The sequence below is a fragment of the Streptomyces stelliscabiei genome, from assembly GCF_014873495.1.
Classification (GTDB): Bacteria; Actinomycetota; Actinomycetes; order Streptomycetales; family Streptomycetaceae; genus Streptomyces; species Streptomyces bottropensis.
On record NZ_JADBGF010000001.1, the window covers coordinates 1 to 115,343 of the forward strand.

94 protein-coding genes and 17 pseudogenes (1 of these 111 running past the window's edge) are annotated in these 115,343 nt (G+C 68.4%); 55 read left to right on the forward strand and 56 right to left on the reverse strand.

What is annotated here, in order from left to right:
- The 4 genes from H4687_RS00005 to H4687_RS00020 all read left to right on the forward strand — a co-directional run.
- A partial coding sequence (locus H4687_RS00005; RefSeq protein ID WP_225966535.1) for a class I SAM-dependent methyltransferase occupies window positions 1-850 on the forward strand: 850 nt, incomplete at its 5' end.
- The gene (locus tag H4687_RS00010) at window positions 847-1,860 is read left to right on the forward strand and encodes an NAD(P)H-dependent glycerol-3-phosphate dehydrogenase (RefSeq protein ID WP_046914560.1); all 1,014 of its coding nucleotides are present in this window, start codon (window positions 847-849) and stop codon (window positions 1,858-1,860) included. The genes H4687_RS00005 and H4687_RS00010, both read left to right, overlap by 4 nt.
- A 74-nt stretch (window positions 1,861-1,934) precedes the next feature.
- Window positions 1,935-2,285 carry a hypothetical protein gene (locus H4687_RS00015; protein WP_046914559.1) on the forward strand — a complete coding sequence of 117 codons (351 nt, stop codon included), beginning with the start codon at window positions 1,935-1,937 and terminating at the stop codon, window positions 2,283-2,285.
- Window positions 2,272-3,126, forward strand: coding sequence for a hypothetical protein (locus tag H4687_RS00020; protein WP_046914558.1), 855 nt, complete (start codon window positions 2,272-2,274; stop codon window positions 3,124-3,126). The genes H4687_RS00015 and H4687_RS00020 overlap by 14 nt, the downstream gene beginning before the upstream one ends.
- 112 nt (window positions 3,127-3,238) lie before the next feature.
- Here H4687_RS00020 and H4687_RS00025 read toward each other — a convergent pair whose 3' ends face one another.
- Together H4687_RS00025 and H4687_RS00030 are read right to left on the reverse strand one after the other, a co-directional pair.
- On the reverse strand, window positions 3,239-3,940 hold the full coding sequence (locus H4687_RS00025; protein ID WP_046914557.1) for a class I SAM-dependent methyltransferase: 702 nt from the start codon (window positions 3,938-3,940) through the stop codon (window positions 3,239-3,241).
- A gap of 110 nt (window positions 3,941-4,050) precedes the next feature.
- Window positions 4,051-4,521, reverse strand: a complete 471-nt coding sequence (locus H4687_RS00030; RefSeq protein WP_046914556.1) for a glycine-rich domain-containing protein — start codon at window positions 4,519-4,521, stop codon at window positions 4,051-4,053.
- A 187-nt stretch (window positions 4,522-4,708) separates the two neighbouring features.
- On the opposite strand from H4687_RS00030, the gene H4687_RS00035 reads away from it, so the two are divergent.
- Window positions 4,709-5,962 carry a helix-turn-helix domain-containing protein gene (locus tag H4687_RS00035; RefSeq protein ID WP_046914568.1) on the forward strand — a complete coding sequence of 418 codons (1,254 nt, stop codon included), beginning with the start codon at window positions 4,709-4,711 and terminating at the stop codon, window positions 5,960-5,962.
- A gap of 112 nt (window positions 5,963-6,074) precedes the next feature.
- On the forward strand, window positions 6,075-6,419 hold the full coding sequence (locus tag H4687_RS00040) for a hypothetical protein (RefSeq protein WP_046914555.1): 345 nt from the start codon (window positions 6,075-6,077) through the stop codon (window positions 6,417-6,419).
- 30 nt (window positions 6,420-6,449) lie between these two features.
- On the opposite strand, the gene H4687_RS00045 is transcribed toward H4687_RS00040, so the two are convergent.
- The 4 genes from H4687_RS00045 to H4687_RS00060 all read right to left on the reverse strand — a co-directional run bounded on the left by H4687_RS00045 (window position 6,450) and on the right by H4687_RS00060 (window position 8,783).
- The gene (locus H4687_RS00045; RefSeq protein ID WP_046914554.1) at window positions 6,450-7,358 is read right to left on the reverse strand and encodes an IS3 family transposase; all 909 of its coding nucleotides are present in this window, start codon (window positions 7,356-7,358) and stop codon (window positions 6,450-6,452) included.
- Between the two features lie 5 nt (window positions 7,359-7,363).
- Window positions 7,364-7,651: a transposase gene (locus tag H4687_RS00050; RefSeq protein ID WP_046914553.1), complete on the reverse strand. Its 288-nt coding sequence runs from the start codon at window positions 7,649-7,651 to the stop codon at window positions 7,364-7,366.
- 344 nt (window positions 7,652-7,995) lie between these two features.
- Window positions 7,996-8,184 (reverse strand): hypothetical protein, encoded by a 189-nt coding sequence (locus tag H4687_RS00055; RefSeq protein WP_046914552.1) that lies wholly within the window; start codon window positions 8,182-8,184, stop codon window positions 7,996-7,998.
- A gap of 14 nt (window positions 8,185-8,198) precedes the next feature.
- Window positions 8,199-8,783 carry an ArsR/SmtB family transcription factor gene (locus H4687_RS00060; RefSeq protein WP_046914567.1) on the reverse strand — a complete coding sequence of 195 codons (585 nt, stop codon included), beginning with the start codon at window positions 8,781-8,783 and terminating at the stop codon, window positions 8,199-8,201.
- 630 nt (window positions 8,784-9,413) lie between these two features.
- Here H4687_RS00060 and H4687_RS00065 point away from each other — a divergent pair.
- Window positions 9,414-10,514, forward strand: coding sequence for an amidohydrolase family protein (locus H4687_RS00065; protein ID WP_078907549.1), 1,101 nt, complete (start codon window positions 9,414-9,416; stop codon window positions 10,512-10,514).
- Window positions 10,515-10,879: 365 nt separating this feature from the next.
- Here the strand turns inward: H4687_RS00065 and H4687_RS00070 are convergent, their stop codons facing one another.
- The 5 genes from H4687_RS00070 to H4687_RS47270 form a co-directional block, all read right to left on the reverse strand.
- Complete coding sequence (locus tag H4687_RS00070) at window positions 10,880-11,959, reverse strand: response regulator (RefSeq protein WP_192781631.1); 1,080 nt, start codon at window positions 11,957-11,959, stop codon at window positions 10,880-10,882.
- A gap of 747 nt (window positions 11,960-12,706) precedes the next feature.
- Window positions 12,707-13,204 (reverse strand): lamin tail domain-containing protein, encoded by a 498-nt coding sequence (locus H4687_RS00075; protein ID WP_046914551.1) that lies wholly within the window; start codon window positions 13,202-13,204, stop codon window positions 12,707-12,709.
- Window positions 13,205-13,623: 419 nt separating this feature from the next.
- The gene (locus H4687_RS48355; protein WP_046914550.1) at window positions 13,624-13,818 is read right to left on the reverse strand and encodes a DUF6417 family protein; all 195 of its coding nucleotides are present in this window, start codon (window positions 13,816-13,818) and stop codon (window positions 13,624-13,626) included.
- 33 nt (window positions 13,819-13,851) lie between these two features.
- Window positions 13,852-14,217 (reverse strand): DUF2750 domain-containing protein, encoded by a 366-nt coding sequence (locus H4687_RS00080; RefSeq protein WP_078907551.1) that lies wholly within the window; start codon window positions 14,215-14,217, stop codon window positions 13,852-13,854.
- 82 nt (window positions 14,218-14,299) lie between these two features.
- On the reverse strand, window positions 14,300-21,394 hold the full coding sequence (locus H4687_RS47270) for a polymorphic toxin-type HINT domain-containing protein (RefSeq protein ID WP_264086493.1): 7,095 nt from the start codon (window positions 21,392-21,394) through the stop codon (window positions 14,300-14,302).
- A gap of 564 nt (window positions 21,395-21,958) precedes the next feature.
- Between H4687_RS47270 and H4687_RS45895 the strand changes: the two genes are divergently transcribed.
- Entirely contained in the window at window positions 21,959-22,921 is a 963-nt protein-coding gene (locus H4687_RS45895) for a hypothetical protein (protein ID WP_225966537.1), read from the forward strand.
- 135 nt (window positions 22,922-23,056) lie between these two features.
- On the opposite strand, the gene H4687_RS00095 is transcribed toward H4687_RS45895, so the two are convergent.
- The 4 genes and pseudogenes from H4687_RS00095 to H4687_RS00105 form a co-directional block, all read right to left on the reverse strand.
- Window positions 23,057-23,542, reverse strand: coding sequence for a hypothetical protein (locus tag H4687_RS00095; RefSeq protein ID WP_046914548.1), 486 nt, complete (start codon window positions 23,540-23,542; stop codon window positions 23,057-23,059).
- A gap of 155 nt (window positions 23,543-23,697) precedes the next feature.
- Window positions 23,698-23,969: pseudogene (locus H4687_RS45900) on the reverse strand (hypothetical protein); the annotation flags it as partial.
- A gap of 108 nt (window positions 23,970-24,077) precedes the next feature.
- Window positions 24,078-24,740, reverse strand: coding sequence for a Type 1 glutamine amidotransferase-like domain-containing protein (locus H4687_RS00100; RefSeq protein WP_046914562.1), 663 nt, complete (start codon window positions 24,738-24,740; stop codon window positions 24,078-24,080).
- Between the two features lie 99 nt (window positions 24,741-24,839).
- On the reverse strand, window positions 24,840-25,421 hold the full coding sequence (locus H4687_RS00105) for a DUF6417 family protein (protein ID WP_233443634.1): 582 nt from the start codon (window positions 25,419-25,421) through the stop codon (window positions 24,840-24,842).
- A 934-nt stretch (window positions 25,422-26,355) separates the two neighbouring features.
- Between H4687_RS00105 and H4687_RS00110 the strand changes: the two genes are divergently transcribed.
- From H4687_RS00110 to H4687_RS00150, 10 genes and pseudogenes are all read left to right on the forward strand, one after another.
- Window positions 26,356-26,862: a lamin tail domain-containing protein gene (locus H4687_RS00110; RefSeq protein ID WP_046917705.1), complete on the forward strand. Its 507-nt coding sequence runs from the start codon at window positions 26,356-26,358 to the stop codon at window positions 26,860-26,862.
- Window positions 26,863-27,263: 401 nt separating this feature from the next.
- Window positions 27,264-27,744: pseudogene (locus H4687_RS00115) on the forward strand (HNH endonuclease); the annotation flags it as partial.
- A 37-nt stretch (window positions 27,745-27,781) separates the two neighbouring features.
- The gene (locus H4687_RS00120) at window positions 27,782-28,750 is read left to right on the forward strand and encodes a tyrosine-type recombinase/integrase (RefSeq protein ID WP_233443643.1); all 969 of its coding nucleotides are present in this window, start codon (window positions 27,782-27,784) and stop codon (window positions 28,748-28,750) included.
- Window positions 28,747-29,085 (forward strand): helix-turn-helix domain-containing protein, encoded by a 339-nt coding sequence (locus tag H4687_RS00125; protein WP_192781632.1) that lies wholly within the window; start codon window positions 28,747-28,749, stop codon window positions 29,083-29,085. The genes H4687_RS00120 and H4687_RS00125 overlap by 4 nt, the downstream gene beginning before the upstream one ends.
- A 459-nt stretch (window positions 29,086-29,544) precedes the next feature.
- A complete protein-coding gene (locus H4687_RS00130; protein ID WP_192781633.1) occupies window positions 29,545-31,443 on the forward strand; it encodes a hypothetical protein in 1,899 nt (632 codons plus the stop codon).
- Between the two features lie 259 nt (window positions 31,444-31,702).
- Window positions 31,703-33,412: a caspase family protein gene (locus H4687_RS00135; protein ID WP_192781634.1), complete on the forward strand. Its 1,710-nt coding sequence runs from the start codon at window positions 31,703-31,705 to the stop codon at window positions 33,410-33,412.
- A gap of 49 nt (window positions 33,413-33,461) precedes the next feature.
- Window positions 33,462-33,593: a hypothetical protein gene (locus H4687_RS47275; RefSeq protein WP_264086494.1), complete on the forward strand. Its 132-nt coding sequence runs from the start codon at window positions 33,462-33,464 to the stop codon at window positions 33,591-33,593.
- Complete coding sequence (locus H4687_RS00140; RefSeq protein ID WP_046917707.1) at window positions 33,586-34,647, forward strand: hypothetical protein; 1,062 nt, start codon at window positions 33,586-33,588, stop codon at window positions 34,645-34,647. The genes H4687_RS47275 and H4687_RS00140 overlap by 8 nt, the downstream gene beginning before the upstream one ends.
- The gene (locus tag H4687_RS00145; RefSeq protein ID WP_046917708.1) at window positions 34,634-40,219 is read left to right on the forward strand and encodes a CHAT domain-containing protein; all 5,586 of its coding nucleotides are present in this window, start codon (window positions 34,634-34,636) and stop codon (window positions 40,217-40,219) included. The genes H4687_RS00140 and H4687_RS00145 overlap by 14 nt, the downstream gene beginning before the upstream one ends.
- 25 nt (window positions 40,220-40,244) lie before the next feature.
- Window positions 40,245-40,538, forward strand: coding sequence for a hypothetical protein (locus H4687_RS00150; protein WP_078907554.1), 294 nt, complete (start codon window positions 40,245-40,247; stop codon window positions 40,536-40,538).
- Window positions 40,539-40,608: 70 nt separating this feature from the next.
- Here the strand turns inward: H4687_RS00150 and H4687_RS00155 are convergent.
- Window positions 40,609-41,025, reverse strand: a pseudogene (locus H4687_RS00155) (hypothetical protein); the annotation flags it as partial.
- Between H4687_RS00155 and H4687_RS00160 the strand changes: the two are divergent.
- Complete coding sequence (locus H4687_RS00160; RefSeq protein ID WP_225968444.1) at window positions 41,025-41,609, forward strand: hypothetical protein; 585 nt, start codon at window positions 41,025-41,027, stop codon at window positions 41,607-41,609. The pseudogene H4687_RS00155 and the gene H4687_RS00160 sit on opposite strands and share 1 nt — an antisense overlap.
- 193 nt (window positions 41,610-41,802) lie before the next feature.
- Here the strand turns inward: H4687_RS00160 and H4687_RS00165 are convergent, their stop codons facing one another.
- From H4687_RS00165 to H4687_RS00185, 5 genes are all read right to left on the reverse strand, one after another.
- A complete protein-coding gene (locus H4687_RS00165; protein WP_050399418.1) occupies window positions 41,803-43,179 on the reverse strand; it encodes an MFS transporter in 1,377 nt (458 codons plus the stop codon).
- A complete protein-coding gene (locus tag H4687_RS00170) occupies window positions 43,176-44,321 on the reverse strand; it encodes a hypothetical protein (RefSeq protein ID WP_046916724.1) in 1,146 nt (381 codons plus the stop codon). Before H4687_RS00170 ends, H4687_RS00165 begins: the two co-directional genes overlap by 4 nt.
- Before the next feature lie 104 nt (window positions 44,322-44,425).
- The gene (locus H4687_RS00175; protein WP_046916725.1) at window positions 44,426-44,704 is read right to left on the reverse strand and encodes a hypothetical protein; all 279 of its coding nucleotides are present in this window, start codon (window positions 44,702-44,704) and stop codon (window positions 44,426-44,428) included.
- 35 nt (window positions 44,705-44,739) lie between these two features.
- Complete coding sequence (locus tag H4687_RS00180; protein WP_050399419.1) at window positions 44,740-46,029, reverse strand: hypothetical protein; 1,290 nt, start codon at window positions 46,027-46,029, stop codon at window positions 44,740-44,742.
- A gap of 96 nt (window positions 46,030-46,125) precedes the next feature.
- Window positions 46,126-46,404, reverse strand: coding sequence for a hypothetical protein (locus H4687_RS00185; RefSeq protein WP_159026198.1), 279 nt, complete (start codon window positions 46,402-46,404; stop codon window positions 46,126-46,128).
- A 553-nt stretch (window positions 46,405-46,957) separates the two neighbouring features.
- On the opposite strand from H4687_RS00185, the pseudogene H4687_RS48360 reads away from it, so the two are divergent.
- Together H4687_RS48360 and H4687_RS00195 are read left to right on the forward strand one after the other, a co-directional pair.
- Window positions 46,958-47,104, forward strand: a pseudogene (locus tag H4687_RS48360) (DUF4158 domain-containing protein); the annotation flags it as partial.
- A 429-nt stretch (window positions 47,105-47,533) separates the two neighbouring features.
- Entirely contained in the window at window positions 47,534-48,742 is a 1,209-nt protein-coding gene (locus H4687_RS00195; protein ID WP_233443635.1) for a cytochrome P450, read from the forward strand.
- Window positions 48,743-48,799: 57 nt separating this feature from the next.
- Here the strand turns inward: H4687_RS00195 and H4687_RS45905 are convergent, their stop codons facing one another.
- Entirely contained in the window at window positions 48,800-49,159 is a 360-nt protein-coding gene (locus tag H4687_RS45905) for a DUF6417 family protein (protein WP_233443636.1), read from the reverse strand.
- A gap of 148 nt (window positions 49,160-49,307) precedes the next feature.
- Here H4687_RS45905 and H4687_RS00205 point away from each other — a divergent pair, with 148 nt between their 5' ends.
- Both H4687_RS00205 and H4687_RS00210 read left to right on the forward strand, forming a co-directional pair.
- Window positions 49,308-49,676: a hypothetical protein gene (locus H4687_RS00205; protein ID WP_046916727.1), complete on the forward strand. Its 369-nt coding sequence runs from the start codon at window positions 49,308-49,310 to the stop codon at window positions 49,674-49,676.
- Between the two features lie 733 nt (window positions 49,677-50,409).
- On the forward strand, window positions 50,410-50,667 hold the full coding sequence (locus H4687_RS00210) for a hypothetical protein (protein ID WP_046916728.1): 258 nt from the start codon (window positions 50,410-50,412) through the stop codon (window positions 50,665-50,667).
- 243 nt (window positions 50,668-50,910) lie between these two features.
- Here the strand turns inward: H4687_RS00210 and H4687_RS00215 are convergent, their stop codons facing one another.
- Both H4687_RS00215 and H4687_RS00220 read right to left on the reverse strand, forming a co-directional pair.
- Window positions 50,911-51,609 (reverse strand): methyltransferase domain-containing protein, encoded by a 699-nt coding sequence (locus H4687_RS00215; protein WP_046916729.1) that lies wholly within the window; start codon window positions 51,607-51,609, stop codon window positions 50,911-50,913.
- A gap of 110 nt (window positions 51,610-51,719) precedes the next feature.
- Window positions 51,720-52,191 (reverse strand): annotated as a pseudogene (locus H4687_RS00220) (glycine-rich domain-containing protein).
- Window positions 52,192-52,379: 188 nt separating this feature from the next.
- On the opposite strand from H4687_RS00220, the gene H4687_RS00225 reads away from it, so the two are divergent.
- Window positions 52,380-52,691, forward strand: coding sequence for a helix-turn-helix domain-containing protein (locus H4687_RS00225; protein WP_046916730.1), 312 nt, complete (start codon window positions 52,380-52,382; stop codon window positions 52,689-52,691).
- Between the two features lie 70 nt (window positions 52,692-52,761).
- On the opposite strand, the gene H4687_RS00230 is transcribed toward H4687_RS00225, so the two are convergent.
- Complete coding sequence (locus tag H4687_RS00230; protein ID WP_167358667.1) at window positions 52,762-53,271, reverse strand: hypothetical protein; 510 nt, start codon at window positions 53,269-53,271, stop codon at window positions 52,762-52,764.
- 71 nt (window positions 53,272-53,342) lie between these two features.
- Window positions 53,343-54,818 (reverse strand): NF041680 family putative transposase, encoded by a 1,476-nt coding sequence (locus H4687_RS00235; protein ID WP_046916732.1) that lies wholly within the window; start codon window positions 54,816-54,818, stop codon window positions 53,343-53,345.
- Window positions 54,819-55,201: 383 nt separating this feature from the next.
- On the opposite strand from H4687_RS00235, the gene H4687_RS00240 reads away from it, so the two are divergent.
- Together H4687_RS00240 and H4687_RS00245 are read left to right on the forward strand one after the other, a co-directional pair.
- Complete coding sequence (locus tag H4687_RS00240) at window positions 55,202-55,882, forward strand: adenylate kinase (protein WP_046916733.1); 681 nt, start codon at window positions 55,202-55,204, stop codon at window positions 55,880-55,882.
- A gap of 31 nt (window positions 55,883-55,913) precedes the next feature.
- A pseudogene (locus H4687_RS00245) lies at window positions 55,914-56,210 on the forward strand (helicase associated domain-containing protein); the annotation flags it as partial.
- Between the two features lie 60 nt (window positions 56,211-56,270).
- Here the strand turns inward: H4687_RS00245 and H4687_RS00250 are convergent.
- A complete protein-coding gene (locus H4687_RS00250; RefSeq protein ID WP_078907558.1) occupies window positions 56,271-57,851 on the reverse strand; it encodes an IS1182 family transposase in 1,581 nt (526 codons plus the stop codon).
- A gap of 117 nt (window positions 57,852-57,968) precedes the next feature.
- On the opposite strand from H4687_RS00250, the pseudogene H4687_RS00255 reads away from it, so the two are divergent.
- Window positions 57,969-58,844 (forward strand): annotated as a pseudogene (locus H4687_RS00255) (IS5 family transposase).
- A 21-nt stretch (window positions 58,845-58,865) separates the two neighbouring features.
- Here the strand turns inward: H4687_RS00255 and H4687_RS00260 are convergent.
- Window positions 58,866-59,831 (reverse strand): NAD(P)-dependent alcohol dehydrogenase, encoded by a 966-nt coding sequence (locus H4687_RS00260; protein ID WP_046916900.1) that lies wholly within the window; start codon window positions 59,829-59,831, stop codon window positions 58,866-58,868.
- A 108-nt stretch (window positions 59,832-59,939) separates the two neighbouring features.
- Between H4687_RS00260 and H4687_RS00265 the strand changes: the two genes are divergently transcribed.
- Entirely contained in the window at window positions 59,940-60,620 is a 681-nt protein-coding gene (locus tag H4687_RS00265) for a TetR/AcrR family transcriptional regulator (RefSeq protein ID WP_046916906.1), read from the forward strand.
- A 227-nt stretch (window positions 60,621-60,847) separates the two neighbouring features.
- Here the strand turns inward: H4687_RS00265 and H4687_RS00270 are convergent, their stop codons facing one another.
- The 4 genes from H4687_RS00270 to H4687_RS00285 form a co-directional block, all read right to left on the reverse strand.
- On the reverse strand, window positions 60,848-61,600 hold the full coding sequence (locus H4687_RS00270) for a transposase (RefSeq protein ID WP_225967035.1): 753 nt from the start codon (window positions 61,598-61,600) through the stop codon (window positions 60,848-60,850).
- A gap of 220 nt (window positions 61,601-61,820) precedes the next feature.
- A complete protein-coding gene (locus tag H4687_RS00275) occupies window positions 61,821-62,960 on the reverse strand; it encodes a GDSL-type esterase/lipase family protein (RefSeq protein ID WP_050399431.1) in 1,140 nt (379 codons plus the stop codon).
- A gap of 73 nt (window positions 62,961-63,033) precedes the next feature.
- On the reverse strand, window positions 63,034-63,582 hold the full coding sequence (locus H4687_RS00280; RefSeq protein WP_046916898.1) for a YciI family protein: 549 nt from the start codon (window positions 63,580-63,582) through the stop codon (window positions 63,034-63,036).
- A 274-nt stretch (window positions 63,583-63,856) separates the two neighbouring features.
- Window positions 63,857-64,270: a GNAT family N-acetyltransferase gene (locus H4687_RS00285; RefSeq protein ID WP_046916897.1), complete on the reverse strand. Its 414-nt coding sequence runs from the start codon at window positions 64,268-64,270 to the stop codon at window positions 63,857-63,859.
- 202 nt (window positions 64,271-64,472) lie between these two features.
- On the opposite strand from H4687_RS00285, the gene H4687_RS00290 reads away from it, so the two are divergent.
- A complete protein-coding gene (locus H4687_RS00290) occupies window positions 64,473-65,765 on the forward strand; it encodes an IS256 family transposase (RefSeq protein ID WP_225966538.1) in 1,293 nt (430 codons plus the stop codon).
- Between the two features lie 13 nt (window positions 65,766-65,778).
- Here H4687_RS00290 and H4687_RS00295 read toward each other — a convergent pair.
- Window positions 65,779-65,949: pseudogene (locus H4687_RS00295) on the reverse strand (ATP-binding protein); the annotation flags it as partial.
- Window positions 65,950-66,094: 145 nt separating this feature from the next.
- On the opposite strand from H4687_RS00295, the gene H4687_RS47875 reads away from it, so the two are divergent.
- The 5 genes from H4687_RS47875 to H4687_RS00315 all read left to right on the forward strand — a co-directional run bounded on the left by H4687_RS47875 (window position 66,095) and on the right by H4687_RS00315 (window position 69,239).
- Window positions 66,095-66,913 (forward strand): tyrosine-type recombinase/integrase, encoded by an 819-nt coding sequence (locus tag H4687_RS47875; RefSeq protein ID WP_233443832.1) that lies wholly within the window; start codon window positions 66,095-66,097, stop codon window positions 66,911-66,913.
- Window positions 66,817-67,158 carry a tyrosine-type recombinase/integrase gene (locus H4687_RS45915; RefSeq protein WP_233443828.1) on the forward strand — a complete coding sequence of 114 codons (342 nt, stop codon included), beginning with the start codon at window positions 66,817-66,819 and terminating at the stop codon, window positions 67,156-67,158. Before H4687_RS47875 ends, H4687_RS45915 begins: the two co-directional genes overlap by 97 nt.
- A complete protein-coding gene (locus H4687_RS00305) occupies window positions 67,155-67,469 on the forward strand; it encodes a helix-turn-helix domain-containing protein (protein WP_046914738.1) in 315 nt (104 codons plus the stop codon). The genes H4687_RS45915 and H4687_RS00305 overlap by 4 nt, the downstream gene beginning before the upstream one ends.
- A gap of 193 nt (window positions 67,470-67,662) precedes the next feature.
- Window positions 67,663-68,664, forward strand: a complete 1,002-nt coding sequence (locus H4687_RS45920; protein ID WP_434977218.1) for a hypothetical protein — start codon at window positions 67,663-67,665, stop codon at window positions 68,662-68,664.
- Window positions 68,665-68,771: 107 nt separating this feature from the next.
- The gene (locus tag H4687_RS00315) at window positions 68,772-69,239 is read left to right on the forward strand and encodes a hypothetical protein (RefSeq protein ID WP_050399724.1); all 468 of its coding nucleotides are present in this window, start codon (window positions 68,772-68,774) and stop codon (window positions 69,237-69,239) included.
- A 311-nt stretch (window positions 69,240-69,550) separates the two neighbouring features.
- Here H4687_RS00315 and H4687_RS00320 read toward each other — a convergent pair whose 3' ends face one another.
- Both H4687_RS00320 and thpD read right to left on the reverse strand, forming a co-directional pair.
- Window positions 69,551-70,864 (reverse strand): MFS transporter, encoded by a 1,314-nt coding sequence (locus H4687_RS00320; RefSeq protein WP_107082327.1) that lies wholly within the window; start codon window positions 70,862-70,864, stop codon window positions 69,551-69,553.
- A gap of 426 nt (window positions 70,865-71,290) precedes the next feature.
- Window positions 71,291-72,193, reverse strand: a complete 903-nt coding sequence (thpD, locus tag H4687_RS00325; protein ID WP_046914740.1) for an ectoine hydroxylase — start codon at window positions 72,191-72,193, stop codon at window positions 71,291-71,293.
- Window positions 72,194-72,525: 332 nt separating this feature from the next.
- On the opposite strand from thpD, the gene H4687_RS00330 reads away from it, so the two are divergent.
- The 14 genes from H4687_RS00330 (at window position 72,526) to H4687_RS00395 (ending at window position 85,268) form a co-directional block, all read left to right on the forward strand.
- Complete coding sequence (locus tag H4687_RS00330; protein ID WP_046914741.1) at window positions 72,526-73,101, forward strand: CGNR zinc finger domain-containing protein; 576 nt, start codon at window positions 72,526-72,528, stop codon at window positions 73,099-73,101.
- Window positions 73,102-73,444: 343 nt separating this feature from the next.
- On the forward strand, window positions 73,445-74,428 hold the full coding sequence (locus H4687_RS00335) for a helix-turn-helix transcriptional regulator (protein WP_046914742.1): 984 nt from the start codon (window positions 73,445-73,447) through the stop codon (window positions 74,426-74,428).
- A 66-nt stretch (window positions 74,429-74,494) separates the two neighbouring features.
- The gene (locus H4687_RS00340) at window positions 74,495-74,782 is read left to right on the forward strand and encodes a hypothetical protein (protein ID WP_046914743.1); all 288 of its coding nucleotides are present in this window, start codon (window positions 74,495-74,497) and stop codon (window positions 74,780-74,782) included.
- 368 nt (window positions 74,783-75,150) lie between these two features.
- Window positions 75,151-76,401 (forward strand): type III PLP-dependent enzyme domain-containing protein, encoded by a 1,251-nt coding sequence (locus tag H4687_RS00345; protein WP_225966540.1) that lies wholly within the window; start codon window positions 75,151-75,153, stop codon window positions 76,399-76,401.
- A 47-nt stretch (window positions 76,402-76,448) separates the two neighbouring features.
- A complete protein-coding gene (locus H4687_RS00350; protein WP_050399725.1) occupies window positions 76,449-77,408 on the forward strand; it encodes a holo-ACP synthase in 960 nt (319 codons plus the stop codon).
- Window positions 77,408-78,958, forward strand: a complete 1,551-nt coding sequence (locus H4687_RS00355; protein WP_046914745.1) for a class I adenylate-forming enzyme family protein — start codon at window positions 77,408-77,410, stop codon at window positions 78,956-78,958. Before H4687_RS00350 ends, H4687_RS00355 begins: the two co-directional genes overlap by 1 nt.
- A 60-nt stretch (window positions 78,959-79,018) precedes the next feature.
- Entirely contained in the window at window positions 79,019-79,282 is a 264-nt protein-coding gene (locus H4687_RS00360) for a phosphopantetheine-binding protein (protein WP_046914746.1), read from the forward strand.
- Window positions 79,279-80,541, forward strand: a complete 1,263-nt coding sequence (ectB, locus tag H4687_RS00365; protein ID WP_050399726.1) for a diaminobutyrate--2-oxoglutarate transaminase — start codon at window positions 79,279-79,281, stop codon at window positions 80,539-80,541. Before H4687_RS00360 ends, ectB begins: the two co-directional genes overlap by 4 nt.
- 64 nt (window positions 80,542-80,605) lie before the next feature.
- Window positions 80,606-81,139 (forward strand): diaminobutyrate acetyltransferase, encoded by a 534-nt coding sequence (ectA, locus tag H4687_RS00370; RefSeq protein ID WP_107082329.1) that lies wholly within the window; start codon window positions 80,606-80,608, stop codon window positions 81,137-81,139.
- A gap of 60 nt (window positions 81,140-81,199) precedes the next feature.
- A complete protein-coding gene (locus H4687_RS00375) occupies window positions 81,200-82,405 on the forward strand; it encodes a cytochrome P450 (RefSeq protein WP_046914748.1) in 1,206 nt (401 codons plus the stop codon).
- Between the two features lie 25 nt (window positions 82,406-82,430).
- The gene (locus tag H4687_RS00380) at window positions 82,431-82,628 is read left to right on the forward strand and encodes a ferredoxin (protein WP_046914749.1); all 198 of its coding nucleotides are present in this window, start codon (window positions 82,431-82,433) and stop codon (window positions 82,626-82,628) included.
- Window positions 82,625-83,866: an NAD(P)/FAD-dependent oxidoreductase gene (locus tag H4687_RS00385; RefSeq protein WP_046914750.1), complete on the forward strand. Its 1,242-nt coding sequence runs from the start codon at window positions 82,625-82,627 to the stop codon at window positions 83,864-83,866. The genes H4687_RS00380 and H4687_RS00385 overlap by 4 nt, the downstream gene beginning before the upstream one ends.
- 63 nt (window positions 83,867-83,929) lie before the next feature.
- Entirely contained in the window at window positions 83,930-84,340 is a 411-nt protein-coding gene (locus H4687_RS00390) for an ectoine synthase (RefSeq protein WP_046914751.1), read from the forward strand.
- 154 nt (window positions 84,341-84,494) lie between these two features.
- A complete protein-coding gene (locus tag H4687_RS00395; RefSeq protein WP_046914752.1) occupies window positions 84,495-85,268 on the forward strand; it encodes an NAD(P)H-dependent oxidoreductase in 774 nt (257 codons plus the stop codon).
- 276 nt (window positions 85,269-85,544) lie between these two features.
- Here the strand turns inward: H4687_RS00395 and H4687_RS00400 are convergent.
- Together H4687_RS00400 and H4687_RS00405 are read right to left on the reverse strand one after the other, a co-directional pair.
- Window positions 85,545-86,312: pseudogene (locus H4687_RS00400) on the reverse strand (ISL3 family transposase); the annotation flags it as partial.
- Window positions 86,313-86,495: 183 nt separating this feature from the next.
- Window positions 86,496-87,830, reverse strand: a complete 1,335-nt coding sequence (locus H4687_RS00405) for a glycoside hydrolase family 68 protein (protein ID WP_046914753.1) — start codon at window positions 87,828-87,830, stop codon at window positions 86,496-86,498.
- A 166-nt stretch (window positions 87,831-87,996) separates the two neighbouring features.
- Between H4687_RS00405 and H4687_RS00410 the strand changes: the two genes are divergently transcribed.
- Both H4687_RS00410 and H4687_RS48365 read left to right on the forward strand, forming a co-directional pair.
- A complete protein-coding gene (locus tag H4687_RS00410) occupies window positions 87,997-88,287 on the forward strand; it encodes a hypothetical protein (protein ID WP_046914754.1) in 291 nt (96 codons plus the stop codon).
- Window positions 88,288-88,320: 33 nt separating this feature from the next.
- Window positions 88,321-88,506, forward strand: a pseudogene (locus tag H4687_RS48365) (hypothetical protein); the annotation flags it as partial.
- A gap of 120 nt (window positions 88,507-88,626) precedes the next feature.
- On the opposite strand, the pseudogene H4687_RS00420 reads toward H4687_RS48365, so the two are convergent.
- The 4 genes and pseudogenes from H4687_RS00420 to H4687_RS48370 form a co-directional block, all read right to left on the reverse strand.
- A pseudogene (locus H4687_RS00420) lies at window positions 88,627-89,497 on the reverse strand (IS5 family transposase).
- Between the two features lie 235 nt (window positions 89,498-89,732).
- Entirely contained in the window at window positions 89,733-90,869 is a 1,137-nt protein-coding gene (locus H4687_RS00425; RefSeq protein ID WP_046914755.1) for a PQQ-dependent sugar dehydrogenase, read from the reverse strand.
- 367 nt (window positions 90,870-91,236) lie between these two features.
- A pseudogene (locus H4687_RS45930) lies at window positions 91,237-91,332 on the reverse strand (IS6 family transposase); the annotation flags it as partial.
- A gap of 213 nt (window positions 91,333-91,545) precedes the next feature.
- A pseudogene (locus H4687_RS48370) lies at window positions 91,546-91,686 on the reverse strand (IS3 family transposase); the annotation flags it as partial.
- A gap of 389 nt (window positions 91,687-92,075) precedes the next feature.
- Here H4687_RS48370 and H4687_RS00430 point away from each other — a divergent pair.
- Window positions 92,076-94,733 (forward strand): LuxR C-terminal-related transcriptional regulator, encoded by a 2,658-nt coding sequence (locus H4687_RS00430; protein ID WP_159026131.1) that lies wholly within the window; start codon window positions 92,076-92,078, stop codon window positions 94,731-94,733.
- A 61-nt stretch (window positions 94,734-94,794) separates the two neighbouring features.
- On the opposite strand, the pseudogene H4687_RS00435 reads toward H4687_RS00430, so the two are convergent.
- From H4687_RS00435 to H4687_RS00450, 6 genes and pseudogenes are all read right to left on the reverse strand, one after another.
- Window positions 94,795-95,201, reverse strand: a pseudogene (locus H4687_RS00435) (cytochrome b N-terminal domain-containing protein); the annotation flags it as partial.
- Window positions 95,202-95,511: 310 nt separating this feature from the next.
- Window positions 95,512-95,904 carry an HGxxPAAW family protein gene (locus H4687_RS45935; RefSeq protein ID WP_078907677.1) on the reverse strand — a complete coding sequence of 131 codons (393 nt, stop codon included), beginning with the start codon at window positions 95,902-95,904 and terminating at the stop codon, window positions 95,512-95,514.
- A 1,070-nt stretch (window positions 95,905-96,974) separates the two neighbouring features.
- Window positions 96,975-97,451, reverse strand: a pseudogene (locus H4687_RS45940) (hypothetical protein); the annotation flags it as partial.
- 684 nt (window positions 97,452-98,135) lie between these two features.
- Window positions 98,136-98,735 (reverse strand): TetR/AcrR family transcriptional regulator, encoded by a 600-nt coding sequence (locus tag H4687_RS00440; RefSeq protein WP_050399742.1) that lies wholly within the window; start codon window positions 98,733-98,735, stop codon window positions 98,136-98,138.
- Between the two features lie 132 nt (window positions 98,736-98,867).
- Window positions 98,868-99,728 carry a hypothetical protein gene (locus H4687_RS00445; protein WP_159026132.1) on the reverse strand — a complete coding sequence of 287 codons (861 nt, stop codon included), beginning with the start codon at window positions 99,726-99,728 and terminating at the stop codon, window positions 98,868-98,870.
- Between the two features lie 981 nt (window positions 99,729-100,709).
- The gene (locus H4687_RS00450; protein WP_046914760.1) at window positions 100,710-101,291 is read right to left on the reverse strand and encodes a TetR/AcrR family transcriptional regulator; all 582 of its coding nucleotides are present in this window, start codon (window positions 101,289-101,291) and stop codon (window positions 100,710-100,712) included.
- Window positions 101,292-101,579: 288 nt separating this feature from the next.
- On the opposite strand from H4687_RS00450, the gene H4687_RS00455 reads away from it, so the two are divergent.
- A complete protein-coding gene (locus H4687_RS00455) occupies window positions 101,580-103,127 on the forward strand; it encodes an MFS transporter (RefSeq protein WP_078907678.1) in 1,548 nt (515 codons plus the stop codon).
- 333 nt (window positions 103,128-103,460) lie between these two features.
- Here H4687_RS00455 and H4687_RS00460 read toward each other — a convergent pair.
- The 7 genes and pseudogenes from H4687_RS00460 to H4687_RS45945 all read right to left on the reverse strand — a co-directional run.
- Window positions 103,461-103,710 (reverse strand): annotated as a pseudogene (locus tag H4687_RS00460) (helix-turn-helix domain-containing protein); the annotation flags it as partial.
- 132 nt (window positions 103,711-103,842) lie between these two features.
- Window positions 103,843-104,091: pseudogene (locus tag H4687_RS00465) on the reverse strand (WhiB family transcriptional regulator); the annotation flags it as partial.
- A 128-nt stretch (window positions 104,092-104,219) separates the two neighbouring features.
- Window positions 104,220-104,369, reverse strand: a complete 150-nt coding sequence (locus H4687_RS00470) for a hypothetical protein (RefSeq protein WP_159392252.1) — start codon at window positions 104,367-104,369, stop codon at window positions 104,220-104,222.
- A 442-nt stretch (window positions 104,370-104,811) separates the two neighbouring features.
- Window positions 104,812-105,483 carry an enoyl-CoA hydratase-related protein gene (locus tag H4687_RS00475; RefSeq protein ID WP_046919703.1) on the reverse strand — a complete coding sequence of 224 codons (672 nt, stop codon included), beginning with the start codon at window positions 105,481-105,483 and terminating at the stop codon, window positions 104,812-104,814.
- A gap of 56 nt (window positions 105,484-105,539) precedes the next feature.
- The gene (locus H4687_RS00480) at window positions 105,540-106,106 is read right to left on the reverse strand and encodes a winged helix-turn-helix transcriptional regulator (protein ID WP_078907680.1); all 567 of its coding nucleotides are present in this window, start codon (window positions 106,104-106,106) and stop codon (window positions 105,540-105,542) included.
- A gap of 89 nt (window positions 106,107-106,195) precedes the next feature.
- Window positions 106,196-107,776 (reverse strand): MFS transporter, encoded by a 1,581-nt coding sequence (locus H4687_RS00485; protein ID WP_097248609.1) that lies wholly within the window; start codon window positions 107,774-107,776, stop codon window positions 106,196-106,198.
- A 74-nt stretch (window positions 107,777-107,850) separates the two neighbouring features.
- The gene (locus H4687_RS45945) at window positions 107,851-109,053 is read right to left on the reverse strand and encodes an Acg family FMN-binding oxidoreductase (protein ID WP_225966541.1); all 1,203 of its coding nucleotides are present in this window, start codon (window positions 109,051-109,053) and stop codon (window positions 107,851-107,853) included.
- A 232-nt stretch (window positions 109,054-109,285) separates the two neighbouring features.
- On the opposite strand from H4687_RS45945, the gene H4687_RS00495 reads away from it, so the two are divergent.
- Window positions 109,286-109,501 carry a hypothetical protein gene (locus tag H4687_RS00495; protein ID WP_046918366.1) on the forward strand — a complete coding sequence of 72 codons (216 nt, stop codon included), beginning with the start codon at window positions 109,286-109,288 and terminating at the stop codon, window positions 109,499-109,501.
- A gap of 25 nt (window positions 109,502-109,526) precedes the next feature.
- Here the strand turns inward: H4687_RS00495 and H4687_RS00500 are convergent, their stop codons facing one another.
- Complete coding sequence (locus H4687_RS00500) at window positions 109,527-110,657, reverse strand: FAD-dependent oxidoreductase (protein ID WP_046918365.1); 1,131 nt, start codon at window positions 110,655-110,657, stop codon at window positions 109,527-109,529.
- 655 nt (window positions 110,658-111,312) lie between these two features.
- On the opposite strand from H4687_RS00500, the gene H4687_RS00505 reads away from it, so the two are divergent.
- Window positions 111,313-113,502 (forward strand): MMPL family transporter, encoded by a 2,190-nt coding sequence (locus H4687_RS00505; RefSeq protein ID WP_078907682.1) that lies wholly within the window; start codon window positions 111,313-111,315, stop codon window positions 113,500-113,502.
- A 529-nt stretch (window positions 113,503-114,031) separates the two neighbouring features.
- On the opposite strand, the gene H4687_RS00510 is transcribed toward H4687_RS00505, so the two are convergent.
- Window positions 114,032-114,886, reverse strand: coding sequence for a LysR family transcriptional regulator (locus H4687_RS00510; RefSeq protein ID WP_046918364.1), 855 nt, complete (start codon window positions 114,884-114,886; stop codon window positions 114,032-114,034).
- 72 nt (window positions 114,887-114,958) lie between these two features.
- Between H4687_RS00510 and H4687_RS00515 the strand changes: the two genes are divergently transcribed.
- Window positions 114,959-115,343, forward strand: partial view of a PhzF family phenazine biosynthesis protein gene (locus H4687_RS00515; RefSeq protein ID WP_046918363.1) — the 5' portion only. It continues 479 nt past the right edge of the window; only the first 385 of its 864 coding nucleotides appear in the window; the start codon lies at window positions 114,959-114,961; the stop codon falls past the right edge of the window.

Here is a 115,343-nt window from a genome sequence, read left to right on the forward strand (position 1 = left end):
ACCCCTGCCGCCCACCGAAGACCCCGCGGACCACTTCGACGCCTTCCACGCCGCGCGGGCCCGCACCGATCTCGTCGCCCGCCTGTACGAGGCGGCGATGGGCGAGGACTACCCGCACGAAGTCAACGCCTCCAGCTCGTGTGACTGGCCCCTGCTCGGGCTGATGACGACCCGGCTGCGGATGCGCCCCGGGCAGACGCTCGTGGACGCGGGATGCGGCACCGGCGGGATCGGGCTGTGGCTGGCCCGCGCCCTGAACGCCCGCCTGGACGGCATCGACATCTCACCCGTCGCCCTCGCCCGCGCGACCAAGCGCCGCAGCCGGTTCGTGCCCGCCGACCGCGCCGCCTTCCACGTCGCCTCAATCGACGCAACCGGCCTGCCCGACCGTCACGCCCACGGCATCATCTGCATCGACGCCCTCAGCTTCACCCAGGACCGCGGCAAGGCGGTCCGCGAGCTGGGCCGCATCCTCGCGCCCGGCGGCCGCCTCACCCTCACCCGGTCCCTGCGCCCGGGCGCCGAACCCGCCTGGGAGGAGCAGGCCCATGCGGCCGGCCTCACCGTGGAGCACATCGACGAACGCCCCGGCGAACCGCCCATGTGGGAGCGGCTCTACCAACTGTGGCTCGCGCACGCCGACGACCTGCACCGCGAACTCGGCGACCAGGCACGGTTCATGCTCCACGAGGCGCGCCGGATGCTGCCCGCCCTGAACGGCCGCCGCGCGGTACTGCTGACCCTGCGACGCCCCCCGACGCCACACGCAGAGGACGAGGAGGCCGATAGGATGCCCGAGCCCGGCCGCCTGGCGGAGGGCACTGTGACCAGCGAGAGGACCCCGCAGTGAGCCAGCGCAAGCACAGCCGCGCGGCGGTGTTCTCGGCCGGGTCCTGGGGCACGGCCGTCGCCAAAATCATGGCGGACGCCGGCAGCCGGGTCACCGTACACGCCCGCCGCCCCGAGATCGCCGACGCGATCAACACCGCCCACCGCAACCCGGCCTACTTCCCCGAGACCGAGCTTCCCGCTCTGCTCACGGCCACGACCGAGCCGGCGGCCGCCCTGGACGGCGCGGACTTCCTTATCCTGTCCATCCCGGCCCAGGCTCTGCGCGAGAACCTGACCGCGTGGGCACCGCTCATCGCAGCGGACACCGTGGTCGTGTCGCTGATGAAGGGCATCGAGACCGCAAGCGGAAAGCGCGCCAGTCAGATCATCGCCGAGGTGACCGGCATCGGCGCGGAGCGGATCGCGGTGCTGTCCGGGCCGAACCTGGCAGGCGAGATCATGCAAGGGCAGCCGGCAGCCGCCACCGTCGCCTGCCCGGACGACCATGTCGCCCGACGCGTCCAGACGGCCTGCCTCACCCCGTACTTCCGGCCCTACACCAGCAGCGACGTCGTCGGCTGCGAGATGGGCGGTGCGGTCAAGAACGTCATCGCGCTCGCCGTGGGCATCGCCACCGGCATGGGCATGGGCCACAACGCCACCGCCATGCTCATCACCCGCGGACTCGCGGAGACCACCCGCCTGGCCGTGGCCATGGGCGCCAGCCCGGTCACCCTCGCAGGCCTGGCCGGACTCGGCGACCTCGTCGCCACGTGTTCCTCACCGCGTTCACGCAACCGCACCTTCGGCACCCACCTGGGCCAGGGCATGAGCGTCGAGGAGGCCACAGCCGCCACCCGGCAGACCACCGAAGGCGTCAAGTCCGCAGGGGCCGTCCTCGAACTCGCCCGCGCCCACGGCGTCGAGATGCCGATCACGGACATCGTCTCCGCACTCCTGCACGAGAAGGTCACGCTCGATGAGGCCGCCGCCGCACTCATGCAGCGGCCCCCCAAGCCCGAGCACTGACCCCCGGCGCCCCGCCACACTCGCGGCGGCGCCCCTCACCACGTCACCCTCCCCATCACGGAGGCCCCTTTCCCATGCACGCATCTGTGCTGTCCGCTGTCCAACTCGCCGTCACCGCCGGCCTCGTGGGCTGGATGCTCACCGGGTTCACGAGCCTGCCCGGCAGGTGGCTGCGCTGGAAAATGTTCTGCCGCGCCCGCTTCACGATCATCACCCTCGACGGCACCAAGAACGGCCACACCGAACCGGTGAACCCCTACCGCTACCTCTCCCCAGGCAGCTTCCTCCTCAGCCCCGAACGGCTCCAGACGATCATCACCCACCTGACCCGCCCCGGCGGGTACGACCGGATCGACGGCCGCGGACGAGTCCTCTCCACGCAGGGCGAGCAGCCGATCGAGGTGATTGACAGTGTGGTTCGTTGACGCCCTCGCCTCCGGGTTCCAGCACCCCACCGATCCCGGACGGCTCCACCTGTTCCGCATCCTCTACGGCACCGTCTGCACCCTGCGGTTCGCCCTCTCCTTCGGCCAGGGCGGATGGGACCGGTTCGCCCCCGGCTCACTCAGCACCCACACCGCCGAGCAGCGCTTCGGCCCCGTACGGGCCCGGCTCCTGAGCGGCGCCTACCGGCCCGTGCTGATCGCCCGCACGATGGCGGCCGCCGCCTTCGCGGCGGGTCTGGCGCCCCGGGCGGCGCTCGTGATGGTCCTGGCCGGTGCCGCGATGGAGCTGTGCTACCTCAAGAGCCCCAACGCCGTGCGCTACACCCTGCTCACCGGCGGCTGCCTCCTCGTCGCCGGCGACCTCGGCCACGGACCAGGGATCGAGCACGGCTCCAGCACGGCCAACACCTGGGCACTGTGTCTCCTCGTGCTGATCACCACCGACGTCTACTGGAACAGCGCCTGGCACAAACTCACCTCCCCACAGTTCCGCACCGGCCTCTACCTGGCCCAATGGGTCCACACCTACACCCAGGTCAAAGACCGGCTTCCCTACCGGGGCCAGCACGCCATCCCCGCCCCCGTCCGCCGCCACATGGGCAACCTCACCAGCCGGGACGTCCGCCTGTGGCGCCTGGTGGCCACGACCGTCATCACCGCGGAAATCACCCTGCCACCCGCCCTGCTCATCGAACAGACCACGCCCTACGCCATCGCCACCGGCATCACGATGCACGCCGCCTTCACCTGCCTCAAACCCCGCCAACTCATCACCTTCTCCGGCCTCACCGCCGGCACCTACACAGCCTTCGCCCCCTGATCTCTCGCCGACAAGATCAGTCGTGCCCCGCCAGACCCCTCACGGGAAACCGGCGGGGCACGACTGCATCCGGGCCCCAGCCGGCTTCGGCCGCTCATAGACAGCCCCGCCCTTAAGACGGGTGGTACGCGCTCACCAGCAGGGTGTCGGCGGTGCGAGGCCCGCCGGTGGCGGTGGGCAGCACGTCAACAGTGATGTCGGTAAATCCGGCCTCGTCGAGCAGCTTGGTCCACACGTGCTCCTGGAGGACCCAGCGGCGCATTGTGGTGGTTCGGCCGTCCGGTGTCTTTGCCGGAATGTCGGCGGCCGTGGCATCGGGCTGGGCAGGTGCCCTGTTCAGGTAGTGGGCGAGGGTTGCGAACACCAGTCGTCCGCCCGGCTTGAGGGCGGCGGCCGCCGCAGGCAGCAGCTCGCGCGGGTCGGTGAAGTCCACGGCGCCGAAGACGCTGTACAACACGTCGTACGCGCACGTCATCGCCTGCAGGTGGGGCACCGCGTCGGACTGCACGATGCGCAGGCGCGGAGCGAGGTGGGTATAGAGGTCGGCTGCCATGGCGTGCTGGGCGGGCGAGGCGTCGACGGCGACGATCCGGGCCGGCTGGTGATGGACGGCCAGGTGCGCTGCATGCCGGGATGTGCCGGCGCCGAGGTCGCCCACACAGCGGCCGGTCAGCTCCCCGAGGACCTCGGGACCGGGCCCGGCGTCCTGGCCCCAACTCCAGTAGAAGGTGCCGGGAACGGCGCGGTCACTGGTGGCGCGGGCGCGGCCGTAGTGGTGCCAGAGGTCTGCGGTGCTGGTGGTCACCCGGACCATCCTGGCGGCCTCAACCGGGCCGTGGGCCGGTTCGCCGAAATCTCACCCGGGCGTGCCGTCGGGCCCCAGCCGTGCGGCCGGGGCCCGAGGCGCTCGTAGCTGCGGCGTGATCAGTGCGAGTCGCTGCCGGGGTGGCACGGGCCGCAGTCGGCGGCGTCCGTCCACAACGGCAGGTCGACCTCCCAGCCGTCGGCGGCGACGATGTGGGCCGTCTTGATCACGGAGCCGTCGTTCTTCATGTCCACCTTGGGCACGTGGTGCAAGAACTGTCCGCCGTTGAACTTCTCGCACAGCTCGGCGTACGCGACCGTGTCCAGGATGACCGTGTGGACGCCGATGTCGACGAGCTTGCTGGGCGCCAGCCCCAGCCGCTCGCCCCGGTGGTTCATCGCGGTCAGCAGGTAGGCGTAGCCCTGACCGAGGACCCGGGCGGCCATGACCGAGTCGTAGGGGTAGTCCCGGATGAGGAGCCCGACCTGCTTCTCCCACAGGTCGGCCGGCACGACGTTGCGTGCGTAGCGGACCGGGCCGGTCGCCGGGTCTGCGGCCCAAGGGGATGCAACAGCGGCGGTGGCTGCCATGGGGTGCCTCCGATGGACGGTGCCCCGCGGCGCGGGGCGGTGCACCGAGCACACCGCGCCGACCGGCCTCGCGGTGATCAACTCTCCATCTGTGCAAGGCGTTTGCACGTCGTGCAAGCGGCCTCGACGCGCCCGGCCAGCGTCCGTAGCGTGGAGGCCCCCTGTCTGTGCGGTGTGGGAGGGACGCGTGCCCGTTGACCCGCTCTGGAACAGCACGACAGCACGGCAGTTAGCCGCGCAGCGGCGCCCCGGCGCGCTCATCCGGCTCGGACGCCAGCACCACTGCTGGACGCTGACCGTGCTTGCTGACCGGATCGGCTGCTCGGCCGCGACCGTCTCCCGTCTGGAGCGCCGCACCCGGATCACTGACCTGGCCCTGGTGCACCGTGCCGCACGGGAAGTCGGCGTGCCCGCACACGTCCTCATGACATCCCTCGCGCCACCGCCCGCTACGGTAACGACGGCCACTAGAGTGACTGCCAGTCAGCGTGACGCCGAGGAGGACCCCATGCGCCGCCGTACGCTGCTTGCCGCCACAGCGGCCGCAGGCCCCGCCGCCCTGCTGACGGGCCTGGACGACGCTCTGGCCAGCACCCCCGCCCCGTCCGGTGCCGGGCCGCTGGACGGTCGTCTGGCGGGCGCCCGCGCACTGTACGACCGCGGCGCGCACGCACGGCTCCTGGTCGCCCTGCCCGGCCTCATCGCCGACGCGCATCAGGGCGCCGTCTCCCGCCGCAGTCTCGACCAGGCCCGGCTGTCCGCCGTGTACAGCCTCGCCTCCGCCGTGCTCATCAAGCTCGGCTCCTACGACCGCGCCCGGCTCACCGCGGACCGTGCCCGTACCTGGGCCGAGATCTCCGGCTCCCCGCTCGCAGCCGCGGCCGCAGCACGGGAGTTGGCCATCGTGCTGCGCCACCAGGACCAGCACGGCGCCGCTCAGCGCCTGATGTCCTCGGCAACCGACGACCTCGAGGCGAGCGGGCTGCGCACCGACGCCACGGCCGCCGCCTACGCACAGATGCTGTGCACCCTGGCCTACACCGCCGCTCGGGCCGGGCAGCGTAACCAGGCCCTGGCGATGACCGAGGAGGCCCGCTGCGCCGCCAGCCGACTGCCCCAGGCCGCTCCGCCCGGCCGGCTGTTCGCCATCAGCCCGGCCGCCGTCGACCTGTACGCGGTCGGCGTGCACTGGGCCCTCGGTGACGCCGGCGCCGCCCTGGACGCCGGGAAGAACCTGCGGCCCGAGCAGTTCCCGACCGCCGAGCGCAAGGCCCGCCTGGGCACCGACATGGCGCGCGCCTGGTGGGCCTGGCAGCGGCCCGAGCAGACCGCCCGCGCGCTGCTGGACGCCTATAGGGCCAGCCCCGGCGAAGTCCGCGACCGGCCCGCGATCCGCCGCATCGTCACCGAGCTCGCCGACCGGCGGTTGCCCTTGCCGTAAACCTCATCCGCCGAGGTGGGAGCCGGTGTGCGGGATGCGCGGGTTCTCGAGCACGGACGCTGGAATCGGTGCTCTCGCGGGACTGGCGATCACCTCGGCATGATGGCTGGTCGTGCTGCTGCGACTGGCTTACCTGACCGTGACGAACACGTTCGCCGTGCTGCGCCTGCTGCCCATGAGCGACCGGGACAAGGACACGGAGATTCTCGCCCTCCGGCATCAGATCACGGTGCTGGAGCGCCAACTCGGTGGCGGGAAGGTTCGGTTCTCCCCGAACGGTCGCGCGTTCCTGGCGGCGTTGCTGCACTGCCTGCCCTCGCAGGTGCTGCGCAGGATACGGCTGGTGGTGCGTCCGGACACCGTGCTGCGCTGGCACCGTGATCTGGTCGCACGCCGCCACGATGCGCGCTCCCGGCCCAAGCGCCCGGGAAGGCCGCGGACCGTGCGCTCCATCTGAAGTTCCCCCCGCGAACTGGACAGCGGGTGTTTACGCTGCCGGGACGAGGCTCTGCCTGAGCAAGGATCTCGTTTCGAGCGGGGTGACGTACCCGTAGTCGGGGTGTCGACGGAGCCGGCTGCGGTTGTACTCGACCTCGACGTAGCGGAAAACGTCGGCCCGGGCGGCCTCGCGGGTCTCCCACATGGTCGTCCCGATCTCTGCTTTCAGGATGGCGAACCAGCTTTCCGCGGCGGCATTATCGTAACAAGAGCCGACGCGCCCCATCGACTGCCTCATGTGCAACTTGCGTATTTCGCTGCGGAATTCGTCACTCGTGTACTCGCTGCCGCGATCCGTATGCATGACGCAACCCTGCTCCAGGCCGCCACGCCCCGCCGCCATCCGCAAGGCGGCGACCGGCAGCTCTGCGCGATGGTGGTCGGCCATCGCCCAGCCGACCACCTCCCGCGTCGCGAGATCGATACAAGTCGCCAGATACAACTTCCCTTCCAGCGTGCTGAGTTCAGTCATGTCACCGACGAGCCGCATCCCTGGCCGGGGCGCGGTGAAGTCCCGGCCGATCAGGTCGAGCGCGAACACCGCCCGCTTCGCCTGCCGGGTCAGGCCCCGCCGCCGACGGCGGGTGATCCCGACGATCCGGTGCTTGCGCATCAGCCGTTCGATCTTCTTGGAGTTCACCACCCGCCCGGCCCGCCGCAGGGCGGCGTGGATCCGCGGGACTCCGTAGGCACCGCGAGATCCGGCGTGAAGCACCCGGATCTCGCCCACCAGCACCTCCTCGGCCCGCTCCCGCACCGTCCGGGCCGGCCGTGACGCCCTGTGCGCGTAGTAGGTGGAACGGGGCACTCCCAGCACACGGCACAGAAACACAACGCTGTGACCTGCAGAATTACCCTCCGATGCCTTCTCCGCATCGATGAAACGACACCGTTCCACGGTGTCTACCTCATCTTGTCCTGCGCGAAGAAGGCGGTCGCTTTTCCCAGAACCTCGATCGTGGCCTCCTGCTCGCGAACCTTCCGCCGCAGCCGGACCAACTCCTCACGCTCCGCAGTGGTCAAAGCCCCGGCGGGTCCCTCACCGCGGTCGACCTGCGCCTGCTTCACCCACCCGCGCAGCCCTTCGGGACTCACGCCCAGATCCCTCGCGACCTCGGTGACCGTCTTCTCCGACGACAACGCCAAGGCGACCGCGTCCCGCTTGAACTCGGCCGTGTACCGCTTACTCATGTTGCTCTTGCTACTCACTACCTGTGACTGCTTCCTCCGGGATCATCCGTCCCAGTATCAAGCTGTCCGGCCGGCAGGGGGAGCCTCATTCTGCTTGTTCGCCGGAGATGGATTGTTCGCGGGGTCCTTACGTCCGGCGGCCAGCCGCCGGACCCGAATCTCGGTGCCGTCGATGGTGCCTGTCTTCCCAATGATGACGAGATGGTCCACGACCTGGGCCAAGGCCCGGAGACGAACCCCCTGTCGACGGTCATGTAATTCCCCACCTCAAGTGGGTTCGGCGTCAGCCGATTCCCCATCCTCGCGCTCATGTTTCCCAACGGGAACGGCGGTCGCGAACGGCACTACGGAACGGCGGCTGCCGCCTTGGGGGTGGCAGCCAGCCGCAGGCCGACTTCTACGAGGGCCCAGCCGAGACGGGTACGGAGGTCCTGGGAGCGCCGGGCCGCTGCGGCGAGACGGTACGCGTCAGCTTCGGCACGGAGTTCAGCGGCGCGGACATGGTGCAGGGCAAGGTGCATCTCGGGACGCATCGGACTGTGGCCTTTCACTCCGTGGTGAGGGGAAACGCGTGCGTGTGGATGCGTACCTGGGCGGTGTTGGCGTCGTCCTCGCCGGCGGCCCGGTCACGGAAGGTGTCAACGAGCGCGTGCATCTTCTCGACAAGTTCCTGGGTCAGTTCGGGCGTCAGCCGCAGTGTCGCGCTGCTCATGTCCCAGGTCCGGTTCCATTCCTCTGGCCATGTCTGACGGTTGCCGAGCCAGGTCGACAGGTCCCGGGTCTGGGTGGTGGCGACCTCGTGGAGATACATGTCGGCGGCCCCGCGCACGTCCGGAGTGGTGTCCGTGAGCAGCGCGTCGTCGAAGCGCAGGCCCTTGTGGACCGCCTTCCACCACCGCTCCCGGCCCTTGCCGTGCTCGGGGGCGTCCTCAATGAAGCCGTGAACGGCGAGCTGCCGCAGGTGGTAGCTGGTTGCACCGCTTGACTCGCCCAGCTTTTCGGCGAGTTGGGACGCGGTGGCGGGGCCACCGAAGCGCAGGGCGTCCAGCAGTTGCATGCGCAGTGGGTGTGCGAGCCCGCGCAGGGACCGGGCATCGAGATTGCGGACGTGCGAGTCCTGGGGCTCGTTCATGCCCACAAAGATAGCGATGCAAAGAAGTGCTTGCAATGCAATCTTTGCATCGGATTCTTTGGAATGGCTCCGCCCTACAGGGTGGCGTCGCAGTCACCAGATTTTCAGCCTATGGGGCGTTTTGATAGATATGTGATCTCTATTCTGAATCCTCCTGATTGGCTATGGGGACGGCGGATTTCGGGATCGAGGGGACGAGGCCTCGCGCCTGCTGATGCCCTGGACGAAGGAGCGCCTGGCTGCACACGGCTGCGCCTGGCAGGAGACGTCTCCAGCCAGGCGCGGTTCGGGTGCTCTACCAGTCGGTCAGGTCCACGAGGAGATCACAGTGCGGGTCGTCGGAGGACAGACGTTGGTACTGCTCTTCCCCGATGAGGCTCGGAAGGGAGGCGATCAGCTTTGTGTAGAGGATGGCACTCGCATGGCATGCCGGGGCTCCCCCATCGGCGGTCCGCGCGGGGTGTCCGTCCTGAAACCGGACGGCGGCGAGAACTGGCGAGGGTCCTGCCTCTTGGACCGCGTCCGTCCGAGGTAACCGGCCTTGAACAGGGCATGCCGCGCTGATCAAGGGCCTGTCGCCGGGCCATCGTGGTGTGACAAGCCGGATGGCGCTACGGATGGGATACACGGATGTCGGAATCGACCCAGGCCATGAGTCGGCGCAGTCTGCTGATCACCGGTGGGGCGGTGGCGACCGCCGTCGCCGCAACTGGCGGGGCCAGCGCTCTGGCCGGGGAGGAAGCTGTGCTGCGAGGCTCGGAGAGCGGTACTGACGCCGGCCGGGCAAGGATTGACGTCCACCACCATTTCACCGCTCCGGCATGGGTCGACTGGGCCGAGCGGGAGGGCCTAGTGCGGCGGCAGGAGCTGCCGTGGTGGGCGCGTTGGGATCTGAACTCCACGCTGGCGATGATGGACCGAGTGGGCATCGCAACCGCGGTCCTCAACCCGACCATGCAGGACCGGTACCGCTCCGCGGCGCAGGCCAGGGAAGGCCTCACCGTCGTCTTTGAGGCGCTGGCCGACTTGGTGGCCCTGCACCCGGGCCGTTTCGCCGTCCTCAGCCCCGCTGTGCTGGACCATCCCGAAGTGACCACGTGGGCTCTCCAACGCGCCTTCGACGAGCTCGGTGCGGTTGGAGTCAGCGTGAAAGCCAACTACAACGGCATCTACCTCGGCGATCCCTCGTACGACCGCTTCCTCGCAGAACTCGACGAACGCGCCGCAGTCCTCATCACCCACCCGCTCGACCTCCCGAGCGGACCACCCGGCGTGCCCACCGTCCCCGGAATCCCGAACTTCATGTGCGATTTCCTGCTGGACACCACGCGCGCCGCCGTGAACCTGATCCGCACCAGGACACTCGACCGCTACCCGCACCTGTCAGTCGTCCTGCCACACGCCGGCGGATTCCTCCCTCAGATCACCACCCGCATGAAGGCCTTCGGCGCCTTCTGCACCCCACCCCTGGATGCTGCCCGCGTACAGGACTACCTCCACCGCTTCTACTACGACACGGCGGGCCCGCTGGCACCCTCGGGCACTCTGGTGGCCACCGCCGGTGCCGACCGGATCCTCTTCGGCACCGACTGGCCAGCCGCCTCCGCCGACATCATCACCGACTTCACGGTGCCCGCCATCGAGACCGACCCCGCTTTCACCAACCGCCAACGTCGCGGCATCAACCGCGACAACGCGCTCCGCCTCATGCCCACACTGAGACGCGCCTAGCTTGTCGGCCTCCCCCAAGCTGCAGACCCGGCTCGGGCACCAACGGCTCAATGCTTTCCCACGACCAGACCAACGGACATCCACGCCGAACCTCGGCGGCCTCTCCTGGATCAACACCCACCCCACCACAGCGAGCTCGGGCTGAAACGACGCCTGCGCCACGGATCTCATTGAGGTGCAACGCCTTGAGGGCTACTCGTCGTCAACGTCCTCATCAGCCAATGGAGTTGCTCCAAGCCTGCACCCAACCGGGAAGACCGTCTCGGCGCTCGCGTCGCCACCACCGGCCCCTGACCCGGGGCTCGCCGTTGGCAGGCAAACCGCCGGGGTTCATCACCAGGTGCCGGTGATCAGCCAGCCCTGGGCTACTGCGCGTACCGTTCCAGGTAGATGGAGGTGAACACGGCGACCTTGGCACGCAGGGCCCATGGGTCGAAGGGCTTGCTGATGTAATCGACGGCGCCAGCGGCGTAGCCGCGGGCCGAGTGCTCCGCGTCGACGCCCATTGCGGTCAGGAAGATGATCGGGACGTCGCGGGTGCGGGGGCGGCGTTTGATGTGGGCGCAGGTCTCGTAGCCGTCCATCTCCGGCATCTGCACGTCCATGATGATGACCGCGAAGTCGTCGTGGTCCAGCAGAGCCTTGAGGGCTTCCCGGCCGGAGGAGACGGTGATGAGTTCCTGGTCGAGTGTGGACAGGACCGCGGTCATCGCGAGCAGGTTGTCCGGCTGGTCGTCGACGACGAGGATCTTGGGCATGCCCTGTGGCGTCGCGGGCAGTGCAGCCGCCGGAGCAGCCTGCTCGACGGCGTCGAGCTGGCGTTCGAGCAGATCGCAACGGTCTTCCGCCGCGGCACGCTGAGCCTGGGCCTTGTTGAGGTCCGTCCGCAGGCGTTCGACTTCCTGCTGGAGCTCGTCACGCTCGGCGATGAGACCCGAGATATCCGGGTGTGCCGCCGCGAATTTGTCTGCCCGCTTCTGCTCCGTGATGCGGTCGGCCTCGAGCTGGTTGAGCCGTGTCTCGAGGTCGGCGATGCGCTGAGTCCTGTCCAGCAGCGCGTCGCCCAGGACGTCGCCGCGGATGCTTGACCGCCGGGAGACATGGTCGGCGTCGGCGAGTTGCTGCTCGAGGATCTGCACGGCGTGTCTGGGCGAGGATGCGGCGTCCACAGCCAGTCCGTACAGGCCTCGAACGAGTTCGATTGCCTCGGTGGTGACTGCGCTCCCCCGGTGCTCGGCAACGTCCGCGAACAGGTCGTTGATCATCTGCCACGGCGGTAACCGGGTGCCGTTGAGATAGCGCGAAACGGTACCCGGGTCGATTCGACGGCGCGCGGCATACCGTCGGACGGACACCTGCAGGCCCTCGAACAACTCCCGCAGGGCCAGGGCCAGCGCGCGTGAGGCGTCGTTGAGGTCCTCCCCCAGAGGCCGCAGCTCAGCCATCGCTTCCCTCCTCACCGGCACTGGTTCCAGCAGGAGCCAGCGGCGGGTGCGTGGGCCCGTCAGGGGCGATGAGGCGGTTGAAGAAAGGGACGGAGATCCCCACGACAGCGAGACCCGCGAGCACACTGCGCGGCGCTTCTTCCCCCGACCACGCCGTGAGTGCACCTGCTGCCGCGCCGGCGAGCACAGCGAGCAGGAACACCAATGCCGATCTCAACGACAGCAAGGAGCGGTCCACCACGAACTCCGATCATCCAACCCACCGAAACGGAAGGGGACTTGTCCCCCAGCGGATTGCGGGGGAAAGCCCAGAATGAGGGAACCGCAAGGTGTTGCAGACCGTGATCGGCGGACAATCGCGGCCGGATGTTCGGCTGCAACACCCCACGGTCTCCGCAGCGAGGAAGAGTGACTGGTCACGAGGCCGGTCCTGTAGAACGTTGCCTCATGTTGCCGTGCAACGGTGCCGGCTCCGGCAACACCGTCACACAGCCGTGAAGTGGCCGCTGCCCGGGCACCGCCGGGCAGCGGGCGATATCCGCAGCACGGGAGACCGGCTGCACAAACCGGTTCCGGGGGGCCGGTTCAGGTCTCCGGAGACCAGCGCAAGAGACTGCTGGGGCTGTCGGAACACGCAAGCCCCGTTCACTCACCCGACCACCGCACGCAGGGCCATCCACGCGGGACGTGCTCCCAGCTCCTGACGACCTGGGGCTGGGTTCGGAGCCTCAACTGCTGTGACTGGGTTCAGTTGTGGTAGCGAATGTATCCGTCGCCGTCGGCATCGGATCCGCTCTTGGTGTAGGAGTGCACGTCTGCCCGGCTGCCGGAGGGCTTGTACAGGTAGATGGTGTCGCGGTCGTTGTTCCACAGGAAGTTGCAGTTGTCGCGGTAGACCACGTTGGACTTGTCGGAGTCGCTGCCGTGACCGCCACGCAGCTTCACGTAGTCGCCGGGCTCCAGGTAGTGGTTGCCCGTGAAAGTGAAGCGGTTACCGGTGGCGTCCTCGACGGCGTAGCCCTTGAGGTTGACGGTCGCGGTGGAGGAGTAGTTCTTCACCGTCAGGTACTCGGCGGCCGTGTTGCCGGTGGAGCAGCTGTTGGAGTCCCTACCGGGTGCGTCGTACTGCACCCCGCGGACCTTCAGCGCCGAGCTGTACTCGGCCGCCTGAGCCGACACGGCAGGTACCAGGGCGGCGACAGCGCCCGCGGTGACGGCTACGGCCAGGATGGAACGCTTACGCAAGATGGTGCTCCTCCAAACAGAACGGATGGTGCTGTACGTGGAGGACTGCGGTGAGTCTGCGGCAGTTGCACACCGGTGGTTCTGTCACCCGATCGAGTGGAAACCTTCGGGGTGCCGAGGCCGGCCCCTCAAGCCCGCAGAAGCCGAGTCCCGTGTTGCAGGAGTCCGCCTTCGGTCGCTGATGTCGAAGGTGGGACAGCCCCCGCCGCCCATAGTCGGCGGCGGCACGCCATACACGGCAGAAAGCACCTCCGCATGGTCGTGCTGGCTCACCGGGCCCCCTGGTAGCCAATGGCTAGTCTGCGGGACCCACGCCACGTGACCGGCAGCCCATCCCGGGCACGCCCTGAGAGTTGCTTGTCTCTCCAGCGTCGCCCGCAGCACCGCTGAGCCGAACTGGTTCGGACGCCAAACGCGGCTTATGGCTGTTCGCAGGGGCTGGTCTGCCGTGAGGCGGGAGGGGCCCGGTGTGGAGCGGAGTGGTGGGTGATGCCGTAGTCGCGGGCGAAGTGGTTGGCTTCCATCGCCGATCCGGTCATCCGGTGCAGCCAGAACCCGTACGCCACCGGCACCCGCAACGGGCCCGCCACAAAGAATCTTGGCGGGGCTTCCACAAGCTGTTTCCGAGCGCTGCAAAACAACGGAATCTACCGGTCGTATGGTGGTTCACCAAGCGCGTGAATGAGACGATTTACCACTTCATCGACAGTGAAGTCCCACCCAGTCAGGTACTGTCCGCTCCAATTAATCCCTACCCGAAAATCATCCTTAGCAAGGTCCGGCAAAGCCGCGCTTCGCCAATGATCCAGCGGCATTGAAACAGCACGAAATTGAGGACCCCATAGCCGAGCAGCGCGCTGCGCACGGGCCTCCGATGACCAGTAGGGGAATGCGGGCCGCCCAGAACTTGAGATCGGCGTCGGACTGCCGTCATCATCCCGAACCCACCAAATGGTACGAGTTTGAACGATCTCGCGGAAGAAGGCCGCTGCCTGCGCCCCACTCGTGCTCACTTGAATCCTCCTATACCGTCACGCCTTGAGGGAACGCTCGGCGCGGCGCCAGAGGGCGCTCGCGCCGCGCTCGTCCGCAGCGTTAGTAACCGGGTGGGAGCCTACGGTATCCGCCGGGATCCATAATCACATGATCCTTTGGCCATCGGGGTGTCAGCAACAAACCGCCATCCCGCTCGGGAATAGGTTCGTGGCTCAGCTCCATCGATTCCCACGATCCATCCTGACGCTGCCGCTGTGGCGCCGACCCCCGTTTCATGCGACCGATGTTCGCGGCACCGTATTGGTCTGCGGCACCCGGCTCCGCCGCTTCGTTCTTCCAAAATCGCTTACGCATGGTAGACAAGGATGGAGAGGCGCCATTCTTGCTGGGCTTGGAATAGTCTTCTCCCAATTTCCAACGCCCACCACAGTTGCTGTTGTGTACGAGTACAGGTGTCTCACCTGCCAGCACATAGAACGTGTGCAAGCCGTCGACGGTGAGGTTGTAGGTGGTGGCCTGCTGACGGTAGGGCCAGCTTCCCGTAACGATGACCGTGTTGCCCTTGTCGGCGAGCAGGGTCATGCCGGGGGCGAGGTCGTCGGCTTCGATCCAGTCGTTTTCGGAGGGTGACCAGAAGGGGTGCTCGTGGGTTGCCGTGAGCTGTTCAATGCCGTTTTTGGTGGCGATGGAGAGTTCGTTGAAGTGCTTGTCGTCCCGTGTGACGATGAGGCGGGTGACTTCGCGGGCTCCGGACTCGCCGGTTTCAGGGTCGGTTGCCTGGACCTTGTCGCCGGGCTCGATGTCTTCGATGTCTTTGGTGGTGCCGTCGGCCATGAGGACGTCGGTGCCGGCCAGGAAGCATTTGGCGCAGGGGCTGCTTTTCGTGCGCAGGCCGCCGAATCCGGAGCCTCCTGCTGGGCCTTCTCCGCCTTCTGCGGCGACCATGAAGCCGCCTGACATGGCGACGCTCGTGCCCCATCGTGTTCCGTCGGGGCAGTTCAGTCCTGCCGCGATGCAGGCGTTGCCCTTCGCTCCATTGACCGCCAGTGCGTCGGTTGGGCCGCTGCCGTCGGCGCAGGAGTCGCGGCCGTAGGTGCACAGCTCGTCGATCTTGTCGTAGAAGGCTTCGGTGTAGATCTGTGCCTGGTCCCAGCCGACGGGGACGTGGACGGCGGGGTAGATGGTGACGTAGCCGTCGTTGTTGAGGTCGACTCCGGAGTCGCCCTCTTGCTGCCACGATCCTCCGAGGATGGTCTCGCGCACCCACTGCTTGTGTTCTTCGCAGTGGTTGGTGCAGGAGCTGCCCTGGTCGGCGTCCATCAGGCCGCTGGGGTCGGAGCGGTTGACGGGGTCGTTGCTGCTGTAGCTGTAGGCGGAGAGGTTCTGTGGCCGGTACGGCGCGCTGAGGGGGTCGGGGCTGAGGAAGCGTCCGAGGTAGGGGTCGTAGGCGCGGGCGCCGAGCAGGGACAGGCCGGTGCTGGTGTCTTCTGTCTTGCCGAGGAAGCCGTTGTCGGTGCCGGTGGGCAGGGTGCCGCTGCGTTCGTCGCCGAAGGGGGTGTAGCGGCGGCGGGTGGAGGTGCCGGTGGTGGCGTCGACGGCGATCTGGGTGGAGGCCTGGGTGTCGGCCATCAGGTAGGTGAGTCTGCCGTTGGTGGCGGTGGTGCCTTCGGTGGTGCGCATGGCGACGGTGGCGCTGCCGCTGGTGTAGTGGCGGGTTGCGGTGACGGTGGTGCCGTCGTTGCGCAGTTCCGTGCCGCCGAGGGTGGCGATGGTTTCGCTGGGGGTGGTGCGGACGAGGAGGCTGCCGTCGGCGTCGTAGGCGTAGCGGGTCAGTTCGCTGCCGCTGGCTTTGGTGGTCTTGACCGTGGCCAGCTGGGCGAGTTTGGTCCAGGTGTAGTCGACGGTTGTCGAGGTGCCGCTGACGGGCTGTTCGATGCGTTTGAGCATCGTGCCGTTGTCGTCGTAGGTGAGGGTGTCGGTGCGGGTGGTGGTGCTGCCGGTCTTGTGGAGGATTTTGCGGATGCCGTGGGGCTGGTTGGCGTTGGCGGTGGTCCAGGTGCCGGCGTCGTCGTATCCGGGGTAGAGGTAGTCGCGCAGGGCGGCGGTGCCGGCGGTGTTGGTGTCGGTGACGGACTGCAGGTTGCCCATGCGGTCGTAGGTGTAGGCGCTCTGGTAGGGGGCGGTGCCCTGGTTGTTGGTGGTGGGCTGTGCGGAGTTCGCGCAGGGCAGGGTGTGGGTGAAGGCGTTGGTCAGGCGGCTCTGGTCGTCGTAGCGGAAGCACTGCGACTGGGCGGTCTGGCCGGTGGCCTCCTCGCGCAGTTCGGTGATCCGGCCGGACAGGTCGTAGCGGTAGGTGTCTTTTTGTTTTTCGGTGATCAGTTCGTTGACGTTGGTGGTCGTTGCGATGGACGTGAGCCGTCGGGTGCCGTTGCTGTCGTCGTAGCTGTAGGCGCGTTGGGCGTTGATGCCGGTGCCGTCGAAGTCGGCTCCGTAGGTGCGTCCGGTGAGGCGGTCGTAGGAGTCGTAGGCGGTGTCGTCGATGTAGACGGCCGCGCCCAGGGTGCTGGTGAGGCGGTCCGGGTGGCCGTAGGTGTCGTAGGTGGTGGTCACCGTCTCCGCGGCGAGACCTCCCGCGGCCGGGTAGGTCGCCTTGGTGAGATGGTCGGCGGCGTCGTAGGCGAACGACGTCGTGTAGGTGCCGGCCAGGCCGCTGACGGCGGCGGGGAGGGTGACCGTGCTGCTCAGGGGGCGGCCGCGGGTGTCGAAGGATCCGGTGCTGGTGGTGTAGGTGTTGCCGGCACTGTCGCGGCTGGTGGTGGAGGTGATCTGGCCCTTGCCGTTGGGGACGCCCAGGCCGTCCCACGTCCAGGAGGCGAGTTCGTCCGCACCGCTGACGATGGCCGTCTTGCGGCCGAGGGTGTCGTAGCCGTAGGTCAGGACGGTCTTGCCGCCGTTGCTCGTGGTCTTGCTGATCTGCCCGTTCTCGTCGTACTCGGTCGTCGAGGTGCCCGCGTCGGGGTCATCGACGGTGCGGCGCTGCCCGGCCCAGTCGTAGGTGTAGAAGGTGTTGTTGCCGCGGGGGTCGATGATCTGCTTCAGCTCGTCCTTGTCGGTGTAGCCGTAGGACGTGGTGTAGGTGGTGCTGCCGCTGTGTTCGACGACCTTGGAGACCTGGCCGTAGACATCGGTGTAGGTGTCGATCGGGGTGCCCACGGCCGGCTGGACGGTGGTGTGGTCTCCGTTGTAGGTGGTGGTGATTTTGCCTTCGGCCTGGGTCACTCCGCTGGCCTGGAGCTGGGAGACGACGGTGCGACCTGCCCAGTCCAGGACCAGGTCGTTGTAGGAGGGCAGGTCGGCGGTCTCGGGGCTGGAAGGGCCGCCGGAGCCGGCCGTTCCCTGGTTGCGGAACACTGCTGAGGTGCCGGTGACCTGGCCTGCCGAGTCGTAGCGGGTGACCGCGACCTGCCGGTACGGGACCACCTGCTGGGTCGGCCAGAGGGTGGCGTCCGGCAGCGGGGTCTGCGACTCGCGTGCTCTGCCGAGAGCGTCGGTGTAGGAGTGTGAGGTGAGGTAGGTGCTGCCGGACTGAAGTACTCGGGAGGTCGTGTGGGGATAGCCGTCGACCGCGTCCGGGACCCCTGAGCCGTTGGTCGATGTGGGGACGCTGTAGCTGTACGTCATGGACGGCGAACTGCCGGTCTCGGTCGGCTTCCAGACCTCGACGATGCGGCCGGCGGAGTCGAGGGTGACCTTGGTGGAGTGCCCGTTAGCGTCCTTGACGGTGGTCGGGGCGCCCCAGAAACGGGAGGTCCACACGGTCGAGGTCAGTCCGGTGCGAGTGGAGAAAGTGCCGTCCGGGTCGGGCGTGGTGGTGGTGATGCCGTTGAGGGGCCAGGTGTTGGCCGGGCTGTAGTTGGTAGTGGTGCGGTTGCCCTTTCCGTCCTCGGTCCACACCACACGGCCGGCGTCGTCATAGTCGGACCGCGTCGAGCGGTAGCTGCCGGACTTGGTGTAGAGGCGTGCCTCGGTGGGGTTGCCGTCGACGGGCTTGTTGGCGGCCACGGTGGTGGCGCCGTCGTACAGGGTGGTGGCGTAGCCGTCCTGATTGCTATCGGCGATGTCCGGGCAGCCCACCGCATAGTGCTTGACCTGGTCCTGCAGGACAGTCCAGCGCAGGGCGCCGGTCGAGTCGTAGGCGTCGGTGTTGTAGGCCCGGCCGTAGGTGGTGCAGCGGTTGTCGGAGACGCCCGGCTCGCCCTTGTCGTGGGTACGCATGGGCAAGCCGAAGGTGGTGGAGGCAGCTTCGGAGGCGCTGTATTCGTTCTCCACCGAGCGTTCGCGCCAGCCGCCGCTGACCTTGGTTCTGGTGAGGGTTTCGGACTCGCGGACGAAGCGGGCGTCGGGCAGACCGGAGTACTGGGCGGTATTGCGGGACCAGTACGAGTGGTAGGTGCGCTCGTGGGAGACGTCCTGATCATCGCGCAGTGACGTGGACAGGACCTTGCCAGACAGCCAGTCGTGGTCGGCGAATGCGCCGCCATCACCGTTGTCGACCGTGACGTTCTTCGTCGCCGAGGGGTCCGTCTTGGACGTACGGTCCCCGTCCAGGCCGCGGTAGAGCCAGTACTTCTGTGTCTTCTTCCCCGTGCCCGCGCCGGTGGAGACCTTCACCTCCTGATAGCCCCGCCAGTCCGACCAGGACTCGTCCTCGTCCTTGGTGAGCGGGTCGTTGGTGAACCGCCAGCCGGCGCCGTCCTCGTAGGTGTACGAGGTGGTCATCACCGGGGCGCCGTCCTGGTTGGTCGTCACCGTCGGATCGACGTCGACCTGCGTGACGAGGAACTTCTTGAACCAGCCGGTGCGGGACTCGGTCTCGCCCTCCGGGGTCCACTTCTGCCAGTAGCAGTCCTTGGTGTTGCTGGCCTGGGCGGGCAGGTTGTTTATGTCGCAGGGGTTGGCGAAGCCGTAGGAGACGGTGGTGGTGGCGCCGAGGTCGCCGTGGATCTCCTTGATCCGGGGGAAGTTCAGCTCGGCGGAGCCGACCTTGTTGTCCAGGTCGATGCGGTTGAAGTTGATGACCGGCAGGACGAGGTCGGTGCCGTTGCCGTAGGTGCGGCGCTGCACGTAGTCCAGCCACAGCGTCTTGCCGATCGTCCCGTCCGGGTTCGGCATGCCGTACTTGTTCTGGTACTGCTGCACCAGGTCCCAGCCGGTGCCGTCCTGGTCACTGACGTAGGTCTTGATGTCCCACAGCATGTCGGTGGAGAAGAACGTCGGGTAGTACGTCTTGCCCGCGCACTCGTAGTCCGCCGTGGTGCCGTCGCACATCAGGTCGATGGGAACGTCCGGGTAGGAGGTCGGCTTGTCGTCGAAGGTGGGACACGCCGCGGGCGTATCGCGCAGCGGGTCGTTCTCCTGGACGCGCTCGATGCACCGGTTGACGTGGCTCAGCTCGACCTTCGCCGGGACCTTGCCGTCGGTGATCTGCGAGGACCAGCCGTACTGGATCTCCTTCACATAGCCGGAGGAGACGTACTGGCGGGCCTTGTCGGTGTTCGCGACCGAGCGGTAGTGGTTGTACTCCTTGTCGTAGAAGTACATCGTCTCGACCTCGTTGGCGTCGACCGCGCGGTCGAGGTTCCAGCGCCAGGCCTGCGTGCACGGCTCAGGGAACTGATCGTGGCAGGGCTCGCCGGTGTCGTTGCCGACGACGGGGACGGTGAAGACGGAGGCGGTCGCGGTGCCTGAGCGCTCGGAGCGGCCCCAGCCGAAGTAGTAACGCTGCCCGTCCTGCGTGGAGATCAGCCAGTACTCGCCGTTACGGCCCGCGCCGTGCCCGTCGAACAGACGCTGCACCCGCCAGCCCGGATCGTCCTTGACGTGGTAGGAACCGATGCCGGTGTTGTCCTGGATCAGTTCCGAGGTGACGCCGTTGAGGTTGATGACGTAGACCGCGCCGGACGGCTCAAAGAAGGAGTTCGGCGAGTCCCAGCACATGTCCCCGATCGTCGGCAGCCCGTCCTCGGTGCAGTTGCGGTACCGGCGCTCGATGTAGCCGACGCTCAGGTCCCAGCCCATACCCGCCCAGGACGCCTGGTTGTTCGATGCCGAGGTACGGCCGTCCACCGACTGCGAGTTGTACGACATCGCCAGCGGCGGCGCCGACCCCATCGGCGGCTTGGGCAGCTGGATCGGCAGGTTGTAGCTGAAGGCGCCCGAGCCGGTGGACACATCCCACGATCCGGTGGGCGACAGCGTGGAGGCCCGGTAGTCGCCCTGGTCGGAGGAAGAACCGGTGTTCAGCAGGAACACACTGCCCCCGCTGGTGCCGGTCTCCCGCATCAGCTGCGGTGTGAGGCCGTTCTCCGTCGTGTCCGGTGCCGCCGTCACCGTCGCGGTCAGAGTCCCCGCATCCGTGTCGTTCTCGACCGGCACCAGCTCACGGTCTGTACAGCCCGCCGCCTGAGGGGTTTCCAGGGCGCAGGCCGGGGCTTTCACCAACCGCAGACGCGAGGCGAAGTCACCGCCGTAGGCGTACTTGAAACCGGAGTAGTCGATACCGACCTGCACCTCACCGGGGACGTCGACACCGTCGGTGCGAGTGACCTGCAGCCCCAGACCGATGCCGCCCGCTGGGGCCACCGCCTCCCGGTCCAGTACGTGCACATCGACCTGATCCGGGGAGGCAGGGTCCGGGGCGGACTCGCTCGGCGACGGCTCTGCGGGGGCCGGTACCGACGTGGGCTCGCTGTCCGGGCTGGCGCCCGGCGCAGGTTCTTCCGTCTCCGCAGCATCCGAAGGGCTCTGGGGCGTGCCCGGTGAGGCGGTGCCGTCTTCTGCCAGGCGGGCCGCGCCCAGCTGGGCTTCGGTGGCGGCTTCCTGCGCTACCGGAGCAACCTCGACCACATCCGCTACCTCAGTGACCTCACCGCCCGAGCTGTCTCCGGTGGACGAGGCGGACGGTTCAGGAGCCACCTCGCCCGGCTCCCCCGGAGCCGCCTCCGACAGATCGACCGTCGCCTCCCCCGCACTCGGCCACTGCGGAGCCGGGAGCCGCTTGCCGACCTCCTCTACCAGTTGCTCCGGCACCGACCCCAACGGCTGCGACGGAACCACCGGCGTGGTGTCAGAAGCGGCCGCCCCCGCCTGCTGCGGCGACACCACCGACACCGTCGACAGCAAAGCCGCGAGCATCGCACCCGCAAGGCCCACCGAGACAACACGCGCACGCCGAGCAGCCACCCGAACTCCCACCCCACGCAGTCCACGCCAAGCGCGAACCGCAGCTCACAAGTACAGACCGTCGGCATCAGAGCAGGATCCACCGTGCTCCCCAGCACGAAAACGGAATGACCTGTTCCTGAATTTGATCAGTGAACGAGGACAGTAGCTCCCGTGAATGCGGCGTGAACAGGCCAGCCAGAAGAAAGGTTCCAGCCACACCAGGTGATCTGGATCACGCGCTGAGCATGCTTGGCGCCCCTCCACCGCCCCGAACACCCGACGCAGCCCCAAACGGCATACGGCACCGAAGCCCGACGCCACCGGCCCACGAAGGTGGCTTCGTTCACGTGCAGGAGCAGCGTTTGACCAGCAGTTTGGGCAGCAGTCGGCGATCTTGAGTGCTGCCGATGCTCACGAGAAATGACGTCGCCGTGGTGCGGTGCCACCGGAGTGCGGCAGAAGCGGTCCGTCTCTTGATCACCGGTCGTTAGACTCCCGGCGTTCGGAGCTGTCGATGGACTGGAAGGCCAAGCCATGGACGACGACCGCTGGGACGGCTGGCCGGAACGGTGGGTCGGCACGGACTGCGACGTGCGGGCGGCCCTCAGCGCGATCCCGCGGGAGGTCAAGGACGGGTTCAGGTACGACGAGGTCCCCTGGCAGCGGTTCCGGCACTTCTACGGCCCGGGCGAGGAGATCCCCGGTCTCCTCGCCACGCTCGCGTCCGCAGACGCCGAAGCTGCCGACAGGGCCTTGCGGCAGCTCTGGAGGAGTCTTCACCATCAGGGCGGCACGATCGCGGTGGGAGCCTTGGCGGTGCCGTTCCTGCTCCGGATCGCGGCGACCGCGCGCCCCGAACTCCGTACCCGAACCCTTCGCCTGGTCGCCGAGATCGGCCGGTGCCAGCACCTGGGGGACGGATCGCGGGAAGGCCTGCTCCAGGTCGCCGAGGAGCCGTCGGTGATCGAGGGCAGCACGATGTGCCCGGTGGACTGGACGATCCAGGCCGCCCGTCAGGCCGTCACGGACGACCTGCAGCTTCTGCTCCCGCTTCTCTCCGACCCCGACCCCGAGGTCCGCTCCGTGACCGCCTACGTTCTGGCGGCGGCGACCGGCGAGCTTTCACACATCTCCTCTGCTCTGCAGTCCAGGCTGGAGGGGGAAGACGATGCGGTGGTCCGGGTGAGCTTGATCCTTGCGATCGCCCAACTCGCCCGCGAACACCAGGATGAGCACGCTTCCCAGTGGGCCCGGGGCCTGTGGTCGGACCCCGGACGACCGCCCGAGGTCCGCATCGGCGCCGGCCTGGCCTGGCTGTGCCTGGCCACCGGCCCCGCCCCCGACGAGCTCCGCGCCCTCCTCACCGACCCCGGCACTCGTCAGTACGACGGCCTGCTCCAGCCGGTGCCGTGGTTCACCTGGATCGACCCCGCCGGCGTCGGGCTGCGCAGCTGCATCGACGAAATGCTCACGGCGAGCATCCCGGAACAGACGTGAGCGCACCACTCACCGTGAGCGCGTCCAGGAACTCGAACAGCGACTGGCCGCCGCACACGGCGAGATCCTGCGCTTGCAACGCGTGATCCAGTCACACGGCCCGGGGCGGTGACAGCGCTCTCCGGGCTGTAGAACTTACGATCCAGAACGCAATCCGAGAACACTGTGCTGCACCACACCCGAGGGAAGATCCTTCTTTCCCGAAGCCCTGGCAGTCAACTCAACAAGGCCAGCCCGGAGTTCGGCGGCGGGTTCACCAAGGACGATCGCGCTGATGATCAGCTCCATCATCAGACAGTCGTACTCGTCGCCTCTGCTCCGATAGCGTTCCCCATCGGCCTCGACCACAGCAGAGGCGATCCTTCTCCCACGACCAGCCGCGGGGGCAAAGGACACCTCATAGACGCCATGGCCGGTCCAACTCCGGTGCATGAAAAGGACATCGCCTTCAACGAAGACGTTCCACTTCTCATCCATGTCCCGGGCTCGATATCCGCGCTGGATCTGGTCCCAGTCCTCGTCAGTCCAGACACGATCCGGAAACTGAGACGCCAGCCGGGGCGTGCTGATGGGGTGGAGGCGCCGGAACGACTCTCGGGTGAGCGGGGCATCGGCAGTCATCACGCGATCATATGGAAGCACCACTCCAACAGAACAGTGGATTGCCTCCAAGAGCAGGCAACCTGGGTGGAGGGCGCACTCAGCCGCCTTCCTGACGCGTCCGCAGCGTCCCGAACAGCAGCTTTACAAGGATCCTTCGCCACTACCTCAGATAGCCTGATCGACTTGTCCCGGGGGAACCCAGCGGCCTTGGTCCTGCGCTCCGAGCGGTGTCGGGCCCGGGCGTCGCATTCAGTCTTCAGCAGCTCGGCGAGGAAGCCCCGGTAGGTCATCTGTTCCTTCGCGGCCCGGTCGGCGAACTCGGCGAACCCGTTGCGGATCGACGGCAGCCGCAGCAGGCGGTGTCGATGGCCGTGGTCGCGGCCTGCTCAGTCAGGTTCTGTTTGGCCCCATCCGTATGCGACCACCTCGCCGTCGGCGTCTGCATCCGACGGGCCGACGTACACCGCCCCTTGGTCGCCGCAGCCTGGGCGGCAACCCAGCCAGACACAGCGGAATGCCTGGCTCAGCTGTGATACGGGTGTAGCCACACGTACTAGAACAACCTCCAATGGCCCTCGGAGACCACTTCCACAGCGCCATCGGCCACCATGATGGCGGTCTGTTCATCGATCGCATACGCCGGACCCGCGATCCCGGCCGCCCACCGCTCCGCCGCGGCCATGGTGTTCTCCGGGCAAGCAGGGTGATCCAGGTGCGGGAAGATCGAAAAATCCACCACACCCAGCGCGCTGTCGCCGCCGGCGGGCGGCTTCCAGCCCATGAATTCCGCTCCGACCCTGGGCGTCATCGCCATGCTCCCGGCGCTGAGTCCCACGTAGACCGTTTCGGGCAGCGACGGCAGAAGCCCGGCCAGCCCCGACTCCCGCATCCAGTGGCACAGATACAGCGCGTCGCCGCCATTGACCAGCAGGACATCGGCCTCCCGGACCCAGGAGACCCAGAGTGCCTCCTCGATGCTGGGCAGCGCGGTGAGCTCCAGCACGCCCACCGACTTCCATCCCAGCGCGGTCATGGGGCTCGGGGACCGTCCGCTGATGAATCGCCATGGCCCGCCCGGACCGCCGCCGGGCCCTCCATACCCCGCGGTAGGGATGCACAGGGCAGAGGACTCGGCAATCGGCTTATCCAGCAGGTTGACCAGCGCATCCCGGATGGTCGCGTTCCTGATACCGGAGTCGGTGAGGAGAAGTTTCATCATGTCCTTCCCGGAGGGCTGACCGCGCACGCCGACAACCAGCCGTTCGCCAAAGCCTCAGGGCCGCCACCATGTCATGGCTGCATCAGGAGCGGGTACTCAAGGCTGTTCGCGGGGGCTGGTCTGCCGTGAGGCGGGAGGGGCCCGGTGTGGTGCGGGGTGGTGGGTGATGCCGTAGTCGCGGGCGAAGTGGTTGGCTTCCATCGCTGATCCGGTCATCCGGTGCAGCCAGAATCCGTACGCCACCGACTCCATCTGTTCCGGCGTCAGGTACAGCAACCACCGCCGCGCGCCGCGATCACTGCGGGCCGTACGCGCCTGCTCCGCCAGCCCAGCGGCCACCGGCACCCGCAGCCGGCCGGCCAGACCCAGGAACAGGCGCAGGGCCGCCATCTGCGAGGGCAGCAACTTCACCAGCCGCCGACCCGCATCCGGCTCGTCGACGGCAGTGCCGGGGCGGGGGCGGGTGCGGGCGTAGAGCAGGAGGTCGTGTCCGGCCGGGGACAGGCGGGCCGCCCACAGCACCACGGTGCCCTCCCACGCCGACAGCTCCGCCCGGTCCTCCCTGCCGGCGATCTCCACCAACCCCCGGTCGGCCAGTCTCCGTACCTGCTGCTTCATCGCCAGCACATCCGCGGCCAGCACCCAGCCGTGCACCGACGCCCGCGCCCGCTCATCCACCGCCCCCAGCGCAGCAAGAACCTGCTCCCCACCCCGCACAACCGCCCCCTCCCCGCGAATCGGCGTCCGGGGCTCCAACGAGGCACCGCGGGCAGAGGAAACGAACCACGCCGTCCTCCTGCCACCACCGCCGACGAGACTCCCGGCTGCCCGGCCGGGCTGTGCCGAAGGCGACGGCCAGATGCCGCAGCCGGCCTACCGGGTGAGGGAACGGCTCTCCCATCCGGCAGGCTGTGAAGGTTGAGATCGCTCCCGCGTGAGCCTTAACCCCCGTACAACCAGGCCTCTGCGTCGTGCATCTGAATCAGTGGCCGCTTCAAGCGGCACCGGATTCCGGCGATCAGGAGGAGAAAGTGCGCAAAGCCGTACTCGGCTTGTTCGTGGCACTGGCAGCGGTACTCGCTGTAACACCACTCGCGGGCGCCGACCAGACCCAGACCGTCGCCTGCTGCGGCGGCACGCCCGGCTTCCCGTAAAGGGCACCCGTTCGCAATGAGTGCTACATGAGGGCTCGTCAGTTCACTGGCGGGCCCTTCGCTCTTGGTCCGGACAGGCGGTCAGACGGCAGCCCCCGCCCCGCACGATGCGTCGCTGCCCGCCTTCAGCGCCGGCCTGCTGTTACTCACTTTCGGGTGACGGCCCGAACCCCCGCAGGGTGGCACACGATGTCGGAGAGACGCCCTGCCCCAACCGCTGCAAGGCCTCCCCCGACCTGTGGGTACGTCAAGGTGACCACATGCGACATAAGTGGGCGTTACATCTGAGATTCACAGAAATGTGGGCAGCAGGTAACAGAGGTCATGTTCTGCCCGTGGGTGCCCTGTGGTGTGGACAAGGTGTGTGTGCGGCCAGCCGGCCGCCGACGCACACCACACCGGATCCCGGGGCCTGCTCAGGTTGTCGGGGGAGGGTGTCTGCACCCTGAGGGGGACTCATGTCCGCTTCCGCTTCTGTCACCGCTCGCAGTCTCGTCGCCGCCGCGCTCGCCGCCGGCGCCGTGGTCTCCATGGTCACGCTGCCGGCATCGGCCGCCGACCACGCCCGCCCCGAGCGGTCGAGGGTGACGATCTCGGACGTCCAGTACGACTCCCCCGGCTACGACGACCGCTCCAACCGCTCCCTGAACCGCGAGTGGGTGGAGATCACCAACAACGCCCGCCGCAGCGTCAACCTCGACGGCTGGACCCTGAAGGACGAGGACGGCCACACCTACACCTTCGAGGACTACCGCCTGGACGGCCGTACCACCGTCCGCATCCACACCGGACGCGGACGCGACACCGACACCGACCTCTACCAGGACAGCCGCCGCTACGTCTGGGACAACCGCTCCGACACCGCCACCCTCCGCAACGACCACGGCCGCTACATCGACAGCGACTCCTGGGGCCACCACCACGGCGGCGGCCACCACAACAACGGCGGCGGCCCCCACCACTGACCCCACACCACACACCCCGATAGCGACAGGGACGCGCCCGGCCACCCACGGCCGGGCGCGTCCGTGTGAGAGCCGCCGATGGCCACAGCCTGGTCCTGGTGCGACTGCGGAAGGTGCGAAGGTACTGCCCGCCTCGGACTGCCCAAGCGTCGCCATCAGGTCCACCGGGCTGAGTCAGGCCGCCGCTGCCCCGAGCCCACGCAGGGTGCCCGTCCGCCCTCGGTGACCACGATGAACGGCGGGCACGCGGACGGGAGAAGACCGCCTGAACGACCCGCGGCCTGGATGCAGTGTGACTTACCACCTGTGCGAGTGAGCCTGCCCGCACAGTCCCGGCCCAAGACCTCCGGCGCCCGCTACGAAGAGCACGTCCCGACCGTGACCTTCGAGAGGATCCCCCTGTGCGCCTGCTCCGCGCCACCGGCCTCACCGCCGCCTTCTCCACCCTCACCCTGCTGATCACCCCGGCCGCCACCGCGCACGCCGCCGAACCCGGCGACCGCATCGTGCTGCCCGCCCGCGACGCACTCACCGCTCTCACTGTCCAGGACGAGAACCGCACCGGCTACGAGCGCACCAAAATTCCGGCACTGGATCGACGCCGACCGCGACGGCTGCTCCACCCGCTCGGAGGTCTTGATCGAGGAAGCCGTCACCGCCCCCGAACAAGGCGTCAACTGCGCGCTGAGCGGCGGCACCTGGTACTCGCCGTACGACGACACCACCTTCGACCAGGCCCGCGCCCTCGACATCGACCACCTCGTCCCCCTCGCCGAATCCTGGGACTCCGGCGCCTCCACCTGGACCGCCGGCGAACGCCAGGCCTACGCCAACGACCTCGACGACCCCCGCGCCCTCATCGCCGTCTCCGCCTCCAGTAGTGGATGACGTGCAGGTTCCCCTAGGGCCTTCGAGAGCGGTGAAGGGGCTCGTCAGCAGGTCAGCGGCGCAAGTAGCTCTCGTCTTCTACGGCACCGTGCCGTGGCACCTGACCCCGCGCGAGGTCGACAAGTACTTCGCCGGCCCAGGGAAGCGCGCCCACAACACGCACCGGCAGAAGCTCAACCACATCGACGCATTTTTCGCCTTCCTCGAACAGCGCTACGCCCACGAGATCATGATGCGGTTCGGAGCGACGGTGGAGTCACCGGTCGACCCGTTCAACAGGCCTGTCCACCGTGGGGACTTCGGGCTTCGGATCCCACCCTCGCAGACGGCGATGAAGGAGTTCTTCGCCCGCTGGCGGGAGCAGTTGCCGTACGCCCGGAAGTACGCCGTGGCCTGCCGCGACTACGTCATGACGAAGATCGCGTACCTCTCCGGTGTACGGGCTGCCGAGCTGTGCCCGGTGACGATCGGCGACGTCCATTGGGAACACGGCCAGTGGGGTCGGTTCGTCGTCCAGGGCAAGGGCGCTCGCGGCTCGGGACCGCGGCCCCGCGAGGCATACATGTTCCGAGAAGGGCGCGAGCTGCTCTGGTGGTACATCGAGGAGGTCCGGGCGGAGTTCGGCGACGACGCCGATCACCCGTCGGCGCCCCTGTGGCCGTCCGAGCGCAAGCCCAAGGCGATAGCGGCGCTGAACCTGCCAATCGCGCCAGCGATCACACCGTCGACGCTCCGTCGCCAGCTCCACGCAGCGGCCGCAAGCTACCTGACCGGCCCGGTTACCGACCTCTTCCCGCACCTCCTCCGGCACGCCTGCGCGACCCACAACTACGAGCGCGGCATGACGCTGTGGGAGGTCCAGCGCGTTTTGGGCCATCACTGGGCCACCACGACTCTTCGGTACATGGCGACTGCACAGTCGGACCCCGAGCATGCCAATGTGGCTGCGAGCTCGCGGGCGGCCCAGCGCCTGGTGATGGACAAGGGGAACCTTCGGTGAAGTGGAATCTGAGGATGGTGGCTGCTCAGCGGGATCTGTGGCGTCCCACCGAATTGTTGGAGGCGTTCAAGACGGTCGGATTCACGCCGTCGCTGAGCAAGGTCGCGGCCATGTGGAGCGGCACGCCGGTCACGGTGCGGCTCGACGACCTGGACAAGATCTGTGCCGTGCTGAACTGCACGGTTGGAGATCTGCTCCAGGCCGAGCCCCTGGAGGCCGCTGCGGGAGAGACCGAAGCACTGCCGAAGGCGGTGGGCGCTGAAGGCTCCGACGGGGGGCCTGTGCGCCCGACGCCTGGCCGGCAGGGCAGCCGTCGCTCGCTGCCGCCAAACTGACGAATGGCGGCACGATCTCATCCTGCTCAGTGCCCAGACTGCAAGGGCTGGGGGGTTCTCGGACTGGCCGCGTGCCAGGGGTGCATAGAGTGGCGGAAGAAGCATCCTGAGCAGGGCGTATGTCTGCGCTGCCGTCACACGGGATACCTCAACTCCGACCGACTGTGCCGGGCATGCCTGCACGCTGTCCGGCTCGACTCCGACGCCGCGTGGGTCACCAACCCGGAAGGCGCCGGCCCTCGGAGCCGCCAGCTGATGTTCCTCTACTACGGCCTTGCCCCCACCCACGCCCAACCGCTGCGGAAGTACGGCAGGCGCACCGGCCGCACCAGCTCCGATCAGCGCGAGCGGCTGCACTGGGTGGAACACCTGCGCGCGGCCGCGGCCCCGACCCGGGACGACCCTGCGGTCCTCCCACCCGCCGTCCCGGGACAGCTACCGCTCTTCCCGGTCCGCCGGATGCTGTCCATCGACGTCTGCCGGCGCATTCTGCAAAGACCGCTCGCCGGCTATAGCGATGTCGTCGAGCACACCGCGGCGTTCGCGGCGGACACCGGCATCAGCAAACCCATGCAGCGCAAGCTGCACGAGATGCTGCGCCTCGCGCTCGCCGTGCGCGACGCGGACGGCGATGACCTCGTCGATGAGCTGGTCCTCGACGACATCCCCAACTACAGCCGGTCCGTCCGGGCGATCCTTCTACGGGCGGAAATACTCAGGCTCCTGCCAGAGCCGCGCGAACCTGACCGTCCCCCGCGGTCGCGGACGTCACGGACCACGCGCCGCGTCTGGGCGCCCCGGGCGATGACACCGAGGTCCTGCCAGCAGTGCGGCTCCTGGTTCACAGCGAAGACGAAGGTCACCTGCGAGCCCTGCTCATCCTTCGCCGCCCGTAAGAGAGGAAACAGCCCGGCATCCACGGGAACGTGCGACCGCTGCCTCCGTGTCAACCTGCCGCTCGCCGACGGATACTGCCGCAGATGCCGATGGCACGTAGCCAACTACGGCCCAGGGGACATCGCCGGGTTCGGAACGCAGTTGTGGCTCGGTTCACCGGTCCCGGCACCCACAAGCATGCGTCACTCGGACGTGGCCCCGCCTACTCCGCGCCGCCCTGCCTCCGAGCACTTGATGGCCCCTGGGCAGGAGAGGCTGTTCGAGCTCCGGCGAGACTGGCGCCCCGTGGTCGAGCTGTCGCGGCTGGATCTGCCGACGCTCACAGACTCGGCCAAGCGGCTGCTCGCCGATCTCGACAGCATGATGAAGCAGGAGATGTGGTCGCAGGATCCCGCCACCAAGACCCGAAACACGCTGACCGTCTTGGTGTCCTGGCTCGGCGCCGATGCCCCGCTGCTGGAGTCCGACATCCGGTCGCTCGTCGACAACCGTCCCCTGAAGTTCAGCGGGCGGCGGGTCACGCAGTTCCTAGAAACCCGCGGGCTACTGGTCCCGGATGCCGAGTTCCGCCGGGACACGCACCAGAAGCGCTTGGAAGCCGAGCTGGCCGCACTGCCCGCGACGATCACACAGGAACTCTCGGTCTGGATCAAGGCCGTGCGCGGAGAAGGCAAGTGGGAGCACACCGGCCGCACCTACCGAAGCATCGCCCGCTACTGGCATGTCCTCGGCCCGATCCTCAAGGGGTGGCTCGCGGACGGCATCGAGAGCCTGCGCGAGATCACTCAGGACGACATCAAGCGGGCCATCGCCACCCGCAAGGGGACGCCGGCCCGCTCGATCCACATCGTCCTGCGGAACGTCTTCCGGGCTCTTCGGCAAGAAGGCGTGATCTTCCGCGATCCCACCCGCGGCCTCGTCTTCGCAGGGATCAACAAGACGCCGCCTTCCGTGCCCTCGGACCGGCTGGCCGGCGTCCTCAGCCAGGCGCGGAACGACTTCCAGCGCTTCGTGATGGTGCTGGTCTGCGTCCACGCGCTCAGCGGCACCGACGTGCGCCACCTGCTGCTCACCGACCTCGACCTGTCTCGCGAGCGCCTCATCGTCCGGCGCCCCGGCAAACGGCACATCATCTACCTGGACGAACTCACCTACCGCTACGCCTCCGCGTGGCTACGTGAACGTCACCGCCGCTGGCCGGTGACGACCAATCCGCATCTGCTGATCAATCGATGGACCGCGGTAGACACCACTCACTCACCCATCGGTACCACGTTCACCGCCATCTTCCGGCCCACCGGACTCACGATGCCGACGCTGCGGCAGGACCGGATCCGCGACGAGGCGTTTGAGGTCGACGACCCGCTCCACCTGATGCGACTTTTCGGCATCTCCTCGCAGACCGCCATGCGGTATATCACCGCGGCCCACCCTGAACGTACCGCGAAGCTGCCCCGGTAGTCGGAGCGGCGAGCCGTGTGAGTACCTATTTGGAGGTCTCGGAGGCGGTCTACGAATCGAAGCCCAGCCTCGTGTAGGGGCACGGGTGACAGGAGGGGCTGGTTGGTTGGTGTCGGAGGCCCTGGGGTCAAGCCGGCTAGAGATCATCCGCGCCGCGACCGGCGAGGGCGAGGTGAGCCCCCGACCGGAATCACCCGTTTTCCCGTCATCGGTGTTTGGAGGCGGTGATACTGACCGCATGGCGTTGTACGCACTCTTCGTGGGGATCGACGAGTACAGCGGACCGGTTTCGCCGCTGCAGGGATGTGTGGCAGATGTACGGGCTTTCGCGGAGTACTTCGGGGCGCTCGCCGGGCCGCAAGGGCTGCGGGCGCATGTCCTCCTCGACGCGGACGCGACCCGCGAGAACGTCATGGATGGGTTCACTCGGCACCTGACACAAGCGGGACCAGGCGATACCGCGCTCTTCTGTTTCGCCGGTCACGGGTCGCAGGAACCAGTGGAGGAGCGGTTCTGGCATCTGGAGCCCAGCGGATTCCAGCAAACGCTGGTGTGCGCCGACAGCCGCACTGGCGGCCTGCCGGATCTCGCCGACAAGGAGCTCAACGAGTTGCTCGGCGGGGTCGCGGCGGGTGGGGCGCATGTCCTCGCGGTCCTCGACTCCTGCCATTCGGGCGGCGCCACACGGGAGGCCCACGGCCAGCGGCGAATCCGTGCCGCTTCACCGGTCACCCGACCGCGCCCCCTGTCGTCCTATACCCCCGGTGTCCGGGCGGCGCTCGCCGCAGGGGCCCTGCCGCAGACAGCCCGGCATGTGAGCCTGGCCGCCTGCGAGTCCGGGCAGACGGCCGCCGAGATGTGGATCGGGGGAAGCGTCCGCGGGGTCTTCTCGGTCGTCCTCCAACGGGCTCTGTCCCGGCTCGGCCGCTCCGTCACCTACCGCGACCTGATCGGAGCGGCCGCGGTGGGCGTCCGCGACCGGGTTCACGGCCAGGATCCAGTGGCCTTCGCCGCCGAACCGGACGATCTCGACCAGCCCGTGCTGGGCGGGATCGCCACGCCTCGCGTCTTCGACCTGCTAGTGGAGCGCTACCGGGGGTCCTGGTGGCTCAACGCCGGCTCGATCCACGGCATCGTGCCACCGATAGGCGAACTCACCACAACGCTTGCGGTGGACACGGCACCGCTCTCCCGGGTGACGGTGACCGAAGTCGAGCCCGTCCGCTGCCGCGTCGCTGGCGCCGACGGGTTGGACCCGGCCGACCGCCATCCGGTGCGAATTGTCGGCGTTCCTCTGCCGCCGGCATTAGTCGATCTCCAGGGGGATCTGACGGCGATCGCCCTGGTGCGCGAAGCGCTCGACGGATCCGCACATACCGCGGAGGGTGCGGATCCCGGCCCCGAAGGCGACCGGTTCCTCGTGCTGGCCACCTCCGACACCCTCACCGTCACGCGGGCTGACGGCACACCGCTGGCGGATCCCTGCCCCGCGACTGCCGCCGGAGCCAGGCGCACCGTGTCGCGCCTGGACCACCTCGCCCGGTGGCACACGCTGCGCAGGCTCGACAATCCCCTCACCCGCCTTCCGGGATCGGTCTCGGTGGAACTCCTCACGGCGCTCCCCGGGGAATCCCCACCGCGGCCCGGTACCCGCGCACCCCTGACGCCAGCGGTAGACGGCGCCGTCCACCTGCCCTACCCCTCAGCCCACCAGACACCCCAGGTCTACGTCTACCTTCACAACCTGAGCGACCGGCCGCTGTTCGTCGCGCTGCTGAACCTGACCGACCGCTATCGCTGCCATGCCGGGCTCTTCTCCGGCGACCACATTCCGGCGGGCGGAACCGCGGTCGCCCACGGAGGCCGACCGGTGAGTGTGTCGATCCCCCGCGAACGGCTCTCCCGTGCCGAACCCGAAGTCCGTGACTGGCTCAAGGTGGTAGCCGCCCGAACGCCGATTCTCCAGTGACGCCTTCGAGCTTCCCGTCCTCGACGGCGCACACCCTTCCGTCCGCGCAGTGGGCGGAGGAATCCTGGAGACCCTGGCGCTGCGCCGCGACTTCGGCGACGCGCCGCAAGAGGTCTACGAATGGACGACCTCGATCCTCGAAGTCCGCACCCACCTGCCGAAGAATTCCCCCCATGCATAGGCGGCAGGCCCCCAGGGCGTATGCCGACCGCAGGCTCGCCCGCCTGCTGTTCAAGATCTTCGAGGACCGGAACGGGCTGGCCTGGTGGACGCCCACACGGCGGCTCACCGTCCTGGCCGTCCTGCACGGCGAGGTCGGCTACCCGGGCGACCTCGTCGGCCTCATCATGGAGGAGATCCGCAGAGGGGCGATTGTCCCCCACCGCCACCCCTATGAGATCCCCGAATACCAGCTCGTCAGCTTCGCACCTGTGTCGTTCGTCGATGAACTTCCCTTGCTGCAGTACCTCAGCGATCTCGGACTGTTGTTCCTGTACGAGGAAGCCGATCCCCCAGCGGACGTGCCCCGCTACGGGCTCCCTGACGCGATCACCCGCCAGTTACTCGACGCGGGTCTGGCCGGCCACCTCGACAGCATCGACCGCAGGTTGAGCAACCTCGGAACACCCTCTGACGAACTCGCCTCCTACGAGAGGCTGATGGCAATGGCCCTGGCCAGCGCCACAGCCGGCGGAGGTCATCCCGCGTTCTTTCTGCCCGAGGCCAGCCGGATCTGGGCGGCGGAAACCGAGCCGCAGTGGGCCAGGTTCGCCGAAGCCGAGGCATTCCTCCTCAACGAGCTCCCGCCGCGGCTGCTCGGATTCCCTGACGTCGTGGAGCTCGCCCGGTCCGCGTGCGAGGTCCGCGCCCGGCTGCTCGACGGCCCGATCGACCTCGAAAGGGAGTTCGCCCCCGTCCTCCACGCCGCGCGAAGCCTCGGCGCCTCCCACCGGGACGCCGCCCTGGCGACCGTCGACGGGATCACACTGGCTCCCGAAGGGCTCACCCTGGTCACCGGCCTCTACCCGGGCGACACCGTCATCGCCACGGTCACCGCAGCACCTGAACTGGCCCTCCACCGTGCGGAAACCGCCCTGACGGGCCTAGCGGACGTCCCCGGCCTGCTGCTCGTGCCCGGCACGCGCCTGTGGATGCCGCCCCTGCACGACATGGTCCTGCACGAGATCTACGCTGGCGACCCTCCCCGGGAGGTCCACACCCATGCGCCTTTCTGACCGGGAGCAGGCGGCCGGCTGGTTCCGAGACGCCCTCGACCAGGGCACGGACGAGCCGCCACCGGCGATCGATGGCCCGGACGCCGCGCTTTTCGACGCCGCCGTGGAATGCCTGTCTCTGCCGGACGACATCACGGCCGCTCTGCGCGCCGCTGACCTCCGCACCCGGTTCGCCGAGGCGGGCTGGCACCAGCTCGCCGCGCTCCTCGACGTGGTCCGCCTTCTCCCCGCGCTCGGAGCCCCCTCTCATATCGAAGCCCTGACCGGCCCCGTCCCGACGCCCGACTGGGACACCTCGCATTTCCTCACGATGATCGAGGAGCGTCCGCCGAATCCCTCCGACGCCCTGTCGCTGCTGCCGGTCTTCATCGTCGGCGCACGCACCCGGCCACGGCCATCACGCGCACCCGGAGCCGTGGACTGGCCCCGGTGCGAACGGCTCCTCGACCAGGTCGAAACGCTGATGACCGCGGCAGACCAGGCTGGGCTGACAGCACTCACCGAAACCGCGGGACTGCGATTCCAGCACAGCCTCACGCTCCTCACCGCGGCGGCCGGCAAACGCGGAGAATGGCTGCAGGCCCTGCAGTTCAGGGCAAGGTACCGGGTTCTGAACCGGCCGAGCCAGCCGCCCGCGGATCCGTCCCAGGACCGTTCACAGATGATCCAGAAGCTCGCCGCCAACCTCGCCAAGATGCACGACATCGGCGTGCGTCACGGCTCCTTGCTCCTGGAGAACGTGAACGCCGACGGAAGCCTGCGCAACTTCAGCGAAACACAGTCCCGGGACCAGCGGGTGCACGACTTGATCGATCGTGTTGTGGACTCAGCCGATGACCCCGACCGGTTGGCCGGACAGGTGGCACAAGTCGAAGGCCTGAGAGCCGAGCTGTGGGAGCCCGACACCGACGACGACGTGGAATGGCTCGTCGGAGACCTGATCCCCCTGCGCTACCAGCTCGATGAGGCCGAATGGGCGGCGGCGGCCGAGCAATACGTCACCGCGGCCCAGAGTTCCCGGGCCCGCGACGTCGTGTCCCGCGTCGACGCCGCCGTCTCCCAGGAGCAGATCGAGGCGGCCCTGAACTCCCTGCCGCGATGGACCCCGGACGAGCCGCACCTGGAGATCAGGCTCGCCGCGATCGTGGCACGCCACGACCCGGACGCTGACCCTCGCCTCGAAGCGGTGCTCGCCGACGCCCTGGCCCGGCCCTCTGCGGCCGAGCGGGCACATGCACTGATAGAGCTAATCGCGATCTGCGATCTCGTGGACTGGCGCATCCAGGACCGGGCCATCGACGTACTGCTGCACTTGTTGGAAGAGATGACGGCTCAGGGCGCGCCGACCGAAGCGGACGCGATCGCGGAATCCGGTGCCAGGGCCGCCGGGGCAATCGGGCACCGGCCCCTGCAGACCGCGCTGTCACGGGTCTGCGGCCAGAACCGCCCCGCCGAGTCACGCCCCCCCAACGAGCCCGACCTCCCATCACAAGACGCCCTGGACATCCCTGAATTCCTGTCCGAAGCGGCCCTGCGCATGATCGGCGAGCAAGACTGGGCGCAGGCCTCGGCCCTGTTGAGCGCCGAACTCGACGAACACGAACGCCGGGACCCTGGAGGCCTGCCCTCGCTGCTGACCGCCGGATACCTAGGCCTCGCCCTGAGCTCGAGCATCGAACTCCACCCGGATCTCAGCGAGGGCCTGGCCCTCCAGATCCTCCGGTACGGTGTGCGGTTCGGCCCCGGTCTGCTGGCCGCTGTCCGCGGGCCGCAGCGGGCGGGCCACCGGCTCGTCCTGAACTCCGCGGCCAATCTCGGGCATGCCATGGCCGCCCACTTCTCCGACCGCCGGGCCTCGCGCGAGGTTTTCCAGCTCGCGGCCGACCTGCTCGCCGAGACGCTGCTGCGCACCGACCCTGAACAGGAACCGCTCACTTACTCCACCCGCGCCAACAACCTGGCGCTGTGCCAACTGACCGTCGCCGACATGCACCAGGACGACGAACGGATCGCGACGCTCCACAAAGCCCATGACCTGTTCCTCGAAGCCACCCGCATCGACGAGGAGAACATCGGCAGGGGCACCGACACCCGGTTCATCGACTACAGCAACCTCGGCGCGACCCGCATGGCCCTCGCCCTGGCCACCTATGACGCCCGGCTGATCTCCCACAAGCCGGTGGAATCCGCGCACTGGTACCGGTCGGCTCTGGAGGCCTACCACCACGCGGCCGAACTGGCGGACCAGAGCGACTCCCCGGAACACCACGCCGCCACCCTGCTTAAGGCGGCCGCCGTCACCATGGATCTGTGCGACCGGTACGCCCTCGAACGCTACTGGGCCGGCGGGGATCTGACCGAAGCGTTCTACGACTGGCTGCGCGCCTTCGCAGGCGACCACATCAGGACGGACTGGCTGATCAGCGACTGGGCGGGCAGCGCCCTGGCCGGCATCTCCCACGCAGCGCGGACCGCCGTCGGCGGCAATCCCACCCTGGTCCTGAACTGCGTCGAGGCCGCCGTCCGTCTGTGGAGCCTCAGCCAATGGCGCAACGGCATCCCCCGCGCACATGCCCGCCACGCGCTCGCGCTCCTGGTCGAACTCACCGACGCGCTCGAAGACTCCGGCATGTTCGCCGCCTTCCCCAACCAACTATCCGAACCCGCCGAGCTACGGCCTCTCTGGCAGGCGCTCGCCCTGGTTGACGCGCACACCACCGGCAGCGCTGGCGAAGACCAGCTCAGCCTCGCCTCCCGGATGCTGCAGAATCTCGGACGTAGCCGATCTCCGCTGCTCAGGGCTCTGGCACTCCCCTACCGACTGTCTCACGAGTTCGAACGGCGTGCCGACGGTCTTCTGGTCAACGGACTGTTTGTCGAGCCCGACGACGACCGGCTCTCGTTCGTCCTGCCGTCCTTGCAACGCGCTGTCCAGCTCACGGGGCTGCGCATCGACGAACTGCGCTGCGAGCGGCGCGACATCCACCATCTCCGAACGGTCAGCCTGAACCCTCTGCGCCACCTGTCGCCCATGGTCTCCTGGGACGACCTGCCCGGCGAGGTACTCGTCGCCCGCGGCACCGGCACCGTTGACAGCGCCTTCGTCTCCTTCGAGGCCTTCCGGCTCCCGACCGGAACCTGGGAGACCTGGCTGGTAAACCTTGCCCACGACGGCACTGGCGATACCGCCATCGGTCTGAACATGCCCTATCAGGGCCTGTACGACCCGGTCTCCGGCACCTTGGACACCGGCGCCACCGGCAACGTCACCGACGACGCTCAGGTGCTGGTCTTCGGCGAGCAGGGCATTACCATCGAGGTCAGTATCCCGTTCGCCGATGCCGGGGAGGTACTGGCCGAGGATCGCGAACTGGTCATGCGTACCCGCGAGATCGACCTTCTCATCAGGAGCACCCCGCGGATCGCCTCCTCCGACGCGGCCTTCATTGTCAAGGACGATGGCAGCGCTGCGGCGTCGGTCTGTGCCGCGTCCTTCACCCACGCAACCCCGAGCATCAGCTTCCCCGCCAACGCCGTCCACACCTTCAGCCCGCTCTTCTACTTTCGCGACCGACTCGACACCGGCGCCAGGAACCTTCTCAACGAAGTCCGGTCACGGGAGATCGTCTTGGTCGGTGTGCCCGACGACATCGAGGACGCCGTCGGGCTGCTCGGGGACCTGTTCGACGCGCGACGAGGCATGCTCTGGCTGGTGGAACGGGACGAGGCTGATCGCGCCGCGCAAGCGCAGGCAACCTTCATTCAGTGGCTGGAGGAAGCGCCTGGAGCCCGCTACCTCCTGCGCGCCGCGTCCTCGGCGAACGCGGCCTACCGGCCCGCCGATCACCTGCAGATCGTTGTCGTCCCCCGCGACCTGGCAGCGGCGGCCGCGCAGATCGGCCTCGACCTAGCAGCCGCCCGGCGGCGGGACACCGAGAACATCCCCGTCGTGCTCGAAGGGCGGCCCACCTATATCAACATGAAAGGCAACCCGGTCGGGGCACGCCTGCGGCAGATCGTGTTCGACGGACCGGTCGAATGGGACACCTACCTCGACCGCTACGTGTCCCTCCTGGGCACCAGCGTGCACGGCCAGACAATCCTTCACTCCTCACCGCAGACGGCGTCAGTCTTCGAGGCCCTCCACGCGACCATGGCACGCCGTCCCGTCCACATCCGCCACCACGACGAAGCCGCCGCGATCGCCGCGCTCCCCCATGCCCGCCTCACCGGAGCAATCGTCCTCCCCCCGAACGACGAGTCGTTCGCCCTGCTGGAGCGCCTGAACCCGCCCGAGGTCCATATCCGGCAATCACTCACCGGCGCCGTGCCTAGCGGCCCGTGGACCGTTCTGCCGCTTCCCGAGGATCCCGCCGCGATAGCGCTCATGTTCCAAGAGCTAGCGCGTGAGGACCACGGACGCCGGATCGCCGACCTGCCACGCACCCATCCGCACCTGGTCAGCAGCACCGAACTCCTCGCAGAGACCGGCCCCGCCGACTACGTTCTGCTCGGCCCGCAGGACCCGGCCCAACGAGCGTACGCCTACCTCGCCGCGAGCTATGCCGCCGCGCTCAACGCCCCGCTCTATCTCATGGCCGAACCCATCGACCCGCACATCGGAGGCCGGGCCGAAACGCTGGCCACCGCCGGATCCGGCAACAGCCGCAGTCCGATCACCCGCGACTTCCTCGCCGACGAAGCCGACACCTTGCCCTCAGAACTCGCCGACCTCTTTCCCGCGACCCTGGCCGACCTGGATCTGCTGTCGCCCACCTATGTCTCGCTGGTCACCCCCTTTGCCGGATTTCCCATCGAACTCGTCGGAACCCCACCGCTCGCCACCCGCTTCGCCCTCGGCAGGCTCGCAGGCCCTGACCTGGCTTCGACGGCACTGCTCATCGCCCGCGCCGCTCTCTCCGAGGACATCACCCGGCCCGTCAACGTCCACGCGGTCCTCACCGACTGCTCCGACGCCATCCCTGACAAGACCGTCCCCGACGCACGGGCCGAGATTCTCGCCCTGCGCGACCAACTCGCCGCCCAGCCTCGTGTCCACGTCCGCCTGGTCGACGACCTCACCGGCTTCCTCCAGGCGGCCCCCGGCGCCGCCGTCCTCCATTTCGCCGGGCACTGCCGCTTCGTCAGAAACGACCCCGACCAAAGCGGCCTAGTCTTCCGCGAAGGCATCCTCACCCCGAGCACGTTCACCGCAGTCCTCGGCGCCCACCCCCTCGTGTTCGGAAACGCCTGCGAATCCGGGCTGCTCACCCCGACCACGTCCTCGGATGGTGTCCTGTGGACGGGCATCGCCGCGGCATTCCTCGCAGCAGGCGCCGGCAACTATCTCGGCAGCCTCTGGCCAGTATTCGACGCCGGCTCCCGCCTCTTCGCCGAAGTCTTCTACACCACCCTCTGGGAAGGCATGCCCGTCGGAGAAGCCCTCCGGCACGCCAGGCTCCACGCCTACGAACGCGGCGACCCAACCTGGTCCGCCTACGCCCTCTACGGCTGCCCCCGTAACCGCTTCCGCCCCCCACCCCACCGGCTCCACGACCTCGGCACGAGCTAACAGGCGGCCTTTCCGGGAGGCCAATTTGCCGGGACGAACCCGCCGCCGAAATGGCAGGAGACGAGCGTCGGCATGCGGGTTCCTCGCTTACGCAGTCCAGGATTCCAGGAACCTGCGCGCTTCCAACCGATCCAAGGCCGACCAGGACCCCACCACCTGGCAACCGCCGGCCCAGGACTACCACTGCACGTACGCCACCGACTGGATCGCCATCAAGACCCGCTGGGCACTGGCCGTCGACCCGACGGAGCAGGCCGCGCTCGCCGAAGTCCCCACCGCCTGCCCGGACACCGTCATCGAGGTCACCCGCGCCCGCTGACCTCCCCCAGCACACTCTCGCCAGGGAGCAGGGAGCAGGGCGGATGCCGGTGCGGGCGGTATCCGACGGGTCAGCGTTTGACGCGGTTGCGGACGGCGAGGACGGCCAGGCCCAGCAGGACGGGTTCGCTCAGGCGCGAGGTCATCTCGATGTACGTGCCGGCAGTGGTCAGGTCCTGGCCGGAGGAGCGGAACACCACCGAGTTCAACGTGACGTTCAAGGACTTCTCGAAGCGCTCGCCGGTGAACCGGTCGCCGGTGGGGTTCTGCGGATCGTCCTTGTCGATCTCGAAGGTGACGGTGCCGCCGCCGGCCGGGACGGTGCCGGTCGCGGTCTGCTTCAGGGTGTCCTGCGCCAGGCCGAACGCCATCAGCAGCATGACGGTGAGGCACATGGCAACGCCCAGCCAGGCCAGCGCCCGGGAGGCGCGCAGACCGTACCCGGACAGAGCCCAGTACGCCGTCAGAAGGCCCCGCTCGCTGCGGGGTGGCTCAGTGGCTGGTCGACGCTGTTGCGTGGCGGGGGCTGCTGGACGGGACTTGTGGCGGCGCGGTCGCCGGGCCGGTCGCCTTCGGCTGCCGCCTGTGCGCGGCCCGGCGTACGGGGACGGCCGTGCGGGTGGTGCGGTACGCGCCGCGGTGGGAGCGGGTGTGCGCCCGGTACCGGCGGTGGCTGCTGGACGCGGACGCCGGCCAGACCCTCGAGTGCCTCGACCTGCGCGGTGTGCCGGAAGTGGCCGCGGCGCAGCGGCGGTGGGCCAAGGTGGCGCGGCGGGCGGTACGGGCCGGAGTCGAGCCGGAGAGAGTGTTCGCTCTGGCGCACGCGGTGGTGGCCCGGTGGTGGGAGCAGGCTCTGCACTGGGAGTGCGAGACCATCTGGCCGCGGCGGCTGGACCAGATCGCGGGCGGCAACGCCGGGATGGAGCTGGAGCGGTGGCGGATTGTGGGCCGGGACGCGGCCGTCTTCCCCGGGGTGGTGACTGCTGGAGCACCTCAGCCAGAGTGCCGGGCTGATCGACCGGGCCGTGCTGCATGCCGCCGCCGCGGCCGTCGCGGCCGGGGTGGCGCTTGAGGAGGTAGCCCAGTGGTCCGGCCTGCCCGCCGAAGAGCTGTCACAGATACTCGCCGTAGGCCGTAGCGAAGACTGACGCACCCGGCGGCGGCCGGGCAGTGGCCCTGACACTGCGGTCCACTGTGGGTTTGGTGGGTGGTGTTGAGGGAGGGCGGCCAGGCGGCCGGAAAGTGCAGGAGTTCGCACTGGCACTTTACGGGGCGGGTGTGGGTGTGGGTGTGGGGTGCAGGGGGGTCGAGCCGAGGTTGTGTCGGTCCTGGGTGCCGAAGGTGGACCAGAGGGCTGCGGTGAGCAGGAGGAGCGCGCCGAAGACGAGGTAGACCGGCCTGCCTCCGATGCGGTCGAAGAGGAAGCCGGTGGCGAGGATCGCCCCGGCGCTGACCGTGCGGATGACGGCGTCGAGGAGCCCGTGCCAGGTGCCGAGCAGGGCGGCGGGGGCACGGAGCTGGACGAGGAGTCCGGCCGACCTGAGGTACACGGTGAAGCCGAGGCCGAAGAGGACGAGGGCGGCCGCGAGGATCCACTGCGTCCCGCCGAGCAGTGCCGCCGTCAGGGTGCCGGTGCCCGCGAGGGCGGTGGCCCAGCGCAGGCTTGAGTAGATGCCCTCCGGGCCGGCCTTGGCGACGACGAGGCCGCCGATGATGGCTCCGATGGTGGTGAACGCCAGGAAGGAGCCGGCGCGGGCCGGCGACATGTCGAAGGTCTCCCTCATGAGGGGCAGCAGGGAGAGGATGACCGTCGAGAGGGCGAGCACGGTCAGGGCGTGGAAGGTGAGGAAGCGGCGCCAGGCCGGGCTGGAGGCGAGTGTCCTGGCCACCGCGCGGCGGGACGGGAGGGGGGCGGGGGCGGGTTCCTCTTCGGGCATGGTGCCGGCGGTCTTCACGCCGGTCGTCGCGCCGGAGTCCTGTGCGTGGACGGACTTCGGGTGCGCGGATCCCGGCTGCCGGGCCACGACGGCGATGAAGCCGGCGAAGACGGCCAGGGCGAGGACTTGGAGGCCGGCGGCGACGAGGAGGGCCCGGGAGCCGGGGAGCAGGGCGATGACCAGGCCCGCGACGACCGGGGAGAGCAGTTCGGCGGCCGAGCGGATGGTTCCGCCGATGCCCTGGACGCGGACGAGGGTCTTGGCGTCGAGGATCCGCGGCAGGAGCACGAACAGGGCCATCTCCCCGATGTGGTGGACGAGGTCCACCGTGGCCGCCGCGACGACGATCGCCCACAGGTGGGACGAGAGGAACGTGGAGCCGATGCCGATGAAGACGAAAACGCCGATCTTGACGAGGTAGGCCACGACCAGGACGGTCTTGGGGTTGCCCCGGTCCAGCAGGGGGCCGGCCGCGATGGAGGCGACGACCTCCACGCCGTAGCCCACGCAGTACACCAGGCCGACCGTGCTGACCAGGCCGGAGAGGTCCAGGGCCAGGTTGGCGAACGCGATGTCGTAGATGCCCTCGCTCATGGAACGGGACATGACGAGCACCGCGAAGACCACGAGGAGCAGCGTCAGCCGGCGTGACGCGATGGGGAGCACGGTGCGGCCGGTGCGCGGCGCCTGCTCGGTCGCCGTCACTGGTAGGCCAGCTCTCGGACGACGTTGCCCGCGAGAGCGGCACCCGGCGCGTCGAAGGTCGGCAGTGATCCGTCGGCGGGTACCGGGACGAAGAGCTCGGGCAGGCGCGCGCCGAGGGAGTCGTGGACCTCGTACTCCACCCGGTAGTGGAGCGTCCCGCTGCCCCGGGCCCGCATGAGCACACCCGGTTCGATCGTCAGGACGACCCGCGAGTCCTGCGGGAAGGGGAGGATCTGGCTGGCCCCGAAGGTGGGAGAGTCCGCGCGGCGGTCGATGAGCTGGAGTTCCATCTCGGGATTGTCGTACAGCAGCGGGGACAGCTTCAGCGTGAGATGGGGGTGGGCGCTGAAGTACTGCGGCCAGGATGCCGGAATGTCGTGGACCATGGTGTCGGCGAGCCCGTTTTCGACGTTGGAGCCGATGCCGTACGAGTCGTCGCGGATGGACTGGTAGGAGCCGACCGCGGCGGTGACGGTGGCGAGGTCGGAGGCGGGCAGGACGGGCTGCTGTCCGGCGAGGTCCCGGTCGATGAAGTAGCGGTGGAGTTCGCCGCCGATCTCGGCGGAGGCGACGACGCCCTGCTCGGTCGCGCCGCCGAGCCAGCTGCGGGACACCAGCTTGGAGATCAGGAACTGGGCCGCCGTCGGCAGCTCGACGGTGTTGGCTATAGCCCGGGGGCGCGCGCGGTCCATGTCGGCGACGCAGTAGGTGGCGTTGTCGTCGAGCGGGGACCACTGCGAGGCGGGGTCCTTGGGCGCGTGGAGGGAGTAGTCGTTGCGGGTGGTCACGGTGCCGAGCCGCTCGAACCAGTGCGCGTAGCCCGGCGGGACGGCCAGTACGCACGACCCGTCGGCCGGGACGTCGATCTCCAGCTTCCGGTCGTACTCCGGTGAGTTGGCCCGGCAGTCGTACATGTGGACGGTGACGGGTTCGGCGCCCACCGGGCCGTAGAAGGAGAGCCGGTCGTACTGGCCGAGGTGTACCGCGTACTCCTCGTACGCGAAGTGCGGGCTGTGCACCATGTAGTGGTACGGCCGGTCGTTGCGGGAGGACCGGATGCGCCGCGCTCCCGGGAGGCCGGAGTCCTTGCCCGTCGTGCGGGTCTTGGTCATGATCAGGTGCGGCTTGGGGAGGGCGGACATGGGGCAGCGTTCCTCTCTGCAGTGCGGGGATCCGAAGTGGTCGCAAGTGCCTGGGGGCGGGTACACCGGACCGGTGGACCCGCCCCCGACGACTACCGCGGTGATCAGACGGTGGTGACGACGACGCCCTCCGGGAGGGCGGCCTTGAACTCCGCGAGGTCACGGAAGGAGCGCGAGGTGATCTGCTCCTCCGTGTCGGCGTCGATCATCGACGAGGCGATCTTGCCGAGGATGCTGCGGAAGTACTCCGGGGTCTCGAAGTAGGGCTCCAGCGCGGAGCTCAGGCTCTCCAGGGCAGCGCGGGCGGCGGGGTCGGTGACGTCACCGGACATGGCGGCGAGCTCGGTCTTCCAGGCGGCGGTCTCGACACTGGTGATCGACATGATGTGTTCCCTTCGGTGGGTTCTTCAGTCGGGTTTCAGCGGGTGAGCGATATTGCCTTGGCTTCCATGCGCGCCAGCGCGTGGAGAGCCGGTCCGGGCAGGTAGCGGTCGCTGTCCTGCTCGGGCCTGCTGGCGCCGGCTTCGGACGGGTCGGCGGTGGTGACGTCGCGGCCGAGAGGGTGGTCCAGGGCCCAGGGTTCGAGGTCCAGGAGTTCCATCTCGGAGCGGAGCCAGACACGGCCTGTTCCGGTGAGCCGGTACCAGGTTCCAGGGGGGACGCGGACCCCGATGGTGGGGTCCCCGAGGCGGATCACGGAGCGTTCGCCGTCCGCGGTCACTACCTCGATCTGCGCGTCCGTGCTGCCCGCCAGCCAGGTGAGGCGGCGGCGGGAGTATTCGTGGCGGACGAACCGGCCGACGGCGCTGCCCTCGCCGGCCTCGGCGCTGCCCTCGCCGGCGTCGGGGCCGTCCCCGGCCGGGTGGCCGTCGAGGTCCACTTCGAGGACGTCGGAGGTGCAGCTGTCGGTGGAGGGCACGACGGTGAAGGACTCCGGGCCCGTCAGCACGAAGTTGTTGCGGGAGGCCCACGCGTGGACGTCGTCTGCGGTCTCGGCGGCCCGCCACGTCGGCCTGAGCGTCGCGTAGGTGGTGCTGCCGCCGATGGAGACGCGGTACCGGGCGGCGTAGGCGCCCTGGTCCTGCGCGTTGGTCTGCTGGGACATCCGGGAAAGCAGCAGGTGGGCGGCGACCGGCAGCTCGTGGCGGTTGGTGCGCACCACGGGAGCCTGCTGCGAGGAACGCAGGAAGGAGATGAGGTCGTTGTCCGGTTCCCAGTCGGGGTTCTGGTCGGCGTACCAGACCGGTTCGTCGCGGGTGACGACTCCGCCCAGTCCGTCGAGGGTGTGGGCGACGCCCTTGGGGATGATCAGGACCCGGTAGGGCGAGACGGCCATCTCGATGGTGATCTCGTCGCCGAGCTGGGGCGAGTCCTCGCGGCAGTCGATCAGGTGCACGGTGATCCGCTGGCCCTCGCCGAAGAAGGTGAGCCGGTCGTCCTGGCCTACGTGGATGCCGTAGGCGGAGTAGGCGAAGTCCTTCTCGTGGGTGACGTAGTCGGTGATGCCCGGTCCGTTCGAGATGCGGGTCACCCGGACGACGCCGTTCGTGCCGTCGCTCTCGCTCACGTTCGTGGTCTCCAGCCGCGCTCCCGGCAGGGAGAACTCCATGGAGGTGACGTCGTCGGGGACCTGGAAGGTCCCGATGTGGCGGCGTTCGGTGGTGCGGTCGAGCGCTGTACGCGGCCCTGCGTCAGCGGTTTCGAGCATGGTGGGTTCCTCTCTCTTGCCTTCGTGGTGGCCGACGCGCGGGCCCGGGGTGAGGAGAAGGGTGGAGGCGTTCGTACGGGCGGGCGTCCTGCGCCGTCACCAGAACTCGCGGCCGTCGTCGGCGTCCGTGGTGTCCGGCAGCCGCCAGGCTGCGAGCCGTGGTGTGTGGGCGATGGCCCGCAGACACGCCGCACGGGCGGTAAGCAGTGCCTCGGCCTCGCATTCGGCGAGGACGAAGAGAACCAGGTCGATCCGTTCTCCGTCGGCGCGTGTCCAGAGGTGCTCGATCCGGTCCGCGGAATGGAAGCGGGCGGTGAGGAGTTCCCTGAGGTCGTCGGGCGCCGCAGGTGTTCCGACCAGCCGCATAGTGATCATGTACATGGGGTCCTCGGGTGGCCTGGCACCGCCGGCCACCCGGTGGGATCGACGCCAGAGCAACTGGCCGGCGCCAGCGCCCTGACGCGGTGCCGGTCCCGCCCTGGGGCCCCACCCAGCCGAACCCGTCGCTGGCCACGACCCGGGGCGTTACCCAGCCGAACCCGTCATCGGCGGACGTACGTCAGGCGTCCGGCACCTCGTGGGAGGCGGCTCCTGAGGTTCCGACGGCGACGATGAGAGCGGCGGATGCGAGCAGGACTGCGGCGATCCGGGACATGACAAACTCCACCCTTAGGAATCGGCTTATTTTGTCTTCGTTATCGCGTTCACCCCGTTCTGAGGGGGTGTTGCGTTCGATGGCTTAAGGCTGTCCCACGGCGGTGGCGGTGTCACTAGACGAGCAAGTTGTATGTCATGTCCGGGGGCTGAGGAACATCAGAACGAAAAGCGGCGCTAAGCCCGTCCCGGCCTCTGCGAGGGCTTTGACCTGGACTTCTGTGGTGGCTGAACCTTCGGCAGTCGTGTTGATCGACTGTTCTGGAGGTCCGGGGTGCCGGCGGAGTTTCTGACGGATGAGCAGGCTGCCGCGCACGCGGCGTATCGCGGGGCGCCGTCCCCTGCGGAGTTGGAGCGGTTCTTCTTCCTGGATGACGCGGATCGGGAGCTGATCGAGTCCAAGAGACGGGCCCACCACCGCAGGCACAGCCTCCCCCTCGCCACAGACAACGGGGCCCGCTTCACACACGGCCCCGAGAACGTCGCCGCAGGCCGTGATCAGCGATGCCGCAGACAATAGGGCGTTATCCGTGGAACAACCTCACACCCGCCCCGCGACCGACACCCCGTCAGCCCCCAGGCGAGTTGGAGCAGTCCGAGGTGGAGGTCGGCTCGTATCTCGTAGCGGATCCGCAGGGCGGCGCTCACAGCCACGCGGGCGGGCCGGGGTACCTATCCGCCGCCGGTAGGACGGAGGGGTACGGGGCGCTCGGTCGCGTAGGCGGCGAGACCCGGGATGCTCCCGGTCACCTGTACCGGGTCCATGCCGCCAGGCACGCCCAGAACCAGGTCCGGCTGCCGTCCTCGGCTCCAGCCCGGCATATCGGAGCGATTTGTTAGCGTCAGCAGCGTGAACGATTCATCCCTGCCCGACAGGCGCGCCACGAGCGTCGTCGAATCCTGTCCGCTCGGTGCCACGACCACGCTCGCCGAACTCGCCCGGGACCCGCATCCGCGGCTGGCGCTGCTGCGTGCGCGGGAGCCGGTGTCCTGGGTCCCCGAGTTGGACGGCTGGCTGGTGACCCGTCGTGATCTCGCCCTCAGCGTGATGCAGGACGCCGCTACCTTCACCGTCGATGACCCCCGGTTCTCCACCGCGCAGATCGTCGGCCCCAGCATGCTCTCGCTCGACGGCGACCAGCACACCCGGCACCGCAAACCCTTCAACTCCCCCTTCCGACCCCGGGCCGTGCGTGACGGTTTCGCCGCGTTCATAGAGCGGGAAACCGACCGGCTCATCACCGAGCTGGAGCCGACGGGCGCCGTCGACCTGCGACGTGCCTTCGCCGGCCCCCTTGCGGTCGCGGTCGTGACCAAGGCCCTGGGGCTGGTCGGCACCGACGGGGAAACAGTGCTCGCCTGGTACGACTCCATCGTGCAGTCGGTCTCGGACATCACCGCCGGCCACGAGGCAGGCCCCGCGGGTCTCGCGGCATACGCGCAGCTGAGAACTGCAGTGGAAGCCACCGTGGCCGACCAGCACGCTTCCTCTCTCCTCGTCTCGGCCGCCGGGCAGCTGACAGTGCCCGAGGTGGCATCCAATGCCGCCGTACTGATGTTCGGAGGCATCGAGACCACCGAAGCGATGATCACCAACGCGCTGCTGCACCTGCTGCGGCACCCCGACCAACTCGCCCTTGTCCGGGCCAACTCCGACCTGCTGGACGGCGCGATCGAAGAATCCCTGCGCCTCGAACCCGGCGCGGCGGTCGTGGACCGCTACGCCACCCGTGACACCGTCCTCGGCCCGGCCACGATCCACCGCGGCGACCTCGTCACCGTCTCCCTGACCGGGGCCAACCGCGACCCGGCCGTCTTCCCCGACCCCGACCTGTTCGACGTCCGCCGCGAGAACGCGCGTCTGCAACTGGCCTTCGCACACGGCCCGCACTACTGCCTCGCGGCGCACCTCGCCCGCCTGGAGACCCGCATCGCCCTCCAGCACCTACTCGAACGCCTACCCGCCCTGCGCCTCGACCCCGGCCACCCCGCGGCCCCCTACGGCCTGGTCTTCCGCAAACCCACCACCCTGCATGTGCGGTGGGACCAAGCGGCCTGACCCACGACACCGGAGACGACTCCACACGAGTCCACATGCGTCGCAGGGCAGAACCCCCTACAAACGGGCTACCGACCGGGAGTGTGGAGCGGGGTGGTGGGTGATGCCGTAGTTGCGGGCGAAGTGGTTGGCCTCCATCGCCGATCCAGTCATCCGATGCAGCCAGAACCCGTACGCCACTGACTCCATCTGCTCGGCTGTCAAGTACAACAGCCACCGCCGCGCGCTGCGATCACAGCGGGCCGTACGCGCCTGCTCCGCCAGCCCTGCCGCCACCGGCACCCGCAGCCGGCCGGCCAGGCCGAGGAACAGACGCAGCGCCGCCATCTGAGAGGGCAGCAACTCCACCAGGCGCCGTCCCGTATCCGGTTCGTCCACGGCGCCGGCAGGGCGGGGACGGGAGCCGGCGTAGAGCAACCGGCAGGCCCACGTCGGGCGGACGTCCTGGTGCGGGCATTGGCTGGGCGGCTGCCGAGGCCGGCTGACGATCAGGACGCCCGCCGGCCGGGTCGCGCACTTCGCACACCTTCCCGGACCCGAGCACGCGGTGTGCCGCAGGGCGTCGGTGGGCGTCTCCGGCGCCGACCACCCCTACATCAAGCAGCAGCTCCTCGCGTGGCTGGCCGGGCAGAGCATCACGGCCACCGCGCGCCTGCCCGAAGACGCCGAACGGCTCGGAGGCGAGGTCGTGTTCGAGCCGGGCGGTCACGGCTGTCTGCGGGTGCTGCTGAATGAGGACGCCGCGCTGCCCGCGCCCGCGGACGGCACGCAGCTGGTGCTGGGCCGCACGTCGCGCACGATCCGCACCGGCTCACCGTCGACGGCTACGTGCTGCGCATCCGCTGCGACACCGACAACGCCGGGCGCCGCGTCATGGTCGGAACCCAACTGCACGGCCACACCCAGTGGTTCAGCCTTGACGAATGCCATCTGAAGCCGTGGGGACTGTCCACGCCCGCGGTCGAGGAGGTCCGCCGCCTGCGCAGCAGCAGCCGCCCCCTCGCCGCCTTCCCGCACCGCGCCACGCCGGCCCGCTCCGATGCCGCGGTGCGGCCGGTGGCCGCGCCCCAGGCGACGGACGCACCGCCACGAGGTATTCGCGGCCCTGCGCAAGGCCGTCGAGGGTCAGCACAACACCAGAGCACTGCGCCACTGCCTCACCCATGCAGAGGCCGCCGCCCGCGGCGGCGCGAGCGCCGAGGAGAACGATCTGCTACGCCGCGCCGCCGATCTGCTACTGGCCAGGGAACGCGGGGTGGGCCTCAGCGCCCCGCCCTCCCTCGCACCGCGGCGCGGCCGCCTCTCCCGTGCCGGACGCACGGGCCAGAGCCGCGCGGGGCAGGCGACCGAGACGGTCGCCGACCTCCTGGACACGCTCGAGCGACGCCGCGGTCACCTGCGTCCCGGCGAGCAGCAGCGCCTGGTGGCCCAGTTGAAGGACAAGGCCGAGGAGGCCGGGCCCTGGCTGACTCGTCAGCAGCGCAGACGGATCAGCGCCTGGGACAAGCGCACCCAGCAAACACCCGCAGCGCCCAAGACCAAACCGACGACGCGGGTCTCCGTTTTACCGGCGGCCGCCGTGGAGGCCCCCGCGCGCCTGGCGGCAGCTGAGCGGCGCACGCGCGGCGGCTCACGCCGCAACCGCTGTCCCTGGCGACGTCGACGCCGTGGCGGACGCCGCGCGCGACGTCCTAGAGCACACCGCCCGGCTCGGCGCGACCATCAGCTGGGACCGACTGTGCGAGCAGGTCAAAGGACTGGCCGAGCTGACCGAAGTCCAGCAGCGCCAGGCCCTAAAGTCCGCGTCCCGCCCCCGCTCCATCCCGCCGCTGGCAGCCCTGATCACCACCGGTGACGGGACGCCGCACCCGCACTCCCGGCACCTCGCGGGGGTGAGCGACGGGCCGACCGCCGAGGCGTCCTGACACAAGGCCGTGGCCGACGTCCACGCCTGCTACCGGCGCAGCCGCCCGGCGCCCGGCGCCCGGCCGAGTGAACGCATCAGCTGACCGAGGTGTGCCGGTGCTTCGTGACCTCTCGCGGTGAAGGTTGGCGGGCAGCAGGGCGCCGCGGGTCTGCTGCAGGTTCAGCTGTGGGGCCGCGGCTCCCGCTGCGCCGCTGGTGGCGCGTGCGCGCGGTGGTCCCGGGGGCGGAGCGAGGCCCCTGCCCTAGGACGGGTGGTGGGCGGTCACCAACAGCGTGTCGGCGGTGCGCGGCCCGCTGGTGGCGGGGAGCACGTCGACGGTGATGTCGGTGAATCCGGCCTCGTCGAGCAGCTTGGTCCACACATGCTCCTGCAGGACCCAGCGCCGCATCGTGGCCGCTTCGCCGTCCGGCGCCTTTGCCGGGATGTCGGCAGCCACCACGTCGGGCTGGGCAGGCGCCCCGTTCAGGAAGTGGGCGAGGGTCGCGAACGCCAGCCGCCCGCCCGGCGTGAGCGCGACGGCCGCCGCTGACAGCAGATCGCGCGGATCGGTGAAGTCCACGGCGCCGAAGACGCTGTACAGCACGTCGTACGCGCCGGGCATCGCCTGCAGATGGGGCACCGCGCCGGACTGCACCATGCGCAGACGAGGGGCGAGGTGTGCGTAGAGGTCGGTTGCCATGGCGTGCTGGGCGGGCGAGGCGTCGACGGCGACGATCCGGGCTGGCTGATGATGGACCGCCAGGTGGGCTGCGTGCCGGGCTGCGCCGGCGCCGAGGTCGCCCACACAGCGGCCGGTCAGGTCTCCCAGGATCTCGGGGCCGGGCCCTGCGTCCTGGCTCCAACTCCAGTAGAAGGTGGAGGGAACAGCGCGGTCACGGATGGCGCGGGCGCGGCCGTAGTGGTGCCAGAGGTCTGTGGTGCTGGTGGTCACCCGGTCCATCCTGGCGGCCGTGACCAGGCCGCAGGCCGGTTCACTGAAATCTCACCCCGGCGGGCCCTCGGGCTCCAGCGATGTGGCCGAGGCCCGAGGAGCTCGCCGTTGCGGGGTCGTCAGTGTGAGTCGTTGCCGGGGTGGCACGGGCCGCAGTCGGCGGCGTCCGTCCACAGCGGCAGGTCGACCTCCCAGCCGTCGGCGGCGATGATGTGGGCCGTCTTGATCACGGAGCCGTCGTTCTTCATGCCCACCTTGGGCACGTGGTGCAGGAACACACCGCCGTTGAACCTCTCGCACAGCTCGGCGTACGCAACGGTGTCCAGGATGACCGTGTGGACGCCGATGTCCACGAGCTTGCTGGGCGCCAACCCCAGGCTCTCGCCCCGGTGGTTCATCGCGGTCAGCAGATAGGCGTAGCCCTGGCCGAGGACCCGTGCGGCCATGACCGAGTCGTAGGGGTGATCCCGCATGAGGAGCCCGACCTGCTTGTCCCACAGGTCGGGGCGGCACGACGTCGCGTGCACGGCGGACCGGGCCGGTCGTCGGGTCGGCGGACGGAGGAGGTGCGACAGCGGCGGTGGTTGCCATGGTGTGCCTCCGATGGACGGTGCCCCGCGGCGCGGGGCAGTGCACCCAGCACACCGCGCCGAGCAGCCACGCAGTGATCAACTCTCGCTCTGTGCACGGCGTTTGCATATCGTGCAAGCGGCCTCGACGCGGCCGGGCCAGCGCCCGTAGCGTGGAGGGCCCCTTTCTGTGCGGTGTGGGAGGGACGCGTGCCCGTTGACCCGCTCTGGAGCAGCACGACAGCACTGCAGTTGGCCGCGCAGCGGCGCCCCGGCGCGCTGATCCGGATCGGACGCCAGCACCACGCCTGGACGCTGGTCGTGCTCGCCGAACGGATCGGCTGCTCGCCCGCGACCGTCTCCCGGCTGGAGCGCCGCACCCGGATCGCCGACCTGGCCCTGGTGCACCGTGCCGCACGGGAAGTCGGTATGCCCCGGCACATCCTCATGACATCCCTCGCGCCAGCGCCCGCTACGGCAGCGACGGCCACTAGAGTGACGGCCAGTCAGCGTGCGTTTTAACCTCTGCCTCGATCAGTCTTTGGCTGGTCGAGGCAGACAAGAGAGCTCGCACGGAGCTGAGTGCCAGCTCTCAATCTTCATGCGACACACCGAGGTCGTGGCGCATAGCGGTTCTCATAGTTCGGAGCATCTCCCAGACCTCGTACTGGGCCTGGGCCGCGGTCTCCATCGTTTCGCCTGGTCCGGGGGCACCGCGTTCGAGGCGCTTAACCTGGCCGTAGACCTTGTTCAGGGCTTGGTTGACGACACTCGCTCGCCTGAGTACTACTTCGGGGGCGATCATCTGTGCTTCGGAGTATCGATCGCGGTGCGCGTTCTTCGCTTCCTCGAGGGCGTCACTGTCGGCCTCCTCCACGCCGCGTTCCCTCATGACGTGCAGGTGGCGGTTGAGTGCGGTGGTGAACTGCCGAGCATCCCGGTTGAGTTCCACGTAGCAGGTGCGTCGCAGCGAACGGGCCTCGCGGACCTCCTCATGGTCTCGAACGAGCTCTATCTCCAGGCGCTTCGCTCGTTCGGAGCCGCGCTGGGTGAGTAGCGCCCCTCCCAGAGTTCCCGCGACGCCTGCGACAGCGATGATCACTGAGCTGAGATCCACCGACGTACCCCGTGAAATTCTTCGGCCCTCGTGCCCGCTGCACATGGCCCAGGCCGTCAAGTTTGCCGCTCCTCGGTGCGCCGGGGTTTGGTGCCCTTCTTGTGGTGGGCGGGGCGGCTGTATGCCTCACCGGTGGCCAGGACTCTGCCCACGTCATGACGGGTGGCTGGGCGGCGGTGCTTCCAACCCGGCGACCGGCCAGGCCCCGGACGAGACGGTTTCGGTGCACCGGCCGGGGAGCCGGTCTTCGTGCACAGGTTCCTGAACCCCCTGCGGACCCGGGCGGGCGTGAGCCTGTTTGGCGGAGCCGGTTTCTCCCAGGGCCGCCGGAGATCGGTGGCCAGCGGCCGCGCGAGCCGGAGCTGGGCATAGGCGGCGATCACCAGCCACGTCCACCGGTCGGCAGCCTCAGAGCTGCGGAGACGGGGCTTGGTCCAACCAAGTGTCTGCTTGAACAGGCGGAAAGTGTGCTCCAGGTCGAAGCGGCGGAGGAACGACTGCCAGCAGCGGTCGACATCGTCCTTGGTGGCGGCGGTGCCCGACCACCACAGCCAGAGCGGCTTGTTCACCCCGCCGCTGGGCAGCTTCTGCACGGTCAGGCGGATGACGGTGCCTTCGGTGATGGGTAGCGGTCCGTCGTAGTCGATCCGGGCCGCCCGGCGGGTGAGCCGCGGGTGCAGGCGGTCCCATGCCTGCGCGGTCGCCTGGCCGTAAAGGCGGGTGTCGGTGGTCGTCACGGCTTGCTCAATACCCCACGTGGAGGAGTCACCGAAGACGAACTCGCCTCCGTGCTTGGGTGGTCGGCCGCCCTTGGGGTCGTAGATCCGCGGCGGTGTCGGCCGGCGCATGACTCGGTCGGAGCGGAGTCTGCCGACGATCTCGACGGGCAGATCGGTCATCAGGTGGGCGATGCGGGGTGCGTCGTATCCGGCGTCCAGCACGACCAGGACTTCTGGGTCGCCCGGCTTCCACTGGCCTGCGGCGACGAGCCGGTCGACCAGCTCGCGGAGCTGGGCCGTGGTCACCGCGGCAACGTCCGCGCCGGGCTCCAGACGAACCGCGTCCAGAACCGCCGTCCACGACGTCCGGCCGGTCTCCAGCGCAGCCACGATCGAGTACGGCCAGCCCGGGACCATCTGATGCTTGCCCTCACCCCGACCGAAGGTGTGGCAGAAGGACCGGTCAGCGCAGGTGTTGGCGTCCGGGCGCAGCAACGGCGAGACATCCGCGGCCAGGACGATCCGGCCATCCGCCGCCCTCGGCAACGGAATCCCGGCCAGGGCCCGACGCAGCCGGGCGATATCGATCCGCCCCTGGTTGAGGCCGTCGTGAAGAGCACCGTGCCCGCGGCGGTGTTCCGGCGCGAGTGCCAGGTCGACGAGCGTCCGCACCGACCCGTCCGTGCACAACAGCGCGTCGCATAACTCGAACAAGGCGTCGCCCCGTGCGGTCAGACACGCGTACAACTCCGCCCGGAAGCGGGACACTTCCGCGAACGCATCCCGCAGGACGTCCTGATACCCCAAACTCACTACCACGGCCTTCGCGCTGGTTCCTATGCCTCTGTGACGGAGCACAGGATCAGACGAAGGCCGCCTTCACGTCCGCTGAACTGCGAAAATGCTGGTCAAGTTCGAGTCGCGTTCGACGCCAGACCTGACAAGGTCAGTACGTGTTTCTGAACCCTGATCGGCCACCGGAACGGTGCTCATCGTTTCGGCCTGGACCCGGCTCTGTCACGAACGATCAGGGAACGAGACTGGAGGAGCATCAACCTCAACGCGGCGATGTCCCATGGTGTGGTTATCCCCACCGCCAGGGGGTGGCCTACCGGATGGGCATGACATCGGTGCGCGGCGATCGTGTGTCACAGAGACGGCTTGATGGCCACGCAGGACGAAGGGACACCTCATTGATGCGCATCCTCCTGATCGGGCCGCCCGGAGCTGGCAAGGGCACGCAGGCAGTGCGCCTTGCCGCGCATCTGTCGATCCAGCACATCTCCACCGGTGACCTGTTCCGAGAGCACATCGACCAAGGCACCGAGCTCGGGCAGAACGCCCACGCGTACATACGCGCCGGCCTTCTGGCACCGGACGAGGTCACAATCGAAGTGATCAAAGAACGCCTTGCGCGCCCGGACACCGATCACGGATTCCTGCTGGACGGCTTCCCCCGCAATCTTGCCCAGGCGGAGGCACTGGACGGCATCCTGGCTGACTCGAAGTCGAGGCTGGATGCCGTGCTTGACCTGGAGATTCCCGAGGCCCAGGTGGTCAGGCGGATCGCTGGACGACGGCTGTGCCGTCAGGACCGCGAACACATCTTCCACGTCCACGACAGCCCGCCTGAAGTGGACGGAGCCTGCGACGTCTGCGGGGGTGAGCTGTACCAGCGAGATGACGACCGCGAGACAACCGTTCGTAAGCGACTGGAGGTCTATCGCAGCGAGACGGCGCCGGTCGTCGACCACTACCAAGCTCAGGGCCTGGTAACCACGATCTCGGCCCTCGGCCAGGTCCAGGAGGTCCTGGACCGCGCGCTGGTCGCGATCGGCCATGGTCACGTCGATGCCTCCGGCGCGTCAAGCTGCTGACCCCTCCGCTGGGAAGGTGCGGGGCTGCCGATGGAACTGCCCATGGCCGCTGGACTGGCAACGGCACTACCGCATCCTCGCCGACCTCGCCGCCGACGAACCCCACGGCGCCCTGCCCGAAATCCAGCCCGGCGTGACCTTCGAGGGCGACGACCTCGGGCGGTGGCTCCAACGGCAGGCGAATTTCTGGGTGGAGCTGTCGGAAGAGCAGCAGGAACGGCTGTCCAGGCTGGGCGTGAAGCCGGCTGAGATGCCGCCTCCGGCCCCTGCGGCCACGCGTGCGACGAAGGGCCCGAGCAAGGCGCAGCAGGCCCTCCACTGCGGCCTAGAAGGTCGATGAAGATCTTGGTGAGGGGCTGTCCGGCCGTCAGGCCGGACAGCCCCTCGGTCATGCGCCGGCCGGTGCGATGTGCCAGGTGCCACTGGTGTGGGTGAGCCCGAGGTTGATCAGTCGGCGGAGGTTGAGGGCGGCGGCTCGGGTGTGGAGCCAGGTGTCGTTCTTGATGGTGCCGCGGTAGCGCAGGCGCCGGTTGCCGTGGTGGACGAGCCAGGCGACGGCCCGTTCGACCGGGGGGCGCCAGCGGCGGTAGTCGGCCTGCCAGCCGGGGTCGGTGGCGGCCTGGTGGCGGGCTGCTGTCTGGAGGTCGTGGTGCGGTCGGATGGTCAGAATGCGTCCGGCCTTGGCTTTGGTGCACCGCTCGCGCAGGTGGCATCCGGTGCATAAGTCCCCGAAAGAGGCTTTGCGTTGGTGGTGCTGCCCGCCGGGGTCGGACAGGGCCACGGCGTGTCCGGCCGGGCAGGTCACGATGGCGGCGGTGGTGTCGATGGCGAACTCGTCGAGGGTGAAGCCGCCGGAGACGGCGGGCCGCAGCGGGGCGGGTTTGAGGAACAGCCGGTGCCCGGCCTCATCGAGGGTGTGGCGGGCGTCGCCTGCGGAGTAGGCGGTGTCGCCGAAGACGTCCAGCGGGTCGTCCTCGTCGGCGAGCAGTTCCAGGCCGACCGCGGCCTCGTGGTGCTCGGGCCCGGCGCCGGGGCGCAGGGCGACGGCGGTGTATAAGCCGGTCTCGGGCTCGATGGCCAGGTGGGCCTTGAAGCCGTCCTGCTGGTGACTGCGGGTCTTGTGCACGTGCCGGGCTTCGGGATCGACGGTGGAGACCATCCGGCTGGGGGCGGTGCCCCGGGTGATGCGCCAGCGTCCGTCGCGGCCGTCGGAGTCCTCGGCGGGCTCGACGTCCTGACCGGCGACCAGGGCCAGGATGCCCACCGCGTTCGCGGCCTTCTCGCCGAGTTGCCGGTCGGGCAGATGACCCAGCAGCCGCAGCGCATCGGTGACCAGTGCGTCGACCAGCTCGGCGCGGGCCTGCCCGTCGTTCCAGGCGATCTTCGGTTTGCCCGGGTCGGTGTAGTCGTGCGCGCCGCACTGGGCAGCGGCGACCATGTCGGCGCCGGGAACCTCGCGGATCACCGCGCGGACGGCGGCGATGATCTGGGTGACGGTGTCCTGGGTGGCGACCGCGTCGTCCAGCACGGTGGAGTCCAGCGCCCGGCGGTGCTTGCCCTTCAGCACTCCGGTGGCCTTCACGACCTCGCGCACGGCCTCGAAGATGCGGTTCGGGCGGGCGGAACGGGCCAGCCGGCGGCGGAAGTAGGCCAGCAGCGACGGATCGAACGCCATGTCGTGAAGACCCAGCCCGCATCCTGCCTTCCACCGCAGATCGCACCGCAGTTCCTGGACCGTCTCGAAGTCCGACAGCCCGTGCAGGGCCTGCAAGGTGATCGCGGCGGCCAGGATCTGCGGCGGCATGCTCGGCCGCCCGTTCGCCGACGGATACATGTCCGCGAACATCTCAGCCGGAAACAGCTCGCCACGATGCCCGGCCAGGAACGCGAACACACTCCCGGCCGGGATCAGATCCCGGCACGTCTCCCACACGTCCGGCCCCACGGTCTCGCCGACCCACTCACCCATCGCCACATGACGAGTCTGGTCCTGCCGCTGACGCGGCAGGACCAGAACCCCAAGATCTTCATCGACCTTCTAGGGTCTGTTGCGAAAGTGGATCTTGGTCGTGGATGATCACGCCCTGTGGGGCGTGGTGATCTGACGAATGGACAGTGGGCCCGGCTTGAGCCGTTGTTGCCGCAGGGCATCAAGCCGGGCCGTCCGCTGGTGTGGACGCGACGGCAGCTGATAGACGGCATCCGGTGGCGGACCCGTACCGGTGCTCCCTGGCGTGATGTGCCGGAACGCTACGGGCCCTGGGAACGGGTCTACGACCTGTTCCGGCGCTGGCAGCGCGATGGCACCTGGGCCAGGTTCGTCACTCAGCTCCAAGCTCATGCGGACGCGAAGGGCCTGACCACCTGGGACGTGAATATCGACTCCACCGTCTGCCGGGCCCACCAGCACGCCGCCGGGGCCTCGAAAAAGGGGATCTGCAAAAGGAACCGCCCGGCGGCATTGCCGTTGAGCCGGCCGACCATGGTCTCGGACGTTCCCGAGGCGACCTGACCACCAAGATCCACCTTGCCGTCGAGCAGGGGCAGAAGCCGCTGAGCGTCGTGATCACAGCCGGCCAGCGGGGTGACTCGCCGCAATTCGAGCCGGTCCTGGAAACCATCCGGGTACCTCGCCTTGGTCCGGGCAGGCCCCGCAGGGGGCCGGACCGGGTGCGGGCCGACAAAGCGTACGACTCCCGCCGCAACCGGGCCTACCTGCGCAGACGCGGGATCAAGGCGACCATCCCGGTCCCCGCCGACCGCGTCCGCAACCGCCAGAAGCTCGGTGCCCGAGGCGGTCGGCCGCCGAAGTTCGACAAAAACCGACTACCGCGAGCGGCATGCCGTCGAGTGCGGGATTAACCGCCTCAAGCGCCACCGGGCCGTGGCCACGAGATACGACAAGCTCGCCGTCCGCTACGAGGCGACCGTGTTGGTCGCAGGCCTCAACGAGTGGCTGTGACCAGCACCTTCCCAACAAACCCTAGTCGACCCTGACCACGTACTTGCCCCGCACCCCGCCCGCCTCCAGCGCCCGGTGTGCCGATGCTGTCTCTTCCAGCGGGAAGACCGTGTCCACCGCCGGCCGCAGCTTCCCCTCCGTCACCTGGCGGGCCAGGTCGTCGAAGAGCGCACGTTCGGGGTTGCCGCTGAAGAAGCGCACCCGGCCGCGTCCATGGACGGCGCTGGCTGCGATGTAGCCCAGCGAGGCGGCGGGCCGCGTCAGGTCGAAGGCGATGGTGACCATGCGTCCGCCGGGCTTCAGCAACCGCCGTACGGTACGCAGGTCGGTGCCCGCCGTGTCGAGGACCACGTCGAACAGCCCCAGTTCCGCAGGGGACACGTTCCGGTGGTCGACGGCGTGGTGGGCACCGAGCGTACGGACGAAGTCGAGGTTGGCAGCGCGGGCCAGGGCCGTGACCTCGGCGCCGTACGCCTGTCCAAGCTGGACGGCGGCGTTGCCGACGCCGCCCGCCGCGCCCCGTACGAGCAGCCCTTCGCCGGGGCTCAGTGCGGCCTTGTCGCGGAGAGCCGTGACGGCCGTGGTGGCCACTGGCAGTGCGGCGGCGGCCACGAGGTCCAGCCCGTCCGGGACCCGGCCGAGCCGCTCGGGCCGTACCGTCACGTACTCGGCGGCGCTGCCGAATCCGGAGTTGCGGCCCAGGGCGCCCCACACCCGGTCGCCGACCGATACGCCAGTCGCGCCGGTGCCGAGTGCGGAGATTTCGCCAGTGAAGTCCAGCCCGATGCGCTGCGGGAATTTTCGGCCGGTGATGAGGCGGAGCCGACCGGAACGGGCGGCCAGTTCGGCGCCGTTCACGCTGAACGCGTGCACGCGTACGAGGACCTCGCCGGGTGCCGGTCCGGGGCGTGGCACCCGGCCCACGTACAGCACCTCGGGGCCGCCGAAGCGGTCGAACAGTACGGCTCTCATCGTGCGGTCGTCCATCGTTGTGTTCTCACCTTCGCCACAGTGGCCGTGCGGGGGGATCGTGGCGCCGAGCGTAGGCTGGCAAGCGGACGAGATCGTCCAGTTGACCGGAGGTGAGAGACAGTGGTGGGGGAATCCTCTCGGATCGCGGGGCAGGACAGTCTGCGGGCGGACGCCCGGCGCAACCGGCGGCGCATCCTCTCGGCTGCCCGCGTGGTTTTCGCCGAGCACGGCATCGACGCGCCCATGGCGACCGTGGCCCGGCGGGCGGGTGTCGGCGTGGCGACGCTGTACCGGCGTTTCCCGACGCGGGACGCCCTGGTGCGGGCCACGTTCGCGCACCAGACGGACACCTGTGCTCAGGCGCTCACCGAGGCGCTGGCCGACCCCGATCCGTGGCAGGGCTTCCAGCGGCTGGTCGAGACGGTCTGCGAACTACAACGGGAGGAACGGGGCTTCCCGGCCGCGTTCGTCTCGGCCTTTCCGGACACCACGCGAGAACACGCGCGAGTATGTGAACAGGCCGAGCGGGACTTCATGGCCCTGGTCCGCAGGGCTCAGGCGGCGGGCGCGCTGCGGGCTGACTTCCACCCCTCCGACCTTGCCGTAGCCCTGTTGTCCCACTGCGGTCTGGTCACCGCACTGCCGGGTGACCGTGCGGCGTCCCGGCGTCTGGTGGCCTACTTGCTCCAGTCGTTCCGCGCCGAGGCGGCCCACGGAGCGCTGCCGGCGCCGAGCGCACTGTCGCTGCGCAGTCTTCCGCTCGCGGCCCACGGCTCCCAGGGACAGCAACCCTCCAGAGCCTGATACGAGGCGGCGCCTGCCGCGTGGCCGCCCTTCGAGCGACCGCGCCACTTTCGCAATAGACCCTAGCGGCCCTCGCCCAGTACATCCAGCGGGAAGGCAGAACCGTCGTTGGAAGGGCGCACATCGAGGTGCTGTCGGACGGTTCGGCGATCAGGCTGGGTGTGTTTCTGAGTAAGCGCTGTCCCGTACATGATCTACGACGTGTTCGTTGACCTGCCTGTTCGTCGTCACCCGGCGAGGGTGAGGTTGTGCAGGCGGGCGATGCCGAGCATCGCGTGGTGGACGCCGTCGCCCTTGAGGCGGCAGTCGCGGAGGATCTTCCAGGTCTTCATCCGGGCGAAGGCGTGCTCGACGCGAGAGCGGACCTTGCGGTGGGAGGCGTTGTGTTCCTCTTTCCAGGCCTCGAGTTCGCTCCGGCCGGGTTCGCGGCGGTGCGGGAGGACCAGGCCGGTGCCCCGGTAACCGCCGTCCGCGATGACCCTGGTCTTGCCGACGGCGGCCTTCGCTCCGGACAGCTCCCACGCCCTGCAGTCGTCGCGGTTGCCGGGCAACGGCCGGCCGACCGCGACGACCAGCCGGGTGTCGGCGTCGATGACGACCTGGTGGTTGGTCGAATACCGGTAGTTCTTCGACTGCTCGGCGATGCTGTGGTCGCGGGTGGGGACCAGGATGCCGTCCACGATCAGCACGGCGTCCTTGCGGAACCGCCTGCGCTGCTGGAGAGCGAGCGCAGGTCCGATGTGGTCGATGATGCGGTCGGCCGCGGACTTGGACACCCTGAAGAGCGGCGCCAGCTGGCGCAGGGTCAGGTTCGTCCGCCAGTACGCGGCGACCAGCAGCACGCATAGTGACGGCCTGCATGAACACGCAGCTCTGGCATGTCCGCAGGCTGTCACAGCCCCGCGTCGGAGTCTCGCGAGTATCCCGCTCAGCTCCCGGCGCGGGCTCCAACCAGCCTTTGCGGGACATCCTTTAGCCAGAAGGCCAGGCGCGACCGGCTGGATGCGAAACAACGGGCCGCTCTCGCCGAGCTGCGCTACACCTGGGCTGCAGAACAGCCCGGGCGCAGCTGACGTTCACCGATGACCCGCGCGCACGCCCAATACCGGATGGGCCGATACCTGAATCCCCCACCGCCCGCCTCCGGCCGGAGGAGCGTGGAAGCTCCACACCTGGTGCTTGGTGTGGAGCCCAGCTCACTCAGCGGAAGGGACCGTCGGTCGCGAAGGCGTGGGCTGCAAAGCGCTTGCCCATTCTCCGGTACGCGGCGGCGGTGGGGTGAAGGCCGTCGGCCAGGTCATCTGCCTCGTCCGGGCCGAGCAGCTCGCGTCCGTCGAGATAGTGGAGGTGGGGATCGGACGCCTGTCGTGCCGCAGCGATCCGGGCCAGCTCGGCACGGACGACCGCCAGCGACAATGCCCCGCCGGCCACATCGGCCGGGTCGCCCAGGGCAGCGAGCCTGCCGTCCGGGCCGGTCGCGGTCGGGCCGGGGGCCTCCTCCAGGGCCGGACAGCTCACTGGAGAGATCAACAGCAGCGGGGTGTCCGGGTGCCCGTCCCGGATCGTGTCCAGGAATCCGTGTACCGCCGGGCCGAACGTCCGCAGCCGGAAGGCGGACAAACTCACGATGTTGATGCCCACCTTGAGGCTGATCAGGTCGGCGGGCGTATCGCGGATTGTCCGGGCGACATAGGGATCCAGAAGCGCGTTGCCCGCCTGGCTGAGGTTGATCACCTCTACCCCTCCGAGCGCAGCTGCCACCACTGGCCAGGTCCCGGTCGGGCCGTCGGCCTCGATGCAGTGGCTGATGGAACTGCCGTAGTGCACCCAGCGGCGCCGCCCGTCCGGCAGCGGTGCCAGCACCTCGCCGTCAGCGCGCAGTGCCACCAGCTCCGTTGGGGTCTGCTGTGGCAGCCACAACTCGACGCCCTTCATGCCGACCGGCAGCCCGGCGAACCGTACGGTTGTTGGTTCGCCCGGGATGAGCCGTTGAGCGGCCCCGGGGCCCGCCATCCGCAGCACGTTGCCCACCGGTGCCCGCTGACGCCCGGCCAGGTGGCCGTCCACCAGCAGCTCCAGCATCCCGGTCGGGCGAGGGTGGAGGTCGGAGTCGAGCTGGCCGGTGGAGGTGAGTACCTCCAGCTCCAATGCGCACGCATCGGTGCGGAACACCAGCCGCACCCCCGAAGGCATCACGGTCACTCCGTAGACCGACGGGTCCTGGTACTGCTCCTTGGTCCACGCGGGCAACCGGCGCGGCATCACCCCTGCCTGTGTGGTCTCCAGGTCCAGCGCGCCCCGTAACTCCACCGGCCCGCCCACCAGCGGAACCTCCCGCAGCGTCGCCACCTTCACCGCTCCTGTCCCAGGTCAATGTGGACCGCAGGTGACATCGACCCGGCGCATTCGTGGCTCATCGGCGCCCGCCGAACTCGAAGTCGTGGACCTCGATGTCCGCGTACCGGTCCGCAGTCAGGACGGCTCGTGCCGTGTCCGGATCCGCAGCCCTGAGCAGCACTGCCGTACCCAGCCAGGTGTCGCCGTCGTCGGACAGCAGCGGCCCGTACGCGACCAGCTCGTCCCGGTCGCGCGGCAGGGCAAGGTCGGCGGCCGGGCCCTCGCCGAGGCCGAGCACCAGGTACCGGTTGCCACCGGTCCGGCCGCCGGGGAAATCCCACATGGTGCGCCCCAGCACGTTGTGCCACCGGCGCAGCAGCACGTCCCGGTACGCGCCGGCCTGGTAGTTGGGCTCGTCGAAGGCGAACGCGCGGGCGGCGGCGGGATCGGGCAGGTCGACGATGTGAACGCTGCCCGTCGGTGTTTCACCATCATCGGCGAAGGTCGGACCGCGCGCGATCAGCTCCTTCACGTACCGGTCCATGTAGGACCAGTGCTCCTCCACCAACTCCTCGCGTAACGCAAGGGAGCCGGGCCGGTCACGGTGGTAGCAGAAGAACTCCATGACCACAGACCCTTCCCCATCAAAGGCGCCCTCTCAACTGGCTTTTGGCAACTGGCTTCGTCGATCTCTAGGAACAGCGTTTGTCGATCGGTTCTGGAGGCGGTTGGTGATCACCCAGCTCGCGGATGTCGATGACAAACGACGGCACTGTCGTGTCTGGGGATGCGGGACGGCCAGCCGCCCGTCAGGGCGGCTGGCCGTCGAAGGTGGGAGTAGTGGCAGAGGTCGACCGGAAGGGAGACCGGGGGCGGTTCAGGCCACGTATGAATTTCGTTTATGGCGCCATGTCACGCAGATCTGGGCGGTTCCTGGGCAGCCCGAAGCCCGCCATCTCCTTTTCCTCGTAGGACAGGAAGCCCAGACTCCGGTAGAACGCGTGGTTGCGCTTGCCCTCCGGTGACGCCTCGTGGTCCGTGGACAGGAGGAAGAAGCGGCAGTGCGAGTAGCGCGGCATGAGGTCCTCGATCAAGGCCCGGCCGATGCCCTGCCTGTGATACTTGGGGTTGACCACGACGTCCTGGACGTAACAGATGTGCTCGTCGTCAGAAATGGTCCGGGCCAGTCCGAGGAGCGTTCCTGAACCGTCGCGTGCCGTGATGACGAGGTGCGAGTTCAGTAGGCCGCGGCAGAGCTTGTCGACGTCTTTGGTGTAGCCCTCCCAGCCGACCGAGTCGTAGAGGCCGAGCATCTCCTCAGGATCGAAAGCATCCTCTTTCGCTATGAACACACCAAAACCCCTATGCAGCGGTACCGCTTCTGATGACGAACTCAACACCGCATCTGACTTCACGCTCGTCAGGCACGTCAAGATCGACAACCACTGAGCCTCAGCCAGCCAGCCTGGGACTGTAAATCGTTCGGTGTAACTCCCGATCATGGAAGATGCATCGATGACCAGTGAGAACGTGTCCGAGCACGAGGCTGCCGGGTCGGCAGCGGCGGTGTCGGCGAAGGCCGTGGACGACCAGCTGATCGACGAGCTGGTGAGCCGTGCCCAGGCCGAGGGCCTTCAGTTGACCGGCGAGGGCGGGCTGCTGCAGCAGTTGACGAAGCGGCTGCTGGAATCCGCCCTCGAGGGCGAGATCACCGATCACCTCGGCTATGACAAGCACGATCCGGCGGGCAAGGACGGTGGCAACTCCCGCAATGGCAAACGATCCAAGACCGTGCTGACCGACGTGGGGCCGGTGGAGATAACCGTGCCCCGCGACCGGGACGGCTCCTTCGAACCGAAGATCGTCAAGAAGCGGCAGAAGCGCCTAACCGGCGTCGACGAGATGGTCATCTCGCTGGCCGCCAAGGGCTTGACCACCGGAGAAGTCCAGGCCCACCTGGCCGAGGTCTACGGCGCCGAGGTCTCCCGGCAGACCATCTCCACCATCACCGACAAAGTCCTTGAGGGCATGGCCGAATGGCAGAACCGCCCCCTCGACGCCGTCTATCCGGTGGTCTTCATCGACGCCATCCACGTGAAGATCCGCGACGGTGCCGTCGCCAACCGGCCCATCTACGTGGCCCTGGCTGTCACTGTCGAGGGCCGGCGCGAGATCCTGGGCCTGTGGGCCGGGGACGGCGGTGAGGGCGCCAAGCACTGGCTTCACATCCTCACCGAGATCAAGAACCGCGGTGTCAACGACGTGCTGATGCTGGTCTGCGACGGGCTCAAGGGCCTGCCCGAGGCGGTCGAGACGGTCTGGCCCCGGACCATCGTGCAGACGTGCGTGGTGCACCTGCTGCGGAACTCCTTCCGCTATGCCGCCCGCCAGGACTGGGACAAGATCGCCAAACTTCTCAAGCCCGTCTACACCGCACCGACCGAGGAGGCCGCCCTGGAGCGGTTCGCGGAGTTCGCTGACGCGTGGGGCAGGAAGTATCCGGCGATCGTGAAGCTGTGGGAGAACGCCTGGGAGGAGTTCACCCCGTTCCTCCGGTTCGACACCGAGATCCGCCGCATCGTCTGCACCACCAACGCAATTGAGTCGGTGAACGCGCGGATACGACGGGCGGTCAAGGCCCGCGGCCACTTCCCCAGCGAGCAGGCCGCGCTGAAGTGCGTCTACATGGCGATCATGTCTCTCGATCCCACCGGCAGGGGCCAGGCCCGCTGGACCATGCGCTGGAAGACCGCGCTGAACGCCTTCGACGTCACCTTCGACGGCCGACTCTCAGCAGCCCGTCAGTAACCAACAACCCCAGTTACACCGCTCGTTTGACAGACCCGCCAGCCTTGGCCGGTTCCTCGGCGCGGGCTCGGGTGCTGGCGAGGCGATAGGAGTCGGTGCCGGTCTCGATGATGGTGCCGTTGAAGGTGAGGCGGTCGACGATGGCCGCGCAGAGGCGGGGGTCGGTGAAGGTCTTGGTCCAGCCATCTGGGGCTGGCACTTGTTCCTTTTCGAGGATCGCCGCTGCCACCGCCCCGTATCCATCTCTTGCGGTTCTCGTTGGTCTTCACGGTGGCGCTCGGATTCTCCAGGTGCTGCCTTGATCGGTGAGGTGCGAGGAAGGCGTGCCGGTGACATCCCAGTTGCGGGTGATCGAGGGTGGTGCCGTCCTGCTGGAGCCAGTGACCGCCGATCCGTGGGAGTTCCAGGCCGAGTGTGTCGAGGCGTTCGTCGCTTCATGGCGGCCCCGCGGGTTCAGCCCGGTGACGGTTGAGAACGACATTGGCCTGCTGGAGCGAACGCTCACTGCGCTGGGCCGGCCCGCGTGGGACGTCACGCCGGAGGACATCGACCGCGTCGTCGGCGATCTGGCCCTCGCGGGGCGGGCGGCTTCGACCCGGCGCGAGTATGTGCAGATCTTCAAGGGATTCCATCGGTTCCTGCAGGTCCGCAAGGCCGTTGAGATCGAAGCGGGGTTCGGCGTCCGTCTGGTCTGCCCGGTGGACGAGTTCAACGCCGCGCGGCATGTCGGGGACGATTCCCTGGCCCAACTGCCGCCGCCGACCCCGGAACGGGTGGCGGAGTTCTTCGACTTCCTCAAGGCCCGGATCGCCACTGCCCGCAAGTACGGGCCCGCGGCCCGAGATTATGCGATGTTCCGGACCCTGTATCACGCTGGCCTGCGCTCGGAGGAGGCGTCCCTGCTGGACCGTCCCGACATTCACTTCTCGCGGGGCCCGTTCGGAAAACTCCACATTCGATTCGGCAAGGGCGCCCGCACTTCTGGCCCCAGGCCGCGCTGGTGCCCATGCTGGACGGCCTCGACCTCGTCCTGCACTGGTTCCTCGATGACGTGCGGGGTAAGTTCCCCGACTCGCCGGTCCTGTTCGCGGACGAGTCCGGAGGTAGCCTGCCCCGCGGGACGATCCGCAACCGCCTGCGCTATCTGATGGAACTCGAAGGACGCCCAGCCGCCGACCGGTTCAGCCCGCATGCCCTGCGGCGGGCCTGCGCGACCCACAACTACGAACGCGGCGTGGACCTCGTGGCGATCCAGCAACTCCTCGGTCACTGGACGGCCAGTTCGACCATGCGATACGTCCGGCCGTCCGCGACATTCATCGAGGACGCCTATCGCCGCGCGGTGACCACCACGCTGAGCGAACTCACCGCCGACGAGGGCAGCCCCGCATGAAGATCCGATGGCGCCTGCGGATGGCCGCCGCCCAGCGCGAGGTCTGGACCGGCACCCAGCTGCAGCGACTTCTGGCCGAACGTGCCGGCCTGCAGATGTCCTCCGCGTCGGTGTCGGCGCTGTTCACAAAGGAGCCTTCCCAGGTGAAGATGTCCACCCTGATCGCATTGTGCACCGCGCTGGAATGCACTCCCAACGACCTGTTCGAGGTCGACACCACCCCCGTCGAGCGCCCTGCCGCCCCACCACGGCCAGTCACTGATCTGCCCAAGGCAGCCTCCACCCGCGGCCGCTCGATGCCGCCGCTCTGACCCGGGTGGCATCGTGGGCGTCAAACAGAGCGACTGCATCGGCTGCGGGGCCCCGGTCGGCTTCATCGACCGGCAGCCCTGCTGTCGCTGCACGGCCCGGAAGAAGGAAGCGGCGGGCAGGGGCGCTTGCCCCCGCTGCGGCCAGCAGCGCGTACTCCAGGAGGACACCGGCCGGTGCATCACCTGCTCACGCGTGTGCACCACCTGCGGTCACCCGGTGAGAGACAAGACAGCGACGTTGTGCCGGGACTGTTCGCGCAAGACGGAACGCGACGCCGCCAAGGCGCGCTGTCCTCGCTGCAGTCGGCCTGGCTGTCTGCGCGAGGACACCGGCTGGTGCGGGCACTGCTCGCGTCCCCGCCAGACCAAACAGCCGCCCCGGCCCTGCCGCGAATGCGGCCGCGTGCGACGGCATGCCGGGCTGGGACTGTGCTCAGCCTGCTGGCACTGGCAGCGTCACCCCGACCGGCCCTTCGTCCGGGCCGAGAACCTGATCGCCGAACTCGCCGAACCCCCGGACTGGCTGCGGGACTTCACCGCCGACTTCGCCGCCAAGTACTGCGTCAGCCGCGCCTACACGATGATCACCTCCCTGGGACGACTTCTCCTGGACGAGCAGTCCAACCGCCCGCAGGCTCTGCTCGAACGCTCCCGTCGTTCGGGACGCTCGATGGGCTCCCTCGCCCGCGCGCTGGAGGCCTTCTTCACCGGTCACAGCATGGCCATGGCCACCGATCAGGCCGAGCGGCTCGCGGCTGGCCGCCGACAACGGCGCATCGATGCCGTCCCCGAGCCCCTGCGGACAATGGTGGACGCATTCGCCGATTTCATGTTGCGCTCGCGCGAGAGGGCCCGCCGTGCCGGCACACGGCCTCGCAGCGATGGAACCGTCGAGGCGGCACTGGCCATCATGCGTGACCTCGCCCGCTTCCTCGCGGGTGAGCGCGGCAAGCAGGACTGGGCGCTGACCGATGTCCACGACGTCGAGGCCTTCCTCGCCGGCTCGCCCCAGGCCCGGAAACGTCGGCTGGTCGTGCTCGGGCAGTTCTTCCGCTTCGCTCGTTCGCAGAAGGTCACCCTGCACCGGAGCTCCGGTGGCACGGAAGGCGCAGTGAACCGCATCAAGAAGATCAAGAGGCAGCTCTACGGCCGTGCCGGATTCGAATTGCTCCGCAAGCTGATCCTGCTCCAATAGCGTCGCGCCCAGACTCTGCAGCCAACCCCCTGGTCACGTCAGCGAGTGCGGTGGGCTGAGAAGATCACCGCGAGGCCACAGATTCCGTCGATACCGCGAAGGTCAGAATGTCGGAGAGACCGCCCATAGACCGGGCCGAGGAGCGACTTCAATATGAGCTGAGCCGTGGGCAGCTGCCCCTCGCCGAACTGGACTTGGACGAGGTGTGGCTCAGGTTCGTGCGCTTCGGCTCCCAGCGCTTCGACACCGCGGACACGCCGGACGCTGATGGACTTCTCTTCCAGTACGGGACTCACGCCTTCGAGGGACCGCCCGTCTTCACGCTGGACCTGGCCCGGCAGTTCGAGATCAACGACGCTTCCGGCGAGCATGATCATTACATCCAGCTCCACTGCGAACTTCGGTACGAGCCCGTCCCCCAACTTAGGGCGCTGGGGCACTTCGAGACCTGGTTCTTCCACGACACGGACGACGAACTCGACGCCTGGGCCGACAGCCTGGGCCGCCAGGAATTCTGGCCGATCGTCCGCAACTTTCACCCCCGGGAAATCCGGGTCTACCAAGAGCAGGTGTGATCACAGCCGCGAAGCGATCTGCCTTGTGACGCTCCGCGACCGCTCCCCAAGATCTGTGCCAGAGCCTGCCCTTCATCGACATACTCACACCCAGCGACCTACGTCGCCTTCGCCGCATCCTCACATGAAGCGCTGTCCAGTCCTCCTGGACGTGCTCGCCGCCGCCAGGCCGTCACTCCGCTGCAGCCGACCTGTTCCGCCGGAACGTCCCGCCAGCTCACGCTCATGCACAACACGTAGACGATGCCATGGAACGCAGCCCGGCCCTCTGCGGGCAACCGTCCGGGATACCGGTGCCGCGAGCGCTCGGGCTACGCCTTGAAGACGCCCCGGTTACAGCGCAGCGCCGCCACCACGACGGCGATGATGACCGCCGTGATGACGGCTGTCCCCACGACCGAGCCGGTGGCGGCGAAGATGCCGCCGAAGCCGGCCACGCCCAGCGCCGCACCCACCGCCAGGGCCGTCTCCTGGAGGGCCGCGGCGCGCGCGACGTCCTTCGGCGGGACGCTGCCCAGCAGGTAGGCGTCGCCGGAGGCCATGGAGACGCCGACGCCGAGGCCGATCAGGAAACTGGCGGGCCACAGACCGCCGAAGGCGGCCACGATGAGGCCGACGGCGCAGGTGGCCAGGCTGACCTGGAGTATGTGCACCGCGGTGAAGCGAGCCTGGAGCTTGTGGAACGCGAACCCGCCGAGGGAGACCCACAGGGCCAGGACCGAAACCGGCACGATCGACAGGAGCGAGTCGGCCTCCGCGCTGAACAGGAAGACCGATCCCGTGTAGCTGGCGGAACTCACGACGAGCGCGAGGGAGGGCGCGCCGAGCCGGGAGAAGCTGAGCATCCGTACGTCGATAAGCGGGTCGTGCGAGCGGAGCTGCCGCGTGCAGAAGACCGCCAGGACCAGGCAGCCCGCGACCGTCGCGAGGAGGCGCCCGAACGCGGCGCCATGGCTCTGCAGACCGGCCACGAAGAGTCCGAAGCCCACGAAGGCGAGGGCGGAGGAGGCGACGTCGACCTTGGTCGACGAGGCCTGTCCCAGAGTGATGCCGCGCAGCAGCGCGGTGGCGAGCACCCCGCACACCAGGGCGACGGCGGCGGGCAGCCAGAAGAGCATCGTGTAGGCGTCCATGCCGACGAACGCCCGGCCGATCAGAGGTCCTGCACCGGCTCCGATGGCGTACGTCGTGATCCACAGGGAGTAGCCGAGAGTGCGCTCCGACGTCTCGGGCAGTCCACCGATGACCGAGGCCACGCTGGAGACGATCAGCGCGTAGCCGAAGCCTTGGACGAACCGGCTCCCCGTCCACATCGTCGCCGAGTCCAGCAGTGCGGGACTCGCCCCCGCGAGGGCGAAGACGAAAAGGCCGGTCGCCAGCGTCACACCGGGACCCAGGCGTGCGCCCAGACGCGAGCCGAGGACGACGCAGGAGGCGAGGGCGATCGTGTACCCGTCGATGAACCACAGGCGCCATGAGTCGGTCAGGACCGGCAGGTCGTAGGCGATGGAGTTGAACAGCGTGGAGTCCACACCGCCCAGGAACATGGGGACCAGCAGCAGCAGGAAGAGGACCTTCTTCGACACGGCGGTGGACCGCGCTGGAGCAAGGACAGTTCCGGTCATGGCAGACCTCGTCTCAGTTGGCTTTCTTCGGCGAGCGCAGCAGGAGGAGGACCCTTGCGACGACGCCCGGCAGGACTGCTAATCCGCAGTCGGTCTTCTCTCTCCGAACCCGGTGGGGCGTGCGTGCGCCGCGCGGTGGGCCGCAGGGCACTCAGGGCTGGTTCTCGAGGGCGCCATGAAGTCTCCGTATCAAAAGTGAACCACCTAAGACAGTTCTACCAGTCCGTGATTCCTACGGCAGCCAGCCAAGCCGGTTCCACGCTCCCGCCTGGGGCGCCGCGTGAGCAGCGCGCCCGAGGCCGGCCTTGCGACGGACCGGCGGCCGCAACTCCGCGGACCGGGCCCCGGCCCGTGCGGCGCCCGGAGAGGGGGCGCCACGGGCCGGGGCCCGCACGGCCCCACCTGTACGGCGACGGGGCGGGTGCCCTACATGCCCCGCGGGTAGGGGAATTCGCGGTTGCTGAGGTACTGCGGACGCGGCGCGTGGGCAGCGTAGGGCGCCCCCAGCGCGTTCTCCACGCTGTTGTAGACGATGAAGATGTTCGAGCGCGCGAACGGCGAGAGGTTCCCGTTGGAGCCGTGCAGCAGGTTGGAGTCGAACATCACCGCGGAGCCGGCGGGACCCGTGATCTGCTCGATCCCGTGCTCCTGCGCCATGCGCGTCAGATGCTTGCGGTCCGGGGAGCCGACGCTGGGGGCGGCCACGCGGAGCGACTCCTTGTGGTAGTCCTGCGGGGTGGCCCCGACCGTGGGGACGAACGTCTTGTGGGTGCCGGGCATGACCATGAGCGGGCCGTTGAACGGGTGGTTCTCGGTGAGGGAGATCGAGACGCTGAACGCGCGCGGCCGGGACATGCCGTCCTCGGAGTGCCAGGTCTCGAAGTCGGAGTGCCAGTGGAACGGGGCGCCGCCGAACCCCGGCTTGTAGTTGACCCGGCTCTGGTGGATGTAGACCTCGGAGTCGAGTACCTGGCGGGCGATGTTCACGAGCCGGGGCGACCGGAGCAGCTCGGCGAAGATCTCGCTGACCTTCTCGACCTCGAAGACGGAACGGACCTCGTCGGACTCCGGTTCCAGGATGACGCGCTCACTCGCGCGCAGCGCCGGGTCAGCGCCGAGGCGCCGGAGTTCGGAGAGGTAGAGGTCCACCTCCTGCGCGAAGAGCAGGTCGTCGAGGACCAGGTAGCCGTCGGACTCGTACCGCTTGAGCTGCTCGGCGTCGAGCGGGCCCGGAGCCTCCCCCCACACCGACGGGTCCGTCCGCGGCCTGGGAACGGCCTCACCGAGGACTCGGGTCGGATACAGGTCGGGGCGCTGAGCGACAGTCATGTGCTGTTCTCCTTTTCAGGGGAGCGGCGGCTTTTTCTGCCCGTACAGGAGCGCAATTCATCGGCTCGCGGGGCGAGGTGCCGGAATTCCACGGCCTTTCTTCTCGCGGCTCATTGGTCCGTCCTCCGGCCCGTTCGATACTGCAGGCTCGCAGAGAGTGAAGAAAGGGTCTTCGAGTGTCCTGAATCGTCCTTGGCATAATCAGGACCGCGAAGTGCACCGTCCGTCCACGGAGACGCGGACGGACGGGTGCCGTGCCTTCCAGCAGCGCGGAACCACCTGGAGCAGTTCTCTTGCTTGTCCCCGACATGGCAACCGGCTAAGGTGGTTCCATGTCTGTCAAGGGATTCCCAGAGTTCCGTCTCGGCAAGGTGCTGGCGACCAGCTTTACGGCGACTCTCACCGAACGCTGCGGTGAACCCGTCGAACGCGTTCCCGTCCCCGAGCGGCTGGTCGACTGGTTGGCGGTCAACGGGCTCAAGGTCGTTTCGTGCAGCGATTCCCAGCTGGAGCATGCTCGGCAGCTGCGTGAAGCGATCCACGAAGCCGCCACCGCCGTAGCGACGCAGGTCCCCCCTCCCGCCGCAGCCGTCCAGGTCATCAACGACTGCAGTACGGGCGGCCAGGCCTCGGCGGTCCTTTCCCCCCGAGGCGAACAGGAGTGGTACCTGGGTTCCGCCTCCGTCGAGGACGCCCTCAGCGTGATCGCCGCCGACGCGGTCGACATCGTCTCGGGCGCGCGCGAGGGGAGGATGGCGTTGTGCGCGTCCCCGACGTGTCGGGCCGCCTTCTTCGACACCAGTCGGGGCGCCACGCGCAGATGGTGCGAGATGAACACCTGCGGAAACCGCGAGAAGAAGGCACGTTTCCTCGCCAGCAAGCGCCAGGACTCGAGCCGCGTCGGCTGAAGTCGCACCGGGCGCCGTTCTACGCCGGCGCCCTCCTGCCTCCTGGCCGTCCCTACCTGTCAGGGAGGTGCCCGACCCAGTCGCACGGTGGCCGGAGCGCCCCGTGTTCGACCGTCGCAAGCCAGTAGCCGCGCCGTCGTCGCTCATCCCGACCGCGTCCAACACCAGGATCTGCCTCGTGCGTCGGAAGCGGCCCGCGCCGCAGTGCGCTGCTCGCAAGTTCGCAAATGCTGCCGCTCGACACTCGTCGGGCGCAGTAGACGACGAGGGCGGGGCGTCGTTGCCACCAGGCTCCCGCACCTCCTCGTCCCGCCACCGCACGCAGGTGCAGAGAGGGAAGTACATGCTGGACGTTCTGAAAATCGACGCCACCGCGGAAGTGGTCTACCGCGAGATGCTGGCGCATCCGCAGGAGGGCGTGGCCGAGCTGGTGGGCCGGCTCGAACTGACCGAGCAGGACGTACGGGCAGCACTCGACACCCTCGCCGAGATGGCCCTGGTGCGGCACTCCCTCGAAGACCCCCAGACCTTTCACGTCGTGGAACCTCACCTCGCCGCGGAGATCCTGCTCGCCAAGGAGCGGGCCGACCTCGCGGCCCAGCAGCAGCGCGTGCAGGAGGTCCAGGCCGCCGCCTTACAGCTCAAGTCGGAGTTCACCCAGGAGAGTCCCAAGGACGAGGTGCACCGCCTGACCGGGGTCGACTCCGTACGCGACTACCTGGCGGCGCTTCACAGCGAAGTCCAGGACGAGCTGCTGGCCTTCGCCCCGGGCGGAGCGCAGACGGAGACCAACCTGCGCAGCTCGCGCCCGATCGCGGACGCCCTGCTCACGCGAGGGGTGCAGATGCGCACCGTGTACCTGGACAGCGTCCGTAACGATCCCCTCACCGTCGCGCACGCGGATTGGCTCGCCGAACGGGGCGGCCGCATACGCACCGCGCCGTCGCTGCCGAACCGCATGATCATCTGCGACAAGAAGATCGTCATCGTCGCCGTCGACTCAGACGACACCTCGGCCGGGGCGGTGGTCCTCCGGACGGCTGGAGTAGTGTCGTCCCTGTACGCCCTTTTCGAGAATATTTGGCAGGCCGCCCAGCCCATGGGAGAGAGCGCCCGGTCGAGTGACGAACAGGGCCTCAGTCCGCAACAACTGGAAGCCCTGAGGCTGTTGTCCCTCGGGCACACCGACGACTACGTTGCGGCGCGGCTGGGCGTGTCAGGCCGCACGGCACGCCGAATCGCCACGAAGCTCATGGGCCACCTCGGCGCGCGAAGCCGGTTCCAGGCCGGCCTGCACGCGGCTTCCAGGGGCCTCATCCGGCCGTGACGGCCCGTACGTCGCCATCGACAAGCAGTCGAAAGGGAATGGCCATTCGGACAGGACACCCCACTCATGTACCTCGTACAGCTCACCCTTGCACCCTCGGGTGATGCCCACCCACCCGCTGAGATCAAGCAGGCGCTCCACGACGCGGCGCCGGACGTCGTCGACCACGTCACCGTTCACACGCAGACGCGGCCCCACCTTGTCGTCAGCCTCTTCCTCCGCGCCGCCTCCCTGGACGAGGCCGAGGCGGCGGCGAAGCGGATCTGGCAGCACGCGACCACCAGCTGCAGCCCTCTGGCCGCCTGGTCCCTGCGGCGGGCCGAAGTGCCCCTCCACCCCTACGACGTGGAGTGAGCCCGGCTCCTCTCGACGCCCGCGCCCGGACGTGGGACCTGCATGCACATATTTGCGTGTCCCAAACGGTCCAGCCTGGAGAATGTCGTGATGGCCGTGGCCCTTTGGCCGGATGACTAATCCGGCCGCAGTCCTGAACAGGTCAGGACCCATTTAGGCCAACCGTCCGCTCTTCCTTCGCCGCTGCGAACATCGCAGACTCATTATCGCCGGACAGCAAACCAGCGAGAGGCGAGTCATGAAAGAGCGAATGTTCATCTCCGATAGCTCACCGGCGGAGAGGGGAATTCCTTGCCTCTCACCCGAAGACGACGGCGGGTGGCAGTGACCGTATGACGACCTCGAAGAACAGTGTCCAGGGAAATTCGATGGCGGATCTCGCCGAGAAGTACGGCACCCCGCTGTTCGTCTACGACGCGGACGTCCTCGCGGACACGTACCGCACGTTGCGCGGCCTGCTCCCCGCCGGCGCCGACATCTTCTACTCTCTCAAGGCGAACCCGAACATCAGCGTCTGCGCCCTGCTGAACTCGTTCGGTACGGGAGCCGAGGTCTCCTCCTACGCCGAACTGGCCACCGCCCTGCGGGCGGGAGTCGGCCCTGGCGACATTGTCTTCCTCGGCCCCGGCAAGGACGAGAGGGAGCTCACCGCGTGCGTCGAAGCCGGCATTCACGCGATTGTCTGCGAGTCACTGGACGAACTCGACCTGCTCGACTCGCTGTTGGCAGCGGCAGGACGTGACGACTTCCCGGTGCTCCTCCGGGTGAACCCGGCCTTCGGCAGCAAGGGGTCCGGGCTGGCCATGGGCGGCAAACCCCGGCAGTTCGGCATCGATGAAGCCGAACTGCGCGGTTCCAGGCACCGCCTCGCGGCCCTCCGAAACGTCCGGGTGAAGGGCGTGCACGCGTACATGGGGACGCGGTTCCTTGACCACGAGGACGTCGTCGAGAACACCCGGCGCATCCTCGCCACCGCGGAGGACCTGGCCGGACAGCTCGGTTTCCCTCTGGAGACCGTCGACTTCGGCGGCGGACTCGGCGTCGCCTACTTCGAGAACGAGGAGGACCTGGACCTCGATGCGCTGGGCGCCGGCCTCGCGGAGGTCATCACCCCCTTCTCGGTGCGCAACCCAGACTGCCGGATGATCATGGAACTGGGCCGCTTCCTCACCGCCACGGCCGGGACGTACGTCGTCCGCGCCCGCTACGTGAAGGAGTCCATGGGAGAGAGCTTCGTGGTGGCCGACGGCGGCACGAACCACCACATGGCAGCCGTCGGCGTCGGCAGCTTCGTCAAGCGCAACTTCCCGGTCCGCCACCTGGAGAACCGGGCCGTCGGAGCCTCGCGCCCCTACAGCGTGACCGGACCCCTGTGCACGCCCAACGACGTCGTGGCCAAGAAGGTCCGCCTGCCGGAAGTACGGCCGGGAGACCTGCTCGCGGTGGAGCGGTCCGGAGCCTACGGGCCGACCGCCTCACCCGGCCTCTTCCTGAGCCACGGCTTCCCGGCCGAGGTGCTCGTCCACGGCGGGCGCGCCCACCTCATCCGAGAGCGCGACACGACGGAGGACCTGCTGGCGAAGCAGCGCCTCGTCGATCTCCCCGCCGCGCCCGCCTGAACACGTGATCCGTATGGACACCTGACCCGAACGAGAACTTGATCCGAATGAGAACCGCAGCGAAGCAAGCTGCGCGAGTCGGACTGGACGTACTCGACCGCTCCGAACTCCGCCGCCTCATCGAACGCCCCTGGTTCTTGCGCTTCAGTTTCGCCCCGGAGGAAAGAGCCCACGCCGAGACCCTCGGCGAAGATCGCCGCCTGGAATTCCTGGCCGGTCGGTTCGCCGCCAAAGAGGCCCTCCTCAAAGTCCTGGGAATCGGTTTCCTACAAGGTGTGACGCCACGGGAGATCTACGTGGAACACACCGCGCACGGCGCCCCCGTCGTCCACCTCCGCGGACGAGCCGTGCAACTGGCCCCGTCATCCGTCTCGGTCTCGGTCTCCATCACGCATAAGCAGAACGTCGTGGCCGCCGTCGCCATCAGCCTCCCCGAGGCCCTTGGTGCGACCGCCGACGACTCCACCGGCGAAGCAGCCGGAAACGGACGAACCGAACCCACTGCACCGAAGGAGCTTGACGCCGTGCCGCCGCCGAACACTCCCGTGACCGCGACCAGCAGGACCGGTACCCGCGACGAGCGAGAAGCGCAGACCACCGCCTTCCTCCGCGTACGCGTCGGCCAGGAAGAGGCTCACTACGGGGGCGATCTCGTCGACGGTGCGCGCATCTTGCGTCTGTTCGGCGACCTCGTCACCGAGATCACCGTCCGCACGGACGGCGACGAAGGACTGCTGGCCCAGTACAGCGACATCCGCTTCACCGCACCCGTGAGGCCTGGCGACTACATCGAGGCGCGCGCACGGCTGGTGCGCCGGACTCGACTGCGCCGCGTGGTCGAACTGGAGGCGCACAAGGTCATCCGCGCCAGCCCCGAAGAGGCCGACAGCGCCGGCGAGGTCCTCGACGAGCCTCAACTCGTGTGCGCTGCGACCGCCACCACCGTTGTACCCCACCGCCGGGCACACACGGCGACCGCCCGCACCTCCACGCCCGAGGAGGCCTGATGCCCCGCACTCCGCAGCTCCTGCACGAGATACTGGACCGAGCCGCCGACCGCGATCCGGAGTCGGCCGCACTGAGCTCACGCGATCGCGGCCTCACCTACCGGGAATTGGCCACCGCCACCACCGCCATGGCCGCCCGCCTGCGGCGCGAGGGCCTGCGGCGCGGCGACCGGATCATCGTCACCGCCTCCGACGGCATCGCCATCGCCATCCTGGTCTACGCCGCCTCGCGTGTCGGCGCCGTCTTCAGCGTGCTCCACGAGCAAGTACGCGGCGGGCCGCTGGAACACGTCCTGCGCGACTGCGAGCCCGCGCTGCTGGTCTCCGACGACCTCGACGCCGGACGGACCGCCGCCGAACACGGCGTCCGCTCCCTCGTGCTCGACGAGCTCGTGCGCACGGCACTCGACGCGGACAGCGCCGAAGCCGCTCTCCCCGCCGGCCCGAACGCCCTAGGCGTGGACCCTGTCAGTCTGATCTACACCTCGGGCACCACCTCCCTCCCCAAGGCCGTGGTCAGCACCCACCAGCAGGTGCTATTCGCCGCCACCGCGATCCAGGAGTGCCTGGAGTACCGCAGCGACGACGTCGTCTACTGCCCGCTCCCGCTCTCCTTCGACTACGGCCTCTACCAGATCTACCTCGCGGCCCTCAGCGGCGCCCGACTCCACCTGGCCACGGTCGCCGAGGTCGGCCCCCCGCTGCTGCGCAGCCTGGAGGAGGCGGGCGCCACCGTCCTGCCCTCCATGCCTTCCGTCTCGGACCGACTCGCCTGGCTGCTCAGCCGCAGCAGCGGGGGGCCGAGCCGCCTCCGCCTGCTCACCAACACTGGTGCGGCGCTCTCCGAGCCCACCATGACCGCGCTGCGCGCCGCCCTGCCCCACCTGCGCATCCAGGTGATGTACGGCCTCACCGAGTGCAAGCGCACGGCGATCATGCCTCCCGACGGGGACCTGGACCACCCGGGCTCCTGCGGCCTGCCGCTGCCAGGCACCGAGGTTTTCATCGTCGACGACGACGGAGAGCGGCTGCCGGCGGGAGAGATCGGCCAGATCGTCGTCCGCGGACCCAACGTCATGGCCGGGTACTGGCGCCGCCCCGAGCTGACCGACGAGCGCTTCCCGCGCACGGAGGGGTTGTTCCCCGAGCTGCACACCGGTGACTACGGCCGGCAGGACAAGGACGGCTACCTCTACTTCTCCGGCCGCAGGGACGACCTCTACAAGGAGCGCGGGTTCCGCCTCAGCACCACCGAGGTCGAGGCCGCCGCGACCCGGGTCGACGGAGTGACCTCTGCCGCCGTACTGCCTCCCGAGGGCAAGCGGACCGCGCTCCTCGCCGTCGTCGCGGACCTCACCGCCGGCCAGGTGCGCGAGGGCATGCGGGACCACATCGAACCCTTCAAGATCCCGCGCCGCTGCGTCCGCCTCGACGCCCTGCCCACCAACGGCAACGGCAAGGTCGACCGCAAGAAGCTGGCCGCCTTGATCGAACAGGACCCGTCCGCCTCGGTCACCCCAGAGGCCCTCCCAGCGCGCCTGGCCCGCTGACCCCCGCACGCCCCACCAGAGCAACGCCCACAACCACCCGACACACGTGAGGAACTGACCATGGACCGCCAGCACGTCGTCACCGCCCTCGAGAACGCCCTCACCGATGTCCTGGAGCGCCCCGTCACCGGTCTCACCGGCGACGTGAAGCTCTTCGCCGACCTGCACCTGGACTCCACCACCATGCTCGAGATGCTCATGTTCCTCGAGGACTCCATCGGCCTGGCCGTCGACCCGGAGGAGCTGGACGCGGACGACTTCGTCTCCGTGGGCACCTTCACCGACTTCGTCCTCGCCACACAGGGCGAGCAGGTCGCGGCATGACGCTCACTCAGCCCGACCTCAGCGTCTTCACGACCCTGGAGTCCGAGGTACGCAGCTACTGCCGCAGCTGGCCCACCGTGTTCAACCACGCGCAAGGTAGCCGGATCCACGACGAGGACGGGCACGAATACCTCGACTTCTTCGCCGGGGCCGGTTCCCTCAACTACGGCCACAACAATCCCGTGCTCAAGCGCACTCTGCTCGACTACCTGGAGCACGACGGCGTCACCCACGGGCTGGACATGTCCACCACGGCCAAGCGCGCGTTCCTCGAGTACTTCCAGAACACGGTGCTGCGCCCGCGGGACCTGCCCTACAAGGTCATGTTCCCGGGCCCGACCGGCACCAACGCCGTCGAGGCCGCCCTCAAGCTGGCACGCAAGGTCAAGGGCCGCGAGTCGATCGTGTCGTTCACGAACGCCTTCCACGGCATGTCGCTCGGCTCGCTCGCCGTGACCGGCAACGCCTTCAAGCGGGCCGGCGCCGGCATCCCGCTGGTACACGGTACCCCCATGCCGTTCGACAACTACCTCGACGGCAGGACCCCGGACTTCATCTGGTTCGAGCGGCTCCTGGAGGACCAGGGCTCGGGCCTGAACCAGCCGGCCGCCGTCATCGTCGAGACGGTCCAGGGCGAGGGCGGCATCAACGTCGCCCGCGCCGAGTGGCTGCACGCCCTCGCCCAGCTCTGCCGCCGGCACGACATGCTGCTCATCGTCGACGACATCCAGATGGGCTGCGGCCGCACCGGCGCCTTCTTCTCCTTCGAGGAGGCGGGCATCACGCCGGACATCGTCACCGTCTCCAAGTCCATCAGCGGCTACGGACTGCCCATGTCGCTCTGCCTGTTCCGAGCGGAACTCGACGTGTGGGAGCCGGGCGAGCACAACGGCACCTTCCGCGGCAACAACCCGGCCTTCGTCACCGCGACCGCCGCCCTCAACACCTACTGGAGGGACGACACGCTGGAGCGCCAGACCCTGGCGCACGCCCAGACCATCGAGGCCGCGCTCCACGACACCGCCGCGCACCACAGCGGATCGGCCTACCGCGGCCGCGGAATGGCCTGGGGCCTGGAGCTCGCCGACCCCTGGCACGCGGGGCGCGCCGCACGCCGCGCCTTCGAACTCGGGCTCCTCGTGGAGACCTCCGGGGCCCACGACGAGGTCTTGAAGCTGCTGCCCCCGCTCACCATCACCGCCGACGACCTCGACGAGGGACTGCGCACCGTGCAGCGCGCGGTCTACGAAACGGCGTGACCGCTCCCGCCACCGCCATGAGAGACATACGAAAGAAAGGCCCCGACCCGACATGACGATCACCATGCCCACTGCAGCCTCCACGGAGCCGAACACGGCCGAGAAGAAGCGGGCCGTCTTCCGCGCACCGGTCCCTCAGGACGGACCCGCCGTGTGGAAGATGGTCCAGGACACTCCCGGCCTGGACTCCAACAGCCTCTACTACTACTCGCTGTGGTTCCGGGACTTCACCGACGGCTCGCTGGTCGCGACGGTGGACGACGAACTCGTCGGCTTCCTCACGGGCTACCGCCGCCCCGAGGAGCCCGAGACCTACTTCGTGTGGCAGACCGCCGTCAACCCGCGCCACGGCATCCCGTTCCTCGGCGTCAAGCTCTTCCAGGAGGCGGCCGACCAGCAGGTTGCCAACGGCGCCCGGTACGTCGAGGCCACTGTCTCCGCCGAGAACAAGGCGATCATCATGGTGCTGAAGCAGTACGCGAAGAAGCACTTGGCCCCCGTCGAGACCCGCGTGCTCTTCCCCAGCTCCCTCTTCGCCGACAGCGAGGGCCACCACGATGAGGTCCTGTACCGCATCGGCCCGCTGACCGCCGGCTGAACCGGGCCACCCGTCACTGGTCCGAGCAGCACCGCATCCGACGACCGGGAGCCGACCGCCATGGCCACGCAACCCACGACACTGCACCTGGACATCAGCAACGCCCACTTCCGCATGGACTCCGAGGAGGTGCGGAAGGCACGAGACGCCCACTGGTACGCACGTACGGATTGGGGCATCGCCGTCCTGCGCTACGAGGACAGCAGCGCCCTCCTGAAGAGCCCCCTGCTGACGCAAGGATCGGCCAAGTGGCCCGCTCAGCACGAGGTCGTCGAAGGACGCTTCGACGAGTGGTGGCAGAAGACCCTGCTGGTGCTGGAGGGCGGCGAGCACAACAGGATTCGCCGCCTGGTGAACCCCGCCTTCTCGCCTCGCCGGACAGCGCCCCTGCACGCGAAGTTCCAGGACCTGGCCGACGGCCTGGTGGACGAGTGGATCGAGGACGGGCGCACCGAGTTCGCGAGCCGGTTCGCCGCACCGTACGCGACCAGGATTCTGTGCGTGATGCTGGGCATCGACGAGAACGACTGGAAGAAGATCCACGAACTCGCCTCCACGATCGGCCTCGGCCTCGGCATCACCATCCAGGAGAACATCGCCCGGATCGACCAGGCCATCGTCGAGCTAACCGAGTACGCCGAGTCCCTGGTCCGCAGCCGCAGGGAGTCCCCCAAGGGCGACATCCTGAGCACCCTCGTGGACGCGAGGGACGAGGACGCGGGCAAGCTTTCCGACAAGGAGCTCATCAACCTCATCATCCTGTTGATCTTCGCGGGCATCGACACAACCCGGAACCAACTGGCCCTGAGCGTCGAGGCGTTCTCCAAGCAGCCCGATCAGTGGGAGAAGCTGGCATCGGACCCCGAGCGCTACTCCGCCGCGGCGGTCGAGGAGGCGCTGCGCGTCAACCCGATCGGCCGCTGGATCTCGCGCGAAGCGGCGGAGACGTTCCAGTACAAGGAGCGCACGATCGAGAAGGGGACCACGCTCCACCTCTTCACCATGACATCGGCCACCGACCCGGCCGCGTTCGACGACCCTGACCACATCGACCTCGACGCCGAGCGCTCCCCGCACTTCGCGTTCGGCGGCGGACTGCACCACTGCCTTGGGCACTTCGTCGCCCGTGCGGACATCGGCGTGGCCCTCTCCACGCTGGCCACGCGGCTGACCGACCTGCGCGTGGAGGAGAACGCCGAGTGGCTGCCCGACTCCGGCAACACCGGGGCGGTCGCGCTGCCCCTCACGTTCACCTCGCGTTCCTAGACCGCGCTTCCGATCGGAGGAGACCATGAAGATCACTGTTGACGAGGTCAAGTGCCAGAACCACGGCCTGTGCGCCATCTCGGCGCCGGATCACTTCGAACTCGACGCCGACGGGAAGCTGGCGTACCAGGAGAGGTTCGACGAGGAAAGCCTCGACACGATCGAGGACGCCATCGACTCGTGCCCCTTGCAGGCGATCGTCATGGACCGTGACGCCGCATGACCGGCGCAGCGCCGCGCATCGGCATCGTAGGCTCCGGCATAGCCGGTCTGCGGGCGGCCCAATCGGTCCTCACCTGCGAAACCGGTGCCAGGATCACCGTCTTCGGGGACGAGGCCCACCGCACGTACAGCCGGCCGGGTCTCACGAAGAAGCGTTACCCGCCGTCGGCCGACCTCGGAGCGGCCATCACCGAGGACCTGAAGGTCCAGGGAGCCGAGACCAGCGCGCTCGACTGGCACCTCGGCACCCGCGTCGAGACGGCGGACCTGCGCGGCAGGGTCCTGCACCTGAGCACCGGCGGAACGTTCGCCTACGACGGCCTGGTAGTCGCCTCGGGAGTACGCCCGCGGACCGCCGCCCGCGACGACCAGGAGTGCGCCTCGCACGCGCACAGGACACTGCGCGGCCTGGACGACGCGCACTCCATCCACCGGGAGCTCCAAAGCAGAGAGGTGGTGACGATCGCGGGCGCCGGGTTCGTCGCGTGCGAACTGGCCTCGTTGGCCCAGGAGTACGGCTGCGACGTGGTCATGCTCGAAGCGATGAGGCACGGGCCCTTCGAGAACATCCTGGGCGAGGACGTCGCGCGAGCACTCGGACGCTGGGTCACCGCGAACGGCGTCACCCTGCTGACGGGCGAGGCGGCCAAGGAGCTCCTCTGCGACCGCTCGGGAAGACGCTCCGGAGGCGGACACCCGGCGTCGCCTCCCGGGGCGGCCTCCGAACGACCGCTCTTCATCGAGGCCATCGGCAGCGTTCCCAACGTGGAATGGCTGGACGGGAACGGCCTGGACCTGTCTGACGGGGTACGGGTCGACGAGTACATGCGCGTACTGGGGTGCGAGGGCGTTTTCGCAGCAGGCGACATCGCCCGCTATCCCGACCCGTGGGGCACAGGAAGGCAAACCCGCATAGAATTCTGGAAAAATGCGATCGACACCGGGAATATCGCCGGGAAAGCGCTGGCGTCGTCTCTGGGATACGGATCGAAGATGACCAGGATCGCATACTTCCCCAGCATGGCTACCGAAGTATTCGGACTTCGCATCCAGATCGCGGGGAACCCCAGGAACGCGGACTCCATGGAGATCGTTCACGGCGACCTCGAACGCCCCGGTGACGGAGTCCTCGTCACATACCTGCAGGAGAGCGCGATCGTCGGAGCCGCCTACCTGGACAAAGGGGCTAAGTTCAACCGCCTCTACATCGAGCTCCTGAAGTCGCTGAAAAAGCGCTAGCCCTATCGGCCTCACCTCATTTTTCATAGCGCCAAGAATTCGAGAACGATCAGGAGGAACATCATGCAGGTTCGCAGGATTTCAGAGATCGAAGGCACTGACCGCGATGTCACGGCGGCGAGCGGCGCGTGGCGCAGCAAGCGCATCCTGCTGGCTTCGGACGGATTCGGGTACTCGGTTTCCGAGACCGTCGTGTACGCCGGAACCGAGACCGACATCTGCTACGCGAACCACGTGGAAGCCGTCTTCTGCATCTCCGGGAAGATGATTCTGGTCGACCGCGACGAGAACGAGGAACACGTCATCACGCCCGGCACCCTCCACATCCTGGACGACGCCGACAACCACACGATCAAGCCGATCGAGGACAGCACGTTCCTGTGCATCTTCACCCCGGCCCTCACCGGCCGTGAGGACCACGACGAGAACGGGGTCTATCCGCTGCTGACGGACGAGGCGGTGAAGGCCAAGTAGGCCGCACCGCGGCCCCGCGCACTCCTGGAGTCCCCGCCAGGCCACTGGCGAAGAACTCGGCGTCACCGCGTCCGGGACGGCCACGGCGGCGGATAGCCCCACGACGGGCCGGGTAGGTGCGCACGATCACGGATCTGCCCGAAGGGAACCTACAGTGAAAGTCCTGTGGCTCACCGCCCACCCCGAACCCCGTTCTCTGAACGGCTCCTTGTACCGCGACGGTCTCCAACACCTCCTGGCCCAGGGGCACGAGGTGCGCACCAGCGACCTGTACGCGATGAAGTTCGACCCGGTCGTCAGAGCCAGTGACTTCTCCCACCCCGACGGCGAGCGGCTCGTCGTCGGTAGCGCGGCCCAGCAGGCCTTCGAACAGGGTGCGCTGTCCCCTGACATCGCCGCCGAACACGACAAGTTGTCCTGGGCGGACACGCTCGTCGTCCAGTTCCCCTTGTGGTGGTACGGAATGCCGGCCATCCTCAAGGGCTGGTTCGACCGCGTCTTCGTCGGCGGGTTCGCCTTCGGCGTCCGCGACGCCCGGGGGCACCAAGTGCGCTACGGCGAGGGGGCACTCACAGGCAAGCGTGCGATGGTCGTCGTCAGTGCCGGAGCTCGCGAAGCGAGCCTTGGCCCTCGCGGCATCAACGGTGAGCTCAACGACCTGCTCTTCCCACTCCAGCACGGCACGCTGTGGTACGCAGGGATCAAGGTCCTGCCCCCGCTGCTCGTCCACGGAGCCGACCGCATGGACGAAGCCGCATACGCCTTCCACACGAACGTCCTGCGCCAGCGCCTCGAAAACCTACCCCACACCGGACCACTGCCGTTCCGCCACCAGAACGACGGCGACTACGACGAGGACCTGGTCCTGCGCCCCCAACTCAACCCGCACGCCACAGGGACCGCCGCCCACTACCGCACTGAGAGCTGACCACGAGGCCGTCCTCGTCAGTCGCCGTCGGCTACGTAACCGAGAGCGGGGACCGTAAGACGTTCGACTCCGGCCCGCAATCGGTGGCAGCGCCGTGTAGTGACTACTGGAGGAGGATGCAGTCGCGCAGCAGAGGGAACCCGGCTCGGCCGTGCATCTGTCTCATGATCCGTTTGATTCGTATGTTGACACCCTCGGCGCGGCCGTTGTGGCACGGACAGGTGAAACCGGCGGCAACGGCGGCGCTGTCGAGTTCGAGGCCGTTCGCGAAGGAGTGCAGGTGGGGCGGGAGCCGACTTCGGCCAGGACCCTGCCGCACAGGTTGGACCAGAGGTGCCACCTGACGCTGACCTGTACCGCTTCGGGGAGGGCTCGGCGGATCGCTTCGGCGTAGGTGGCGGAGCCGTCGCGGCAGACGTACTCGGCCCCGGGGTGCTCGCGCAGCCACGCGGTCAGGGACTGGGCGGTACGGTCGGGCAGGACATCGATCCGCTCGCCGGTCTCGGCGTCGATGATCACAGTGGCGTAGCGGTGCCGGCGTTTGAGTGCGAAGGCATCGACGCCGAGCACGCGCGGGACACACGGCGGTGTCACTACCTGGCGCATGAGCATGCGCAGGGCGGTCGAGCGGGAGATCACGCAAGCCAGAACGCGCCAGAGGCGGGCGCCCGCCCGGCCCGCTAACCCCTTCACCACCGAGTTCAGTTGGTCGGCCAGGCGGCTGGTGCGGCCCTGGTAGCGCTCCACGACGCCGGGAACCCGCTCGCGGAACATCTGCCGCGGGCAGTCGAGAACCGGGCACACCAGGCAGCGGACCCGCACCGAGACGACGATCCGCCCTCCATCCATCGCCACGTCCCTGAGCACCCACCCATGAAACCCGTGCACCCGCGCTGTCGGCGTCCCGCACGCGGGCCACTGCACCGGATCATCCCGGGTCCGCGCCGACACCCAGATGACCTCGCCCTCGCCCGTCACCCCCTCGATGACCAGGGCCGACAACCCCGAAAACACCACCACCACAAGCTCATTGACATCCCGCACACCAAGCCAACGACAACCGTCACCCTTCGCTACCACCGAATACGGACCAGAGCCCAACGTTTTACAGACCCGGGCGCGACGGTGGCGACCTTGTGCAACAGGTCTTCAGTGACCGGTTCGAACGGCCGTGGCGGGCCACGATTGGCGTGGCCCGCCACGGCGGGTTGCTCGAATGTGGGTTGGTTACGGTATGAAGCCGTAGTCCAACTGCTTGATGAGCTTGGTCTTGTTGCCCTTCAGGGACACCAGGAGCGTGCGTGCGAGGGTGCCGCCGAAGCGGGTCCCGCCGTCGGCGGTCGGGACCGTGTCGATGAAGCTCTCCACCAGCCCGTTGGGCATCACGTAGTGCGAGTACTGCTGCGTGGGGGCGTCCTCCGGGTTGCCCAGGACCAGTGCGCTGCCGTTGAGCGGCATGTAGTCGCTGCGCAGGGACGCACCGACGAACCCGTAGAGGCCGTCCCAGCCGCTCAGCCCCGGCGCGAACGTGAACTTGTGGCTGATGGTGAACAGGTAGTACTTGCCGTTACGGATGACCAGATGAGGCCGTTCGGTCTGCTGGTTCACACAGTTGGCCGAAAGTAGCGGGGGCTGCAGTCGCCAGTTGCGCATGCTGTCGCTGTCAGCCGTGGCCAGCCCGATGTTGCCCGTGTAGTACTTCGCGTCCTCCGGCACCTCATGGCCGGCCGGGACGTCACCTATGTCGCGCTTGGTGCACTGGTAGCTGCCGGCGACACCGGCCGTGTTGCCCTCGAACAAGAGGTGGATCTTGCGGTCCCGGGGGTCTCGGAAGACGAACGGGTCACGGAAGGCGTAGATGATCGGGCCCGCCTGGGACTGTTCCATGGTCTGGTACAGCTTGCCGTCGGCCTTGGCGATGATGCGGTGGTTCTGGAACCCGTCGAACCACACGTGGGTCTTGTCCGCGTGGATCCGACCGCTCGCCATCGCCAGGCGCTGCAGGGGATCGTTCGGGTCGACCCCACCGTTGTCGCGCCCGGAGGCGGTGTAGAAGGAGTACACCTTGTCGCCGACGAGCGCCGCCGAGCCGGCCCACTGACGTGAGCCGAACGCGGTACCGGGCTGGAACAGGTCGCCGCCGTACTTCCAGCTCTTGGCGTCACGCGAGTAGTAGTAGCCGATCTTCGCGTACCAGTGCCGGTCACCGAAGGGGACCGAGCGCGGAGCCGTCAGAGCGAAGATGACATGCCAGCCCTTGTAGGTGGCCGTCTTCGTGTTGAGCTTGGTCAGCGGCCAGGTGTCCCACTGCCACACCCTGTCGCTGATCACCGGAAAGTCGGGAGAAACATGGGGGGCCGTGTTGGCCTTGTCCTGCCGGAGCTTCAACGCGTCCGCGCGGGACCAGACGGCGAAGTAGTCGTCGTCCGCGCTGTACTGCCGCGTTCCCGTCTGGGACGAGGCTGGTCTGTCGGCGGAGGCTGGTGTCGCCACACCACCCAGCACCGCGAGGGCCATCAAGCCCGTAGCCAGCCGGATCAGCACTCTTCGTGCTCTGCGCATGCGTCTTCCTTCCGAGGAGGGTGATCGAAGGAACAGAACTGGAAGCGATTGCATTCGCGCCGGTACCCCTCTTCACTCCTGTTACTCCCTCACTTCCCGCCACTGGCAATGGGCTTCTGGGTTCAGGGAGTCAAAGAACAGCGACTTCCAGCCACGGCAATGACGGATGGCGTGCAACAACACGCTCAAGACCACCCAGCCACTCACCGCACCGACCCTCCAACTGCGCATCGCCCAGACCGGCAGCGCGCAGAGCACCGTCCGCCGAAAGCCGGCAGACGGCAGACGGCAGACGGCAGACGGCAGACGGCCCACGGACGGGTCCACCGTCGCCGTTCAGGAGGAGAGCGGCGCTCTGGTCTACCGCTGGGTCCTCAAGCCAGGCCGTATGGTGCCGCCCCCCGGCCCCGCCCGGGGCGCCCGGCTGCCGGCAGCACGTCTTCCCCGAACCGGCTAGTGCTACGACAATGCCGCCGCCGAGAGCTTCTTCGCGCTGCTGAAAGCGGAGATCGGCACCCGCCGCTGGCCCGACCGGACCACTGCCCGCGCTGAGATCTTCACCCTCATCGAGACCTTCTACAACCGCAAGCGGCTGCGGAGGCATCCAGTCTGGGGCTGCCTCACGCCGCTGGAGATCCGGCAGCGACACGAACAGGTACATGCCCTCGCGGCGTAAGCATCGAGTGTCCAGCATCACGGGGAAACCTCAGACTCCCACAGTCACCTCGAAACGACTCCCTCACTCAGATGCAAGGCAACGGCCGGGGCTGGGCTCGACTAGGACTTGTCCGGGCGATCAAGTTCGCAGCCAGATGAGCAGGGTTGCTGCTGTGGCGGTGCCGAGAAAGACGTACCCGCGCTTGCCGTAGCGGGTGGCGACTGCCCGGGACTGTTTCGGGCGGTTGATCGCTCGTTCGACGGTGTTGCGCTTCTTGTAGCGGTCTTCGTCGAAGCCGGGCGGTCGTCCGCCGCGAGAACCTTTGCGCAGGCGGGCTGCCCGGCTGTCGGTCTTCTCCGGGATCGGTGGCGAATGCCCCGTCGTCGCAGGTACTCGCGGCAGGGTCCGTTGCTGTATGCCTTGTCGGCCGCCAGGCTGTCGGGCTTCTTGCGCGGCCTGCCCGGGCCGGTCCTGGGGACGCGGATCCTCTCCGGAACCGGGCTGAACTGGGTGCAGTCCGCCCGCTGGCCGCCGGTGACCACCAGGGACAACGGTCGGCAGCGGCCGTCCGCGCTCAGGTGGAGCTTGCTGGTGAACCCGCCCCGCGGGCGGCCCAGGCCCTCACCTCCCGCGCCACCTCCACCAGGCGGGCGATCAGGCTCTGCCACGGCGTTTCGCCCTGATGTTCCGCCTCTTCGGCCCCCTTGATGGTGGAGTCGACCGAGAAGTCCCAGTCGACCTCACCTGCCGCATCGGCTGCGGCCTGGACCTGCTGGAGCAGTCGTTCCTATGTTCCGTCGGCCGACCACAGCCGGTGGCGTACATAGACGGTCTTCCACGGCCCGAACCGTTCGGGCAGGTCACGCCACTGCACCCCGGTCCGCACCCGGTGCAGAATCCCGTCGATCACCTGCCGGTGATCCCGCCATCTGCCACAACGCCCGTTGCTGACCGGCAGGAACGGCCGCAACCGTTCCCACTCAGCATCTGTCAGTTCACCCCGCCCCATGCCCACATCAACGACCCGAGCGCGGAGTAGTCACATGATCGCCCGGACAAGTCCTAGCTGATGTACAGGTTGCCGCGCGTCTGCGCGGCGAGGGAGATCGCAGTGTGCTGCTCGCCGGTCAGGTCCTCCAAGACATGGGAGGGCGCGGCGTCACTCAAGCGGGCCGGAGATCCGGAGGTGACCCAGGCAACCTGGGTGATGCTCGCTACTCGGCGGCTTCCTCATCCGGTCGTCGTTACGCCGGGTCGATGCGCGAGATGCTGCCACGCAGGTCGAGCACGTACAGCTCGCCACTGCCTCCCTGCGCGAACGAGACGACGCTGCCGCCGTTGACTCCGAGGTCGCTCACGCCGGTCACCTCGCCGTTCTCCATCTGCAGAGCGCGGACGGTGCCATCGCAGAAGTCGCTGAACACGTACTGGCCCTTGAGGTCCGGGATCGCCTTGCCTCGGTAGACGTATCCGCCCGTCACCGAGCAGCCCCGCCCGGTGCGGTCGTACTCGTGGATCGGCCGTACGTGGTTCGCGGGCTCCGTGCCGCCCCGGAAGGGATGGTTGCCCTCCATCTGGGACCAGCCGTAGTTCTCGCCGCCCTTGCTGTTCGCCGGGGCCCAGTCGATCTCCTCCCAGGCACTCTGGCCGACGTCACCGATCAGCAGGTCGCGCGTGCCCGCGTCGAAGGAGAACCGCCACGGGTTGCGCAGCCCGTACGCCCAGATCTCGTCCTTCGCGTTCGGGTCGTCCACGAACGGGTTGTCCGGCGGGATCGCGTACGGCTTGCCACCGCTCGGGTCGATCCGCAGCAGCTTGCCGAGCAGTGTGTCGAGGTTCTGCCCGTTGCCGTGCGGGTCGCCGCTCGAGCCGCCGTCGCCGAACGCGATGTAGAGGTAGCCGTCGGGGCCGAACTTGATGTCGCCGCCGTTGTGGTTCGCGTAGGGCTGCGTCTGGGTGAGGACGGTGCGCCGGGTTTCCGGCCGGATCCTGCCGTCCCGCACGGCGAACTCGTCCACGGTGCTGGTGCCTTGGAGGTTGGTGAACGAGATGTAGAAGTGTGCGAACTCGTTGTCGAACGCGATGCCCAGCAGGCCGCGTTCGCCGTCGGTCGTGGTCTCACCGGATATGTCGAGGACAGGCCCGCCGAGCCCCTCACCGTCCAAGACCCTTACTCTGCCTGCGCGTTCGGCTATCCAGACCGTGCCACCGGGACCGGCGGTGCCAGCGGATGGATTCTGGGCCGTGGCCACTTTCTTGAGTGTGACCTTCGCTGCCTGACGTGGGGCGGCGGGCTCGTCGGCAGACGCCGTGGTTAAGGCGAGGGAAGCGACGAGGCAGAGGGTGCCGATGATCGCTGAGCTTCTGGTGCGAACTTTCACCGTGATCCTCCTGGAGGCGGCGAACCGGGAGAGGCCACCCGGCGGCCAGGAAGGCAGAATCAGGTGGGTGTCGTCCACGCCGGCACGCAACTTGAGTGGGGGGATGGTGCGCTACTGGCCACGGGTGAGGCTACCGGGACAGGGGTTATAGACATAGACCAACGCTCCATCCATCTACCTGAGGGAGGCCACGGGGCTGCTGCGGGCACTGTCAACTCTGACGCACTGCCAGATGATCACAAAGGCGATTTGCGATCTTCACCGCTGATTCCGCGGCCGAAGCGCCGAATCGGCCTGCCGGGAGGGAGGATCTGACTGAGGTCTTCCTTCTTGATCATCTGACGCCCAGTCAAAGTTGACAGTTCCCGCGGAACGACGGCGGGAAACGGTGATACAGCCACACCCAGTGGGAGATGACCTCGCCCGGGTACCGGTGCCCCTTGTGCGACGGAGACGCGGCCCCCCGCGGCTGGCACGGACGCCTGGCAGAGCTTCCGGCAGCGAGTGGCCCGCGTCTTCAGCCGTGCCCCTGCGCCGGAGGCGCCCCAGGAAGCAGCGCTGGACAGGCTGGACCGCACGGCAACCGAAACTGGAAAGCGCCGACCCTGGCGCGGCCGAGCGGGTAGGGACGCCGCATTGAGCTGCCCCGAGTTTCGTAGAGTCCGGTGGTCTTGTTTCAGGCGGACTGCAGGGCGGCTTCCTGTTGTCGCCAGAAGTCGCGTTCGTACTCGGCGGGCGATACGTAGTCGAGTGCGGAGTGCAGGCGTTCCTCGTCGCACCACGTGACCCACTGGAAGATCGCCCGCTCGACCTGGTCGACGTCCCGCCACGGCCACTTGCATCTCGATCAGCTCGGCCTGAACGTGCCGTTCGGCACGAGCACTTCACGGCGGCCGAACAGCGTCTGCCGACGGTCTTGCTGAAGTCGGTGGACGGGTAGTCGAAGCGGCACTGTCACGTTGGCTGAGCGGTGGGATGATCTTCGGGTTGATCAGGCTGGGAGGGGTCGTGAGTGGGGAGGGGAAGCCGAACAGAGGTGACGCCTGTCGGCGATGACGCTCTTCGGTTCCTCGATCACACAAGAGGCTCACCACGCCCCGCAACCGCTGCGGCAAAATACGCAATATCGGCAACCTTCTCCCCATGGTCATGCCTGGAAAATGTAGGGGTAGCATGAGGGATCAGTCAGCCCCTGGGCGGTATGTTATGCAGAGCTGGGAAGGCAGATGGCCGCTCGCCGGCCGGCAATCGCACCTGAACTCCTTTCGCAAGGAACTGTCAGCCAGCCGCATTCAGGGCTGGCTGGTCTGTGGACCCGCCGGGGTGGGAAAGACCCGGCTGACGGAAGAGTTCCTGGCCCTTGCCGCTGCCGACAAGCGGCCCACGGCCAAAGCAGTGGCAAGCCGGGCCGCAGCCCAGGTGCCCCTCGGCGCGATCGCCCACATCCTTCCTGCCGGTGCCGACATGACCGACCCAGTGCAGGGTTTCCACGCCGTGGCCCAGGCACTATCAGGATTGGCTCAGCCCACCGTAATTCTCGTGGACGACCTGCATCTGCTCGACAATTCATCTGCTGCTTTGCTCGGCCAGCTCCTCGATTCCGGGACGATAGTCCTGATCGGCACTGCCCGTACCGGCGGGCAGACCAGTGACGTCGTCAACGCCCTGCTGCAGCGTGGTGACCACATCCGCCGCATCGACCTTGAGCACATGGTTCGTGACCAAGTCGACGGGCTTCTCCAGCGCGTCCTCGGGGGCCCCCTCAGCCGACGCGCTCTCCACGCACTGTTCAGCGCCAGCGGCGGAAACCCTCTGTTCCTGAGAGAACTCGTGCTGGGTGCCATAGCCCAGGGAAAGCTCACTCTCAACGACGGGGTCTGGGACACCTCAGAAGAGCCGCTTCCCGTCACCCCGCACCTCAGGGATCTCATTGCCGGCAGAATCGCTTCCTCACCGCCGGGAGCACGGGCCTTGCTCCAGTCGCTCGCCATCTGCCGTGCGCTCTCCCTCACCGATGCCACAACACTCGCCGACCGAACGGACCTGGAAAGCCTCGAGCGATCAGGCATAGTCGAAATCTCCGTCCAGGGGGCCCGGGTGATCGTCACCCTGGCGCACCCTCTGTACGGAGAAGTCATCGCCGCCGAGACCTCCGCTCTTCAGCGCTACGACCTCGCCCTGCGCCAAGCCGAGCGCATCGAGTCGTACGGCCTCAAGCGACGCGACGATGCCCTTCACGTCGCTTCCTGGCGACTGGCCGCCATCGGCACCGCCGCACCTGACCTGCTCCGGCAGGCTGCCGCAATCGCCATGAACCTCAACGACAACAAACAAGCCATTGAGCTGCTTACTGCGATCAAGGCAGAACAGCACACTACGGAAAGCCGTGTGCTTCTCGGCCGGGCCCTCATGCACACCGGTCAACTCGAACGTGCCGAAGTCGTCCTCGCCGAAGCCGACACCCACGCCCGCAGCGACGAGGAGAGAATCATTACGGCGACGACTCGCTGCACCAACCTCTTCTGGGCCGACCCTGACCCGGCCAAGGCCGTCGCCGTGTGCGCCGCAGCCCGTTCCGCCCTGTCCGACCAAACTGCCGCTCAACAACTCCGTCTCATGGAGGGAGCCATGCTCACGGTGGGGGGCTCGCCGGTCCCGGGGCTGCAGATCCTCGACGAACTGCCCGATAGCCCGCCTCAAGAGGCTTTGGACGTCTGGCTGGCAACGATCAACGCGAAGACCCTGGGCCTGACGTTCGTCGGCAGCGTCGAACGAGCCCGGACTTTGTCCGAACGCGCCAAGGCCGCCCACGAAGCGGTCGGTGAGGGCAGACTGCTCCCCCATCCCGCCATGCAGGTCGCACCACTCGCGCTGTCACTCATGGAAATGGGAGAGATAGACCAGGCCCGCCAGCTCTGTCTCAGCGCCGCGGACAGCCTGCAGGCCGCACACTCCCCAGTGGCCCGCCAGTTCCTGGCATTCGAGAGCGCCCGCGCAGAGTGGCTGGCCGGGCGCCCCGTGAGCGCCCGCCGCTGGTACGCCGAAGGCGTCTCCACAGCACGCACATACCACCTGGACAGGGTCATTCGGTTGCACATGTCGGGGTTGATGGCGTGCGCAGCGCTCATCGGCGACATCGACACGGCCGCGTCTCTCGTCACCGACTACGAAGCCGTCGCACCAAGCGGCAGCTTGAACGGTGAGGAGTCGATCGGCATGGCCTGGCTGCACGCCGCTCGCGGCGAACTCAGCCGCGCCAGGGAACTGTTGCGTACCGCTGCAGACAGGGCCAGGCACACCGGCCACCTCGTCTCCGAGGCACTCGTGCTTACCGACATCGCACGCCTGGGAGACCCGAAGGCGGTACAGGAGCGCCTGGCCGAACTTTCCGTCCAGGGCGACGGCGCTTTCACCCCCGCACGCGCACGGTTCGTGACTGCTCTTGCGAAGAAGGATCCACAGCGGCTCATGGCATGCTCAGAAGAACTCGAGCACATGGGTGCACGGCTCCTGGCCGCCGAATCAGCGGCTGCAGCAGCCAACGCCTGGAGACGAAAAGGAGATGCCCGCAAGGTCACGGCTGCCACCGCTGACGCGACGCGCCTCGCCGAGCAGTGTGAAGGTGCCCGGACGCCCATCTTGTCCACCATCGCGGGCGCTGTCGAACCCCTCACGCAACGTGAGCAGGAGATCGCTTTGCTGGCTGCCGCTGGGAAGACCAGCAAAGCTATTTCGGAGCATCTGACGCTTTCCGTCCGCACCGTCGACAACCATCTACAGCGCATCTATCTCAAACTCGGGGTCCGCAGTCGCAGGGATATCGCTCTGGCCCTGAAACACGAAGGACCTATTGAACTGGCGTAGCACGAACGCGATTTCGCCGTCTTGCGTCCGACCGCGGAGCGGCGGAACGCAGGACGTGCCTGTACGTCCCGACGATCGGGATCGACAGGATCGCGCCCTCCATGAAGTGCAGGCCGGTGCCGAAAGCAGATCGTCAGGGAGCGAGTAGCCGGTGAACCCGGTGAACATGCCCAGGAACAACAGCAGGACGCCGAAGACCCAGTTGACCTCGCGCGGCTTGCGGAACGCGCCGGTGAAGAAGACGCGCGCGATCATCCCGGCGAGGAACAGCAGCGCCGATCAGCGGTGCAGCTGGCGGATCAGCAGCCCGCCGCGTATGTCGAAGCTGATGTCGAGCGTGGACTTGTACGCCTCGCTCATCATCTGCCCTTGCAGCGGGATGTAGCTGCCGTGGTACGCGACCTCGGTCGTCGACGGGTGGAAGAACAGAGTCAGGTAGACACCGGTCAGGATGAGGATCAGGAGTGAACGAGCTGGCCGAGGGCCTGACGGGGCGTTGCATGCACGGGACTGAAAGGGAACAACACTCAAACCTTTCGATCGCCTTCCCGCCCAGCGTGGGCGACATCCACCAGCACTCCGCTGAGCCGGTCACCGCCTGCACGTTCACTCCGCGCAGACGGTGCTGTGGGACGGTCGGCCCGACCGTAACCGCCGCGGTCGCACTGCGCGAGTGCGCCGTCCGGCAGGTAGCAGGGCGTACCCGGGGCCGGCTTGGCGCAAGGCACGCATCAGACGCCGCGCGCATCGGCGAGCAGGCCGATCACCGCTGCTGAGATCAACGGCCACGAGCGTCGGCCGGCAGGGCAAACGCCGCGCCAGCGGTTTCCGCCACCGGCTGACGAGGCCCCTCGCCCCCCACCGTGTCCGGTCGTCGGCCGGCCATGCGGCATCCGAGACAGTCGGGGTGGCCACCGCGCGCACCCACATCGCGCACGCGCCAGTCCCACTGGTCATCGGGACGGGGGCCGCTCGGCTTTCCCCACCCGGCCAGGTGGAGCACCCACGTGACCCCCGCAGCGAGTACGACAGTTGCTGCCCCTGCCGCGATCACGAGGGCTGAGACGGCTGTCACGCCAATGCCGGCGATTGCGAAGCCGACCACGGCGATGAAGGTGCCGGTCCATCCCGCCACCGTGTGACCCATGTCCACATGGCCGTGTGCGCTCATCAGGTTCTCCCAGGTCTCATGGCAATGAGCCGATAGTTCAGGTGCACGAGCATGGGCCGCTCACGCGGTCAACAAATGAGCAAACGGTACTCATCCGCCGCTACTGAGCCTCTTTCATCCCGTCTTTGCACAGGTCAGAGAGGCGCGGACGGTAAGGACGATGGGGCTGAGGCGGTTGGTCAAGCAGCGTGCCCTCCATCGCAGGAGCACCAGGAGTCGAGTAGGACGAGGGCGCCTTTCCCGGAGCGCGCGCAGGTGGGCGTGGTCGCGGTTGTACCTGACTGGTAGCGCTCGGGCAGATCACGGTGTCCGTGGTACGGGGGCGGGCGGTGGCCTCAAAGCCGCGAAGGGGCCTCTCAGGAATGGAAGTCGCAGTGCAGGAACCGCCGTTGCGCGCCGTTCACGACGATCTCATGCCCGGGCAACTCCTCTGGCCGCCGCCGACCTTGGGAGGCGTGTCGGTAACGGCATCTGCGCGACCCAAGGTGACCGCGGCAAGGCGGACAACTCGCGAGCGGGACAACCCCGCTGCGGCAACCAGTTGCTTCGCGGTCCGGGCCGCCCGGCAGGCCTCCATTAGAGAGACGAGAACCAGCTCCGCGCAGTACTCGCCCAGCGGCTGGACTCGGCGACGTGCCACCGGCGCACTCCCCGAGACAGCTTGGTCAACTGCTCGTCGAGGGTGAACGCGCCGGCCTCTGCCTGCAGCCTCGCGGCTCGGCGAAACGCGGAGGCGCGGTCCCACGTGCTCTGTCTACCTCAAGGAGCCCCTCTGCAGGCTTTGCGGAGTGCGGCAAGCCTTCAGCCCCTGTGGCTGCAGGGACACAGCGAGGGCGAACAAGTCGGAGAAGCGGCCTAGGCGCAGACGCAGACGCAGACCGGCCTGACCGTCCGGGCGGCATGCCTGCCTGCACGGTCGACACCGCTGCGGCCGTCCTCACCCCCGCACATGACGGCTCGCTCGTCGGCTGTGCGGCCCTGGGCCGCGACGTCGCAACGCGTCGAGACGTGACTTCGCCCGCCTGCCGCACCCCAGCGGGGCCGTCGTCCTGCACCGCGGCCGAACTGCCGGCGAAGACGACCAGGTGCAGAACGAGGAATCGCCCGATTCCGGCGAGGCCGGAAGCGCCGAGGTAGACGACCTGTTCACTCAGCATGCCGGCCGACGGCTGCAGCAGGTGCAGGAAGAACGTCGCCGCACAGGTCATCACGTAGGCAGCCGAGGCCGACCCGGCGGACTGCCAGTGCTGGCGCCATCCGGCACGCCTACCGGCCTGGAAGGTGAAGCGTGCGTGCAGTTCTGTGCACAAAAGAGTTGAAGCTGCGGTGACCAGCGCGTTCGCCATCGCCCACGGCATCAGTGCGGCCATCAGCGCCACGGCCGGGCCGGAAGCGAGACCGACACCCCCGCCGCACAGGACGAACCGGGCGAAGGTGGCGAGCGGGCCGGGCTGGGGCCGGTGCTCCCCGTCCGCGCCGGCCGCCGACCGGCCTGTGCGCTGCGCCTTGGACGCCGCACCGGACTTTGAGGGGAGCAGCGGTTTCATGGCGGTCGCCTTCCGGTCCAGGGGCCGTCGGCCTCGGTGCGATGAGGTGCGGAACAGAAGGCCTACAAGCGTTGGCCATCATGCGTTGACAAGAGTGCCAGCCCTAGGGCACGAAAGTCAACGCCAGTTGGCCTACAGTTGTTGGCATAGCGTCGGAGGCCGGTGGCACCACCGCCCGCCGGCGCTTCTACCGCGTCGCGGTCGCCCCTTTTGAAGTCGACCGCAGGCGCTTCGCAGCCTGCAAGCGCACCACCACCGCGCCGGTGCCGCCGATGCCGACCGACACCCCCTCGACCTCACTCCGGTTCCAGTGACGACCTTGTCGGATCCCGGATGCACCTTCCCTCTCCCGGGCAGTCACGCACCCGGCGAAATCGTGCCCCTAGCCGACGGTCCGGCGTTTGCCCGTCACAGCGTCCAGTACGGCGCGGCTGCCCCTCGGCGAGTTTGCCGCGGCGGTGACGCCCGTGCCACGTCTGCGGGCGCCCGGAGGTGGAGGCCCGCGGAGTTCCGTCCCGGGAATGTGTCAACGCCGTCGTCGCCCGGTCGCTGCAGAGCTGGAGCCTTACGGCAGTCCCCACCCTTGGGGCGCAACGGACCGCCCGGGCAAGGCGTCACGCCGCGTTCACGCGGCATACGGGCGACCGGCGGCGTCCCGGATTGCGCCGGCCTTCGCCCCGGCTCTCATTCATCGGCGGATCGGGCCGGACGGAGAAGTGCGCCAAGTCCTGGAGCCAGGAGGTCGACGATCCGCTCGGAGTCCATGACGGCGAGCGGGTTCAGCCTGAGAACGTAACGGCTGAAGATCAGTCCGAGAGTTGTCGTCAGCACGGCCCCCGCTCGTTCCGCGGCGTCGGTTCCGCCGATGCGTTCCGCCAGCCGGGCGCTCAGTTCCCGCTCGACGTACTCGCGGAACGCACGCAGGAGCGCCGGGTCCCGCTGGGCCTGGGTGACCAGCAGCGTCAGCGAACCACCGAGTGCCGGGTCGTCCCATACGGCCAGGACAGCCCGGATGATCTGCTGAGGCATCTGCTCGGGATCACCCTCGAGCACGCGGGCCATCACCTGGCCCGGGCTGATTCCGAGCGCCATCGCTCCACCGAACAGCCCTTGCTTGGAGCCGAAGTGATAGCTGATCAGGGCCGGGTCCACGTCGGCTGCCGACGCAACGGCTCGCATCGTCGTCGCGTTGTAGCCGTGCTGCAGAAACGCCGTCTTCGCCGCCGCCAGAATCCTCTCCTTGGCGTCGGAGCCTCCACGTGGACGTCCGCGAGATTTATTCATCATCATTGAATATCATGGGGCGGAAACCCTCGTGTGGCGCGCAGGTGCTCACACAACCCAGGTCACGCCCCTGGCGCCCAGCGGGCGACCGGGGACGACGACCGCGGCGGTGAGCGCCGCCGCCCTGCGGGCTCAGCGGGTGATGTCGACAAAGACCATGGGCCGGTCGGCGACGGTGTGGAACGCGGCCTCGTTGCGGCCCCACCAGTGACCGGTCGGTTTGCCGGTGACCGCGTCGGCCTGGACGAAGATCGTTCCCCGGCCGGCGCCGCTCCATTCCTTCGTGGCAAGCCCCGGAGAGCCCTCGACCCGGCTGTCCCGGAATGCCCAGTGTGACGACGTCCTGGATGAGAAGGCGACGCCGTGCGGGGCGGAGGTGCTGTCGGAAACCCTGACTGCGTACTCCTGGGTGGCGCTGTTGCCGTCGCGCTCGAACGGTGTCACGGACTGCACGACCATCATGTGCCCGGTAGCGCCCCCGTCCGAGCCGTCCAGGTACTTCACCGCGATGACGGAACCCGCATGCAGGTCGCTGACCCGCTGTGCGGAGGGGCGGCTGACGTGATCGCTCATGTCATCGAGCGCACCGCCGGCGGAGGTGTCGGTGAAGGCGTCGTAGTACTGCTCCGAGGAAGGGCTGCGGAAGCCGATACCGGAGGTGAACCACGCGTCGGTGGCCCAGGAATAGGCATGTTTCATCGAGGCGGTGAGGAACTGCGCGCACTTGGCCTCGACCTGATAGGAGCTGGGATTCCCGGGCGTGCCCCAGACGACCGTGGCTGTGGCGGAGTCCGTGTGGTCGAGAGCACCGGGGTAGAAGTTCTCCGGGTCCTGTCCTGGCCAGCCGAGTGTCGCGAGTTGGTCGATGATCTCGTTCTCGGCGGCCACCAGGGGGGCGCCGTCTTCGGTTCCGGCTGCCTGCGCCGTCGTCGGCATGACCGCCAGAACAACGGCTGTCGACACTGCGCACAGGGGGCCTATGAGCTTGTTCATCGTGCTGATCTTCTTCTTTCTGTGATGCTGTTCTGTCGCGGCGGAGTTGGTTACTTGCCGCGGGGGTGATCGAGCGGCACAGCCGGATGTCGTGCAGTGCCGCAGGCCGGATCAGCCATCGCGCGGCGCCGTGCAACGGGAACCGGCCGCCCTGCCGTCTCAGCGGCCCGCCGACGTCCCCGGAGCGGGCGAGTCCGGGCCCCGCACTGAGGGGCGTTCCAGGTCGGCCGCCCTCCCTCACCGCGAAGCCTCCCGCCTTTGGCACCGCTCCAGTTGCTCGGGCAAGCAGGGTCAGTCAACCGCGAGCCGGGGAAGCTGAGATGAGTAATCTCTGCCCATCCGGGCGGCCGGGGGCAGGCCATAGGCGCTGGCTCTGATCTCAGACATACGAGGTGGCCGCGGCCGCGCTGTGCCGATCGCGTCCGGGAGCGACGTATCAGGTCGCCGCTGATCTGGGACCGTCTCGAAACGCTCCGGAGGCGGAGCGGGCCGCCGAGCAGCCCTGCGCTGTTGTAGACGCGTCACGCGGCTATGCGCAGGAAAGGTCCGCGAGGCCGCAGGAGGAACGCTTCCTGTTCGGCGGCCGCACCGCTCCGGCGTGAAGCGGCCGTGCACCATCCTCACCGCCCCTGCTCGGTTTCGTGCTGTTGGCACAGAAAATGCGGCCCCACCGTGCAACCGATGCCGGACCCGCCACCCGGATATGCAAGGTGCACCGCGCCGCGGACGGCATCCGGTGGCGCCCAGATCGCCGCCGAGGTGCGGGAGATGGGCAGGCGTGTCAACGACGAACGGGCGGCCGGTCATGCACTGGGCCGACCTGACCGGACTGGACTGCGTAGGAAGCGCCGTCCCACCATGAAGGCCGTCGCACAGACAGGCGACCTGACCGCTCGCGGCTTCAGCCCCGCGGCGGTGGACACGAGGTGGCCGACGGCACCGCCTGGAGCTCCGGCCGGTTCCGTCGTCTGATCTGCCTGTTCAATGGGCGGACGCCTGCGGTTCGAGGATGCTCCGGATGGCCGGCGTGTAGGCGGCGACGATCTCTTCAGGCGTCATGCGCACTACGGCTGGGATGCGCAGCAGATAGCGGGTGAGGGCGAGGCCGAGGAGCTGGGCGGAGACCAGCCCGACGTTGTCCTTGGTGGCGGGGCCGAGGGCCGGGGAGACCTGGGCCGCGAAGATCTCCCGCATGCGGTGCGCCGCCTGGTCGTTCGTGACGGCGGAGCGCAGAAGCAGCAGCAGCGCGTCGTCGGCGCCCTCGTGCTCCCAGCGGTGCAGGAAGTGCCGCACGAGGGCTTCGGCCCGTTCCTCTGCGGGCGTGGCGGACAGGTCCGGAAGGCGCAGGTCGATGTCGAGGGCGGCGTCGAAGAGCTGGGCTTTGCTGCCGTAGTAGCGCATGACCATGGAGGGGTCGATGCCTGCGTCGGCCGCGACGGCTCGGATCGTCGTGCGTTCAAAGCCCTGTGCGGCAAAGCGCTGGCGGGCGGCGTCGAGGATCGCTGTCCGCGTGCGATCGGAGCGGCGCGGACCCGGGGTTGTTTCTGGAGTGTCTACTGTCATGCCAACAAATGTAGGCCACCGCGCGTTGACTTTCCATCTCCACGGGTGCATTAATGTCAACGGCGGTTGGCCAACACTTGTTGACGACTGTGTCCCATCTCCGTGCCGCCCGTCCGGGCGCCGGGAGGGGCCAGCATCGCCGGTCTCGGCCAGCGCCCTGCCCCCACCAACTGCGCGCTCCGCGCGCTACGCACTGCGCTGCCTGCCCATGGCGCACTTCCATGGCCCGCGCCATGGAAGCCGCTCACCGCACCAGCGCACTCCGTCCAGCGGGAAAGGACGCCTCTCATGAACCGAGGCCTCACAGCACAAGGTCACAAAGTAGTGCGCCACGGCGCGGTACTGGCCGTCACATGCCTGGCTCTGGCAACCGTCGTCTCGGCCATGGCATCGCTGAACGTGGCCCTGCCGGACATCGCCCGTGAGACCCACGCAAGTCAGACGCAGCTGTCGTGGATCATCGACGCCTACAGCCTGGTGTTCGCCGCCCTCCTGCTGCTGGCGGCGACCCTGGGCGACCGGTTCGGCCGGCGCCGGGCCCTGCTGGGCGGCCTCGCTCTGTTCGCAGCAGGCTCGGCCGCGGCGACCTTCTCTTCGGAACCCGGGGTTCTCATCGCCCTGCGGGCTTTGCTGGGGGTGGCGGCCGCCTTCGTCATGCCCGCCACGCTCTCGACCATCACCAGCACCTTTCCCCGCGAGGAGAGGACACGCGCGGTCAGCATCTGGGCGGCAGTCGCGGGAGCGAGCGCCATATTGGGGCTGCTGACCTCGGGGGCCGTGCTTGAAGTGTGGTCCTGGCGGTCTGTCTTCTGGGTGAACGTGGTTCTGGCGGTCGTAGCGTTCGTCGGCGCCTACGTCTTCGTGCCGGAGTCGGCCGAAGCCGACAGGCAGCGCGTCGATACGATCGGCGCAGCACTCACGGTCGTCGGCCTGGGAATCTTGGTCTACTCGGTCATCCAGGCGCCCGAGCACGGCTGGGGCAGCACGCGCACCCTGGCAGGCATAGCCATCGGGCTCGCCGTCCTGGCCGCCTTCGTCGCCTGGGAGCTGCGCCACCCCCACCCCCTGCTGGACCCCCGGCTCTTCCGCAACAGGCCGTTCGCCGCGGGGACTTTGTCGATCACCTTGCAGTTCTTCGCGTTCTTCGGGTTCATCTTCGTCGTCATGCAGTACCTGCAGCTCGTGCGAGGGGACAGTGCGCTGATCGCTGCCCTGAGTGTGCTGCCCATGCCCGCCGCGATGATTCCGAGCGCCCGGCTGTCCCCGAAGCTGGCGGCACGTGTCGGCGCTCGCCGTCCCTGGATCGCAGGGCTGATCGCCGTCGCCGTCGGTCTGAGCGTGCTCGCCGAGCTCGACAAGACGAGCTCCTACTGGCTCGTCGTGACGGGGCTCATTCCCCTGGGTGCCGGGATGGGCCTGGCCATGACGCCCGCCACCGCGGCCATCACCGACGCGCTGCCCGCCCGCCTGCAGAACGTGGGCTCCGCGGTGAACGACCTGTCCCGTGAACTGGGCGGCGCCCTGGGAATCGCCGTGCTCGGCAGTGCGCTGCACGCCGGCTACCGCAATACTCTCGACACCGAGGGGCTCCCGGCTCACGTGGCCGAGGCAGCTCGCTCATCTCTCGCCGCAGCCAACATCGTCGGCACCAGGACAGGCGACACCGCCCTGGTCAATCAGGCCCGCGATGCCTTCGCCTCCGGTCTGCACCTCGCTCTCGTCACCGGAGCAGGAGCAGCCGTCCTGGGTGCGGCATCGGTCGCCTTCCTTCTGCGGCGCTCCCCCGACACCAGTGACAGCGCCGACGGTTTCGACGGCACCGCCACGGAGGGATGACCGGCTCCCGCTCTCCTCCCCCACGCTGCCTGTGCCCCGCCTCGTGCCGGCACAGGCAGCGTCGTGCTCGGCCAAGGCCGTGAGGCCGGGATGGCGCATTGCGGCTTCTGCACGTCGTGGTCCCCCACGGCTGATCGCACCTGCGGCAGCTGTGGGAGGCACTGACGCGATGCGACGTCCTCGCCCTCGGGGTCGACGACCTGCACAACCTCGCAGAACTGGCGCCAAACACACCGGCGAGGAAGTCGCCGATCAAGGGCTACGAGGCTTCTCCGGGCTTCCGAGCTGTTGCGGTGCCGATGTTCTCGTGTTGATGCAGCTGAATGTACACAGCGCAACAGGTGTGGCGCTATCGACGGCCTCGGTGACGTAGCAGTAGACGGTGGTGGTGCCGATCCCGAAACCGGCCGCGCGCTGGCATGGGTCTGGCGGTTGCGAAGGTGGGCGAGAGTGAGCAGAGCCTGCCGGCCCGCGCTCAGGCGCCGCCATCGCGCGCCGAAAGCGCTCCGGCGTTCAGTCAGGCGAGGGCGAGCTAGCGGAGGGCAGAGCTGGCCACGGCGACGCCGGACGGGTAGACAAGCATGCGAAGCCTCCAGTAGGGACGGTTCTCTTGGCGGGAAACCCAACTACCAGGGGCTTCATCCGTCTGTCAGACGCACTGCCCAGCCGACGTCGTTGGAAAGGGCTCAGTGCGTCCCAGCTCGGTTCGGGCGGGACTCCTCCTCGTCGCTTCATGCCTGGCGGTTCGGAGCAGTTCCGCGCGTTCCTCCTCGCCGGTACCGCCCCACACACCCGACATCTGTGCGGTGCCGAGGGCGTAGGACAGACACTCGACCCTCACCGGGCAGCGGGCGCAGACGCGTTTGGCGGCGGCGACCTCCCGCAGCGCCGGCCCGGTGGTGCCCACGGGGAAGAACAGCTCGGGGTCCTCGCCCACGCAGGCGGCAGCGCGCAACCATTTCATCTCATTCCACGGCACAACTTTGCCTTCTTTGCTGTAGAACGTGATTTTTCGTCATCCGAAGTTCCCCAGCTGTATCTGGAGACCGACCTTACTCATTTCTCACTGAGTGCCCGCCCAGTCGCCCGTCGTCAGGCTTTATAGGTGAGCGCATATTGCTCAGCCGGTGTATCCCCGCCGAAATCCTTCAAGCTGAATTCGACCTTGCCGTTGTCGCGCAAGACGTTCGATACCTCGGTCTTCCACAGGGTGATCGGCTTCCCCTTGGACCTGCCGACCACTCCCCTGAATTCGTCGCCGCTGAAGGTAGACCTCCTGGATGTCTTTGGCCAGTGCTGCCGATTGCTTGCCGGTTCCGAGCGCCATGGTTCCGGTCGGGAGGCTGTCGAGAGTGGGCCCTTTACACCTCCAAGGTCCGCCACCGCAGCTCGCACATGCCAGGCGCCGAAGGACACATTCACACGCTCCGGTGCCCGTGGCCCCGATAGGAGTGAGGTGGATCTCGAGGTCTGCCACGCATTGTCGAACCAGGCCCGGGTTACGGGATTGGGAAGCGGCGGCCGCTGGGACCTGACTGATCGCCGCATGCACCCAGCTGCGGCGCGCCCGCCCGCCCGCCCGCTCGTCCGCGGCCTGCGGCATCCGGAAGACGCGCCGCGGACGTGCCGCACCTGCTCCTTCGCGACGGCCTGCGTTGGCCGGCGCGATGGTGTGTACGGTGCATCAGCTGAGGGGAAGGGTTGTGTCGCGCAGCGTGGCCAGGGCTGGGGCGTACATGCGGGCCTTGATGGTGCCGATGGTGGCCCCCGCTCTGCTCGCCTGTGACTGGGCCAGTGCGATGGCTGCCGTACGTACGTCGTTCTCGGCAGCCACTCGGTCGACGATGCCGGCGGCCACCGCGTCTGCTCCGCCGTAGCGGTGCGCGGTGAGCATGGCCCGGTGCGCGGTGTGCGGGCCCAGCCGTGCCTGGATGAGTGCGGACATGCCAGGGGTGAAAGGGATGTCGATGTCCGCCTCGGGCAGGCACCAGTACCCGCGGTCTGCGCGCATGATGCGGAAGTCGTGAGCGAGGGAGAACATCGCCCCGGCCGCGAAGGCATGTCCCTGCAGAGCCGCAACGGTGATCACTGGCAGGGACAGCATGCGCGCGAAGAGCTCCTGGACGCGGACGACGTAGTCGGGGTGCTCGTCCAGGTGGGCGAGCAGCCACTCCAGGTCCAGGCCGTTGGAGTAGAACTTTCCCTGTGCGGCGGTCACCAGAGCGCGCGGGCCTGTCTCTTTCTCGACCTTGTCCAGCGCGGTGGCCACGGAGGCGAGCCAGTCGGGGTGGAAGCGATTCTCACCGTCTCCGAGGTCGAGAACGAAAACGTCGTCGTGACGATCGAGCGTGGGCATCTGACTCCTTCAAGTAAGGCGGGATCGGGTGTAGGGACGAAGTTCGGCGAGGCGCTTCACCGGTTCCCCAGGCGTGACGCTCGCAGCGAGGCTCGGGCGCGCCTGCTGTCACGAAGCCCCAGCGGCGCCGGCCTCGCCGTCTGTTCACCTTCACGTCCTTCACGGACGTGCCCTCGATCAGCTGCGTGCGTAGGGCGCTGGCCCGGGCCAGGGATTTGAGCCGGGTGCCCCGGTTGCCTTCTGCGGCCAGGCTTGGCCTCTGGGGCGTTGGCGCAGAGGTGGCCCTCCGCCCAGATGGTCAGGGCGGTCAGGGGGATGAGGAGCGCCTTGCCGTGGGAGGCGAGCGTGTAGACGGTGCTTGTGGGTGTGCCCGGGTGGGCGGTTCGGGTCACGAGGCCGAGGGTGGTCAGTTCCCGAAGGCGTCGGGTGAGCAGGCCGTCGCTGAGGCCGGGGAGGCGCTCGCGCAGCTGGGCGACATCGGCCGGGCCCTTGGCGAGGGCAGTGACGATCAGTCCGGTTCCGAGTCTGCCCAGCAGGGAGGAGGCCCGGGTGAGGGCCACAAGGGGTTCGGGCAGTTGCGGAGGGTTGGGTTGGTGCGGCGGGTGAGGATGCGGCGACGTCATGGCCGGTTCCTTCCTGGTACGGCGCGGGGCATCGCGGTGCGGCCCTCGCGCCGTACGACGTGTTGGATGTGTCGGGGGTCGGTTGGGGGTTATGCCGTCGCCTTGGCCGTGTCGTGGTCTGTGCCGTCGGTCTGCGGGTGTTCGGCGGCCGTGCCCGGCTTGCCGGTCCGGCGCAGGAGGAGGGTGACGACGACGGCGGCCAGGATGGTGGTCGCGGCGCCGCTGATGAGGGCGAGGTGCATGCCGGAGGCGAAGGCGTCGCGGGCCCGTTCGATCAGTGCGGGGTTGCCCGTGGCGTGGCCGATGTGGTTGGCGGCGGCCAGGGAGGAGCGGGCGGCTTGCGCGACGGGGGCGGGGAGGCCGCCGGTGTCGAGGGAGTCACGGTACTGGGCGTTCATGAGGCTGCCGAGGACGGCGATGCCCAGGGCGCCGCCGAGTTCGCGTGAGAGGTCGTTCACGGCGGATCCCACGTTCTGCAGACGTGGCGGCAGGGCGTCGGTGATCGCCGCGGTGGCCGGCGTCGTGGCCAGGCCCATACCCGCGCCGAGCGGCAGGAGTCCGGCGACGACCAGCCAGTACGAACTGCCGGCGTCGAGCTGGGCCAGCACGACCAGGCCGGTGGTGACCAGGACCAGGCCGACGGTCCAGGGGCGGCGTATGCCTCGCCGGGCGACCAGGAGCGGGCTGAGGCGGGCGCTGGGGATCATCGCCGCGGACATGGGCAGCACGCTCACCGCGGCCATCAGTGCGCTGTCACCGCGCACCAGCTGGAGGTACTGCATGGTGACGAAGATGAACCCGAAGAACGCGAAGAACTGCAGTGTGGTCGAGATCGATCCTGCCGCGAACAGTTTGTTGCGGAACAGCCGCGGGTCGAGCAGGGGGTGCGGGTGCCTGAGCTCCCAGGCCACGAAGGCGACCAGGACGGCGAGGCCGAGGGCTATGCCTGCCAGGGTGCGCGTGCTGCCCCAGCCGTGCTCGGGTGCCTCGATGACCGAGTAGACCAGCACGCCCAGCCCTGCCACGGTGAGAGCCGCTCCGGTCACATCGATGCGCTGTCTGCCCGGCTGCGCGGACTCCGGCACGAAGAGGTAGGTGCCGATGAACGCCACCGCGGCCATGACGGTGTTCAGCCAGAACACCGATCGCCACGACCACGCCTCGAGCAGAATTCCGGAGGCGAGCAGTCCCAGTGCGGCGCTGGCGCCCGCGACCCCCGCCCAGATGCTGATGGCACGCGCCTGCTGGCCGCGGGGAAACGTGCTGGTGATCGTGGACAGCGTGGCGGGCATGACGAACGCGGCGGCAACGCCCAGCACCGCACGAAGGGCGATCAGGACGCCCGGCTCGGTCGTGAAGGTCGCGGCCAGCGATACTGCGCCGAACACCGCGACGCCGCCGAGCAGCGCCCGGCGACGGCCGAAGCGGTCGCCGAGGGTCGCGGCGAACAGCAGGAACGAAGCGAAGATCAGGCTGTAGGAGTCGATGATCCACGACAGCTGGGTCTGGTTGGCGTGCGTCTCGCGGGCGATGTCGGGCAACGCCACGCTCAGCGACGCCATGGCCGATACGACGGTCGCCAGCGCCAGGCAGGTCACGGCCAGAACGGCACCGGGGCGCAAGGCGCGCACCGGTCCGCCGGCCTGCTCCGCAATGCTGGAGTCGGACATGAGGGAATCTCCTTTGAACGGAACGAAACTGGTGGGCGGGCGGCGCGGTGGGACTCGCCGCACCTGCCGGGGGGTCAGCTGGTCACGACGTCGCCGAGGCTGCGGCGCGGGCTGAGACCCGGCGTGCGCTCGGGGTGACCGATACGGAAGGACAGCAGGCCCATCGAGGCGGGGCGGCCCAGCAGGGCGGCCCAGCGGGCGGAGAAGACGTCGGGGCTGCCGGCCGCGGTGTCGCGGTCGATGCGTTCGGTGATCTGGTTCATGTGGTGCAGGCCCAGGCCGAGCATGGTTGCGGTGAGGTGCAACCGGGCCAGCAGCCGTCCGCCGCTGACCTGGGCGGTTCTGTCGGTGACGTCGTCGACGGCGATGACGCCGTAGGCGGCGGCGGTCGCGGTGTGCACCTCGCGGGTGGCCTTGACCCAGTAGGCGTCGCCGTCCTCGCGGGACTGCGCGGGGAGGAGTTTCGCGGCGAACAAGGTCAGCCCGCCCAGTCCCTGACCGTCGAGGGTGAGCCCGTCGCGGTGCCTGTCGATGCTGCCGCGCGAGCTGCGGAACCAGGTGAAGGCCTCCGTCGACTGCGCGGTGTCCGCGGTGATCGCCTCGGTGGCCTCGACATAGAGCCGGCCCAGCCGCTCCCGCGCCTGCTCGTCGGTGATCCACAGCACGCTCGCCCCCTCGATGCGGGAACTCTGTTCGGTGAAGCCGCTGACGTCGACGGGTGCGGAGGTGTACGGGCCGCGGTTGGTGTGCCGGTGCGGAATCGCAGCGGCGAGGTCACGGTCCTTTCTGGTGCGGGCCTTGCTGAGTACGATGCGCGCGACATGGTCCGATACCGGGCCGTCCGGGAAGAGGGCGACGTCGGCGGTGAATCCGGCCGGTCCGGCGGCGATCACCATGTTCTCGACGGCGCAGCCGAGTCCGGCGAAGTGTTCACGGCCGCTCGCGTCGTTGAGCGGCATCCGCCGGCTCGGGTCGGAGTGGACGTCGATGGTGTCGCCGTCGACGATCATTCGCCAGGGCTGGGTGTTGTGCGGGTTGCACGCGAGGACGCCGGCGGCGACCACCCGCTCGACGCCGGACATCGAGGTCCAGTCGTGCCAGAGGTCGTACGGATCACCGGACCCGGCGCTGAAGGCTCCGTTGGTGACAGCCCGGAGTCCGCCGACGCCCACGCCGAGGCCGGCGACCGAGCCGATGCCGAGGCCGGTCAGCTTCAGCGCGTCCCTGCGAGTGAAGGTGATCTCCGGGGGTTCGTCCGTGACGGTGTTCGTGGCCATTGCGTCTCTCCTGTCGCCCGACCCCGGGTTGTGCCAGGAGAATCGCGTCGCACAGGGTGCCGGCGCACCACCCCGCCGCGAGATGTACCCGGGGTGGTGGAGCTGGCAGAATCAGCGTCCGGTTGCGGTACCGGGCCGCAGGTCGGGAGCGTCGTGACGTCGGACATACCCAGGCGGCCACTGCTGGCCGTGAAACAGGTGATCCACCCGCCCAGCGGGTTCCCTGTACGCCATGGCCCCCACCCGTTACGTGCTGACGCTGCGCGGACCGATCGCCCGCACTCTGCTGGACGTGATCAGCACCAGGTTCGACCATGTGTCCGCGCCCGGCGCGGACGGCACCGTACTGATCGTCGAGAACATCGACCAGGCATCACTACGCGCCCTGCTGACCCTGCTCTGGGACACCAACCACGACGTACTGGCCTTTGAAGAGACAGCGACCTGAGATGTCCCCTGGAGAAACGGCGGCTCTACCGGTAGTTGAGCTCGGCGAGTTCGGTGGCGAGCTTCCTGGGCATGGCCGTGTGGCCGAGCAGCGGCAGCGCGATGTTGCGGACCCCTCGGACCAGGGGGTTACGGGTGGTGGCCACGCGGGTCATGCGGTGGGTGAAGGCGACCACGCGCTGGGCTACGGGGCGGCGTTGCGCGTCGTAGCCGTCGAGCCGGCCGGTGGCGAGCGCCCGGCCCAGGGTGTAGCCGTCCTGGATGCCGGTGTTCATTCCCTGACCGCCGGCGGGGCTGTGCACATGGGCGGCGTCGCCGGCCAGCAGCAGACGGCCGGCGCGGAAGCGGTCGGCTACCCGGTGGTGCACCCGGAACCGTGACGACCATGCCAGACCGGTGACCTTGGCCTGGCCGGGGGCGCGCTCGTCGAGCACCCGCTGGACGAAGTCGAGGTCCGGTGCGGCGGGCGCGTCGTCCACGGTGGCGACGACCCGGTAGTGGCCTCCGGGAAGCGGGGCGACGACGGCGAGTCCCGCGGTGCCGAACGTCAGCGAGACTTCGTCCGGCCCCGGGGCCCAATCCATCACCACGTCGGCGAGCACGAAGGACTCGGCGTAGGCGTTGCCGGTGAAACCGATGCCCGCCGCCTCACGCACGATGCTGTGCATGCCGTCGGCGCCGACGGCATGGGCGGCGCGCAGAGTCTCCCCCGTGGCCATGGTGAGCGTCACGCCTTCCTCGTCCTGGACGACGGACGCGACCTCGTAGGGGCGGTGCACATCGCCGCCGAGCGCCCGCAGCCGGTCCAGCAGCACGCTCTCGGTCTCGTACTGCGGAACCATCAGCGTGTACGGATGGGGCGTGGGCAGCTTGTCGAACGGCACCGTCAGCAGCCGCCGCACGCCGTCACGGACGGCGAACCGGGTGACCTTAACGCCTCGCGCGATCAGCTCGTCGGAGGCTCCCAGCTCGTCCAGGACCTCCAGCGTGCGGGCGTGCACAACGGCGGCGCGCGAAGTGTTGGCACCCTCCGCCAGCTTGTCCAGGACAACGAAGTCGATGCCTGCGGAAGCCAGCGTGACGGCGAGCGCGAGACCGGCCGGTCCGGCGCCGACGACGGCGACTTCGGTGCGGGCGGGAAGTGCGGTGGCGTTCATGGCGGAGCCTTCCGTTACTTGATTCGGGAAGCAGGTCAACAGGCGTTGGCCGACGCCTGTTGACAGGATGCTCGAACTCTCGGCCAGAGTCAACACGCGTTGGCCCACAATCGTTGGCTTGGTGTCGGGCCCCGGCACGGAGCGGCCTCGCGGACGGGCGAGGCCACGCTCGTACGGACCGCAAACCGGGCTACTGACAGCAGCGATCCGCACGGTGGCTGCCGGCGCCGTCATCGACCGGTCACCACGCTCCGCTCCGCGGCAAGGCCTCACTCTTCGGCACGGTCCGCCCCACCGGACCTTTCGGTACGGGCGGTTGCCCCTTTCGAGACCGAAGCGGCCCGTGCACAGGGTGACGGGCCGCACCCCCCGGTCCCGGCGAGCTCGTCGCTCACCGCCCACGGCGGCAGGGAGAAGCGGGAGACGCGCCGCTTCGACGGCTGGGAACCGAGCCAGCCGGGCGACTGAGCGGGTGACGCGCAACATAGGCACCGTTTACTCAGTCGCGCGCGAGCCGAGGCCGCAAACATCGGTGCTGAGGGAATCCGCCCGGCCGGATGCTCATCCGGTTCGGAAAGCAAGCTGCTCAAGCGGCTGTGCGCCGCAGCAGGCCAACTCTGTTCCCTCCCGCCCACCGAAGTCTCCGGGAGTTCCCGTGGCCGCCTACCTCGACAGACTCGCCCGCCTGGCGTTCCGACGACGCCGGATCATCGTTTTCCTCTGGCTGGCTCTTCTGGCCCTGGTAGGTCTGGGCGCGGCGACAGCGCCCACCGCCACGTCGTCGTCCTTTTCCCTGCCCGGCACAGAATCACAAAGGGCCCTCGACCTGCTGGAGCAGCGCATGCCCGGCAGTCATGCCGACGGCGCCACGGCCCGCGTCGTCCTGCGCGTCCCCGCGGACACCAAGATCACCACAAGAGCACAGCAGAGCGCGGTGCAGGAGGTGATCGACGACCTGCGTGCCGGGTCCCCTCAGGTCGCCTCGGTGGCCGACCCGTACGAAACCGGAGCGGTCTCGAAGGACGGCTCGACCGCGTTCGTGACCGTCACCTACGACGCCACCGCACCGCAGATCACGGATACCACCCGAGAGGCGCTCGACGAAGCCGGTGCGCGGGCGGAGCACGACGGCATGCACGTCGAGATCGGCGGCGACGCCCTCGCCGTTTCGCCCGAACCGGGCGCGGGCGAGATCATCGGCGTCGTCATCGCCGGCGTCGTCCTCGCCATCACCTTCGGCTCCCTGGTGGCGGCCGGTCTCCCGCTGATGACGGCCATCGTCGGCGTCGGGATCGGCATCTCCACCATCACGGCGCTGAGCAGCATGCTGGACCTGGGTTCCACCACCTCCACCCTGGCCATGATGATCGGGCTTGCCGTGGGAATCGACTACGCGCTGTTCATCGTCTCCCGGTACCGAGCAGAAACGGCCGAGGGCAAAGACGGCGAAGAAGCCGTCGGCCACGCCGTCGGCACCGCAGGCTCCGCCGTCGTCTTCGCCGGTCTGACCGTGATCATCGCCCTGGCCGGCCTGTCCGTGGTGGGCATCCCCGCACTGACCAAGATGGGCCTGGCCGCCGCCGGCACCGTACTCATCGCCGTCCTGATCGCCCTGACCCTCATACCCGCACTCCTCGGGTTCGCAGGGAAGCGGATCACCGGCCGCAAGAAGAGCGACGGACCCCGGGCACGCCCTCAACGCAATGGAGGCACCCGCTGGGCACACTTCGTCCTGCGGCGCCCCCGGCAAGTGCTCCTGCTGGGCGTGCTGGGACTCGGGGCCATCGCCCTTCCCGCCTCGTCCCTGGAACTCGGCCTGCCCGACGACGGGGCGCAGTCCACCGGCACCACCCAGCGCAGGGCATACGACCTGCTGTCCGACCGCTTCGGGCCCGGCGTCAACGGCCCTCTGCTGGTGGTCGTCGACGGAGACAAGGCGACAGCCGACCAAACGGTGACGACCCTCAAGAAGATCCCGGGCGCCGCGGCCATCAGTGCGCCCACGGCCAACGCCGCCGGCGACACATCCGTCATCACGGTCGTCCCCGCACACCGTCCTTCTTCCGAGTCCACCGAACATCTCGTTCAGGAAATCCGCAAAGAGGCCGGACACAACGTCCTGGTCACCGGAACGACGGCCCTCAACATCGACTTCTCACAGAAGATGAACAGCGCACTGATGCCCTACCTCGCGCTGGTCATAGGGCTGGCGTTCATCCTGCTCATGATCGTCTTCCGCTCGGTCCTCGTGCCCCTCAAGGCAGCGCTGGGCTTCCTGTTGTCGGTGACCGCCGCACTGGGCGCCGTCGTGGCCGTCTTCCAGTGGGGATGGCTGGGTTCCCTCTTGGGAGTCGAGCAGACCGGGCCCATCGTCTCGATGATGCCGATCTTCATGGTGGGCGTCGTCTTCGGACTGGCCATGGACTACGAGGTCTTCCTGGTCACCCGGATGCGCGAGGCCTACGTGCACGGCGAGCAGCCCCACACGGCGATCGTCACCGGCTTCAGGCACGGCGCGCGGGTGGTCACAGCTGCCGCCGTCATCATGATCGCTGTCTTCGCGGGCTTCATAGGCTCGGGTGAGCCCATGATCAAAATGATCGGTTTCGGACTGGCCATCGCGGTGTTCTTCGACGCCTTCGTCGTCCGCATGGCCATCGTTCCCGCAGTCCTGGCTCTGCTGGGCCAGAAAGCCTGGTGGCTGCCCCGTCGACTGGATGCGCTACTGCCGGACATCGACATCGAGGGAGCAAAGCTCTCGGGCTCGTTCGCACCCCTCGCATCTACCGACCTTGACGCGACAGTCGACGAGCGCCCAGAAGTCGATCAGCGCGTTGCTTCGTGAAGCCGAAGACTCGGTCCGGCTGCCGGCCCAGGCCAATAGCCGATCCGGAACCATAAACGGGGCCTCCGGCAGACGGGTTCTCGACAGACCCGGACCGGCCGGAGGCTTCCTTGTCTGCCGCGTCGGGCTCTGAGGGGTCCGTCTTCACTCCGTGCTTCCTCGCCGCTCAAGTCCAGCGCAGGAGTCCTGAACGGGGACGACTATCTCGTCAGCGCGGTCAGCCGCGACGCGCATCGCACCGCCGCCATCTGGCACTACCGTCGACGCCGCCCGGCCGGCGAGGAGCGTCACCCTCGACCATCGCCTCCGGTGGAGCCTGCCGATCCACGGACCCGCATCGTGAAGCGGTGCACCCGGGTTTGCCGAATGGGACCGACGGCTCTGCCGGCGCATGGTGAGGGAATGAACGCACACGCGAGGCCGGCGAGCGTAAGCAACCAGGCCCATCCAGGCGACGGTTGGACTCACATTCATCCCGCCTACGTTTCGATCGTCCCCCCACTGCCAGACATGGCGTCGGTTTCGTCCTTCAGCCTGTCGCCGCCGTGAAGTCGGTCAGGCGCCTCAGGAGGTTCTCCACGGCATCGAGGAGCGGGTCGCCGTCTGTCCCGGTGTGACGGGTCAGAGCGATCTCGACCTCCGGGAGGGCAGGAAGCCCATCGGTTGCCGTCCCCGGTTCCACGTTCGCCGGGAGCAGGGCGGTGGCACCGAGGCCAGCACGCACGGCGGCTTGAACTGCGCCCAGAGCCGTGCTCTCGAAGACGACATCCCATCGGATCCCTGCGGCTTCCAGGGCGTCGAACACGGGAATCCGCCAGCGGCACGGCTGGGAGAAGAGCACGAGCGGCAGTGGATCCTGGCGCAGGTCGAGAGTCTGCGCGGCAGACCAGGCCAGCGGGAGGCGGGCCGTCCAGCGAGGCGCCTCGGCCAGGTAGAAGGGATCACACAGGGCCAGCTGGATCCGCCCCTCGGCGAGGGACTGCTTCATCAAGGGGCCGGGGCCGGTCACCAGTTCCAGCTTGGCGCCCGGGTGAAGGCCACTGAAATCACTCAGCGCCTCGACCAGCGACGGCGTCACGAAGTCCTCCATCAACCCCACACCACAGTGTCCGGTGACAACCGGGCCGGCCGCCGCGAGCCCTTGCGCGGACAGAGCGAGGATCCGCTCGGCGTAGGGCAGGAAGATCTCTCCGGACTTGGTCAGGGACACACCGGTCGTCCCGCGGTGCAGCAGTCGCTGGCCCACGGTGCGTTCGAGCCTGCGGAGCTGGTTGCTGAGAGCGGGCTGGCTGTGACCGAGGGCCGCGGCGGCACGGCTGATGCTTCCGGACCGCACGGAGCTGACGAATGCGCGCAGCAGTGCCGTTTCGAGATCGGGGGCCATAACGACATGCTATGCCCCCTCTGTTCAGGGAGGGGGTTCCGCTCGTTTCGGCCCATCGGTAGCGTCGCTCCTATGCTCTACTTTCATGTCGATGTCTTCAGCGGAACGCCTTTCAGCGGGAACAGTCTTGCTGTTTTTCCCGGTGCAGCAGGCCTGAACGGATCCCAAATGCAGCGGATCACCGAGGAAATGCGTCACTTCGAATCCATCTTCCTCGATCAGAAGGGTGAGGCGGGCGACGCATGGCGAGCACGGGTGTTCGATCTCAGTGAGGAGCTGGATTTCGCAGGGCATCCGGTCATCGGGGCGGCAAGCGTTCTGCATGCCGTGGCGGGCGGCGACACCAGCCGTACATGGTCGCTCGAGCTGAAGGCCCGCACGGTGGAGGTGGTCACGGAGCGCCGTGGCCACGGGAGGTACGCGAGCGTTCTCGACCAGGGCCCTCCGCAATTCCTCG

Bases quoted from the DNA above. Each gene is read 5' to 3' on its own strand.
- H4687_RS45895 (WP_225966537.1), top strand. From the start codon at position 21,959: ATGGACGACGACCGCTGGGACGGCTGGCCGGAACGGTGGGTCGGCACG.
- H4687_RS00280 (WP_046916898.1), bottom strand. From the start codon at position 63,582: ATGGAGTTCTTCTGCTACCACCGTGACCGGCCCGGCTCCCTTGCGTTA.
- H4687_RS00140 (WP_046917707.1), top strand. From the start codon at position 33,586: ATGCATAGGCGGCAGGCCCCCAGGGCGTATGCCGACCGCAGGCTCGCC.
- H4687_RS00335 (WP_046914742.1), top strand. From the start codon at position 73,445: ATGCTGGACGTTCTGAAAATCGACGCCACCGCGGAAGTGGTCTACCGC.
- H4687_RS00025 (WP_046914557.1), bottom strand. From the start codon at position 3,940: ATGGTCCGGGTGACCACCAGCACCGCAGACCTCTGGCACCACTACGGC.
- H4687_RS00290 (WP_225966538.1), top strand. From the start codon at position 64,473: ATGACCAGTGAGAACGTGTCCGAGCACGAGGCTGCCGGGTCGGCAGCG.
- H4687_RS45935 (WP_078907677.1), bottom strand. From the start codon at position 95,904: ATGAGCGCACACGGCCATGTGGACATGGGTCACACGGTGGCGGGATGG.
- H4687_RS00285 (WP_046916897.1), bottom strand. From the start codon at position 64,270: ATGCTCGGCCTCTACGACTCGGTCGGCTGGGAGGGCTACACCAAAGAC.
- H4687_RS00175 (WP_046916725.1), bottom strand. From the start codon at position 44,704: ATGTCGATCACCAGTGTCGAGACCGCCGCCTGGAAGACCGAGCTCGCC.
- H4687_RS00320 (WP_107082327.1), bottom strand. From the start codon at position 70,864: ATGACCGGAACTGTCCTTGCTCCAGCGCGGTCCACCGCCGTGTCGAAG.
- H4687_RS00380 (WP_046914749.1), top strand. From the start codon at position 82,431: ATGAAGATCACTGTTGACGAGGTCAAGTGCCAGAACCACGGCCTGTGC.
- H4687_RS00455 (WP_078907678.1), top strand. From the start codon at position 101,580: ATGAACCGAGGCCTCACAGCACAAGGTCACAAAGTAGTGCGCCACGGC.
- H4687_RS00495 (WP_046918366.1), top strand. From the start codon at position 109,286: ATGGCCCCCACCCGTTACGTGCTGACGCTGCGCGGACCGATCGCCCGC.
- H4687_RS00485 (WP_097248609.1), bottom strand. From the start codon at position 107,776: ATGTCCGACTCCAGCATTGCGGAGCAGGCCGGCGGACCGGTGCGCGCC.
- H4687_RS00405 (WP_046914753.1), bottom strand. From the start codon at position 87,830: ATGCGCAGAGCACGAAGAGTGCTGATCCGGCTGGCTACGGGCTTGATG.
- H4687_RS00215 (WP_046916729.1), bottom strand. From the start codon at position 51,609: ATGGACCGGGTGACCACCAGCACCACAGACCTCTGGCACCACTACGGC.
- ectB (WP_050399726.1), top strand. From the start codon at position 79,279: ATGACGCTCACTCAGCCCGACCTCAGCGTCTTCACGACCCTGGAGTCC.
- H4687_RS00260 (WP_046916900.1), bottom strand. From the start codon at position 59,831: ATGGACGACCGCACGATGAGAGCCGTACTGTTCGACCGCTTCGGCGGC.
- H4687_RS00355 (WP_046914745.1), top strand. From the start codon at position 77,408: ATGCCCCGCACTCCGCAGCTCCTGCACGAGATACTGGACCGAGCCGCC.
- H4687_RS00430 (WP_159026131.1), top strand. From the start codon at position 92,076: ATGCAGAGCTGGGAAGGCAGATGGCCGCTCGCCGGCCGGCAATCGCAC.
- H4687_RS00360 (WP_046914746.1), top strand. From the start codon at position 79,019: ATGGACCGCCAGCACGTCGTCACCGCCCTCGAGAACGCCCTCACCGAT.
- H4687_RS00330 (WP_046914741.1), top strand. From the start codon at position 72,526: ATGTCTGTCAAGGGATTCCCAGAGTTCCGTCTCGGCAAGGTGCTGGCG.
- H4687_RS00390 (WP_046914751.1), top strand. From the start codon at position 83,930: ATGCAGGTTCGCAGGATTTCAGAGATCGAAGGCACTGACCGCGATGTC.
- H4687_RS00030 (WP_046914556.1), bottom strand. From the start codon at position 4,521: ATGGCAGCCACCGCCGCTGTTGCATCCCCTTGGGCCGCAGACCCGGCG.
- H4687_RS00440 (WP_050399742.1), bottom strand. From the start codon at position 98,735: ATGAATAAATCTCGCGGACGTCCACGTGGAGGCTCCGACGCCAAGGAG.
- H4687_RS00130 (WP_192781633.1), top strand. From the start codon at position 29,545: ATGCTGTCCATCGACGTCTGCCGGCGCATTCTGCAAAGACCGCTCGCC.
- H4687_RS00015 (WP_046914559.1), top strand. From the start codon at position 1,935: ATGCACGCATCTGTGCTGTCCGCTGTCCAACTCGCCGTCACCGCCGGC.
- H4687_RS00445 (WP_159026132.1), bottom strand. From the start codon at position 99,728: ATGAACAAGCTCATAGGCCCCCTGTGCGCAGTGTCGACAGCCGTTGTT.
- H4687_RS00170 (WP_046916724.1), bottom strand. From the start codon at position 44,321: ATGTCCGCCCTCCCCAAGCCGCACCTGATCATGACCAAGACCCGCACG.
- H4687_RS00250 (WP_078907558.1), bottom strand. From the start codon at position 57,851: ATGGGTGAGTGGGTCGGCGAGACCGTGGGGCCGGACGTGTGGGAGACG.
- H4687_RS00070 (WP_192781631.1), bottom strand. From the start codon at position 11,959: ATGGCTGAGCTGCGGCCTCTGGGGGAGGACCTCAACGACGCCTCACGC.
- H4687_RS00100 (WP_046914562.1), bottom strand. From the start codon at position 24,740: ATGAAACTTCTCCTCACCGACTCCGGTATCAGGAACGCGACCATCCGG.
- thpD (WP_046914740.1), bottom strand. From the start codon at position 72,193: ATGACTGTCGCTCAGCGCCCCGACCTGTATCCGACCCGAGTCCTCGGT.
- H4687_RS00340 (WP_046914743.1), top strand. From the start codon at position 74,495: ATGTACCTCGTACAGCTCACCCTTGCACCCTCGGGTGATGCCCACCCA.
- H4687_RS00180 (WP_050399419.1), bottom strand. From the start codon at position 46,029: ATGCTCGAAACCGCTGACGCAGGGCCGCGTACAGCGCTCGACCGCACC.
- H4687_RS00055 (WP_046914552.1), bottom strand. From the start codon at position 8,184: ATGCGTCCCGAGATGCACCTTGCCCTGCACCATGTCCGCGCCGCTGAA.
- ectA (WP_107082329.1), top strand. From the start codon at position 80,606: ATGCCCACTGCAGCCTCCACGGAGCCGAACACGGCCGAGAAGAAGCGG.
- H4687_RS00060 (WP_046914567.1), bottom strand. From the start codon at position 8,783: ATGAACGAGCCCCAGGACTCGCACGTCCGCAATCTCGATGCCCGGTCC.
- H4687_RS00410 (WP_046914754.1), top strand. From the start codon at position 87,997: ATGGCGTGCAACAACACGCTCAAGACCACCCAGCCACTCACCGCACCG.
- H4687_RS00050 (WP_046914553.1), bottom strand. From the start codon at position 7,651: ATGAGTAAGCGGTACACGGCCGAGTTCAAGCGGGACGCGGTCGCCTTG.
- H4687_RS00475 (WP_046919703.1), bottom strand. From the start codon at position 105,483: ATGCCCACGCTCGATCGTCACGACGACGTTTTCGTTCTCGACCTCGGA.
- H4687_RS47270 (WP_264086493.1), bottom strand. From the start codon at position 21,394: ATGCTCGCGGCTTTGCTGTCGACGGTGTCGGTGGTGTCGCCGCAGCAG.
- H4687_RS00350 (WP_050399725.1), top strand. From the start codon at position 76,449: ATGAGAACCGCAGCGAAGCAAGCTGCGCGAGTCGGACTGGACGTACTC.
- H4687_RS00145 (WP_046917708.1), top strand. From the start codon at position 34,634: ATGCGCCTTTCTGACCGGGAGCAGGCGGCCGGCTGGTTCCGAGACGCC.
- H4687_RS00500 (WP_046918365.1), bottom strand. From the start codon at position 110,657: ATGAACGCCACCGCACTTCCCGCCCGCACCGAAGTCGCCGTCGTCGGC.
- H4687_RS00315 (WP_050399724.1), top strand. From the start codon at position 68,772: ATGTCGGAGAGACCGCCCATAGACCGGGCCGAGGAGCGACTTCAATAT.
- H4687_RS00065 (WP_078907549.1), top strand. From the start codon at position 9,414: ATGTCGGAATCGACCCAGGCCATGAGTCGGCGCAGTCTGCTGATCACC.
- H4687_RS00095 (WP_046914548.1), bottom strand. From the start codon at position 23,542: ATGACTGCCGATGCCCCGCTCACCCGAGAGTCGTTCCGGCGCCTCCAC.
- H4687_RS00480 (WP_078907680.1), bottom strand. From the start codon at position 106,106: ATGACGTCGCCGCATCCTCACCCGCCGCACCAACCCAACCCTCCGCAA.
- H4687_RS00305 (WP_046914738.1), top strand. From the start codon at position 67,155: ATGAAGATCCGATGGCGCCTGCGGATGGCCGCCGCCCAGCGCGAGGTC.
- H4687_RS00345 (WP_225966540.1), top strand. From the start codon at position 75,151: ATGGCGGATCTCGCCGAGAAGTACGGCACCCCGCTGTTCGTCTACGAC.
- H4687_RS45945 (WP_225966541.1), bottom strand. From the start codon at position 109,053: ATGGCCACGAACACCGTCACGGACGAACCCCCGGAGATCACCTTCACT.
- H4687_RS00375 (WP_046914748.1), top strand. From the start codon at position 81,200: ATGGCCACGCAACCCACGACACTGCACCTGGACATCAGCAACGCCCAC.
- H4687_RS00450 (WP_046914760.1), bottom strand. From the start codon at position 101,291: ATGACAGTAGACACTCCAGAAACAACCCCGGGTCCGCGCCGCTCCGAT.
- H4687_RS00185 (WP_159026198.1), bottom strand. From the start codon at position 46,404: ATGATCACTATGCGGCTGGTCGGAACACCTGCGGCGCCCGACGACCTC.
- H4687_RS00385 (WP_046914750.1), top strand. From the start codon at position 82,625: ATGACCGGCGCAGCGCCGCGCATCGGCATCGTAGGCTCCGGCATAGCC.
- H4687_RS00240 (WP_046916733.1), top strand. From the start codon at position 55,202: ATGCGCATCCTCCTGATCGGGCCGCCCGGAGCTGGCAAGGGCACGCAG.
- H4687_RS00110 (WP_046917705.1), top strand. From the start codon at position 26,356: ATGTCCGCTTCCGCTTCTGTCACCGCTCGCAGTCTCGTCGCCGCCGCG.
- H4687_RS00510 (WP_046918364.1), bottom strand. From the start codon at position 114,886: ATGGCCCCCGATCTCGAAACGGCACTGCTGCGCGCATTCGTCAGCTCC.